The following is a 115343-nucleotide window of genomic DNA, read 5'->3' as shown; positions in this document are numbered from 1 at the left end:
TAGGATTACCAAAAAACTCGCAGCAGGAAAAGTGACTCTGATCTTTCTGTTCAACCTAACCCACTTAAGGAAGTGCCTACCTGCTGCTGTGGTTTTTGAAGAAGACACAGAGAACTATCAAAGTGGGATTTAGACCCCTTATTCCAGTAAGATTAGTACTTATCAAGAAGTTTTAATCAAAAAGGTATGTCTTCAACTCCTCTAACATTGAACCTAATTGAAGGCTCAGTCTCCTTCAGTTTTTCACCCGAAGCAGCACGCGAATTAAAGACAGCAATGGATCAACTGATGGAGCGCTTGAAAGCTGTCGCCGCTAAACCCACTCCTGGCGGTAGTAGAGTCACTCCCCAGCCTCCCCTGGAATATCGTTATACAGGTGAAGTATTTTTAGAAATTTTCTGTAATCCTAATATCTGGCCAACGCCCTTCGCAGCCAAGGTTTTGCTGACTGTCCGCAACCTCAACATTCGCTTGACTACTGAAGCTGAACTTACTCGCATCATTGAAGACATTAATCAGTATTTAGAGCAAGTAGGATAATATGTAAGATGATTTTTTATGCTTTTCGAGATTTAAAAAAATACTATATAAATTTTGAATTTTTTCAAGGTTGAGCCAGTTGCTTGCGGAGGTTCCCTCTGTTGCTGCAACTGGTGTCGATTAGCCCGACTTAACAAACTAAACTTTTCAAGACGGATTTTAGCTTTTAACAGCAAGCAGAATATCGCTTACTTGAAAAAAAGCGATGCAATTGATTGCGAGTCAAAAGTGAGGTTCCTACATTTCTAATACAGTTAGGTTAAAATGCTACCGCCTACGACGACCCCCTTTAGAAGGAGGTAAAAGAGGGTTAAAATCCTCCTTTTTAAGGGACTTGGGGGATCTTCAAAATATTAATACGTTAACCAAACTGTATTGTCTATACCTCTATCGGATCAATGTAGGAACATCACAGAATCTATATACTAAACTCAAGCTGTGACACCAGATATACATAACAAATGGTTCTGATGCATTCTTTGACTTGAAAAGTTATATAAATTCAGACTCAAGTGCTTCTGTATTAATGAAAAACGCAAGATTCTGTGTAGGGCAATGCTCATTAAAAACCAGAGATTATCCCCCAGATTGGGCTTTAAATCGTTGATGGTGACACTCACACATCGAGAATAAGCTCCCAATCCAAATCTGAAATCAAAGATTGATTTAGTCGTTGTCCCACTGTTCACGACCAATTAGGTCGCCAATGCGATCGCGTAACAAAAAGTCACATTTCTCTAATTCACATTCAACGCAAACCCACTCTCTCGCTGGAATGTATTGGCAGAGGGTATATATTGGCTGTTGTCGGCTAATCATCCCCTTTTGCACCAGTCGGCGTGCTTCGTCTTGAATCAGATCCAGAGAGTAGTAATTGATAGAAGGCACCGTATTCACACTCATGTTTTTTACTCACAAATTAACACTTACGATAGTGTTCCCCTTAATAATTAGGAACAAACATTACAGAAATTAGACTTGTGGCTAGAATTTTGTAGTTTGCTATACGGAACTATTTTTATTTTGACGCTACATCTCCTAAAATTATCTCAAGATATGTTAAGAAAGTCAACGAATCCTGACATTTATGGAAAATCCGCTTTACAAAAAAAATTCCGAGTAGTTAACTTAACCTGCTGTGGCAGCTGTATGACTTTGATGCCACAAGTCTGGAAGTCTTGCCATTACTGTCTTTAGGCAAGATTTGGTAGGTGGGAAAAGTTTATTTCACGTAGGCGTAGCTCGCACTTCTCTACGAGACGCTGCGCGTAGCTTGCTTCTACGTTCGCGGAGCGTGCCGTAGGCAAGTGGTACGACAAAGCTCAGTGACCACCGCAGGCATTGCTTACATATCAACTAATCACCTTACAACCGGATCTAGAACTGCTGGTATTTATCTAAGGATAAACAACACAAGAATATTTGTCAGATATTAGGGTATAAACTGTTGCAAAACATAACGGCTAAAATATACTACGAAAGCTTCTAAACTAGCATCTGTTAACATTCTCTTAAGCAAATCCGCAATGACTCAAGTTAATTTCAGCACTCCCATTAAACAGTTTTCCTTAGATAAATCTTATGTAAGAGGTGGAATCAGGGAATTCTAATTGAAGAAGCCACAATTCACGAGCAGAGGCAAAGAAGCTCTTCGCGTTCGCGCGGCCTGTCCGATAGAGAAGGAGAAGAGAAGGCTTTACGCTGCTCTATCCGCCAGCCGTACAGAATACCCAATTGAAATCTGACGACTGGCAACCTTATTCTGTTCCGACAAAAAAATATTCAATCGCTGTGGAAGTAAGAGAAGTGACAGTACTAGAGTACGAAACGAAGGCTAAGACAAACAGAAAGCGTATATATACAACTACTGAATCGCTGAATTAGGTTTATGGTTACATTAAAACAGACGTGATCTGGTCACGTCTGTAAGCTGTTTGGCGGATTTGCTGAGATTAATTGTTCTGAAGTTACATTGTTGTTTTAGTTACTTATTCGGAAAATTCGTCATCATTTTCATCAGTGCTGTCTTCTAGTGCTACCAGATGTTCTGGCGGACGCTCATGGTTAAGTTGATTTAGTAGGGCCAGTACTTTATTACCGCGTTCTATGGAGCGATCTTCGAGAAACAGCACCTCTGGTGTACGACGTAGCCGTACCCGCGCCCCAAGTTCGCTACGGACGTAACCTGTAGCTGACTTTAAGCCTTCCATTGTTTCTACCTTAGCTTCATCTGTACCATAGATGCTGACGTAGATTTTGGCGTGTTGGAGATCGCCAGAAACATCAACATCAGTAACGCTTACCATTCCTGTACCCACACGGTCATCTTTGATGCCGTTGAGAAGCATTTGGCTAACTTCCCGTTTGATCAATTCAGCAACGCGGGAAACCCGGCGATTTGTAGCCATAAAAATTTCGCCTCCTCACAGAGGTTGTACAACAAAAATATATGCAAGTTGAGTAAACACTACTTAGCGAAAGCAACGCCAAGAACAAGTGTCTGTGGGGCATAACCCCGATATAACGCTAGTCTAGATTGTACTCAAGCCCAGCATTGCCCGTAGGGTGAGAGTAAGGAAGACTAGGCTGCTCACAAACAAACCCAAGATAGCGATCAAAGTGACTGGACGCTTCAACAATGGCACTAACGGCGCAAAGGTGTTCAGAAACAGTCCTAAGACGATACTAATTAAGTACCGGGGGTAGCGAAAGACGTTATCCCAAAATCCGTCAAACATCTGAATGTAAACTGCCTTGTTATATACTTACGTTTGTTTTGATATGCTTTATCTACTCAATTGTAATCTATGCGGCTGGAAAATTAGCCAGCTAATATAAAATCTACTTCGTCGGTTATATTGGCTTTATTTAGTCACGATTATTTTTAGTTAAATTGCAAGTAAATGGTAATTCAAATCCCCAAGGAAACTAGCCCGCGTCCATTTTTGAAGTGGGCAGGGGGTAAAAGTAGGTTGATACAGCAATATATTCCTTATTTTCCCAAAAGTTATAAAAATTACTATGAACCATTTTTAGGTGGTGGCGCTGTTTTTTTCTATCTCCAACCAACCGCAGCAGTTTTAACTGATATTAATGCCGAATTAATTAACACTTATTGTTGTGTTAGAGATCATGTTGAGGAATTAATTTCTCTATTGAAAGAGCATCAAATTAGACATAATAAAGATTATTACTATAGCATCCGAAACCACTCTGGGGGAACTGACATAGAAAAAGCTGCTCGTCTAATTTATCTTAATAAGACTTGTTTTAATGGTCTTTATCGAGTCAACTCACAGGGAAAATTTAATGTGCCTTTAGGCAGATATGAAAATCCCAATATTTGTTCTGAGGTTTTACTAAAAGCAGCCTCAGAAGGGCTTTCTCATGCAGAAATTAAACAAGCAGATTTTACAGAAGTCCTAAATCATGCGACTAGCAGTGATGACTTTATATTTTTTGACCCGCCCTACCATCCTCTCAGTGAGACTAGCTATTTTACTGCTTATAGTCAAAATTGTTTTAGTAAAAAAGACCAAGAAATTTTAAGAGATACTTGTGCAGAGTTAGCAAGTCGTGGTGTCAAAGTTATGGTATGTAATTCTGATAGTGAGTTTATTAAAAAAAATTATACTGATATTAATTTTGAAATCTATCAAATCAAAGCAGCCCGATCAATTAACTCAAATATAAAAAATAGAGGTATGATTAACGAACTCTTAATTACATCTTTTAAAGATTTTTATTAGCCCAAGCAATGAATCTATCTAAGCTATAAACTGCTAATAAATTATGGTTATCATTAACTCTTGCTTTTAGCCATTTACTTGCGCCTTCTCGCATACCTTCACCGCCTAAGATGACGATAGTTGGTGCAGGATAATAGTTCTGGATGTTCATGTTTAAGTAAGGAAACTTTTCATCAACCGAACCGGGGCTTTCTTGCCATTTGCACTCGAAAATTAAACCAGATGGCATTGCAGGTAAGCCAACAACATAAAAATCCACCTTCAGAGCGGTATGATAAATTCCAGTTCCAATATAAACTTCTTTTCCATAACGCTTTGGCAATAAAGCAGCATTTAGTATAAATTCTTTTGGGACATAGTTCCCGACTTGGAAATAATTATGCCCAGTCAAAATTGCTTCTACATTTCTTTCTAAAATATTTCCAGACTTATTTGCCCGTCCGCCTTGAGTCAGAGCCATCCTCAATCCCTCTGCCAAAAGTCCTGCTTATTACAGGATTTCACAGAAGTAGTAAAAAAGGGTCAGTTGCTTAATATGAATTTTTGATTTTGACTAAACAAGGTTGAATTAATGCATGAAAAATCGGAAAATATTGGTACTTCTGTACTAAATAAATACAAATGTATTAATAATTTGGATAAGGCGAGTTACTAATTCAGGGAAGTTATAAAAGTAATGAAATTCCCTTTTCTTTTTGCCTCTTAAATTTTTTCAAACCTCTCTAATAACTGGAATATTGGATAAATTGTCATGATTTCGCCTTAATTTCAACCTGTCTGAGCTTCAGTATGACCGTTGCGGATAGACCATGCTAGTTCTAAAAGTTGAGTCCAGCGCTTTTGTAGCTGTTTGGGAGTGCATTTGATGGTTTTAGCGATCGCAACGTCGTTTTGTCGTGCAGTTTTTAACTGTAATATTTGCTGTTGCTGTTCTGTGAGTTGATTTACAAAGATTTCCCACTGCTGGGAAGATAAACCCAACTTTTGCTCTAAACCCGCACCTAACCATTGATGTACTAATTGCCAATGGTGTTGCTTGGCAAACTTTTCTACGTGATATTTAAACCGTTGTTGGAGGTAATCGCGCTGACGGCTAGTTAAACCGAGAATTTGGTCAATTTCTGGGGCTGAGAGGTCTTGAAGTTTCAAGCTGAGGTAGTTCATACAATCAGATTGACCTTGAGACTCCAAATATTTCATTAATTCTGTGATGACGCGATCGCGTTCTGACTCTTCTGATGGATCGAAATTAGTTTGGGCAATCATCTGCGATCGCAGCTGTTGCACCGCCGAGTTACGCTGGTAAGATTCTGCTTCTTCACCCTTAGCAGACTCTACCGCCATTTCAATATCCACGGTAGTTTCTTGGGGCTGACGACGAGCAAAACCTTGGGCCCGTAAGATAATTAATTGCTGATTTGCACCACCAGGTAAATTGATCCGGCGTTTGGCATACTGCTCTGTAAAAGCCATGTATTCAGCTAATTGCAGCTGAGTACGTGGCGTGTGATTCTCTGGTAGTTCGTTTTCTCTGCGGAAAGCTTTAATCGCTTCGATATAAAATGCTTGTAAAAAATCTTCAATCAGGCTGTAACGAGCATCAAAGCCCAACTCAGAGCCGGCCATAGTTACATGACGGTAAACCATAGCACCCAAATTGCTATGTAATTCTACCCGCCCTTGCTTAGAACCTAGTTGGTAGTAACGTAAGCATTTTTGCATCCGATGCCTTCCCAACGTCATTTGCCAGGACTTGATTTCCCCAGATGTTTGGATACGAGAGCTTTTGTCGCAAATGCGTTCTACTTCTACGGCTATGCGCTTTGCTAAAGCTTCTACGCACTTCGGTGTTGCTTTTACTTGCGCTTGCATTTCCTCACACAGCAAGTCAATCAGGCTATCACTGCTGCTATCTGAAAATTCTTCAGTCGAAACGTGGTTCTCAAAAATGGATGTAGAGTTTGGTAGATTGACGACGTTAGCTTTCATGACTTTTCCAGGTAGTAGTATTGCACCGTAATTACAACGCAGACACAGCAATCAAGACCGTCCTTGACCGGAGAATCTTTGGGCATTCATCCATCAAGGTTTGCCGCATATAATGCTCACATTTAAAGCTCATATATAAAACTATAGGAAATACGAAAGAGTTACAGTTTTGGCAATGTGTCGGTTTTTTTCACAAGCCACTATATTGACGCTGGCACACGAGTACCTACCATTTTCTCAAAGTTGTCAAATACCTTGCTGTGCCAACTGTTGCCACCATCCTGTTATATCCACTGTGTCAGCAAACAGCCCATAGTAGACGTCGCCTTTAAGTATGACAATTAGAAAACTGGAGTCGTTTTTATCACAATTTCCGAAACGGAGAGGTGAGCCTGTGAAGTTGAATTCTTATACCCATGCTGCTGCTGCTTCCCAACCTAAACCCCTCCGTATAATTACTGCTTCGTCTCCGGTCATATCTAAGATAGTAGACACTTGATATGTAGGTTCCTCGCCAGTGTCAATAATGATGTCTACCAACTTATCCAAACGGTCAAATAGCTCTACCCGCGACTGAATCGTTTCTGAATCTATCCGAATCATGCCATCATCTGCTTCATCTGGTGGCAGATGTGCCGAAGTTGAAATAATCGGATTACCCAATGCTGCCAGCAATTCCAAACACACAGTATGGTTTGGTACTCTGATTCCAGTAGTTTTCCGCTTGGGGCTTTGCACCAATCGCGGTACTAATTTAGTAGCTGGGAGCAAAAACGTGTATGGCCCTGGAATCAGGCGTTTCATAATCCGATAGGCTGTGTCACTTACGAAGGCATAAGTTGCCACATTTGAAAGCGAGGGACATAAAAATGTCAGTGGTTTATCATTTGCTAGCTGTTTAATTTGCCGCACTCGTTCTACCGCCGACTTGGCATTCAAATCACAACCGATCGCATAGACTGTATCAGTAGGGTAAAGCATGACTGCGCCACTAGAAAGCGCCGACTTTATTTCCTCTATTCGGCGAATTTGAGGATTATCCGGATGAACTGGGAAAATTTTTGCCATAACTCGGTGAGTGGGGATTGGGGACTGGGAGCAGGGGGAGCAGGGGAGGCAGGGGAGGCAGGGGAAGTAATTAATAACCAATGACAAATGAGAAATTTATTATGAATAAAATTGCTTATATTCAATGTCCGACAGGAATTTCTGGCGATATGTGCCTGGGTGCTTTGGTAAGTTTGGGTGTTCCTGTGGAGTATTTAATTGAAAAACTCAATGGATTAGGTATTGAACAGGAATATCAGTTAAGGGCAGAACTTGTCCAACGTAATGGTCAGCAGGCGACTAAAGTCAATGTGGATTTAGTACACGATCATGATCATCATCAGCACCACGATCGCGAACACAGCCACCATCACACACGACACCTGCCAGAAATAGAGCAGATGATCCTCAAAGCGGGGTTGCCATCACGGGCAGAAGCTTGGAGTTTGGCAGTATTCCGACAGTTAGCAGTAGCAGAAGGGGCAGTGCATGGCATTTCTCCTGAAAAAGTTCATTTTCATGAGGTGGGTGCTATAGATGCGATCGTAGATATTGTGGGTACTTGCCTGGGGTTGGATTGGTTGGGGATTGAGAGCAACGAGGAAGGATTACCCTTACTTTACTGCTCGGCGTTCCCGACTGGTGGCGGCACTGTTCGGGCTGCACATGGTCAGATGGCAGTACCAGTACCAGCGGTATTAAAGCTGTGGGAAATGCGGGATTGTCCAGTTTATAGCAATGGCATTGACAGAGAATTAGTCACACCAACAGGAGCCGCGATCGCCACTACTTTGGCAAGAGATTTTGGTTCACCACCTGCGATCGCTATCAAGCAGATAGGACTGGGAGCAGGAACCATAAATTTACCCATTCCCAATATTTTACGCCTCTGGTTGGGTGAAAGCACAAGTTTACAGTCAAATTTCAGTGATTATGAAGAAACTAGCTCAAATTTGGAAACCATCTCGGTATTAGAAACCCAAATTGATGATTTAAGTCCACAAGCTATTGGCTATGTGTTTGAGGCGTTATTTGCGGCTGGTGCGCTGGATGTTTTTACCCAAGCGATCGGTATGAAAAAGTCGCGTCCGGGAATTTTGCTGACTGTGATTTGTCATCCAGAAAATTTACTCAGGTGTGAAACGGTTTTATTTCAAGAAACCACTACTTTGGGCATTCGGCGAACAACTCAGCAACGCGCCATTTTACAACGGGAAATTCAACAAGTGGAAACGGAATATGGGAAAGTGCGTGTGAAGGTAGCATGGAAAGGACAATCAGCAGAAAAAGTTATTGCAAATGTGCAGCCAGAATATGAAGATTGTGCAGACTTAGCCCGAAAACATAATATTGCCTGGCGCGAAATTCAACGGTTAGCGTTACAGCGTTGGTATTTAGTTAATGCCTAAATCTCGTCGTTCTCTTCGTTCCCAGTCGGAGACTGGGAACGAGGGAAATAACTAAGTTAGAGCTTTTAGCAAATATTGTGTCAATGTAAACGCATCTACACCCAATTCGGTACGCTCTTGGGCGGCTATTATACCTGCTTGTGAATGCCACCAAGCAGCAGTTACCACAATATCTTCTACAGGAATCTGTTTAGTTGCTGCTTGCGCTAAGAGTCCGCCCAGTAGTCCAGTTAATACGTCGCCACTACCACCACGCGCTAAGGCAGGTGTGCTTTCAGGAACAATCCAAACGCCACCTTGAGGGTTTGCGATCGCAGTTCTTGCCCCTTTCAATAACACTACTGCACTACTTTGCGCGGCAGCTTCTTGTACTGCTTTCACCCTGTCATGTTTGGTATCGGTGACATCAGGAAACAATCGTTGGAATTCGCCTGTATGGGGTGTAAGTACGCTTACCGCTTGGCGTTTTTTTAACGTGGCGATCGCTCCCATTTGTGCCAGAATATTTAAACCATCGGCATCAAGAATCAAAGGGCCATCAACAGCGATCGCTTCTTGCACAATGGGGGTCGCATCTCTTGTTAAACCGGGGCCACAAGCGATCGCATTAAAAGAACTCAGATCGGTATTTTCTGGTAGTTGTAGGTGAGCGATCGCTCCAGTTTCCGTCTCTGGACAACCGACAATTAGCGCTTCTGGCAAGTGTGACACCAAAAGAGATTTAAGGGATTCGGGTACGGCAATCGAAAGCATTCCTACACCACTAGCCCTAGCACCCAAACCAGTTAAAATTGCTCCACCTGCATAGCGCCGCGAACCGCAAATCAGCAATAAATGTCCTTCTTTATATTTGTGAGTAACTGCTGGACGGGGTAAAGGTAAAGTAGCAAGTGCTTTTGCTGCTGTAATACGTTTAATTCTGGGTACATCTTGGAGAACAGCTTCTACATCAGCTAAAGGAATATCAAAATCAATTAACTCAGCTTTACCAAGATACTCCAACGCCTGATCTTGAAAAAAAGCTAGTTTCCATAAACCTAAACAAAATGTGTGAGTGGCGCGAATGGCAGTTCCCAATACTTCGCCTGTGTCGGTGTGCAAACCTGAAGGTAAATCGATACTATAAATCGGCACAGACAATTCATTTAACTGATTAATTGCAGAGGCAATGGGATCAGTCAGGTTTCTTTCTAAACCAAACCCAAACAACCCATCAATCAACAAATCAGAATCTGGCAATTGCTCAATTGTTTGATAAATTGAAATGCCCAAACTCTGGGCATATTGCAAGTGCTGCGAAGTTAATTCTTTAAGTTTAGAAAAAGGAGAATAAATCCAAACTTGATACCCGCGAAAGTGTAATTCACGGGCTACTACTAAAGCATCGCCACCATTATGACCGGGGCCGACAAGAATTCCGATACGAGATCCCCCCGCCTGTGGCGACCCTCTTAAAGAGGGGGGAATCGAGAAAGTATTTTGAAGGAGAGTTGGAAAAATCTCTAGAATGCGACGGGCAATTAATCCCGCCACCTTTTCCATCAAAGCAACTACAGGCATTCCTGCTGCAAAGATCCGCTTTTCAATATTGCGCATCTGCACAGCAGTCACTACCACTTGCGAAATTTGTTCTTGCCTATCTTCCATCAGTGCTAAGTGCTGAGTGCTGAGTTATGAGTTTAATTTTACTCCCCAGTCCTTAGTCTCCAATCTCCAATCCCCACTTATACCATTTCACTTTAATAATGATACAAATACGTTGGTAGGGGCACGGCATTGCCGTGCCCCTACGAGAAATCTATATGTATCAGGGTTTTCGTGAATTGGTATTATTCACTTCCCGTAGTAAACCCTGGCATTACCGTATCCTATCTTTCGCAAATACTTATTCCATTCCCCAGCTTGGAATCGATCGGGGAAAGGCCCTACTGCTACATGTGGGCCTCGTGGTTGCGTCCTTTCGAGGACTCCGCCAACTCGACCGAAATCTGGGCTAAATCGAGCTATATTCTGCCTAAGTTGTTCTGCGATCGCAGGTAATTCTTCTGGAGTGGTGGGAATTACAACATAATATCTAGAGGCTGGTCTATTAGCATTTCTATTATTGCGATCGCCAATAAAACCTCTAGAGCCTGGATTTATTTCCTGTCCGTTAGCGTAGCTGACAACCTGGGCGTTATATATGCTTAGTGACTGTAGCTCATTCACCCGTTGTTGGGCGTTAGATATTCTGTTAAAAACTCCTGACTGAATTACCCTCCGGCCTTGGTACTCGCGAATGTAAGCACTGGGTTCAATCCGACGTATTGCTTGTAGCGTCTGGAAATCATCACCATCAACGTAAACAAAGTAGCGCTCAAAGTTCTGGTTATATTGACTAAACTGTCCAGGTTGAGAGGGCTGAAAATTCTGCTCAAATTGATTGTTTTGTAATGGTTGAGAGGGCTGAAAATTCAGTTCACGTTGATTGAAGTCCTCTGGTTGAGCCGGTTGTAACTGCGGTGATGGCTGTTGACCAAAGGGAATTATTGGCGGTGGCGGTAAAAATTCGCCTTCTTGTTGAGCCAGTAGCACATTGTTGTTGTGCAGTTGTGCTTGTGCTGGGGTAGAGTTGGGAATCAGTACTAACCATCCTCCTACTAACAAAAAGAGAAGTCTGATAGTGGGCTTCCAACCTTCATAACTTCGACACAGCATCTGAAATCGGATAAATTGATTTGATATTCCTCTAGACATAATAGTTTAGAAAGTAGTCAAAGTATTTTTAGATAATTCCATTAGGAACTAATTTAGTTCACCGTTGTAGCAACTATATAGCGTTAACGTAAAATTAGCTCATTTGCGTGGCAAAAAATACATCTGTAATTAATCTTAGATAAGAGCGATGGGAGAGTAAACAGCCATGTCTACGATGGGCAAAGCCTACACTCCTTCAGCGATTTTGAAACTGAAGTGCTTTGGTAGCAAGGCAATGAAAGAGTGTATGCTACAATTGGACAACCACGCAGCTTGTCGTGCTTTGTATGAAAAAAGTCGTCGTTGGTCTTTCTGGTGGCGTTGACAGTTCCACCGCCGCAGCTATCCTGCACCATCAGGGCTATGAAGTGATTGGTCTGACTCTTTGGCTAATGAAAGGCAAAGGTCAATGTTGCTCTGAAGGTATGATCGACGCGGCTGAACTGTGTGAACAACTGGGCGTTCCCCATCAGATTGTCGATATTCGGGATCTCTTTCAGACGCATATTGTCGATTACCTGGTGACTGGTTACAGTGCTGGGATTACACCTTTGCCTTGCTCTCAGTGCAATAAAACGGTGAAGTTTGGGCCAATGGTGCAGTATGCTCGTGAAGAATTGGGGTGCGATCGCATTGCCACTGGTCATTATGCCCGAATTAGCTATGACGAAGCAACTGGACGTTACCAATTATTAAGAGCTGTTGACCGCAACAAAGACCAGTCATACTTTCTCTATGATTTGTCTCAAGATTTACTTGCAGCAACGATATTTCCTCTAGGTGAACTAGAAAAAACTGAGACGCGCCGGATTGCGACTGAATACGGATTGAAAACTGCTGATAAGCCAGAAAGCCAAGACTTATGCTTAGTGGAAAGTAACGGTTCCATGCGGGCATTTTTGGATAAATATTTAGCTCCGAAAATAGGCGATATTGTGGATACCACAGGCAAAATTTTGGGACAGCATGATGGTGTCCATCACTACACCATTGGCCAGCGCAAAGGCTTAGGGGTGGCTGCTGCCGAACCGTTGTATGTGATTGAATTAGATGCGGAAAATAATAAAGTAGTAGTAGGCGATCGCACTAAGGTAACTCAACTAGAATGCACTGTTGGACGGGTAAATTGGGTTTCTATTGCTGAACCATCTACCCCAATTCATGCCGAAGTGCAAATTCGCTATCGTTCAACGCCTACACCAGTGACAGTGATTCCTTTGGAAAACTCCCGTGTGCGTTTGGTGTTTGATGAACCCCAATTCAGCATCACTCCCGGACAAGCGGCGGTATGGTACGACGGGGAAAAAGTGTTAGGTGGCGGAATAATTGAACAGTTTAGTTAATAAGAACTCTTACCCTGTTTTAGGATAAAGCAAAACTACCCTTCTTCGCTTGTAAAGAGGGGTATTTTTATTTTTAAATGGGATATATGCCGGAAGAACCTATCTCTGACCAGTTTTTGATACAGCTATTAGAAGGCTATACTTCTACAGAGACGATAGAGATTCAACAATACATAAGTGAGTGGAATGCTGCTACCTATACCAGTGTTGCCCAAAGTATCTTAGACCATGCTAATAGAAAAGGAATTGATCCATTAAAGTATCTACGCAAAGCTCATAACTTTAATAAAAAAGGAGCGATTAAAGTTCCGAAAACTGGATATCGTGGAGATAGTTCAGCTGTATACCGTAAAGGCAATGAATATCTGATTGTCAGACCTGACCAATATGGTACTGAAAAGATAGTTATTTATAAAGTTAATGATGACTAAAGCAATTTTAAATCAGCAAGAATTGATTAAGAAAAATATTATTCAATTATTAGTACAGTTGACTAATACTTATCAAAATACACGAGGCGAACGACAAGAAATTTCTATTCGGTTTCCAGCAGAAGATGAAGAGTTTTCACTTTTAGAAGAACTTGAACTTTTAACAGTAAATCTCAGAGGCTATGCAAGTCAAATTCAAAGCACAGGTCAAATTGTCAATCAAGACCGGGCAATTGAGCAATTACAAGCTATGCGGGTTTTAAATATACCTCAGATTGCAAGTTTTTATTTTGGCAGTAATGGCAATTATGAACAAATAAAGAGTTATATTAGAACATTAGATTACTTGCGCTTACTACTATTGGAGTATTTACAGCTTTAAAAATTATAATACCGGAATAGCGATCGCTTTTTATCTTTAACCAAGGTTGAATCAATCAATCAAATAAACAACTATTAATTTCATTAATTATTTTAACAATTTTATCTTCATTATTTTGATAACCTTGTTCTTTAGCTACTGCCAATGCTTGCTGATAATATTTCAAGGCTTTGGAATGTTGTTTTAGCTCAAGAAATAGTTCACCTATATGTTCAATATTTTGAAGTTCAGTCATCCGATTGCCTAATCGTTTACAAATAATTAAAGATTGCTTATAGTACTTTATAGCTTTTTCATACTCTTTCAAATGTCTATACATTAACCCTAAAATACTAAGAGTATTACTCTCACTCAGACTATCTCCAATTTCATTACTAATTGCTAGAGCTTCTTGAAGATAATTTTGTGCTTTTGAATAATTTCCTAAATCGCAATAGACATCACCAATGAGATAGAGAGTCTCTGCCTGACCTGGACGAGCATTAATTTCTCGTCGAAGTGCTAATGCAAGCTCGTAATAGTTTAATGCTTTTTCAAAGTCTTTTAAACTAGCGTTAAGTAACCCAAGATTACTCAAAACAGTAGCCTCTGTGTCGTGATCGCCCATTTTACTCGCTATTACTAATGCTTCTTGATAGCATTCTAAAGCTGTTGTATAATTTCCATAACGAAAATATATATGACCTATATTATTGAGGGTTGTACTTTGACCACCAAAATCACCAATCTGCCTATGTAGGCTTAAAGCTTCTTCATAATATTGAAGTGCTTTAGGGAATTCTTCTAGAAAACTATAAACTGCTCCAATGTTATTTAAAGTAGTACCTTCATCTTCTTGCACTCCTATTTCTCGACGGATTGATAAAGCTTGGTGATAATATTTTAATGCCTCTTGATACTGTCCTGTCTGATCATAAATACCTCCAAAATTATGGAGGGCTGTAGCTTCGTTTGCACGATCATCTAATTTTTTGAAAATTTTTAAAGCTTTTGTATAGTGTTCTAGCGCTTTTGTATATTGTCCCATCTGGCGATAAATACATCCTATATTATTCAGCGAAGAAGCTTGACCTGATAAATGATTATTTTCTATCTCGATATTAAGACATTGATGATGTAGCTCTAATGCTTCTGGATATTGGCTTAATTCATTGTAAGTTTGTCCCAAGTTATTAAGAATAGCTGCTTCCCCATTTCGATGATTTTGACTTCTGTAAATTTTTAATGCCTCTTGATATTTGTCTAAGGCTTTTTGAGGCTGTCCAAGCCTTCCATAAATTAAGCCAGTATTACTAAGAGTAGCAGCTTCATTACATAGATCGCCTATTTCTCTACTAATTATTAAAGAGTGATTATAGTGCCTTAAAGCTTCTGAATATTGTCCTAATAAGGAATACACTGCCCCAATACCACAGAGTGTTTTTCCTTCCATTTTGCGATCCATGACTTCAAGATGAAGAGAAAGTGCTTTTTGATAGTTCTCTAAAGCATTTGAATATTGCCCAATACTACGATAGGCACCCCCAATATTACTAAGAGTAGTACCCTCATTTTTTAAATCTTTAATTCTTTGAAAATAAGATAAAGCTTGACTGAACTGTTTTAATGCATCATGATAAAGTCCTTGGTTATATAAGTCAAGTCCCAGATTTAAATGTCTAACTCCGTCTGCTTGATATTCTTGTTTTATTAAAAATTTAACGAAACGATGGATTGCTCTTAATGGTCTAAGTAAAGCTGAAGCTAGCACACGTAAGTAAGATAGCACTTGCAATCTCCAAAGGTTAGTTCTTGAGTTCAAGCTTATTTTTCCCAATTATTAGTCTGGAGTTGCAGAAAACTGAAAGCAGTTCTTATGTCAGGTAAATCTTGTGGTAGGTTGAAATGATACTATTTTTTCAACTATTTTTTCTCTACGTACCAGCATTTGATAAGTTAGTACATAATCTGAAACAATAACAGTTAATACAAAGAGGGGATTACGTTGAGTCACAATCCAGATGCCATAGCCCCGCACGGTGGACAATTGGTTAACCGTATCGCCACACCAGAACAAAGAGCAGAGTTTCTTTCAAAAGCTGACTTTTTGCCGCGAGTGCAACTAGACGATCGCGCCGTTTCTGATGTAGAAATGATTGCGATCGGTGCTTTTAGTCCACTCACGGGTTTTATGAACCAGGAAGACTACGATCGCACTGTAACAGAAATGCGACTAGCCAACGGTCTTGTATGGTCAATCCCGATTACACTATCCGTCAGTGAAGAAGTAGCTTCTCCGTTGCAAGAAGGCGGCTTAATCCGTCTAGATAACTCCAGAGGCGAATTTATTGGGGTTTTGCAACTGACGCAAAAGTATAACTACGACAAAACCCGCGAAGCAATTAAAGTCTACCGCACTGATGATGCCAAACATCCCGGCGTGCAGGTACTCTATAACCAAGGTAATGTACATCTGGCGGGTGATATTTGGTTGTTGCAACGCGAACCTCATCCCCAGTTTCCCACTTACCAAATTGATCCAGCCGCCTCACGGCAACTATTTAGAGACAAGGGTTGGAAAACCATCGTCGGCTTTCAAACTCGCAACCCCATCCACCGCGCCCATGAATATATTCAAAAGTGCGCTTTAGAAATCGTTGATGGTCTATTTTTGCACCCATTAGTCGGGGCGACAAAAGAAGATGATATTGCTGCTGATGTGCGGATGCGTTGCTATGAAATTTTGCTGGAACACTACTACCCCTTAGACCGGGTAAGTTTGGCAATTAATCCAGCTGCAATGCGCTATGCTGGGCCTCGTGAAGCCATCTTCCATGCTTTAATCCGCAAAAACTACGGCTGTACTCACTTTATCGTCGGACGAGATCATGCTGGCGTTGGTGACTATTACGGCACTTACGACGCTCAATACATTTTTGATGAATTTGCCCCAAGTGAATTGGGTATTGTGCCGATGAAATTTGAACACGCTTTCTACTGCACGCGCACTAAACAGATGGCAACATCTAAAACCAGTCCCAGCAGACCAGAAGAACGTATTCATTTATCAGGGACGAAAGTCAGGGAAATGCTGCGGCGTGGTGAATTACCTCCAGCAGAATTTTCCCGTCCAGAGGTGGCGGCTGAGTTAGCGCGGGCAATGCGGATAGAAGTACCAGCTTAGAGCATTGGGCATTAATAAAGAGGCAGAGGAGCAGGGTGCAGGGAGCAGAGGGGAAAGTTCTCCCTGCTTCTTCCCCACTCCCCACACTTTTGTAACTTTACAATACAGAGTTCAGCCCTGTAAGCTGCTAACTAATGGCTGAGGGCTGATGGCTAATTATGGAACGGCGCACGTTTTTACATAGAATTGGCTCAATACTCGCGGTATTGGGGGTAACTGAAGCTGAGTGGTTGTCTTTGGGAAATCGCTATTATCGGGCTTTGGCAGAACCCAGTCCGCGCAAGTTGGCATTGTTAATAGGTATTAACCAATACCCACAAATTCCAGCCCTCAGTGGTTGCCTGACGGATGTGGAATTACAAAGAGAACTTTTGATTCATCGCTTTGGCTTCCAAGGTTCAGATATTTTAACCTTAACTGAGGAACAAGCTAGCAGGGAATTCATTGAGGCAGCTTTTTTGGATCACCTGGGTAAGCAAGCTAAACCTGGTGATGTGGTGGTCTTTCACTTTAGCGGCTATGGCAGCCGTGTCAAATTGGAAACATCACCGGATACAGGGCAAAATGCTCTGGTAGCAGCTAATGTGGGACAGTATGCACAAAATGAAAAAATAGTCAACCATATATTAGAAGAAACTCTACTGCTATTATTGCGATCGCTCCCCACAAATCGAGTAACAGCAGTATTGGATACTAGCTATTACGCTCCAAACACAGTCTTAGGATTAAAAATTCGTGCCCTTCAGGAATCAGTAGGAAAGCTGGCACCAGAGGAACTCGACTTTCTCAAACAACTTAAAACTCAGAAGTTATCCAGCACTCCGATTGTTTTAGCAGCTACCTCAGAACCAAATCAGACAGCAAGGGAAGGGTTCTTTTCTGGTTTTACTACTGGGTTATTTACCTACGCCTTAACACAGTATTTGTGGGAATTCACCCCAGCCACCACAATTCAAGTCGCCTTCTCTCATGTAGAAAATTCTCTATCCCAATTGGGTAGTAAACAGCAACCAGCATTATTAAGTAGTCAGAAAAATCAAAATCTAACGTCTCTACAGCCAGACGGTATCATTGGTGCAGAAGGCGTGGTGACAGCTATTGAAGAAGATGGTAAAACAGTTCATCTGTGGTTGGCAGGATTACCTGCACAAGTGCTGCTATACTACGGAGTTAATTCTCGATTAACCCTGGCAACAACAGAAGAATTAGTATTGCGATCGCGGAGTGGGTTAACTGCAAAAGCGCAAATTTCCAAAATTCAAGGTGCAAATCCCCTACAAGTCGGGCAACTCGTCCAAGAAGCAGTCCGGGTTTTACCCCGAAATATTAATTTAACAATAGCTTTGGATACTGGATTAGAAAGAATTGAGCGGGTAGACGCTACAAGTGCCTTTGCTGGATTTTCTCATGTATCTACCGTAGTCGCAGGAGAAAAACCAGCTGATTATCTATTTGCGAAGCTACAGCAAACACCCAGCCGTTATGGTCTATTTTCTATTGGTGGCGAAATAATTCCTAATACTATGGGGGAAGTAGGAGAAGCAGTAAAATTAACAGCGCAAAGGTTATCGCCACAATTATCAATCTTGCTAGCAGCAAAGTTATGGCGAGTCACCGAAAATCAAGGTTCTTCCCGCTTGCCACTCAAGGCAACCTTAGAAATAATTAGTGACAGTTCACCTCGCATTGTCATGCAGCGCGAAACAGTGAGAGCCATCAAAACTCAAACCTCAATTAAAGCATCAGTACAGAAGCGATTAATCGCATCTCTCCCGACTCCCATTGTGCCTATTGGTAGTCGAATGCAATATCGAGTGGAAAACCAGAGCGATCGCCCGGTATATTTAATCTTGCTGGGATTAAACAATAATCATACAGCAGTTGCCTTTTATCCTTGGGAAACCCCTCAAGAACTAAACACTGCCGACACCAAACCCCTCCTAAAAGAAGTCGTCATCGCCCCAGGTGAAACCCTCACCTTACCCCAAACTAATGGTGCTTCCGAATGGGTGATTTCAGGGCCAGCTAGCTTTTGCGAACAACAACTAATTTTTAGTACTGCCCCCTTTAGCGAAACTCTCGCCGCCTTGAGTACTGTTAAGTATTCCACAGCCGAGCAACGCCCGATTAGCGCATTATTGAATCCCTTAGACGTTGCACAAGCCTTGCTACAAGATTTGCATCTCAAAACGGAGATGAACGGCACAGCAGCCGACTCATATATCTTGGATGTGAATAATTGGGCAAGTCTTAGCTTTAGTTTTCAAGTGGTTTAAGGGGGCGTGAATAATTAAAGGTTTGTAGTCAAGACTGTATCCCTATTTTAAGGGAAAAAGCGTAGCGTTTTTAATGCAAGCCGATACATTAATATTGCCGGGTATTGTCAAGTTTAATTCTTAGGACTTACGCAAAATATCTCTCAAAATTTGATTTCTCTGTGCCGCGCCAGTTGCTACAAGTCGGGGAACCCGCCCAACGCACTGGCTTCTCTGTGCCTCTGCGGTAGCCTGCGGCAAGCCGAAGCCGAAGCGTCTACGTTATTCCGTAACTCATGCGTAAGTCCTAATTCTCTACAAATTAATGAAATGCTGTACTAAGTGCAACAAATAATAATAGTCTAATTGCTGAAAATTCCTGAAAATATTAGGAGATTCTTAACAGAAATTCGCTTCTAGTCAGTTTGTCAACAAGCCGCTAGAGTAACTTTTTATTAAGATAAAAAGACGAGTGGTTGCAAACATAGGGGATATGCAAAACACAGATATAGTTGTCATTGGTAGCGGTATTGGCGGTTTAAGTTGTGCTGCTCTTTTGGCACGATACGGCTTTGATGTGATGGTTTGTGAAAGTCACTCCATCCCTGGTGGTGCTGCCCACAGTTTTGAGCGCAACGGTTTCAAATTTGACTCAGGCCCATCCCTCTACTCTGGACTATCTTATAGCCCCTCCACCAACCCCCTAAAACAAGTATTAGATGCAATTGGTTCTGAATTACCATGCGTAACCTACGATACTTGGGGTTGTTGTCTGCCAGAAGGTGATTTTGACACATCGGTTGGTGCCGAGCAATTTTCTGAAGTGCTGATGAAATTCTGTGGTCATAATGCTGTTGTTGAATGGCAAGAACTCCAGCGCGTTATGGAACCATTCGCTGGTGCAGCAATTTCTATACCACCAGCCGCATTACGCTTTGATTTGGGTGCAGCTAGAACTGTAGCCCCGTTTGTCCTATCTTTGGCAAAAAACCTGCCAGATGTCATCAAGTTGACAGGCCCCTTCAGCCGGATTATGGATGGCGTTGTTAAAGATCCATTTACCCGAAATTGGCTGAATTTGTTGTGTTTTCTGCTTTCTGGACTGTCCGCAGATGGCACTAGTGCCGCAGAAGTAGCATTTATGTTTGCGGACTGGTATCGACCAGACGCAATACTTGAATATCCCATTGGTGGGAGTGGTGCTTTAGTTGACAGCCTTGTACAAGGGCTAGAGCGTCACGGAGGGAAACTGATATTAGGCGCTCATGTGGAGCAAGTGTTGGTAGAAGGTAATCGTGCCGTGGGAGTGCGTCTGCGCGATCGCCAAGAAATTCGGGCGCGTCGGGCAGTAATTTCTAATGCATCGGTTTGGGACACACTGAAGCTACTACCAGAAAAGGCAATACCCCAACAGTACCGCAGCAAGCGACAAGCAACACCTGAGTGTGATAGTTTCATGCATCTACATTTAGGTATTGATGCTCAAGGATTACAGCCAAATTTGCGCTGTCATTACATCGTAGTTAATAACTGGGAATTGGGCATAACAGCACCTCAGAATGTTGTGGTGATATCAATTCCTTCAATTCTCGATCCATCCTTAGCGCCACCAGGTAAGCATGTGATTCATGTGTATACTCCTGGTAATGAGCCATACTCTATCTGGCAGGGAATGGATAGAAGGAACCAAGAATATGCCGAACAAAAGCGATCGCGTGCAGAAGTAATGTGGCAAGCGCTACAGCGGATCATTCCAGATATTCGCTCTCGTTGCGAAATCACACTTGTTGGTACACCTCTAACTCACGAGCGTTATCTCCGTCGTCATCAAGGTTCCTACGGCCCAGCAATTCAGGCTGGATCTGGTATGTTTCCTGACCCTAGCACACCTCTACCAGGGCTGATGTGCTGCGGAGACTCGACATTTCCCGGCATTGGTTTACCAGCAGTCGCCGCCAGTGGGCTGATTGCTGCGAATACACTTGCGCCGATTAACAAGCATTTAGCTATGCTTCAAGATATCAAGTGCATTTAATTTTTTGAGTATAAAATCTAGTTGCCAAGAGAGCCGCACCTGCTACCAAAGTTGCTAATACACTATCAGGTTCAGGTACGGCAGCAACTTGAGCATCAATTCGTGCAGTTCCAGCAAACGAACCTATCAAGTCAGAGTCGCCCAGTATATTAGCAAACAGTTTTATTTATAAGTACTATGTCACCTTTCTCAATTCTGTTGTTCATAACTTCTACAGCCTCTCAATTAAATTGCTAAATAATCTCCTCTACCGAAAATACTACTCTAAAGCCACAAACCCTGAGTCCACCGTCTGATTCATTCCAGCTACGGCTAGCGCTGCGACACAGTTCTGCGTTGAAACTCCAAGAACCACCGCGTAGCACGCGGCGATTAATATCACCTCCAACTTCCCAAGCTGTTCCATCTGAGGGTGCATCGTTGTAATTGTTGTGCCATGAGTCAGCGCACCATTCCCAAACTAGCCCGTGCATATCGTACAATCCAAAAGTGTTGGCGACTTCAAAACTACCGACGTTCGTTGTTTCTTTACGAAATTTGCTTTTTGGTTCCATAGTGCAGCTGACTAACTCAGAGGTAATCGTTTCGCCAAAGTGGAAGGATGTTGTAGTTCCAGCACGACAAGCGTATTCCCACTCAGCCTCACTTGGTAAACGATAGTCGCGTCCAGTTTTTTCTGATAGTCTGAGACAGAATTCTACAGCCTCATACCAAGATACATTTTCTACTGGTCTATCTAAACCTTTAAATTTTGATGGATTGGGATTTAAAGCTTGTTTTATTTTGGGTAAAGCTGCTACTACTCTCCACTGTGCTTGAGTTACGGGAAATTTCCCCATAAAAAATGGTTCGACGCTAACTTGATGTTGAGGACGTTCGTCAGCATCCCCTTCAAACTCCGGTGAACCCATCATATAAGTACCGCCAGGAATTGATACCATTTCTAATGTGACAGACTTACCCAATTCTTCGGCAAAGAAGTTAGCATTACAACTCATGCGGTTTACTTCCCTACCACCTGTGTCTACTGTCACTACGTCAAATTCAAAAGTTTCTAACGCAGGTAATGGTACGATTACTTTTTGTGGTAACGGCGGTAATATGGGTTGAGGTATCGAAACAATTTTAAGGGCAACAGGTTCAATGTTCAATGTTGCAAATTTCAAATCGTTGAGAACTTCTACTGCTGTTTGATACCTTTCACTCGGTAGATGTTTTAGTAATTTATCTAAAATTTTTCCTAATTCGTCGCTGATAGTAATAGCTTGTTGTTGTAAACGCTCACGCCACAACCACTTAGCATTCATGGCATCATAAATAGGATCATTAACCTGTCCAGAAGCATCCTGCAAAGGCAAACATCGAGTTAAAAGACGTACACAAGTTACACCCAAAGCATACAAATCACTACCGTGGCAAGCAAATCCAGCCATTTGTTCAGTTGGAGCATAACCAAGGGTATAAATTACTGTAGCTTGTCTTCCTAAACTGGTTTGTGTTACCTGTTTAGCACCGCCAAAGTCAATTAATACAGGTTTTTTATCACTTGCACGACGGATAATATTTTCTGGTTTGATATCCCGATGAATGACGTTATGGGCATGAATGAATTCCAGAACTGGCAATAAATCAGCTAAAAGTTCCCAAATTTGTGCTTCATCATAGATTTGTTGCTGAACTTCTTGTAAGAGGGTTTTTCCTTGAATAAATTCTTGTACGAGATATAAGCTAGCACCTTGTTCAAAATAAGCTAATAATCTGGGAATTTGCGTATGATTTTCTCCCAGTTCATACAAACGAAAAGCCTCTTCTTTAAAAAATTCTGCTGCTTTGGTGCGTTGTCCTGTTCCCTGAAACTGGGGGAAAAATTGCTTGATGACGCAAGGGGCGTTTAGTCTGTCTACATCTTCTGTAGCATAAGTTCTACTAAATCCACCTTCACCTAAAAGTCTTAATACGCGGTAACGATTTCTTAGAAGTTTGCCAAAGTTACTTTGTCCGCAACTCACGCAAAATCTATTGCTATCAGAGTTGAATGGATTTGAGCAATTGGGATTTTGGCAGATTTGCATAATGAGGGGGAAATAGCATCTTCTCCAAAGTTAGCCCCAATGTTATCTAATTGAAAACAGTTATGTAGAGAAGCGAACACGGAAGTTTATTCATGTGTTTAAGATTGCTCTAATTCCTTCCTTTTTAAGGAAGATTAGGGAGTATCAACTAACCTAAGGGTATTTTGCTTAAAACTATCTTTTACATGAGAATATAAGAATGATTAACAATAAAAAATTAAATAGAGTTACATCAGGGCATTGAAACTCTGAATAAAACTAATATCAGTATTTTAGCTTGCCGTAATGCACACTACATTTTAATATAGCGGTTGTTCACTATCTAAAAAAGTTCGTCAAGAACCAATTAAAAAATCCAAAATTTATGAGAGTTACAAAAAATAATAAAAGTTACGCATTAGGTGCGAAATATCGCATCCTTTGCTACTACTCCCGAATTTAGATAATTTAAAATTTCGGCAGAATAAATTGCAGTACTAAACACATGATTCGTATCCATCTTTCCATTGTTATCATTTTTAAGACAAACACTAGATAGACTAAGTACACCCGTAAGGGCACAGCAATGCTCGTACCCCTACACCTTGCAATATAATCTTGTACCGCATCTGAATGGAAATCGCTATAGTACTCAAAGCCATAGAACTTGCAACTCTACTTGATGTAATTAAAAAGGTGAAATTGTAAAGATTGATTGAACTCTTATTTGAAACTTTTATTTTCTCCAGAAGCACGAATTAATTCAGCTATAAGAGCTACGATCGCAGATACTGAAATCAGCATCACACTCAAAGCGTTAATATCAGGCTTGACTCCTGATCTAATGCGGCTAAAAATTTCCATTGGCAGGGTGTTAGAACCGCTACCAGCAGTAAAACTGGCAATGAGAAAGTCATCTAAGCTGAGAACAAAGGCTAACAGACAACCAGCTAAAATACCAGGCATCAATTGAGGTAACAATACTTGGATAAAAGCTTGTGTTGGTGTAGCGCCTAAATCTAGTGCCGCTTCTTCTAAATGGGGATCTAAATTAGTCAGCCGTGAAGCAACTACAAGTCCGACATAAGCGAGACAAAACACTATATGGGCTGCAACTATCGTCCACAAACTCAAAGGTATGGCAAAGGCGGCTAGACATACTAGGGTAGCCACTGCGATCGCAATATCGGGAATAATCAATGGTAGGTAAGCAACACCCCGATATAATTTCTTACCAGGAAATTCGTAACGCGCCAACCCAACCGCCATCAAGGTTCCCAGCACTGCTGAAATTGTCACAGCACAAGCAGCAACTATCATACTGTTTTGCAAAGCTGATAAGATGCGATCGTCACTGAACAACTTGCGATACCAATCGAGAGTGAATCCTTGCCAAGTTGCACTGTAGGGCGACTGATTGAAGCTATAAAAGCCAAGTACCAGTATGGGCAGGTACATGAACACAAATATCAGCAGTGAGAAAACCGCCTGCCATGAGACACGCGGTTTTTTGAGAGATGGAGAGATATTCACGTTTATATATGATTTTTATTGATAGCAATACAAAATATCATATTTTGTGTAATAAGTCAATATTTTAACTTTTTTCCTCCCTTTTGACTCTTGGAGAATTCATTAAAGAAGAATTCAGAAATTAGAATCAAGATGCTCGATGACTCGCTCTAAGCGAAGCTATGCCGCAGGCTTTACGCTGCACTATCCGCCAGCCGTACAAAATTAATTATGAATTCTGGCTTCTGGCTCCTGAATTATGTTTGATAACATCTCAATTTATACTTTATGATAATGCTACCAAATCAGGCGATCGCGCCATTTTTCTACAGTTCTAGTACTCACTCCTGAAACTCGTTCTAAGTCTTGTAAAGATGTAAATTTTTGCTGTTGGCGACTAATAATTATCCGCTGTGCTAACTTCTTACCCACGCCAGGAAGAGTTGCTAATTCTTCCAGACTTGCAGTGTTGATATTTATTTGTTTAATTGGTTGTAATTCACTTGATGAAGAACTTTTTATCTGAGAACACCGTGTTTGTTCTGCTTTAATTTTTTCTTGAATTCCTGGTGGTAAGCCGGGTTTAACTTTGGCATAAAGACGAGCAAATTCGCGCACATAATGGGTAGCAATTATAGCACTTTCAATCACTACAAGCGTCTCATCGTTACCATGATTGGCAGCATCTGACCAATTATGAGAACCTGTAATTACTGTTTGGTTATCAATAACACCAAATTTGTGATGTAATAAATCGCCTTTAGGTAACACAGGTACGCCTACAGTTGTAATTGGATTTGACCAAGGATGATTATCAACTTCATATTTACATTTGTTACTGAGAGCAATCCCCATCATATCCAATGCCTCACTATAGGGACGATAGGCAAATTGTGGTTCAATTAAAGCGCGAATTTGCACATCTTGCTGATGGCGTTTTTCTAAGGTATTGGCAAGACGCTGCTCGGAAAGAACAAATAACGCCATATCAACAGATTTGGTTGCTGAATCTAAAGTTTTATTGATTAAACCATTACTACTGTTACTCCAGGGTTGAGTTGGGGAAGTAGGCGAAAAATGTACAGTAATTTGGGTGTTTCCTAAAGTTATCTGTTTAGGTAAACGTATCGGTTTTTGCAAACCAAATTTACTATCTGGCTTACCTCCTGGCCCATCTCCCCACATAATATTAAACTCTTCTGTAAATAAAGATGCTAATTCTGGGCTGTCAATCTGCAATAAGTTATTGGCATTGCCTAAACTGCTGGAATTTGTGAAATCACCTGAAGTATCACTTAATGTAAAATTGGCTGAAGTTATAATTACGATGCGATTATCCACAATCACAAATTTGTGGTGCATCAAACTGCTACCTGCTGAACCATCTGCTTGATCATCTATCCAGGGAATTTTGGCATTTTGCAAAACTATCAAAGCATCTCTTTGATTTATTTCCTCTAGACTGAGTTGATTATCTTGGTTAATATCGATAAATTTGCGAAATTCATTGTAACGTTCCTGTTCCCTTTTATCTAACTTACCTACTTCAGTAGATGTTAAGCTGCTCCAAGGTCGGCTATAGGTATTTTCTAAAACTATCCTGACTTTTACCCCAGCTTTTTGTCTATCAGCAAGTGCTTGGGCAACTTTGGGTAAACGTAATTCTTGCACCGCCACATCTACTGTAGACTTAGCTTGCGTAATAGCATCGACAATCTGTTTTTCTAAATCATCCCCAAGGCGAGTTTGCTGACGGTAAGGTTCTTTGTATTCTGAAGACTCAGAATGGTTAAAATAAACTTGAACTAACGGATCTTGTGGTAAAGGTTGTAGACGCTGATTGGAAGACTGGACTCGTTGACAAGCAGCAAGGGGAAATATCAGTAAAAAGATATATAAAAAATATCTTCGTCTAGAGATAAGTTGCACTGTAATCTGTTAAAAGTGGATTGGGAGTAGACATATTTATCATTCCCAAAATTTTGTCTTCTGAATTAAGTAGAAAAATAACTTTCCAAGTAAAAGGAAAAATTCACTGTTAGAGGCATTACAGAGATTTTTCAGGATTTGTCCACTCAAACTGTATATGCTGACAAGATCAGCAGCCTACTACCAACGTGTGTTCTCACCATTATCGGTTATATGCAAATTTATCTAGATTACAGCGCCACTACTCCCACTCGAAAAGAAGCGATCGCAGTTATGCAAACAGTCCTGACTCAACACTGGGGCAATCCTTCCAGCTTACATGAGTGGGGGCAAAGGGCGGCAACGGTTGTAGAAGAAGCTAGAGTTCAAGTTGCCGGTTTAATTAACGCTGCAAGTCCTGAATCGATCATTTTTACCTCTGGTGGTACTGAGGCAAATAATCTCGCAATTATGGGTGTGGCTCGATTGTATGCTGTTCCTCAACATATTATTATTTCCAGCGTCGAGCATTCGGCAATTTCTGAGACAGTAAAGTTGCTAGAAATGTGGGGTTGGGAAGTTACGCGCTTGTCTGTAGATGTTAAAGGTAGAGTTAATCCCTTGGATTTAAAGGCGGCGTTACGACATAACACAGCTTTAGTTTCGGTGATTTACGGTCAAAGTGAAGTTGGGACAGTGCAACCGATCGCAGAACTGGGTAAGATTGTGCAATCGCATGGTGCTTTGTTCCATACAGATGCAGTGCAAGCTGCGGGACGCTTACCCATAGATGTGCAACAACTGGCCGTAGACTTACTTAGCCTTTCCAGTCATAAAATATATGGGCCGCAAGGTGTAGGGGCGCTATATGTGCGTCCTGGCGTGGAATTGATGCCCTTATTGGGTGGTGGTGGACAAGAAATGGGACTGCGTTCTGGTACGCAAGCAGTACCGATAATTGCGGGGTTTGGTGTAGCAGCAGAATTAGCAGCCGAAGAATTGGCTACAGAAACACCACGGTTGATTGAGTTACGCGATCGCGCCTTTGCCCAATTAGCTGAGATTCCTGGTTTAATTCCTACAGGGGATAGCTGCGATCGTTTGCCTCACCATATCAGTATGTGCTTAGAATATGCCGATGGGGAAAAACTTAGTGGTAAAACCTTGGTACGGCATCTAAACCTTGCTGGCATCGGTATCAGTGCTGGTGCTGCCTGTCACAGTGGAAAACTTAGTCCTAGTCCGATATTGTTAGCAATGGGTTATTCAGAAAAAGCTGCCTTGGGCGGAATTCGCATCACATTGGGGCGTGATACCACTGAAGCTGATCTGGATTGGACAGTGATCGTGTTGAAGCAAGTTTTGCAAAGGCTGACAAGCGAATCATTAAAGCAACAGCTTCTTCAAATTCGAGTAAAGTAATAGGATGAATTCGCTAGGTGTTCCGATGATTGAGGAGAACGAGCTTCTGAAGGATATAGGTACTATTAAGAATTACCTCACTTCATCAAACCGCACACCACTGTTCTTACAGGCTGACAGTTATGCCTTACTAAAGTTATTTCCTGCTGATTGTATTGATTGTGTAATCACATCTCCCCCTTATTGGGGACAAAGAGCTTACATTAATGGAGGAATTGGTCTTGAAGACAAGTGGGAAGACTATATCAATAATTTGCTTGGAATCTTCTGTGAAGTAAAGCGAATTCTTAAACCCAGTGGGTCTTTTTGGCTAAATCTCGGAGATACGTATCAGCGTAAATCTCTGATTGGTATACCCTGGCGAGTTGCACTAGCAATGAGCGATAAACAAGGTTGGATTCTTCGCAACAGCGTCATTTGGAATAAAGTAAAAGGCGCACCTGATAATGCAAAAGACAAACTCCGAAATGTGTATGAACCTGTTTTCCATTTTGTAAAGGCAGACCGTTATTTTTACGATGTTGATGCAATTCGCTCAAAGCCGAGACAAGCCAAGGTTGTCAATGGTTCCGTAGTTTCTGCAACAGGCGTTTCTGGTGTACGATATCGTCGACAAATTGAATTATCTACAGCGCTTAGTGATTTTGAACGTACAAATGCCCTGAAGGCTCTTGATGAAATATTACAGGAAGTGCGACTAGGTAAATTATCTGACTTTCGCATGATTATTCGCGGTCAGCAACGAACTACACACTCCGATTCAGCAAAGGTTTCTGGGCGAGCGCGTGAACTTGCTGAACGCGGCTTCTATTTTCTAAAATATCACCCAAATGGTAGTAAACCTAGCGATGTTTGGGATATTTTGCCAGAAGATACTCAAAAAAGGAAACTTCATTTTGCACCCTACCCTGAAGATATCTGTAAACTTCCGATTCTGGCTACTTGTCCACAATCTGGTGTTGTACTAGACCCATTTTCAGGAACAGGCACAACGAATTTGGTTGCATTTCAACTGGGACGAAGCTCGATTGGAATTGATATTTCAGGCGAATACATTACTGCTGCTCATGAAAGGTGTGGACTACTGTCATGACTAAAGTTGTCGAATTGTACGGGAATCCTACAAACCAATCACTTATCTGGAGTGATATTGCCTCTAGTCAAAACTGTCCTTTCCTATCTCGCAAATGTTTCAAGAATAGGAAAAGTGAGCCTGACCTGACTATCGGCTCATGCACAGTTTCTTACGGTAGAGAAGCCCGGAACATTATTATCTACCCATTTCGACTTCTTGAGCGTAGTCAAATCTTTACAGATTGTATTCATTTATTGACACTTCATGAGCCTGGTAACGAACTTCGGATTGTTCCTGAAATTACAGTACCAGGAGGCAGCATAGATTACTGTCTTGCTTCTGTACGTTCAGGAAAAGTCCTCGATTTTATTGGCATTGAACTGCAAGCTCTTGATACTACTGGCACAGTCTGGCCAGAACGACAACGTTTTCTCCAGCGTCATGGTATTTCAGTGAGAGATGTGGATGTCGCATCGGGGAAAGGTTTTGGTATGAACTGGAAAATGACTGCAAAGACAATCTTGATGCAACTTCATCACAAAATTCACACGTTTGAACATCTCAGTAAACATCTTGTTTTGGTAGTTCAAGATTGCCTTATTGATTACATGCAACGAGAATTTTCCTTTGAACATATTCAAGATGCTCGTCTTGGAAATCCTATGCATTTTCACTCCTACGAGTTGCTTGCTGAAGCTTCAGGTTATCGGATTCAACTTACAAAGCGTTGGAGTACAGATGCGAATGGAATTGCACAGTGTCTTGGTTTACAAACTAGCCCAAGAGTAGAACTAGAAGTAATGTTAAGGCAAATTGAGGAGAAGTTACAACAAAGCAGCTTGTTGTTTGTCGGACAGCCATTACCCGTTTCTACACATGAAGATGTTACTGATGATAGCTAAAAATTCCCAAATAGCGTTTGCTTTCAGAGCTATCAGCGATCGCCTCCTGTAATATCAATCAAAATAACTTTAAGCTCAATAAAAATCAGCATTATGAGTATTATCATTTTCGGCAGCATAAATATAGATTTAGTAGCCACAACACCACGGTTGCCAGTTGCTGGAGAAACGTTGCTAGGAGAAGAATTTTTTAAAGTTTCGGGAGGGAAAGGAGCCAATCAAGCCGTAGCACTAGCAAAATTGGGCATTCCTACCCAGATAGTAGGGCGTGTAGGTGCAGACGATTTTGGTACGGAACTTGTTAACAATTTGCAAACATCTGGTGTGCAGACTGATAACATTTTTGTGGATCAAACTGTTAGTTCTGGAGTCGCTATTATCACCGTGAGTCATACTGGTGAAAATCAAATCGTCGTCATTCCTGGTGCAAATGGGCGCGTCAATCAAGAAGATGTAGAGCGATTATCCCACTTATTACCAGAAGCTAGGACACTACTTTTACAACTAGAAATTCCTATTACTGCCGTGGTTGCTGCTGCTAAAGCCGCAAAAGGTGCAAATATAAAAGTAATTTTTGACCCTGCACCCGCACAATCTAATTTACCAGATGAACTGTATCCATTGGTAGATGTTATTACACCGAATGAAGTTGAAGCAGCGCAGTTGGTGGGTTTTCCTGTGGATGGAGAAGAACTTGCAGCCAAAGCAGCCGCGGTTTTATTACAACGGGGTGTGAAATGTGCGATCGTCAAACTGGGTGCCAAAGGTATTTTTTGTGCCACTGCCGAAGAAAAGTTTTTTGTACCCGCGTTTCCAGTTCACGCAGTTGACACAGTGGCCGCAGGTGATGCTTTCAACGGCGGTTTAGCGGCGGCACTTTTTGAAGGACTTTCTTTACATCAGGCAGTTGTTTGGGGTGCGGCTGCGGGTGCTTTAGCGGCGACAAAATCAGGCGCACAAACTTCACTACCGGATAGGTTTACATTTAATGCATTTCTTAAAGAAAGGGGGGTGGGGTAGAGACGCGATTAATCGCATCTGTGAGGGAGACAAGAGGATAACGGGAATAACCCATGCCTAATGACAAATGACAAACGACTATTTACCAATATCTTCATTCCATAGTTCGGGGTTAGTTTCAATAAACTGACTCATCATTTGCTCACATTCGTCAAGATTAAGATCAATTACGTCTACACCGTGAGATACCATAAATTCTTTAGCACCAGGAAAAGTTTTGGATTCTCCAGCAATGACTTTTTTAATGCCAAATTGTACCACTGCCCCAGCGCATAGGTAACATGGCATTAAAGTTGAATAGAGTGTTGTCCCTTTATAGCTGCCAACTCTCCCAGCATTGCGGAGACAATCAATTTCCGCATGGGTGACTGGATCTGCGTCTTGCACACGTTTATTGTGTCCTCTGCCTAAAATTTTGCCATCCTTGACGAGAACCGAACCAATAGGAATTCCACCTTCTTGTCTGCCTTGTTTTGCTTCTTGAATAGCAGCTTTCATAAACTCATCCATATTAATATCTCCTTTTATGACAAAACAACTAGTATTAATGGATCACGATGGCGGCGTAGATGATTATTTAGCAACTATGTTGCTGTTGACAATGGATCATATTGAACTTCTTGGTATTGTCGTCACTCCAGCAGATTGCTACGTTCAACCAGCTGTTAGCGCCACACGTAAAATTATAGATTTGATGGGATTTTCTTATATCCCGGTAGCAGAAAGTACTGTGCGCGGTATCAATCCATTTCCTACTTTATATCGCCGTGACTCGTTTATCGTTGACCATCTCCCTATTCTGAATCAAAGCGAAACCATCACTACGCCCTTGGTTGCCGAAACAGGTCAAGATTTCATGATCAAGGTGTTGCAGGAGGCATCAGACCCCGTAACGTTGATGGTAACTGGACCGTTAACCACGGTAGCAGTGGCGTTAGACAAAGCACCAGACATTGAAGCCAAGATTCACAAAATTGTTTGGATGGGGGGTGCATTAAATGTCGGTGGCAATGTAGAAAAAAGTTTGGAAGCAGGACAAGATGGTTCTGCCGAATGGAATGTTTATTGGGATGCGGTTTCAGCAGCGCGGGTATGGCAAACCCAAATTGAAATTATTATGTGTCCTTTGGATTTAACTAACAATGTCCCAGTCACATCGGAATTAGTATACAAAATGGGACGACAACGCCACTATCCCATCTCTGATTTAGCCGGACAATGTTATGCGTTAGTTATCCCCCAAGATTATTATTTTTGGGATGTGCTGGCAACAGCTTATCTGGGACATCCAGAATTTTATCAACTGCGCGAATGGGAAACAGAAATTATCACTACTGGTATTAGTCAGGGGCGTACTAAAGTAATTACTGGTGGTCGGAAAATTTCTGCAATGGATAAGGTAGATAAAGACGCTTTTTATGATTATATTTTACGACAATGGGCAAGATGAAAAACTAATAAATTAGGTGGTGTAAATACTCAAACTCGCCATAAAAAACTAATGACTAGGCTCACCAATCAAGTTTAAATCAAAAGACCCACCAAGGAGTGAATCAAATGAACTTTTTGCTTGGGCGGTTAAATCGCCGCGCCTCTCTAGTCGCTTGTGCCTCACTTGCGATCGCTGCTGTTTTCGTTATTCCAACCATGACTTCAGGGCGGATTCCTGAATGGTTTTCAGCATTTCTCTACTCAACGGGTGATACAAAAGCAAACGCGCAGACTATTGCCCAATTGATTGAAACGGGACAAATGACTCTTAGATCAGATGTTCAAAACTATGATGAGAGTACAAAAGAAATCAGAGCAATTGGCAACGCTACTTGGGTATATCCAGAAGCTCAAATTGAAGCCAATGCTGATGAGATTCGATATGTGCCAGCAGGAGGACAAGTTATTCTATCTGGTAATGTCCAAATTTCACAGAGGGGAGAGCGTTTACAAGGTAAACGAGCAATATGTTCACTTGAACAAAAGCAGTGTAACTTGATTCCAGAGTAAACAATCTCTCTCAAAAAGCATCAATCTCTCAGGAAAACCTAGGGTGTGTCATCAATTAGATGTGAATATAGTATAAAATCGATAGCCAAGCGCGAGTTGAGTCATCGGGGAGTGCTAAAATGACGCGCCGCTATGCTTTGCGGGATGACCAGTGGGAACGTATCAAAGACCTACTACCAGGGCGAAAACAGACGGTCGGACTAACTGTTAAAGATAATCGATTGTTTATCGAAGCAGTGTTGTATCGTTAGCGAGCAGGCATTCCCTGGCGGGACTTACCCGAACGATTTGGCGATTAACGAGAATAGTTCATACCCGCTTCAGTCGATGGGCAAAGCGCGGAGTGTGGCAACGGGTATTTAAAGCGTTAGCCGAGGATGCAGACAACGAATATGCGATGATTGACTCGACCCGAAGTGCGTGCCCACCAACACAGTGCCGGGGCAAAGGAGGGGATGCATCTAGGGAAGCCATCGGACGCAGTAAGGGTGGATTGAGTACCAAGATTCACGCTCTGGTGGATGCCTTGGGGAATCCTATCGGCTTTCACCTAACTCCTGGACAAAGATGTGATCTTGATGGAGCCGATGTCTTGCTTAACGAGCTTGCTACTGATACAGTCCTGGCTGACAAGGGATACGATGCTGATAAACGCGTAATTGAGCGACTTGAACAACAGGGCAAAACGGCAGTTATTCCGCCTAAGTGCAACCGTACTGTTAAGCGTGAGTATGAGCGAGATTTGTACAAAGCACGACATCTAATTGAGAATTTCTTTGCCCAACTCAAACAATATCGAGTGTTCGCCACACGCTATGATAAGCGGGCAATCAACTTTCTCAGCGCAATTTATCTTGCTGCTGCTGTTATCTGGCTTAATTGATGACACGCTCTAAGTGAGGGGCGTGAATAATTAAAAGTTTGTAGTAAGGGTTGGAGCCGCTGACTACAAGCGAATGTAATTAAAATATAATTGTGTAACATAATTTAATTTATTGAGGAAGGCATTAGCCAGAAGGCAGTTCAAGAGAGAGGAAAACTGCCCAACGCTGGCAGACTCGCTCTCCGTAGCGCTATCTGTTTCCTGTCGTGATCAATTAGGGTGCATGGTTTAAAACGCCCACTGTTGCGTTAGCTTCCCGCAGGTACGGCAGTGAGCGTGGCTCCTTTCTCAGTACGGGTCGAATCCTTAACTGAAGAGCTTCCGCCTGCCTTCTGCCTCCTTCAATTTTGCCTACTTACTATAAAATAAAGGCGTACAGATGTATGCCCCTATTGCAAATTACCTTGTTGTTTAATTTATGTAAGCCGCAGTTTCTCGCTTTGGAGATGCGTCTTGGTTCAAATAAGGGGTTTATTCTTTATCTTTACGACTAAAGCTGGGGCTTTAAACAAAACGCTTACAAGCGGAGGACATTGGCGAGTATCCACGTCCCCCGCTATTTGCGTCTTTTTCGGTCAATCCTGGTTGCCTGCTGATCAAGCAACAGAAAATTCACTTACCTCAATTCCTAATCGTCGTAAACCCGGCATTCAATTGCATCTGGGTTGTCATCACAATACTGTTCTAGAGAGTTTTTTGGCTTGCTTTGGCGCTTGTGAGAAGCTTCGGCTTGCAATTCTTCTACTGCATCCCAAGCAGCAGCACACTCTGGTGAGCCGCTACCGTTTACATCACAGACAGTACGCGCTTGTTCCACTTCTTCTTGGATTTTCTCTTGGATGTCGCTCTTTGCTGTTTCTTGGATGTTGGTCATTGCTTTAATCCCGTTGTGTGTTGTTAATACTAGTATAGAAAAACTTCAGAAATGGCAGTTTTGGGCTTGATTCCTACCATTCTAACCACTTAGCTGATCATAAGTTAGTATTTTAGGTTATTGATTTCTAACCAATACAGCAAAGTACGGCATTTATAATGCATTTACCTTTATTTTTTAAGATTTTATAGAATCAGTAGCATAGATAAATAATCATACAATATATTTATATGCCTCTATTAAGGAATCACAACCCCAGCTTCTTGGGATGGAGGAGACAAAGAGCTGGCATCAATTCTTGTAATATGCAATTCTTCACAAAAAAAATCTAAACCTACTAGCCTAAAAAGAGAAAGAAGCTCAAAACTCATGGCAGACCAAATGCAGTGGGCAAACGCCCTATCAACCCGTCATTCTTTGGAAGCCGCTGTTACAGATGTGGTGGAACGAGCTGTATCATCGTTAACAGCACCTGCTGATCTAGGACTGGTATTCATTTCGTCTGCTTTTACGAGTGAGTATTCCCGACTGTTACCGTTGTTAGCTGAGAAACTTTCTGTGCCAGTGCTAATTGGCTGTAGTGGTGGAGGTGTAATTGGGACAACAGTTAGCGGAGATATCCAAGAATTAGAAGCTGAACCAGCTATCAGCTTGACTTTAGCACACCTTCCAGGAGTGAAGATTCAAGTATTTCATGTTGTAGCTGAAGAATTACCTGATTTAGACAGTTCACCAGATGCTTGGCTTGATTTGATTGGTGTGCCACCATCACCGACACCCCAGTTTATCTTGTTGTCTAGTTCTTTTGCCTCTGGAATCAACGATTTGTTGCAAGGTTTGGATTTTGCTTATCCAGGCTCTGTAATAGTGGGAGGACAGGCTAGTGGTGGGGGTATAGGTGGTCGTGCTGCCCTATTTTGTAACGATGCCAGCAGTGAAGAACACCAAAGCCTGTATCGTGAGGGTACTGTTGGTATAGCTTTGACTGGCAATATTGTTTTGGAAACGATTGTAGCCCAAGGATGCCGACCGATTGGCAAACCATTGCAAGTCACAAAAGCCGATCGCAATATTATTTTAGAGTTAGATGAGAAAGTGCCTCTAATGGTGTTGCGAGATTTAATTGCCAGTCTCAACGAAGAAGAACGGGTTTTAGCCCAGCATTCTCTGTTTGTTGGTGTGGCAATGGATGAATTTAAGTTAGCTTTGCAGCAAGGGGACTTTTTAATTCGTGGTATTCTTGGGGTCGATCCAACTGCTGGGGCGATCGCAATTGGCGATCGCGTCCGTCCTGGGCAAAGGCTGCAATTCCACCTCCGCGATGCCCAAGCCTCTGCTGACGACCTAGAATTACTCCTGCAAAGTTATCAACACCAACGAGAATCTGAACCCTCTGCTGTAGCCGCCTTAATGTTTTCCTGTTTAGGGCGAGGTGAAGGATTGTATGGTAAACCCAATTTCGATTCTGAACTATTTCGGCGCTACCTGAACGATATTCCTGTAAGTGGCTTTTTCTGTGGCGGTGAAATCGGCCCTGTAGGTGGCAGAACTTTTTTACACGCCTATACTTCAGCATTTGGAATTTGTCGCCAAAATCAGTTATGAGTGCTGAATTAGGAGTTATGAATTAGGTTCTAACTCCAAATTTCCAACTCTAAATTCCCAACTCCTAACTCTTATCCAGCAAAAGTGTGGTGTTATTATCAATCATAGTCAAATTCCCATTAGTGGTCATGCCTGGGTTAGGCTGTGATGCACTATATGTCTCAATGTAGCGCCGCACTTCTAGGGGAAAATGAGGGTAATCTAACACCGCATCTCCATCGGCAATAGTTGCCCAGAAGTCACGCAAACTAGGAGCTAATTTTTTTGCCTGTGATAACGGTAAGTTTAATGGAGAGTGAGTCAATAATTTGATTAGGAAGGGGAAAGAGCGATCGCCCATCCATTGCCGTGATGACTGTTGCAAGTCGGGGAACTCAGGCACTGACTCTACCCGATGGGATAAAATTTCTAACCATTCTTTACCTTGGCTATCCCGATGAAACTCTAGCACCCGATAAGGGTGAGGATAGCTAACTAAAGAGCCAGTGGTAATATCATATACTCCTTGGGAGTAAGCAATATCCTGAACGTGCAAATGCCCAGTAAACACTAACTTGACTCCGTAGCGCCTCAGCAAGTCTAACAGTTCTGCTGAATTGGCCAGCATATACCGATTTGCCAGTGGATGGTTCGATTGATTGGGCAAATGCTCAACCACATTATGATGCACCATCACTAGAACTAATTCATCACCAGATGCTGCCAGCACTTCTTCTAACCACTGTAGCTGTTTGGCATCCAAACACCCCACCTGCTCACCCTGCTCATTAAAAGAGTTAGAATTCAGCCCAATCAGCTTAACTCCAGGCAATAACTGACGAATGTAGTAAATCTGCCGTGGATCTTCATAACCAAATTTCGTGTAATAGTAGGGAAAATCAGCAAAAGCAATTGATTGCTGATCAGCCAACAGCACAGGAACGTCATGATTACCAGGAACAACATAAACGGGAAAAGGTAGCTGGGCTAAAAATTGTTGCAACCAGGCATGGTTTTCTGGTTCGCCGTGCTGAGTTAAATCTCCTGGTAGTAACAAGAAATCTAAATCGAGTTGTGTTAAATGTTCTAGTACACTTTTAAATGCCGAAATACTTACTTCCACCAGATGAAATCGGCTGGGATGATCCCAGATGGTGTGGGGAAGTGCAACGTGTAAGTCGCTGACTACCGCAAAGCGAAAATTGAGAGTCATTAATTTATGAAAATGTTAAACGCAGGTGTTAAAACAAGCCTTTTTCCCAAAGTATAACCCTTAGTTTCTCTCCCTGCTCATGAGTACGTCTATTTAACATTTGTATACATGAAGTATTGATTACACACTATGGTGACGATTAAGTTAAGGGCTAATCCTAGCCATTAATCTCCAAAAATAAATTATTGGAAATTTGGGATCTTATTTCTGCGCGTTTGATTCAGGATTGTTATATCTGCGCCTAAACCAAGAATTAATGAGTAATAATTCAATAGACATCCCCAGAAATGAAATATGCATTATCCAGCACCCTTGTGGAGACCACTAAGTCTTTACATTCTATTGTTACCAGATATCTAATAGTGTCAGCTGCACAAAATATATATAGTCACTTTGTTGACTGTCTGTTCTGCTACTCCTCTTTTCGATAAAATAACTTAGCAGATCAGCAAAGAAGAGGTTCAGAATCATGGCTCAAGCTAGTATCGGGATTATTGGTGGTAGCGGTCTGTACAAAATGGATGCGCTCAAAGATGTCGAAGAGGTGCGAGTCGAAACTCCTTTTGGTTCACCATCTGATGCTTTGATCCTAGGGACATTGGATAGTACACGGGTAGCTTTCTTGGCGCGTCATGGTCGCAACCACACGCTTTTACCTTCTGAGTTACCGTTTCGCGCTAATATCTATGGGATGAAACAATTGGGCGTGAAGTATTTAATCTCAGCTAGTGCTGTGGGTTCCTTGAAGGAAGAGGCGAAACCACTGGATATGGTGGTGCCAGATCAGTTTATTGACAGGACAAAAAATCGGATTTCAACGTTTTTCGGTGAGGGAATTGTTGCTCACATTGCCTTTGGCAATCCGATTTGTAAGAATTTGGCTATTGTGTTGGCAGATGCGATCGCATCTCTCAATTTACCAGAAGTTACTCTCCATTGCGGCGGTACTTATGTGTGCATGGAAGGCCCAGCTTTTTCCACGAAGGCAGAATCGAATCTTTACCGCAGTTGGGGTGCAACAATCATTGGTATGACGAATTTACCAGAGGCGAAATTGGCAAGAGAAGCGGAAATTGCTTATGCAACCTTAGCGCTGGTGACAGATTATGATTGTTGGCATCCAGATCACGACAGTGTGACTGTAGAATTAGTAATTGGCAATTTGCTGCGGAATGCTGCGAATGCTCAAAAGGTGATTCAAGAAACTGTACGGCGGTTGAGTGAAAATCCACCACCGAGTGAGGCGCATTCTGCGTTGCAATATGCGATTTTGACTCAGTTGGATAAAGTACCAACGGCGACGAAGGAAAAGTTAGGGTTATTATTGCAGAAATATTTGTAGTAGTGATGAATGAGCGATGTCTACGATCGCCTGTAATGATCGATGACTCGCTAACGTTGCACTATCGTTTGCGTAAAAGCGTAACGTTTTTAATATAGGGGAACGCAATGCGGATTATCTAAAACAAAGCCTGCTTATGCAGGCTTTGTTTTGGTAGCCACAGACTCTAATCTGTGGGCGCTTTCAGCTTTTTACATTAGATGACTAATTTCAATCAACTGCTCTTTTTACTGCATTGCCTGCATCTTCAGCTGTGCGCTGAACATTTTTACCTGCATCCTCAGCCCCACGCTGAACATTCTTTGTCGCGCCTTCGGCTGCATTTTGGGTATTTCCCTTAAGATTTTCAATTCCTCGTTGAGTACCCTTAACTACGCCTTCTCCCAATTCATTAGCTGAACTGCCGATATCTTCACCCAAGTTCTTCACTCTTTCACCAAAGGGTGTACCTTGTTTGTAATTTCGACCATATTGTTCTGGGCTGTCAATTCCCTTTTGGTCAATATTTTTTTGGGAATTTTTCGCCAGCGCATCACCTCTGTCATTAGCTGCCTTTTCATCTAATTTCGCTCTGGGATCTACATCACTAAAGTTATTCATCCCACCCTCAGGAGAAGAGAGAGGATAATCTTTTGTGGGATCATATCGTTCGAGATAAGGTGACTCAGCCTGTGGTGGTTCTTTTGCTACTCCCGGATCAGCACAAGCTTGTGTCAGAAATAAGAATATTCCTGCAAATAAAACAGTTAAAACTTTCAAGGGACGAATGCTTTTGAGCCAATTCATTGCTTTTTTCATACTTCTACTCCTTGCATTTTTGTGACTAAGTTAAACTTCAACCAAGACGGCATTTGGAATTAATTTTACATCCAAGGCATTCAGAAAGAATAAGAGTTTTATCTGCCTACTGCTGGATTTTTTTGTAATTCAGGTCTAGCAGCAGCTTCATCTGCCTTATCTTGCAAAAAGCCGGAAGCTTCTTCAACATTCTCTTTTACAATCTCAAGCCGATCTTGAATCCGATTTCCTACCTTTGGTTCATCCTGAATCAAACCACCTGGTTCAGGTTCTCGGAAGTCTTGATCTGTGATAATTGGTAGTTCTGCTTCTTTCTCGATTCGACCTGCTGGTGTCTCAGCACCAGGATAAAGTATCTTGGATTCTCTATCTGTTGTAGCAATCAACAATTCCGAACTTGGTTGTAAGCTAGCTTGGTCGCGTCCCTGATTGGCTTTTGGATTTGTTATTTTCGGATCGGTAGACATACTATTGTTAGTATAGTTGTCTCCACCATTCTTATAAGGATTGTTTGATCCACCAGCTTGTACAGCAGGATTTTGTGGATTTGCACCTTGAGCATTTGCCCCACTACAAGCAGTGCTAACTATCAACAATAGTCCAGCTAAAAAGATAGTTACTATCTGGCGCAATCTTATTTTTTTCAAGAATAGTCTTACAGCGTTCACGTAGTCCTCCTTACCAAAATATTAATAAGTTAAGAGTTTGCTGAATCTTTGGAGTGGTCAGCAAGTTATTGTGCTTGTCTTGGTTCGCTCATTCGACAACCTGTTTTAAGGATATGAATAATAAAATACGCTTGACCTCTAGCGCAAGCTACATTTTAATTACCACAAGAATAATATTTTTATCTAACTCTAGAGAGATATAAAATAAAGTAATATAGTTTTTGTAAAAAGAACTACATCAACCTGTTTGATACTTCAAAAGCTTTGAATAGGTCGTTAATATACTGTAATAATTGAGGTATTCAGCCCTTGTTGCTCTAACCGTTAAATTACTAAATTCATGAAGCAATTTTTACGTTGGATAATTTTGGGCGGAACGCTGTTTTTTTTAGTAAAAGCTCTGAAGGATAATTGGATTGGAGTAACTACTATCCACATTGATGCGGTAGGATGGGCAATTATAGCGATCGCTACAGGCATTACTTTATTAGCACATACTTGGGCAGGCTGGATATGGACTTGGATTCTGCAAGAGTTAAATCAACCTGTATCGTCTTCCCAGTTCATCCAGGTTTACCTAAAAACGAACATAGCTAAGTATTTACCAGGTAATATGTGGCATTACTACGGGCGAATTGTCGCTGCAAAAAATGCCAATGTTTCTGCTGGTGCAGCCACCTTAAGCGTTTTGTTAGAACCGCTACTCATGCTAACGGCTGCTTTAATCATCATTGTTTTATGCAGTAGCCAATTTGCGCCAGCTAATAGTACTTTTGTTCTAAAAATACTACAATTACTGAGTTTAGCTGTAGTTTTTTGTGCGATTCATCCTTGGTTTTTAAACCCAGTTATTCGCTTTTTGTACAAATTGAAAGCAAAAAAATCTGCTACTACCGCTGAACCAACTGTTCCCTTCAGTCTTAAAAGCTATCCCTTACGACCTTTGTTAGGAGAATTGGGCTTTATGGGACTACGCGCCACTGGGTTTATATTAACTATGTTCGCCTTGGGTTCGTTGAATGTGAATCAAATTCCTTTATTATTAGGGGCTTTTAGCTGCGCTTGGTTGTTGGGGCTTGTGATTCCGGGTGCGCCTGGTGGGTTAGGTGTGTTTGAAGCGACTGCGTATGAACTTTTACGACACCACTTTCCATCTGCTCTAGTATTTAGTGCGATCGCTCTGTATCGCCTCATTAGTATTCTAGCTGAAACTGCGGGTGCTGCCCTCGCTTGGTTAGACGAACGCCTTGCTAAATCATAAATAAGACAAAACTCATTTTTGTCGATCTACCTTCATCTGGGAAAACACACGATAACCATCCAAATTTAACTGTGGATTACTCCTTTCCTCTTCTTCCATTTTAATCAAGTTATATTCTACATTTTCTGCATAAATTGCAAAAGTGATATTAAAAATCTCCATAAAATTTATTACCCCCTTGCATTCATTTTCTGGATACTTTTCATATAAACGAATCAGATGAGCAATTCTAGTTTCTAAATGTCTGCGAGAATTTCTACAAATCAAAATAATCTTTAACAGGATTATTACTAATGTTAAAGCATGACCTTGGTTAAGCAATAATGTAAATAATAACGAAGGCTCTTTTGCCTTTTCTGTTGTCAAGCAATCAATCACTCGATTACAAGTTCTCAAAAATAATTCTTTAGTAATAATTTCTTGATTATAATCTTTCTTCCATAAAGATAAACTATCTGCGAATTTCTGCCGCCAATCCTTAACTAATTCTTGATTTTCTACAGAGAAAAATAGATATTTTTCCACATTTATTTTAAATTCTTCCAAAGTTTGATTTTGAGTTTGCTTAATAAATATATGGGCAATATTTTCATGGCTAAACACACCTTTTTTTAAGACAATTGCTTTGATTAAACGCAAAGCTTGATCTCCCAAAATACTTGGGTTTGTATAGCGTGTGGTGCTGGAAACGGCAGATTGAGAACGAGCAATATACATTGCTAGTTCAAATTTAAATTTGTCTTTTATCTGTTGAGAAAGCCTTCTAGCAGCTTCTTGTTGCTCTCTGGGATTTTTATCATTAACAGATTGATCAATTAATAAATAGGAAGTGTAACGGTTAGCCCAATGACCTTTAGCTGATTCTTCATATTTAATAGCAAATAATTTCAGGTCTTTGTAATCTTTGCTATTAACAAAATTCTCTATCCAGTTTTTACAAATTTTTACTACTGGAGGATTATTAGACTTTATCTTCAGATTTTCATTAATAAATATATTTACTAGTTCTTGGATATATTTGTCTTTTCTGTTGGTTTTCCAATTATTAACTATAATGTAGCAACAGCGCTTAAGTGTACTAGAAAAGTCTTGTTCATTATCATCTAGAAAAATACTATATATTCCAGGTATATACTCAGCATCTTCCGAATCAAGACCATCTATAAATAAACCTTTAAATTCTCTTAAAACATCTTCTGGGGGCAATTTTTTGACAATTTCCACGAAGAAGCTATAAACCTCCTCTTGTGCAATGTGCACATTTACCTGTCTAGACTCAGATGTAACACAATCGGGATCTTTTTGACTAATTGATAAACTATTAGCTGTCATTTCAGGTATCAGGACAAAAAGCCTTCCTGTTCATATTATTACCAGCTTAACCCTGGCGAACAGTAGCATCAATCTATTCTTCTGATATTCAGGAATCTTTTTACATAAAGTTAATTAACTAAGACTGTAAATAAAGTATTAAAGATAAATTGTTTAATACTTCATCAAATAGTCCAGTGAAATTACTTACTTGTAAAGGAGTTCCAGTGAAAACATTCTCTCGTAAGACTCACAGATGTGTTCACCGACAGCAAACAATTTAGAATGAATAATATATTTTTTTGAAGTCTCTAAGAATCGAAGAGCATACATAAGTTTATGGGCGAGTTCATCTAACGATTAGATAAAACACGCCCATATATTTTATAAAAACCTTTCGGTATTTTAGATTTTTAGTGGGGGTGGAGGGACTTGAACCCACACGACCTTTTACGGTCAACGGATTTTCATTCTCCCGCAGCTTTCACTGCTACCTGATGACTTCAGAAGCTTCAGATTTTGAGAATTGGACTCTCCCTTTACCCTCGACTTAACGTTAGGGTAGCTCCCGTCGAGTCTCTGCACCTTCCGAATAGTTGTGAGTTAAGAGTTTTAACTTTACTCAGTACTCAGCACTTTCTTCGGCTTGGCTCAGGATTGCCATATCTGTCACCAGATTTAGGTTTCCCTGAGTTTGAGAGCTTCCACTTGAGGGATTTCTCCTTCAAGGCTCAGTTGTCTAAGTCCGTAGCGTCTACCATTCCGCCACGCCCCCGTAGGTATTTGGCAACTAGTATAACTAGTTATTTTTTGGAGGCAGCAAATCCCTCCTCATCTATTCCACCATCAATTGTGTCTTTTGTCCAACTAAATTGAAAATATTTTTCCAAATTGTCCGATTGTTTCCCAAAATTGGAAGTTTTCTTGGTTTTATTCGTTATGAATCTGGATCAGTTTTCGATCTTATTTGACTAAAGAATTTGTTGCTAGTGAGTTTATCATAATAGCACGATATCAGCTTTTGTGATGATATACGATAAAATTACTCCAATCTGCCAAAGCATGATTTAGCTTGCGGGCGGCGAGGTTTTGAGGAATTCTGGCGCGGTCATGTTGAAAGCATTATGACTATACTTCTCTGAGTTTGGCTCTTCAGCCTATGATGGAAAACAGATGCTTAGACAAATAAAGTTATGATTGTCGCCCTGCTGTATCTCGTTTTGGCTGGAGCTTACCTTCTAGTAATTCCCGTTGCTGTTTTGCTGTACCTGAAGCTGCGTTGGTATGTAGCTAGCTCCATTGAGCGTGTCTTTATGTACTTTTTGGTGTTTTTCTTCTTTCCAGGTTTGTTGGTTCTATCGCCGTTTGTAAATTTTCGACCCCAACGGCGACAAATTCAAGTTTAACGAAATTGGTAGGTCATAACTCTCATGCGACGGATTGACGCTATTGGAATTGGCTTGGGTGTGTTTATTGCCGGTGGCTTGGCTTATATAGGATTACAGCTAGTTGGTTTGGATAATCAGAAAGCTGGTATATGGAGCCAAGTCTTACTAATCAGTGGGTTAGTTGGCTGGTTAGCCACCTATTTTTTCCGTGCGGTGGGACAAAAAATGACCTACCACCAACAGCGGGAACAGTATGAGCAAGACTTTCTGCAAAAGCGGCTAGACGAGCTTAGTCCCGAAGAATTGGCACGAATTCAAGCTGAAATAGAACAAGAAGAGCAATCTCAGGTGTAAAGTTATCATTGGTCAGTTGTATCATTTGTCCTTTGTCATTTGTCCTTTGTAACTTGCCTAAAGCTCATGACCAATGACTAATGACCACTGACCAATGACCACTGACTATTGACACTTGACTAAAATGACTGCAATTTCTGATTGTTTTGAAACTCTTGGGCGCAATGGTGAATGCGCTCTAATTCCGTTTATCACTGCCGGCGATCCAGATTTAGAAACAACAGCGAAAGCCTTGCAGGTTCTAGATCGTAGTGGAGCCGACATTATAGAACTGGGCATACCCTACTCCGATCCTCTGGCTGATGGGCCAGTGATTCAAGCTGCTGCTACCCGCGCTTTGGAAAAAGGTACGAAATTAGAGCAGATACTAGAAATGCTGCAAGGGATTACTCCCAAATTGCGATCGCCTATTGTCCTATTTACCTATTACAACTCAATTTTGCATCGGGGAATTGACAAATTTCTTTCTTCAATTGCTGCTGCTGGGGTCGCCGGGCTGGTAATACCAGATTTACCCTTAGAGGAAGCAGCAAGCTTGCTCCAAGCAGCTAGTGAAAAGGGAATTGATGTAATCTTGTTGGTAGCTCCCACCAGTTCTGCGGAACGGATAGAGGCCATTGCTCGTTCATCCCAAGGATTTATTTATTTAGTCAGCGTCACAGGGGTTACGGGAATGCGATCGCAACTAGAAATCCGAGTGTCAGATTTACTCAAACAAATTCGTGGTGTTACTGACAAACCCATTGGTGTAGGTTTTGGCATCTCCGAAGCTGCCCAAGCCCATCAGGTAAGGGAATGGGGCGCAGATGGAGTGATTGTCGGCAGCGCTTTTGTGAAACGGTTAGCCCAAGGTACACCAGAACAGGGACTAAATGCGATCGCAGAATTTTGTCAAAGTCTCAAGGCAGCCATCAAGACCAACAACACCAGCACAAATACTCCTCTTAATTAGACAGAAACAAAGTAGATTAAAAAGTATAACAGTGTAGTTTTTCTATCCTCCTTTGGTAGACAATTTGACCATTATGGTTTTGAATATTAACATCAGATATCATGATGTAAAAAAACTAGCTGATATAGTCGCTTATAGTTTGAGTATTATGTGAAATCAAATAGGCATAATTTATGAGTGTGAGAGTGAGTCAGTCACAAATGATTATTATAGTTACGTCGCAATTCAGGAGCAAAGGCGATGAGTGAGAGTATGGCGTTTATCGGCGGGGTCGCCGTAGCTGGGCTGGCGGCTCTCGTATTGCTCAAAGGAACAAATACCCCCATACAACCTAACTTTGCCGTTGCTCCGCAAATGCCAGGGACTGTAGTGGCGCCAGGAATACAACCACAAATGTATCCTTATAGCCCTTATGGGCAACCAATGTATCCCAGTCAGCCACCGACTGCTCCCACTACTGACCAGCGTCTGGAGGTGGAGAAGTTGAACACGCAAATGCAGCTAGAGCGTTTAAAAAACGACAATGAACAGCTAAAGTTGCAAAATCAACAACTCCAAGGTCAAGTCCAAAATTTCAATACTCAGCAGCAGTGGCAATTAGCCCAACAAAATAACCAACAAAAAACAGCAGCATTCCAACCGCAAAATCCTTCTTGGTGGTCTTCACCTATGCTTTGGGCTGTGGGTGGCGCAACTCTGACTATTGGTGGTGGTGTTGTCGTTGCTGGGGTATTGGCTTTGTTCTCGCCCCGTCAGCGTCCAGCACGTACTGTACAAGTGATTCACCCCTACCAAGGAAATACGCCGCCCTTGGTTCCAGTCCGTCGTGCTGAGTTTCTGCCTGCTTCTCGGATGGAAGCAAGACGAGTTGAAGCTCCAGAATACGACGAAATGCACTAACAAGGCATAAACAGCACAGATAAATATCGGTTTAAAATCTCGTTTCCAGTTAAAACCTGAAAACGAGATTTATTGCGCTGTTACTAGACATCTTGCAAAAGTGATTTTTGCAAGATGTTGGGGAAAGGTTAAAGGGAAAGGGAAAATTTCATTTCTTTCCCCTTTACCCCACTTCTGGAAGAAGTTTACTCTAGATTCAGAAGCGGAGTCTCCCTGTAGGCAATAAACCTTTTGAATTCTTTAACTGTTCAGAAACTCACCAAAAATTGCTAGCGTCAAACAAAGTAAAATATTGTTTTGGACGTCACAGCTTGAAAACGCGTTCTAATTACTGGCAACTGCTGCCTTATATCAAACTCCAGTGGCGAACCATCACCAAGGGACTTATTGGTATTTTCGGCTACGTACTGGCGACATTAGTGTTGATAAATCTCGCCGGCAAATTGGCAATTCCCTTTGCTCAAGGTAATGTAGTAGCGATCGCTCAAATAACTGGTAGCTGTGCTTTAGTCTTTCTTGTCAGAGGCTTGTTTCAGTCTATACAAGATATGTACATGGCGAAAGCTGCTTTGAGAGTTGCTTTTCATCTCCGCCAACAAGTCTACGCCCATCTTCAAAAGCTAAATCTCAGCTATTTTGAAACGGCAAAATCAGGTGATTTATCTTACCGCCTCACCGAAGATGTTGACCGCGTTGGCGAAGTGGTAAATAAAGCATTTCACGACTTTATCCCCTGCATTTTGCAGTTGCTGGCAATTCCGATTTACATGATTTACCTGAATTGGCAACTGACATTAGCAACGGTGATAATTGCACCATTGATGGGTATTTTAATTGGCTGGTTTGGGGAACGATTACGTAAATATTCCTTAAAAAGTCAAAACCGCGTGTCGGGTTTATCAGCTATCCTTTCAGAAGTTTTCAACGGTATTCGTTTGGTACAGGCTTTTGCTGCCGAAAATTACGAAATCGCCCGCTTTGGTCATGAAGCAGAACGCAGCCTCAAAGCCAAATACTCAGCCGAACGCCTGAAAGCGATTCAGATTCCGATCATCGGATTTCTGGAAGCCTTAAGTGCCTTATCATTACTGATTGTGGGAGCGTGGCAAATTTCCCAAGCCAACTTGACGGTGGCGAGTTTTTTCAGCTATTTGGCGGCGGCGGCGCTGTTAATTGATCCCATTGGTCACACTACTAATAACTACAACGAATTTAAGCAGGGTGAAGCATCTGTTGACCGCGTTTTTGAATTGATGGCAATTCAGCCGACGGTGATCGAAAAGACAAATGCGATCGCTCTCCCCCCAGTCAAAGGCAAAGTAGAATATCGTCATATTTCCTTTGCCTATAAACCAGGTGAGCCTGTATTAAAAGATGTCAGTTTATTAGTATCGCCAGGTGAAGCGATCGCTCTTGTGGGTGCTTCTGGTGCTGGTAAAACCACATTTGTGAATCTTTTACCCCGTTTTTACGACCCCGAAGCTGGTCAAATATTGATTGACGGTGTTGATATTCGGGATGTCAAGCTGCATAGTCTGCGGCGGCAAATTGGGATTGTCCCTCAAGAAACCATCATGTTTTCGGGGACAATTGCTCAAAATATTGCCTTTGGACAAGATGTTTTTGAGATTAAAGCAGTTATAGAGGCGGCAAAAATTGCAAATGCCCATCAGTTTATTAGTCAGCTGCCAGAAGGTTATCAGACTTGGGTGGGTGAGCGTGGGGTAAACTTATCCGGTGGACAAAGACAAAGAATTGCGATCGCTCGTGCTGTTTTGCTCAATCCCCAAATTTTGATTCTTGATGAGGCGACATCAGCATTAGATTCCGAGTCAGAAGCACTAGTACAAGAAGCGCTAGAAAGACTGATGGAAAAACGAACGGTGTTTATTATTGCTCACCGTTTATCGACAGTTAGGAGGTGCGATCGCATTTTAGTTCTTGAACAAGGACAAATTGTCGAATCAGGAACCCATGAAGAATTATTAGCCTTAGAGCATCGCTATGCGCGATTTCATGCCCAGCAGTTTAGTTAGGAGTTGGCAGTGGGGAAGATGAGGAGCAGAGAAGAAATAACTAATACTCAATACCCCATGCCCCCTTTTTAACTATTTCCGAGACTGAATTGCCTTGATTAACTCATAAAAAGGTTGCCAGTTATCTTCCTGAGCAATTGCTTCCCAAATAGATTCAATTACAGGTCTTAATAATGCCGTTTTGGGATTATGAACAGCGAGAGTTTGAGCAATTAAATCGGAGCGATCGCTATCAAAATCATTCAAGATTTTATGGTATAGTATGCACCAATCATCAAAAATTGTCGATGCACCTGGTACTGGTACAATATTTGAACTGTTCATTACAAAACCTGGTTCATCTCGCCATTTAGATGAAAAAGTGCGAGCCATATCATAGAAGAATTGATGATAACCAACTTGACTCGCTTTCAGGAATTCAATCGTCAGATTTAAGAGTTCTTCAGCTTGTGGATGTTGCAATCCCACAAAACCCAACTTTTTCAACATCAAAGAAGTGTATTCAGCTTGATAATATTCATCAAACCTAGCTAAACTAGCCTCCATATCGCCTTTATCAATAATTGCCTTAAAGGGTTCCTGGAGCATTTCTAAATTCAGCTTGCAAATAATTGGTTGATTACTGTAACAGTAGCGTCCAGAATAGTCAAAATATGCAGCTATAAAGTATGGGTCATAAGTAGGGATAAATGCATAAGGGCCATAGTCAAAACTTTCTCCTGTAATCGACATATTGTCAGTATTCAAGACTGCATGACAAAAGCCAGCCGTCATCCACTGCGCTACTAGTTCTGCGACCCGTTTAACTAATTGGGCGTAAAACAGGGCGTATTTATCTTGTTCAGTATTTAAGTTTCGATAATACTGTTCAATTACATGGTCTAATAACTTCTTAGTTAAATCTGGACGCTGAAAATAGTGCAGTCGCTCAAAAGTGCCAAACCGAATATGAGAACTGCTCATTCTAATCATCACAGAAGAACGAGTAGGCGAAGGTTCATCGCCCCGCCAGAGTGGTAAACCTGTTTCAATCATGCTCAGACAGCGCGAAGTACGTACACCCAAATAGTGCAGTGCTTCCGCAGCCAGAACTTCCCGCACCCCACCTTTGAGCGTGAGCATACCATCGCCACCACGGGAGTAGGGCGTTCTCCCAGAACCTTTAGTACCAAAATCGTACAATTCGCCATCATTGGCGCGTACTTGCCCGTAGAGAAAGCCTCTACCATCACCTAACTGCCCATTATATTCACCAAATTGATAGCCGTGGTAACGCAGTGCTAACAAGGGTTTGCGCCCCTGAAATTGGCCAAAGGCTGTGATAAAATCTTCGTCTTTGACTACTTGGGGGTCTAGACCGAAACGGGGTAATAGTTCATCGTTGCGCCAACGCAGGATGTGTTGGGGGAATTCCGCTGCTGCAACCTCATCGTAGTAGTCACCGCCTAGAGATTCTAAGGCGCTTTCGTAGTTGAGGGAGAGAAAAGGATTGTTAGAATTTTTGTAGTTCGGAGTTTCAGCCAGAGTCATTACAAGCAAAGCTTAATTCATTCTTCTCTTAATACTACCTCTGGCTTCACCATCAGCATAGACGCAAAAAGCGACCCATATCTAAAATATGGCAGCGCCACCATCAAATTCTGGAGCGCATAATGAATAAAGTTTTACAATTAAAGAAAAAGCTAACTCAATTAGCTATTTTAGACGCTACATTTGAGGTTTTTGGCTCAGAATCACACCAATATCAATTTAAACCTTGCTTGAGTAACAAAGATATTCAAGTGTTTGAGTCCAGATACAATATTATACTACCAGGCGAATATCGAAACTTTCTCTTAGAAGTTGGTAATGGTGGTGCTGGGCCAGGATACGGGTTATCTGGACTGTTGGGAATTGAGTATAAAGATGTGATTTCAGAAAAACTATACCAAGAGAAATACGAGATTCTTTCTAAACCATTTCCTTTGACAGAAGCCTGGAATAATTTAGATTTGATTGTCAAGAATAATACGGGTCTTAATGCCAACCGTGATGCTTACGTTGATGATAAGTTTATTCATGGCACTCTCACTATTACAAATTATGGTTGTGGAATTTATGCAATGTTAGTTGTTACCGGAGAGCAGCCAGGAAAAATTTGGATAGATGACCGTACTAATGATAATGGGATATATCCTACTTCTTTGACTTTTTGTAATGCGTTCCATGACATCAACCCTGATGATTTTTATCCCGATAGTGATGAGGAGCAGCCTTTGAGTTTTTATGATTGGTATGAAGACTGGCTCAACCGAAGTTTGGATCAAATTCGCCAGTCTTGCGAAACTTAACTTTATAGGACTTACGCAAAAAACCTTTCAAACTTTCATTTCTCTGTGTTCTCTGCGTCCTCTGCGGTAGCCTGCGGCAAGCCGTACCACTTCGTGGAAGCAAGCTACGCGTAGCGTCTCGTAGAGAAGCACCTACGTTTTTACGTTGCTTGTGCCTAATTGCTGTAGGAAATAAGTAAGAAGTAATTCTAAAGATAGATTGACAAAACATTTGTTTGCTAAGACTATCCTCACTTTATAGCAAACTGGTTATAATTATCTTCCATCTCTCTCAGAAATTAAACTCTTACATACACAATATTTTTATGGGACGTGTTCGTTCTAAATCTGACCTACCGACAAAAATCTGTCCGGTATGTCAACGTCCTTTTACATGGCGTAAAAAGTGGCAAGATTGTTGGGACGATGTGAAATACTGCTCAGAACGTTGTCGTCGTCGCCGTTCTGAAGCTCAAAATGAAACTAACCGCAATACAGACGCAAATAGCGCAAGAGATTAATGGAGTCACAGATGCAACCTAAATTAATTATTCATGGGGGGGCTGGTAGTTCTCTCCACGGTAAAGGAGGATTAGAGGCGGTGCGTCGATCGCTCCATACAGTAATAGAAGAAGTCTATTCTCGGCTATTGTCAGGAGCAACTGCTTCTGAGGCGGTGGTGCAGGGTTGCCAAATGCTCGAAGATAACCCCCGTTTTAATGCTGGTACTGGTTCAGTATTGCAATCTGATGGACAAATCCGCATGAGTGCTTCCCTGATGGATGGCGCATTAGGGCGGTTTAGTGGTGTGATTAATATTTCGCGGGTGAAAAATCCCATTGAGTTGGCACAATTCTTACAAAACTCACCAGACCGAGTACTATCAGATTTCGGATCGGCTGAGTTGGCGCGGGAAATGCAACTTCCCAGCTATAACGCTTTAACTGATTTGCGATTACAAGAGTGGATACAAGAACGCCAGGATAATTTTAAAAGCGCAATGGCTGGCGTGGTAGCAGAACCCGAATTGCTAGAAACTAGCAATGCTGGACGCGGCACTATCGGTGTAGTAGCTTTAGATGCATCTGGTAAGTTAGCTGCTGGCACTTCTACTGGTGGTAAGGGTTTTGAGCGGATTGGCAGGGTAAGTGATTCGGCAATGCCAGCAGGTAATTACGCAACTAGTAATGCTGGTGTTAGTTGTACTGGCATTGGGGAAGATATCATTGATGAGTGTTTAGCTCCCCGGATTGTAGTACGTGTCACTGATGGGATGTCTCTGAAGGAGGCGATGCAGCGATCCTTTGGAGAAGCACATCAGAATAAACGGGATTTGGGAGCGATCGCTTTAGATGTTAGTGGAGCGATCGCTTGGGGGAAAACTAGCGAAATTTTACTCGCCGCCTACCACGACGGCGAAAAAATTGGCGACACTTTGGAATGGAATGATAGTGAATTGATTGGCTATTGTTGAATAAATTCTAGCGCCTGAGTTAAGATTTCTTCCTGGTCAACCATTGCAGCTAATTCTTGGGCTTCATAACGCCCCTCAAAAGCTTCTAGCGCCGCTCTTTTTAGTGCCACTTGATATCCTTGTTGCAGAATATCGATTAATTCTGCCTGATTCAAGTAATAACCACCAGATTTGCGGCGCTTGTTTATTTTGTTGATTTCACGCACTGTATTTTCTATAGAAACATCCCAAGAGCGAGTAGAACGTTTTTCAGCGTTTTGTTTAATTAAATGGATGAGCAGAATTACTCCATAACTATCAATTTTATTGATTTTGTCACTGAGGCTCATTTCTTCTAACTCATCCACCAACAGCAACGCCTCATGGATTTTGCCTTGTTCTAGAAATTGCCTAAGTTCTAGCAGCTCTTCCATACTAAATTGTGTTTGTTTTGCTCTGATGACTCAAATGGGACAAGCTAAAACTATAGAAACCATTAGTACCTTTAGTTGAATCAGCTAATCTGATGATTTAATTATCGCTTTATTGGCTCTTTTTGCGCCAAGCAGGTTTCACCACCTGACGACTACGGGCAATCACCAGAGAATCATCAGGTACATCTTCTGTGACTGTAGAACCAGCTGCAATATAGACATCATCTCCCAAGGTGACTGGAGCCACTAAAACGCTATTAGCACCAGTTTTCGTGCGATCGCCTATTTTGGTACGGTGTTTTTTCACGCCGTCATAGTTGGCAATAATTGTACCTGCGCCAATATTCACCTTATTGCCGACAACGGTATCACCTATATATGACAAATGTGCCGCATTAGTGCGATCGCCTAATTGCGTATTTTTCAATTCCACAAAATTCCCCACACGGCAGCCAGCACCCACCTGTACCTGACCGCGCAAATGCGTATAAGGGCCAATTCGACTTCCCGCCTGCACTATGCTATTTATTACGACTGAATACTGCACTGTGACATTTTCACTCAGCTGGCTATTTTCAATTAAACTTCCCGGCCCAATGTGACTTCCGGTTTGAATAACGGTATTTCCTCGCAGGTGAGTTTGAGGTTCAATAATTACATCTGGCTGTAACTCTACTGTTTCATCAATGGTGATGCTTGCGGGGTCGATGAGGGTGACACCTGCCAGCATCCATTTCTCTTTGACCCGTTTTTGCAAAATTTCGTATGCTGTTGCCAGTTGCAAGCGATCGTTAATGCCGAGAATTTCTTGGTAATCTTTCACATCCACTGCCATAACTTTTCCCACCTGAATGACGGCATCAGTCAGATAGTATTCTTTTTGGGCATTGTTTGGCTGGAGGTGGGGCAACACCTTTGCTAAATCTGGCCAACGGAAGCAATAAACTCCAGCGTTAATCCGCTGATTTTCTCTTTGAGCAACAGTACAATCTTTGTGTTCGAGCATTTGCTGCACAATATTTTCATCGTTACAAAAAACGCGCCCGTAGCCTGTGGGGTCAGGTAAGTGTGAGGTGAGAATTGTGGCAGAGTTCTGATTTTGGGCGTGAGTTTGTAACATCTCCTTGAGGGTTTCGCTGCGTATCAGCGGTAAATCGCCGTTAAGGATCAATAAATCCCCAGTGTAATCTTCTAAGTGAGGAAGTAATTGTTGGATAGCATGACCTGTTCCCAATTGCACAGTCTGTTCAACAAACTCCAAACTGGGAATTGAATGCATGGCGGCTTGCACTTCCTCGGACTGATAACCCACAATCACGATTCGCCGTGAGGGGGAAAGTGGTTCTACGCTTTCGAGAACTCTCTCTACTAACGATCGCCCACCCAAAGAATGTAAAACCTTGGGTAAGCTTGATTTCATGCGTGTGCCACGTCCCGCCGCTAAAATTGCTACAACTACCATAAATTAGCTATCAGCTATCAGTAAAATTATGATTAATGCTTTTGGTACTTTAAAATCTAGGCTCAAATCATACCAGCTAATCATAAAAGAGTGAAAATTAAAGGAGCCAGAATTAAAAAGTTAGGAGAAGTTTACTCATCAAAGGCAGAAATTACAATAATACCAATTAGCGTTCATTGCAGCAGTTACAAATCGTTACTCCTTACTTTCTAAAATTTTTCTCACCGGAGCTAATAAACTCTGTGAATTGCTGCATTAGTTTGGGACTACGCCAACCGCCATCGGTTTCTGCTTGCATCGCTAAAAGTGCTTCTGTTGATGTAAAAGCTCTTTTGTAAGGTCGTTCGCTAGTCAGAGCATCATAAATATCAACTAACTGAAATACTTGCGCTAGGTAGGGAATATCATCCCCCTTGAGCCTATCAGGGTAGCCTGAACCATCCCAGCGTTCATGGTGATGACGAATAATTGGAATAACACCCCGCATACTGCGTAGTGGCTGACAGATTTTTTCTCCAATCAGAACGTGCTGCTGCATAATCTGCCAATCTTGGGGGGTGAGTTTACCTTTTTTCAGCAACACTGCATCGGGAATACCCACCTTACCGATATCGTGGAGATAACCACCCCACCTCAAATCTCGAATTTGGTAGCGTGAGAGGTTGAGGTATTCACCAAAAACTTGTCCCAGTTTTACTAGGCGTTGACAATGGTTGCCTGTATTGGGATCGCGACTTTCAATCGACATGGCAATGGAAAAGAGTACTTGTTCGGCATGGTCTAAATCTTCGTTCAGACGCTTCTGCCGCACCAAAGATTTTACACGCGCCGCCAGTTCCACACGATCAAAGGGTTTGGTGAGAAAATCATCTGCCCCAACCTCAATTCCCCGAATGCGCGATCGCCTGTCATTTAATGCCGTAATAAAAATCACTGGAATTAGCCTAGTCTGCTCATCCTGTTTGAGCAATTGGCACACTTCAAATCCATCCATTCCCGGCATCATTACATCCAGCAAAATCAAATCTGGTTGTTTTTGTGTTACTAATCCCACAACAATAGAACCACTGTCCGCCTCAATTACTTCGTATCCTTCCATTCCCAAGAGGGCAACAGCAGTCATGCGACTGGCGGCATGATCGTCAACGACTAAAACCTTCGGTGGATCTAAATCCAACCCATTCACTTTAGAACCTTTAGCTTGTAGTGTTCTAGAGACCAATGAATCATTAGCACAACTAACATCAGCTTTTATCCAAGAAGACGCTGCTTGGCTATCTTCAAGCGTAAAGTCTTCTTGAGATAAGCCCAAAGAATAATCCTCCGCATTGTGCGATTCTACGGCATGATTTGAACCAATAATCTTCGCTGTGCTAATGGGGTTTGACCCACTAACAATTGTTTCTGTAAAGCCTGTATGGTTGGATTTCCATTGAATCACAAAGGCACTCCCTCCAAGTTTTTGCACAAGTTAACAGTGTTAGATTTCAACAAAAAATTTAATATTCGACTGTTTCTGAGCCAGAGTTTTCATAGAGATTATGCATGATATCAAGCTGCTTATCTAAATTTTTTGCAGCATGTATCTTTTATGTTACAAACAAGGTGTATTTTGTTCTCAAAATTTTTGCTTTTAATCCCAGTATGGTGAATTTTCACAAATGTTAAATCAGGCTTTTTACGGTGATTATTTAGCCTAACAGCCTCAAAAAGGATTATAATTGTTCGTTTTATTTAAGATATCGAGTTTTTAGTTTCAAGTTTTTATGGTAATCATTAGGTATGTATGTTTTTACTTACTCAGTTATAGCAATACTCAAGTAGTATTAGTTACTACTAGTATTAAATACTACCATAATATCAAGATGATTGGCTAGTCAAAACTCGTTGCCTGAGTATCTGGAAAAGAAATCATAATTTTTGGCAAAAAATGTCTAACTTTTTGGGAATTAAGGAAAGATTGAGGATTAGGCTTGTAGTTGCGTAAACGTAGCCCGTTGTAGACATTACAATCTAACTACAAACTAGTTCTCATAAAATCCCTGCCTTGTCTTCCCAACAGCCACCTTTTTCGCCAATGGGAGGTAGGTTCGAGCCAAGAGGTTTGTTGTTCTTGTTGTCGCCGCATCACTATAACTTCGGTCAGATCGCTCAGTTGAGGATCGCGATAGGGAACAGCAGCACGAGTTAGCAAGTGTTCTTTTTCAACTTGTGAGAGAGGGAGAGTAGCAGAGAAAACATCATCTCTGCTTGATGGCAATTGCTCCAAAGAGAAACCTCCAGACGCTCGCAGACTCGCTAACGCTGCGCGATCGCCTTTGACATCTCCCCTTGGGAGAAGAGTCTGCTTTGCTGCCACAGTACCAGGCGATCGCCTTCCCACTGGTGGGGTAGAACCTATAACTAAGCCAGCAGACAAAAGTGCTGTGCGTACAGCAGCAGCGCAAGAATAGGTAGCTAATAAACCATCTGGAGCTAAACACAATGACACCTGTTTAATAAATTCAACAGTCCATAATTGAGGACATTGAGGTGGTGAAAAGGCATCGAGGAAAATTGCATCTGCCCAGAAATCTGACTGATGTACTAGCTGGATCGTAGTTCTAGCATCGCCAATTAGTAGCTTCGCTTTCAGGCAAGGTGTTTGCACTTGATTGTTAAAAGCTAGCTCTTTCAAAATTTCAATATAGTTACAGTTCCAATTGTCGAACAAGTGATGAGCGATCGCAGCTTGTGGCACTGTTGGATTTAGCTCTAAACCGATTACTTCAACACAACATCTGGGATTGACTGCCCAAATTGTCTGCAAAGCCGCAGCTGTGTTATATCCCAGACCATAACAAATATCCAACAGCCGCAAAACTGGCTTTTGAGCGACTGTAGCCAGTTGAGTCGGTTCCACAAACTTGAAAAAACTCTCTTGTCTAGCTCCATGATGGCTGTGAAAGGATTCACCAAACTCTTGAGAGACAAAGGTGAAAGAACCATCTGCTGTTAGCTTAGGTGTAAAATTTTCTAAGTCTGACATTTTACAAAAAAACTAAATAATGACCAATGCCCAATTCCCAATTTGTTGTTTCACCAGCTTGGCTGTTTGAACATTTAAAAGATCCGCAAGTCGTGATTGTGGATTGTCGCTTCTCTTTAGCCGATCCACAATTAGGACAACAACATTACCAAACAAGTCATATAGAAGGGTCATATTACCTAGACTTGAATCAGGATCTTTCCAGTCCAGTAGGTAAACATGGCGGGAGACATCCTTTACCTAACCCCAATGATATAGCTAACAAACTAGCAGCGATTGGAGTCAATTACCAAAAAACTTTAGTTGTCGCTTATGACGATTCGCGCTTTGCTTTTGCGGCTCGTCTATGGTGGCTCTTGCGCTATTTAGGGCATGAGCAAGTAGCAGTACTGGATGGAGGCTTTGCTGGATGGCAAAAAGCTGGCTATTCTGTTACAAATATTATTCCTCCCCCACGAATGGGTGCCTTTGTCGCTCAAGTACAAACAGAAAAGGCAGTAGATTTTACAGCGGTGAAAAGTCGGCAAGATAGCCACGGAGTAGTATTGGTAGATTCCAGAGAAAGCGATCGCTACCGAGGTGAACGAGAGCCAATTGATAAAATTGCTGGGCATATTCCTGGTGCAGTTAACTATCCTTGGCAAGAAGTTACAGACTCTAATGGCTACCTACTCCCTCAAGAGGAACAACGCCGTCGCTGGGAAAAGCTAGAAACATCTGAAGAAATCTTGGTATATTGCGGTTCTGGCGTTACTGCTTGTGTTAATTTACTTTCTTTAGAATTAGCTGGCATTAGTAAGGGTAAACTTTATCCTGGTAGCTGGAGTGATTGGATTTCTTATTTATAGTCATTTGTCATTGGTCATTGGTCATTGGTTTTTGATAAAAGATTAAGGACAAATGACAAATTTCAAAACCGACCTAATTGCAAACTGTAATTAATACTGAAGAACCAGCCATCAAAATCAATGTTTTCGGCAGTTGAACTACCTAAACTTACTCCAGCCTGCACATTCATATTAGTGGTATCGGATATTCGGTAATTTAAGTGCCCGAATAACCGATGAAATTGGTCTTCTCGATCGCGCTGTGTAAAGTCTGAGAAGTTCCCCTGGTAGTCAATACCAACCCGGAGAGGCTTTTGCAAGTAGTAGTTCAAAGACACCCACAAAGAATTGATTATCCGATCGCGACTTAGGGGGTCAGCAAAATTCACACTCAATTCGTAAAAGCTATCTAGCGTTAATTTTGAAGTTAAGGGATCTCGCCGTCCCAAAGACAGTTGGAGGGAATTCTCATTTAAAAAGCGATCGCCTGCTTTGAAATCCAGGCGATCGCTGTTGTTGGCATAAAATAATTGTTGATTGCTCCAACTGATTTCTCCATACATTCGCTGGGATAGCTGCTGGTAAAGACTGAGATTAAATCTCACTTGGTTGTAATGATATTGTGACTGATTTACATAACGAATCAGGTTGCCATCAATTGAGCCGTTTAAATAAGTCTTAGATCCCAAAGGAAAATATACAGAGGCTAGCGTCAGCCCAGAAATAATTAAACCATCTTCTATGGGACTATCTTTTGAAGAAAAAATATTACTGGTTTGGAAGTAGCCTACACGTCCCTGTAGATAGCCGATAGGTTTAAACTTAACTACGGGTTTTTCTGTCGGTGGTAGCTGTGGCTGTTCTAAGGGACGTAACCGCACCCGTAAACCCAATTCGCGGTCGCCATCAGACTCAGATGGCTGTTTTGGCGATCGGAGCAGTTGTATCAGCTTTTCTCGCCTTAGAGAATAATCTATTTCAGGTGCCTTTAACAGTTGATCTTTTGAGTCTGAAGGAGAGGTAGGCAAATTACTTGGCTGTGATTCTAGTTGTGGCGGGTCAATTTGGTTTTGAGTATTTTCAGGTTCTTCGGTTTGGTCTGGGACTTGAGTTGTTTCTGGTGTTTGCTGTGCTACATTTAACAGCATCTGGAAGTCTAAGGAATGTGACTTACTAGACCGCTTGCACAAAGAGTCAATTGCCTCTTGCTGCAACTTCTGACATAACTGCTGAGAAGTTATCTGTGTACTTACTAAATTATTAGGATGCCAAATATCTGTATTTGCTGATTCTGCGGCGTCTACTCTCATGCAACACCAGCTTCCACCACTGGACGCTAACAAAATATAAAAAAACAAATTCTTCCAGTTATTAAGTCGCATCTGGTTAGATCGCTTTGATCCCATTTGGCAAATGTATATTTACAAGCTGTATTGGAAGTTCCGACTCAGAGTATACAATTGAGTGTATCTAGTTTAGCTTTGTAGGTATATACTGAAGCTACAAACTAAAATTACTGCTTTTCGGATTTTTCTAATATTTTTTTGATAATCTCAGAAAAATCCGATCAGATTTCTAGTTAAATTTAGTGAAATACAGCCAATGAGTAATTTCACAACAAATGCCTAGAGACTTCCTATCCTACATAAGAGATAAGCCTATGCCTGATCTGATTAGAAAGAATTATCTGTAAGGTACTCCTGATTCAATTGCTTATTGCAAATACTAACTTTGAAATCTGCCACATACTTTATTTCAGATAGTGTCAGTTTCAGAATATAAACTTAAATAAATTAAATACATAGTTTATTTATCATCATCTATTTTCTGTATTAAATTTAGATTAAAATATAGGTAAATCTAACTAAAGAAACTTCCTATAATAATCTAGCAATAACTTAAACCTTTAACTTTCTTGGCATTAGTTGAAGTTTACAAATTCTCAAACCATGTTCTATAAATCGTTTCCATTATTAGTGATTGGTTTATGGGGAGTTATAGTACTGCCTTTACCAAATCGGGTAAATGCTATAACTCCTCTGACACGAGCAGAGATTCAGAACCTCCACAACTTAGTACAACTGATACCCAGAGATAGACAGAAAAAGCGTCCTGCACGCAAATCAGATGCAATGATTCCTGGGGATGGGTTGTCAACGGGTCGAGCTTCACTAGCAGACTTGCGTTTTAACGACGGTTCTTTGGCACGAGTTGGGGAACAGGCTATATTTCAATTTTTGCCAAAGACTCGCAGTTTTAAACTGTCAAACGGAACAGCATTGTTGCTTATTCCACCTGGAAGGGGGCAAACACGTATACAAACGCCAAGTGCAGCAGCAGCAATTCGTGGTTCAGCCTTATTTGTACGCTACAACCAACAAACAGATACCACAATTGTGGGGGCACTGACGAGTAGCGGCATTGAAGTTTCTAATAAGGAAGCTTCTCAAACTCAGGTGCTGCAAGCAGGACAGATGATGGTTATAGTTAAAGGCAAATTTCAGGGCTTATACGATTTTGATCTCAGAAATTTTTATGAAACCAGCGATATGGTTCGTGGGCTTGATTTAACTAAGCAAAATATTACTCCTACAGCCGACCCTGCGATCGCTAGCGTTCAAGCTGAAACTGCTGCGGCCTTGAACGCACAGTCACCAATAACAGGTGAGGGAATAGTTGAAAACCCATCTTTTGCAGACCTAACTACTAGTCCTTCAACTTCCTCTACCAATGACACTGAGACTATCACAGGCAATTCCCCAGTAGACCCAATTGTAGATGATTCTCAATTAAATTCTTTTGAGGACATAGGACAAGTCCTGTCAAATACTAAGCAGCGAACTAGGGAAAATAATGTTAGTGTTCCGGTAAATCCTCCAGTAAATACTCCAGCAAATTCGCCGATCAATTCGCCAGTAAATCTTCCAGTAAATCCTCCAGTAAATACACCAAATCCTCCAGTAAATCCTCCAATAAATACACCAAATCCTCCAGTAAATCCTCCAATAAATACACCAAATCCTCCAGTAAATCCTCCAATAAATACACCAAATCCTCCAGTAAATCCTCCAATAAATACACCAAATCCTCCAGCAGAACCGCCAGTATATACACCAAATCCTCCAGCAGAACCGCCAGTATATACACCAAATCCTCCAGCAGAACCGCCAGTATATACACCAAATCCTCCAGCAAATCCTCCAGTATATACACCAAATCCACCAGCAGAACCGCCAGTAGAACCACCAAATCCACCACCAAATCCACCAGTAGAACCGCCAGTAGAACCACCAGTAGAACCGCCAGTAGAACCACCAGAAACTACCTGAAAGTCTCCCAAAACCAAAACGATATTTAGCAGTCACCGCCTACCGAAAAGTTTTTCAATGTAGCAATACCAGAGATATATACTCGATACCAAGGGCAGAACCATAACAAGTGTTGACTACTGCCTATACAGCCGCCAAAGCAAAAAGTGATATTCCCTACGACCAGATAGCATCTGCTAACGCTAGATTAAATCAAGGACAGGACTTACAGAAGGTTCACCGGATATCCTTATGTAGTTCCATGACATTCTGTGTGTAAGTTCCCAGGAACTAACTTTTTGCTAGAGAGAACATAAATTTATGACTTTTGATTACGACCTGTTTGTAATTGGTGCGGGTTCTGGAGGTTTGGCGGCTTCCAAACGGGCGGCTGACTATGGGGCAAAAGTGGCGATCGCTGAATATGATTTAGTTGGTGGCACTTGTGTAATTCGCGGTTGTGTGCCTAAAAAATTCATGGTCTACGCCTCTCATTTCCCTGCACTCTTCAGTGATGCCGCAGGCTATGGCTGGAAAGTAGGTAATGCTGAATTGGACTGGGAACATTTCATTACATCTATAGATAAGGAAGTTCGGCGACTGTCGCAACTACATATAAACTTCTTAGAAAAAGCCGGAGTAAAACTAATTTCTGGTCGCGCCACATTGGTAGATTCCCACACTGTAGAAGTTGATGGACGCAAAGTTACAGCAGATAAAATTTTAATTGCTGTTGGCGGGCGTCCCATCAAACCAGATTTACCAGGGATGGAATATGGCATTACCTCTAACGAAATCTTTCATCTAAAAGAACAACCAAAACACATTGTCATTCTTGGCGCTGGCTATATTGGCATAGAGTTTGCCTGTATCATGCGTGGCTTGGGCTCTGAGGTTACACAAATTACCAGAGGTGAAAAGATTTTGAAGGGGTTTGATGAGGACATCCCTACAGAAATTGAAGAGGGGATGACAAACCACGGAATTCGGCTGATTAAAAATAATGTGGTAAAAACAGTTGAACGCGTGCCGGAAGGTTTTAAACTGACTTTATCAGGGGAAGACCAACAAGCAGTAATTGCCGACGTGTTTTTAGTGGCGACTGGTCGAACTCCCAATGTAGATGGACTAGGTTTGGAAAATGCTGGAGTTGATGTTGTCGATAGTTCTATAGAAGGGCCAGGGTACAGTACTACAAATGCGATCGCAGTCAATGAATATAGTCAAACTAATCAACCGAATATTTTTGCTGTTGGCGATGTCACAGACAGAATCAATTTAACTCCCGTAGCCATTGGCGAAGGTCGCGCCTTTGCCGATAGCGAATTTGGGAATAACCGCCGCGAATTTAGTCACGCAACTGTCGCCACAGCAATTTTTTCTAACCCTGAAGCCGCGACAGTCGGCTGGACAGAAGCCGAAGCACGGGAAAGACTCGGTGATGCCGTAAAAATTTTTCGCACTCGCTTTCGCCCGATGTACCATAGTTTAACGGGTAAGCAAGAGAAGACAATGATGAAGTTGGTGGTTGATAGCAACACCGATAAAGTTCTAGGCGCTCACATGGTAGGTGAAGGTGCAGCTGAGATCATCCAAGGTATAGCGATCGCTGTCAAAATGGGCGCAACTAAAAAAGACTTTGATGCCACTGTGGGTATTCATCCCTCAGCAGCAGAGGAATTTGTCACAATGCGGTAAGTATGTCATTTGTCCTTGGTCATTTATTTAAAACTTAATGACTAAGGACGATCCTAATGGGAAAACTTGAATGCTTACTCAGTATATCTACTTGCATGGTTTTGCTTCTAGCCCTAATTCTCACAAAGCGCAGAATATAGGCGATCGCTTTGCTCAAATTCAGACAAAGCTAAAAATTCCCGATTTAAATGCTGGCGATTTTTCTAAATTAACAATCACTCGCCAGATTACTCAAGTTGCCGCAGAATTCAGCAACGATTTTACCTCAGTAACACTCATTGGCTCAAGTTTGGGCGGTTTGACCGCTGCCCACTTGGGTCAGCAATATTTACAAATAAAACGTCTTGTGATTCTAGCACCAGCTTTTGGGTTTTTATCCCATTGGTTGCCCAAGCTAGGCAATGAAGAATTACAGCATTGGCAGCAAGAAAAATATATGATGGTCTACCACTATGGGGAGGAGCGATCAATTCCTTTAAGCTACGATTTCGTTACAGATGCTGCCCAATACCAAGAAAAACTTTTGCAACGTCCTATCCCCACTCTGATTTTGCATGGAAAAAAAGATGAAGTTATTCCCATTGAAGCTAGCCGTGACTTTGCGCGTTCGCGTCCTTGGGTGGAGTTAGTCGAACTCGACAGTGACCACGCCTTAGATAATGTTATAGAAGAAATTTGGCAGGCAATTCGCCTCTTTTGCCAATTACCTTGAAGTTGTAAAATATTAAACTCACACATAACTAATTTCCTTAGTCATTTGTCTTTTGTTAGTTACTAATGACCAATGACTAATGACTAATGACTAAAACTATGCTTCCCTTCATCCGGTCAGATTTAGCACAATTCACAGCTTATAAACCTCATCCCAGCAGCGATACAGCCGATTCTGTCCCCACACAGTTAGATCGGTTAGATACAAATGAAAGCCCTTATGATTTGCCACCTGAGTTAAAAGAGAAGCTGGCATGGACATATCAACAAGTAATTGAAACAAATCGTTATCCTGATGGCGGACATCAAACACTTAAGGACGCGATCGCTGAATATGTCAATGAATCAGCTGCCCTCTCGTCATCCTTATTTACCGCTGCCAATATTTCTGTTGGCAATGGTTCAGATGAACTAATCCGATCTTTATTAATCGCCACCTGTCTAGGAGGCGAAGGTTCAATTCTTGTTGCCAATCCCACTTTCTCTATGTACGGGATTTTGGCACAAACTTTGGGTATTCCTGTAGTGGCAGTGGGTAGAAATGAAACCAATTTTGAAATTGACCTAAAAGCCGCACAGTCTGCCATCGAACAAACTCAAGATCCTCCGATTCGCGTAGTTTTCGTAGTGCATCCCAATTCGCCGACTGCCAATAGCTTAACTGCGGCAGAGTTGGCATGGTTAAGAAGTTTGCCAGAGCATATTTTGGTAGTAATTGATGAAGCTTATTTCGAATTCAGTCAAACTACCGTAGTAGGTGAATTAGCACAGTATCCCAATTGGCTGATATTACGTACTTTTTCTAAAGCCTTCCGGTTGGCATCTCTCCGTGTTGGTTATTGCATTGCTCATCCCGAAGCGATCGCCATTTTAGAAAAAGTTCGTTTACCTTACAATCTTCCCAGTTTTTCCATAGCAGCAGCATTAATTGCTTTACAAAACCGTATACTCTTGCTAGAGTCAATTTCCCAAACCTTGAGTGAACGAGCCAAACTCATTGAAATTTTATCCCAGCAACCAGAACTACAAATTACCCCAAGTGCTGCTAACTTTATTTACCTGCGTCTTCAACCAAAGGGCTTAAATTCACAAGACGCTGCATTAAAAACTTTCCACCATCAGCTTAGGACACTTGGCACGCTTGTGCGACACATTAGCGGAGGATTACGAATTACTGTCGGGACGATAGAGGAAAACACGCGCACGGTAAATCGACTAAAAACTGCTTTGGCAAATTTAGAATCTTAGTAATTCACTCAGTAATTAAATCTATTGTCTACCTCATTGCCCAAACGGCGTATTGTCCCTACTGTTTGTGGCAGCACACCCACTAAAAGAGCAAAAGCAATATCTGGCAGAAGAGCCACTGTTTCTGGCGGAAAGTATTGTTCAAATTGATCGAGAATCTTCTGAACTCGCTGTCCAGGCACTGGGTTTTCTGTAATTTGTTTGATCAATCGAATCCACTGACGCCTAATCAAGTAAGCCTTCTGACGTTCTTCATTAGATTCGGGTGTTAATAAAGAAAGATTACCTATGGGCAGTGCCCTTTGGCAATCACAATCATAATCCCCACCCACAGCCGCCCCGGGCCCAGCAAACTCTGCATGGTAGCGTTTAAAGAGTATTAATCCATTTCGTCTACGACTATTGACGATGAAAACTTCTCCACTGTGCAAACGTGTAAGGATATCAGAGCCTTGCGATTGCTCAGTTCCGTCTGACATGACAAGACAGTCAAGGAAACTAGTTTCAGGGTAATAAGTTGATACCATAGAGGTCTGATAGCGTCGATGCTGTTCGCTATCCATGTTTTTTAAACTTTTAACGAATGTGGTAGGAGTATGCACTTTAAAAAAGAAATAGCTGTTATATCAAATCAGGCTTTTGAATTCTTTTCTTATCAGGACTTTTCTAGTAAATTTAACTAAAACAGCAATAGATAGACCGTGTTTCAGTAATTGAGTGATTATATTTTATGAGATATAACTAGATTTGTCTGTAAACTCTATGAGTCTTTCCTTAAAGTTTTTATAAAGATGAATATCTTAATTACAAAGTTATTATAAGGAAAGAATGATTTATTTAAAGTTAAGTTTACATATCTAGTCCATTTATTATAATCCATTTGTTTATTTAATCGAATAGTTTAAAAAATATTTGTTAACAATAAATCCCAGAAGGCAAAATTCAAAGTTTTAAAATATTAAAAATCTTTACCGAAAAGAGGCTTTTTCCTAAATTATCAATAAGATTTTTCGCAATCAGGTATAAACACAATATTCTTTCTAAAAATAATTAACAATAAGCCATTTCCTCACTTTGGAAATTCAGGTGTTTTAGTTTTTATATTTAGCTAAATATTGGCTGAATTTTTAATTAGGTTAATTTGTGTTTGGTTATTGCTATGGGTGACACATTTTATCTGAATTGCAACATAAAACTTGAGAATTACCAGAATAAAATTCAAACAATGGAATCAGCACTCAAATGCTTATGTAACAACATCTGGCTTGAGCGTCTTAGGAAAAATGTATTCCAATTCGATTCGACTTTATGCACTCGATATCCCAGCTTGAAATAAAGCTGTCTTGCTTGATAGTTATTTTCTAAAACGTGGAGATATAAATCTTGAAATCCCCACTCGCTAGAGACTTTTTCACAGCTAGTAAGTAGTTCTGAAGCCACACCATTTCTACGGTATTTTGGGTGAACCGCTAAATTAGATAAGTAAGGAAAGCCTGCTCCAACCTGGCCCCACGAATCACTATAACGCACACCCAGTTCCACACTTCCCACTAAGTTATGAGCATCACCAGTAGTAGCTTCAAAGGCGACTAAACAAACATGACGGGGCACAGGTGATGCCATGCGATGCCTTAAGTCTTCGTAAATACCCAGACGTAGCAATGGAAAAGCCCATCCCCATATACCGTTGTAAGAGTGAAAGCTTTCAGCAATAATTTGGGCAACACCAATCAAATCAGCAGGTGTAGCCTTACGAATTTGAAATTGGTAGGAAGCTGGATCGATTGGCTGTTGCTGGTATGAGTGAAAAAACCGATATTTCAAGGCTAGTTTAGTATTGATTTTATCAAAGAAAATTTTATCAAATATCCTAAAACAAGATTTAAACTGAATCAGAATTTAAGAAATGCCCAGGATATTTAACTGATCTAAGATAGCTAAATCGCTTTTGCTTATGGAGCAAACAAAGTTTTACACTTTAGCGTAGGGCTTTATAACCTGTATTTTTGAAAGAGTGTTATGAGTTACAGTTTCATCAATCTATAGTCTTAAGTTCAAATGCATAACTTGTTTTAAATAGCCAGGATATCAGACTGATCACCACAAAAACCTCTGTAATGTGATAGAGCTTTGGCTGAGTAGGCAGAGGAATAGCATAACTTGTCCATAGCCAGCACTGAAAAAATTGTTAAGTAAGTACACTATTGACAAACTATGCTTTCAAACCACCCTTGGTTGGAGTACTGAACTCGTTTTTGCATTTGCCGCTATACTGACACCACTTTGCTACTAAATGACAAAAAAAGACTGTATTGCTACTGGGGCAAGAATCTGCAAGATTTTGTAATCCCTAATCTCCAACTCTTGAACCACTAACACTTGTCTTAATGGTAGTTCTGATTGCTAAATTAGAAAGAGGTATTTGTCTAATAGTATACTTTGGCTTTAAATCTTATTGTTTAATTTTGCTGACTCTACCATGACTACCATAAATAAAATTTACCTGCAAGTGTTAGTACGACTGCTGCGGAGGGAAAACTTAATATGCAGCTTCATCTGGATTTTTCAGCTAGCTATGGGCGCTGTATGTGGTATCAGACATTGCTCAAAGGAGGTGAAAGAAGATTTGGCAAGCAAGTATCGGCTCCATAACACTAAAACTGACTATGAAAGCAATTACACTGCACCAAAGCAAACGGTAATCGGTACAAGCCATTGAGACGAATTACTGTGAGCAAACGCTCCTACACTCAGCAGTCATGTAGCCAAACAGCCTTATTGGTCGAAATGCTCTGCTCTCAACTGACTCAGAAAAATCCTTACCTGATCAGATTATTCTTTATCCGACTGCCGTTGCAGCAGGAAAGCGGTGCATGAAATCCCAAGCAAACAGTAAGCCTAAAATTTTGGTTGTCGATGATGAACCAGACAACCTTGACTTGCTTTACCGCACTTTCTATCGCGACTATAAGGTGCTAAGGGCAAACTCTGGCCCTGCGGCCCTCGATCTGCTGGCTCAAGAGGGAGAGGTCGCGGTGATCATCTCCGATCAGCGGATGCCGATGATGAGCGGTACAGAATTTTTAAGCCTAACAGCAACTCAATACCCAGATATTATTCGGATTATTTTAACTGGCTACACCGATGTCGAAGACTTGGTGGAAGCAATCAACGCTGGTAAGGTATTCAAATATGTCACCAAACCGTGGGAAGCTGAAGAACTCAAAGGAGTGGTACGCCAAGCTTTGGATACCCACAATGTCCTCAAAGCGAGAACCCGCGAACTTACCCGCACACTCCGTCAAGAATCGCTGCTGAATACAGTTACAAATACGATTCGTAGTGCTTTAGACTACAGACAAATTTTGCAGGCAATTGTAGATACAGTGGGTCACATGTTGGAGGTGGATGTCTGTCTATTGCGTCCCTTCCAAGATGAGCAATTGGCGGATAGAGGATTTATTTATCAGAAGCCTCTTTCTGAAGCAGCTCTTGACCATGAGAGTACAGGGGAAGTTGCAGTAAGTATTTCTTCTCTACCCCCCATTGCCTCTCCCCCTCTGCCTCTTTTAGCTCAGACGGTTTGGGAAACCCGCGAAGTCCAGGTGATTCACGATGCGATGGATGATGAGCGGATTCAAGGTAATACTCCCCAACTGCGTGAGCGTGCAGCGGCTTTTGCTGCCGCTAATATTTGTTCTAGTTTAGTTGTCCCACTAATCTGCCAACAAGAACTGATGGCAGTGCTAGCGCTGCATCAGTGTTCTCAGCCTCGCGTCTGGGGTGATGATGAGGTGCAATTAGTGTTGATGGTCGCGGATCAGGCAGCCTTAGCTTTGTCTCAAGCTTATGCTTACGAACAAGTACGTGCCCTTGCCAAGCGAGAAGCCCTAATCAATACGATTACTAGCGCGATTCGTTCTAGTTTAGACCCCCAAGACATCTTTGCGGCGATCACTCAGCAATTGGGACAAGCTTTACAAGTCGATGGCTGCGTCCTGTCTTTGTGGACAGAGGAAGATGAGTTTGTCGAATGTGTGGCCTTATATGACAGTTTTCAACATTCAGAAAATTTTCGTTTGCCAGCCCTAGACCATAATTTTAGTAGCAACAATCACCCATCAACTCAGAGATTACCCTATTCTCAAGCCTCTATACAAGAAAATCCTATCCTCCAACAAATGCTACAGACACATGAACCTGTAGTAATTGGAAATGTCAGCCATTCTCCTTCAGATGTGAAGGGTTTTGATTTGCCTTTAAAAATGCCGGCGCGATCGCTAATGTTTGTACCATTATTAGCTGATGGCAAATGTATAGGTAGTATTACGTTACATGAAGGTAAAAAAGTACGTCAATGGCTGCCATCTGATATCGATTTGGCGAAAGCAGTAGCAGGTCAAGCCGCGATCGCTGTACAGCAGTCACACTTATATCAAAAAACTCGCCAACAAGCTGAACGCTTATTAGAATTAGACAAACAAAAAACCGAATTTTTTCAAAATATTTCCCATGAGTTTCGCACACCCATCACCTTGATTCAAGGGCCTTTAGAATCGGCGGTGGCAGCTGGGGAGGGATTATCTTACTCCCAAAGTGCGATCGCCCTGCGTAACTCTCGTCGTCTGCTGCGGCTAGTAAATCAACTTTTGGATTTACAACGCCTGAATGCGGGGAGAATGCAGCCTAGCTTCCATCCCTGCGATTTAGTAGAATTTGTCAGCCAAATTGTAGAATCTTTTCGTCCCTACTGCGAGAAAAAGAGATTGCATCTCGTCACCCAGTTAGATGAATGTTCTACGGTGTACTTGGACATGGAAAAATTTGACAAGGTGGTTTATAACCTTTTGTCAAATGCCATGAAATTTACTCCCGAGGGTGGGACGATCAGTGTCAGACTAAAATCTGAGCGCGATCGCTGCATCTTGCAAGTACAAGATACTGGAATTGGCATTGTTAAAGAACAAATTCCCCATCTCTTTGAACGCTTCCGCCAAGCTGAAGGTTCAGCAAACCGCTCCTATGAAGGCAGTGGTTTGGGTTTAGCTCTAGTTAAAGAATTGGTCGAATTACATGGTGGCCAAGTCACGGTGGAATCAGTCTATGGCCAAGGCACTACCTTTAGTTTATGGCTTGTGACTGGAAATGCTCATTTACCCGCACAGCAAGTACTAGAAACGCCTACCGAACTGAATACGAGCCGCGCTAGCGTAGAATTGGCTGATTTAGAATTGGTAGAGTCAACAACAGACAATATTGAAGATATTACAATAAATTTCTCCTCCAGTATTGATACTCAAGACTCAGCACTTAAGACTCAACACTCAATTTTAGTTGTAGATGACAACCCAGATTTACGAACCTATGTATCTGAGATTTTCCGCCGAAACGGTTATCATGTGCAGACAGCTCGTAACGGTTATGAAGGGCACAATAGAGCCAAGGAAATTATACCCAGCTTGATTGTGACTGACTTAATGATGCCCTTGGTGAGCGGACTTGAGATGATTCAAATGATCCGCCAAGAGGAGAAGTTGAAAGGAACACCAATTATTCTGTTGACAGCGAAAGTTGACGAGGAAACCCGCATCGAAGGTACAGAACATGGTGCGGATGCTTATTTGGCAAAACCGTTCAATGATCGGGAACTTTTGGCGGAAGTTCGGAATCTTTTAGCATTAAAGGAAAATGAACGGCGAATTGTAGAGTTAAATACTTATTTAACAGAATCGGTGTTAAAACGCTTTTTGCCGGCTGTATTGGTGCAAAAAGCCGCAACCGGGGATTTAACCTTAGATTTGCGCCCAGAACCACGCTTAATTACAGTTTTGTTTAGTGATATTGTGGGTTTTACACAGCTATCAAATACTCTTAGATCTCGACGAGTCGCAGAATTGCTAAATGAATATTTAGAAGCCATGACCAAGGTTGTATTTGGCAATGGCGGCACTGTAGATAAATTTATGGGAGATGCTATCTTAGCTTTATATGGAGCGCCGGAAGAATTAACCCCTAATGAACAAGTACGTCGTGCCATTAATACAGCAAGAGCAATGCACCGCTCACTAGCTGACTTAAATAAACGCTGGCGAGATCAAGGTGTATTCGATGGTGACAGACTTACTAGCGTCCAATTTCGGTGCGGTATCCACCAAGGTACTGCTGTTGTGGGGATGTTTGGTAGTGCTGAACGCGCCGATTATACTGCTATTGGCCCAAGTGTGAATATTGCTGCAAGGTTGCAAGCTGCCGCTCTTCCCGGTACGATCCTGGTTTCTGCTGCGGTGGCAGATTATTTGCAGGAAGAAGAAATTACTAAAGGTAGTCCGCTAGAACTTAAAGGAGTAGATGAAACAGTTTTGACTTTCGCTGTTACACCAGAGGTAATGGTTAATCGCTAAAATTTAGACTGGTATTTTAAAGCATTAGCAATGAGTAAAAGTGCCTAATCATATCCAGTTTTTATAATATGACATTATCGGTTGCAGACAAAACTCCAATTCCAGCCAAGGTCTGGAGACGACACACTGACCCACCGGGTCTGTGGATTTCTGTCGTTGTCGGTTCAGTCTCTCTGCACTTGCTGGCGTTCTGGCTGATGCGCTCATCTAATGCATTTAGTCTGTGGTTTCCCCAGCAAAATCAATCTGCTGTTCCTATTGAATTGATAGACATTGCTCCTAAAACAAAACCAATAATCAAATCAGAATCAACAGCCAAAATCGTTTCATCAAAGCCATTATCCCTAACTCAAAAGTCTGCACCAGAAAGAACTACGCCTGTAAATCAAGATTTTGGCGCAATAAATTCTGTGGATAATCTTCAGAAAAAGAGCCGAACTTACGCCTCTCAAAATAATAGTCAAACCTTTAGGCAACAGGTAGTTTCCACGCCAACACCAATACCAACACCGACACCGATAGCTACCACCACGCCGACACCGACACCGACACCGATACTGAAACCGACACCGACAGTTCCAGTTGGTAATATACCTTGGAAGCGCCGTCAAGAAATTAGACTGGGAAAGGGAACGCCACTACCAACAGGTATTCCATCAAATCAACCAGTTTCAGAACCTGAGAACAGAGAAACTCCAACAACTCCAACTGGGGAAACTCCAGCAACTCCAACTGGGGAAACTCCAGCAACTCCAAATAGCGAAACTCCAACAACTCCAAATAGCGAAACTCCAGCAACTCCAACTGGGGAAACTCCAGCAACTCCGACTAGAGAAACTTCAACGACTCCAACTGGGGAAACTCCAGCAACTCCGACTGAGGAAACTCCAGCAACTCCAACTGGGGGAGCATCGGTAGCAATAGTAGATCCTTTGCCCAGAGATGAAGTGATTAAATTGATACAATCAAAAGGATTCCGACAAGATGCTTTACCCGACGTTATTGCTTTATACAGGGGAAGCAATACAAAACAATTAGACTCAAGTTTTCTTGTCCAAAGTTCGGGACTTGAACCAGTACAGCTCTTGGCTAGCTTAATAATTGATAACAATGGCAACTTTCAACAGGCTGTAATTCTAGAAATACAACCAGCAACACTGCAAAGTGAAAAACGCACATACGAGCAAGTTGTCAGCGAGGTTTTCAAAACAGAAAACTTTATTCCTGCTCATAACAACGATGGCACAAAACCAGAATTGAGCAATTTGTATGTCAGGATTAAAATTCAAAATGCCAATTAGAACTAATGCTTGATTTTTTATAAAAGCTGTGTTAATATTTTAGGGTTGGCAAATTGCGGGCGTAGTTTAGTGGTAAAACTATAGCCTTCCAAGCTATTAATGCGGGTTCGATTCCCGCCGCCCGCTTAAAAAACCTCAAATCCACTAGTTAAAGAAATTTAAGTCCGGGTTTGATGAAATAATCAGTTAAACAGAAATTCCAAATTTGACATGGTGCGAAAATAACTTGAGCCGCAAGGTAGAAATCCTGTTGTCGATAAAACCAGAACCCACACCTACTACGTCAAAAAAGGTGTGGGTAATTTACAATTGCATACTAATTCAAGTTTTCTAGGCGAATGCGTGGATCGGCTGCTTTGAGCATTAAGTCGGCGATTAAATTGCCTGCAATCAGCAACACTGCGCCCATTACCAAGCTTGCCATTAATAAATATAAATCTTGAGCTTGTAAAGCTTGTAGAGTTAACCTCCCTAAACCGGGCCAGTTGAAGAAAAATTCGGCAATGAAGGCACCATTTAATAAACCAGCTAATTCAAAACCCAATAAGGTAATCAAAGGGTTTATGGCGTTGCGGAGTGCATGAACATAAATAACGCGGTTTTCTGGCAGACCTTTAGCACGAGCCGTTTGGATGTAATCTTGACGCAGCACATCCAATAATTCGCCACGAGTGATGCGTTGCAAACCAGCAAAACTGGTAATTGAGAGGGCGATCGTTGGTAAAATCATGTGCCAGCCGATATCTAAGATTCTGCCAAACCACGATAGTTCCGAATGATTGATGCTAGTCATACTACCCACTGGGAACAGCGGTGAGGTGATTTGGGCTAAAACTAGCAGCGCTAAGGCCGTGATAAAACTGGGAAAGCCTTGTCCAGCATAACTAATCACCTGTAGAATGCGGTCTGCTAGCTTATTTTGGTTAACAGCAGCAAAGATCCCTAGAGGGATGGCGATCGCCCATGTGACAATTAAAGATGCGATCGCTAATAGCAAAGTTGCTGGTACCCTTTCCCACAACAGCGATGCCACTGAACGTTGATAAATAAAACTTGTGCCGAAATCCCCTTTTGTCAAGATTCGCCATAGCCACAGCCAAAATTGCTCTGGCCAAGACTTATCCAGACCAAACTGCCGTTTGATTTCCTCAATTCTTTCTGGAGATATCTTCGGATTTTGCCGCAGCGTATCTACATAATCACCAGGAGCGAGTTGAATGATGAAAAACGACAATGCTGATGCCAACAACAAAGTCAGTAGTGCCTGCAATAGTCGCTTTGTCACATAAACAAAAGTTTCGCTCGTGACTAGCCTGATTAGCCAATCCCGACCTGTCTCCAAGGAAATTCTCGTAGATGTCATTTGTCTTTTGTCCTTTGTCCTTTGTCATCTGTCGTTTGTTATTTGTCATTTGTCCTTTGCTAATGACCAATGACTAATGACCAATGACAAATAACTAATATTCAATTAAAGAGATAATTGGCACGTCCGGCAAATATGCACGCCCTTGTAAATCCCGTAGCTCGATAATAAACCCAAATCCTACTAGTTCGCAGCCAATTTTCTGCACCAACTTTGCTGTGGCACTCGCAGTTCCACCTGTGGCAATCAAATCATCCACAATCAAAACTCGGCTACCTTGGTGTAAAGCGTCTTGATGCACTTCTAAGCAGTCTGTACCATACTCTAGTTCATACTCAATTGAGTGAATGGCTGCTGGTAGCTTACCTCTTTTGCGGACGGGAATAAAACCAGCTCCTAATTTATAAGCCAGAGGTGAGCCAAAAATGAATCCCCTCGACTCTATACCTATGACATAATCTACCGTTATTTCGGCTTCATTGCATTTTTGTGTTAAAAAGTCAATAGTGTAGCGCAATCCCTCTGGATCACGCAGCAACGTAGTAATATCTCGAAATAAAATGCCGGGTTTCGGGAAATCTGGGATGTCACGAACGAGAGACTTTAAATCCATAAAATGGGGAGTAGGGAGTAGGGAGTGGGGAATGGGGAAAGTTAGGAGTGAAGAGTGAGGAGTTATTAATTTAAATTCATAGCTATCCCAGTCCCCAGTCTCCAATCCCCAATGCTCAATTTCAGATACCTGAAAAATCGTACACTATAATGTCATACGCTGGGGGTCGAGGCTGAAGCTTCACCTTTCATTGACGATAATTAGAGTCTAAATCAAGCTAAAAAAGGTATTCCATTAATAAATGAGGTGAATTTAGTTATGTTTTAAAACTTTGATTTCAATATAGGGAAAACTTTGAGTAGAAAGAGTTCACTAATGTATATGTCAGGTAGTCATGCTTCTGCCACAAGTCTAGTGTTTTTGTTTGGCTACCGATCTTAAATTTGTTTTATCTAGTCTGTTGGAACCGCATAAGGTATTTTTAGAATGAATGTCTCAGCAAGTTTAACGCCGTTCAACAGTCCAACCCAAGACTCACTGCCGATGATTTTGGACACTTTACCAGATCCAGCGATCGCTTCCAAAACTTGTCCTCGAAGAACCAGGTTGCAAATTGACCTGATTTTACTGGCAATTGAAGCTTTAGAGCTTGGTGGTTCAGAAGCAATCCTGGCTTTTGCTCAAGAGTTGGATCTTAAAGGAATTGTTAAAGATAGAGTGAATTTATGGCGGATGCGTAGCTCTAACCCACTACGAAGAGCGCATATACGTCGTCCCTTAACTATTATGGAAGCAAAAGCTTTGGTGGTTATTGCTTGCTACATAGCGCGGCGTTTAACTGTTGTCATCCGCCAGTTATTAATGATATGTCAACAAATGGAAGAGAAGCAGATTCCATTAGAACAGAATTTGCGGCTATCTAATTACCTAGAGCGGTTTAGAGCGCATTTTAAGAGCCGGATGAATGCTCGGCGTTCTGGTGTACTAGCATTAACTTCTGATGAAAAATTAGATGAGCTAGCGATAAATTTGTTAGGACAATTACTATTTTGTACTGGTACAGCTGGAATGCAGCGATTCTGGATTAGTCTTTTTGACGGTGAAGTGGAATGAATATTCAACGTAAGTACAGTCTACCTAATTGTACGCTTCTTTTAGAAGGGTTAAGTGATGTTACTAGGGCTGCACACTTCCAAGAAATGCGCCCGGAATTATCAATATTGGTAAATGCAGAATGCTATTTATCTGGTTATAATCAACCTCTAACCGGAGGGCGAGAATTTTTTGAAAGTTTGGTGAGGGCTGTTAGTGGCTATGCCCAAGAATTTTTAAGTAGTGTACCCAATCCGCAAGCACACAATCAGGAATCAGAGCTAGTAGAGTTTCAGAAAATTGACAGCAACCGACATAGGTTAATCATACATTCAGAAGCTTCTCCAGAAGGGTTTGAGTCGCAGTCTAAAAATTCCAAACGTCCGCCGATTGAAATAGATTTGAATACGGTGCAGTTGTTTGATTTAGTGGAAGCAGTAGATCAGTTTTTTGCTGATACGCAGACTTTACCAGAATTATCTCTAGAACTACAACCCGTTACCAGACGCTACGGCGGTGCTAGTCAGGCTTTGATCAGGCAGGCTGTTCCTGCTGCTATAGGAGTATCAAGTTTAGCAGTAGCTGCGATCGCTTTTAACTTGATTCCACCTCCCCAAATGCGTCCACCACAGCCTAAACCAGATGAGCAAACTAGCTCTACAAAGAGCCTTACTCCTCCAGCATCGGCTACTGCAACTCCCATCGCTACTGCAACGCCTACAGCAACAACCACAGCTAATACAAAGCCAGCAGTTAAAGATTTAGAAGCACTTTTAAATACAGTTCCAGAAATTACCGATCCGTCGCAGCTGCGTGCATTGAATCGCCAAGTGTATAATCAAGTTCATCCAGCTTGGATCAAGCGTTCAGGGTTGCAACAGGATTTGATCTATCGTCTGGGTGTAGCTGCGGATGGAGCGATCGTTGGTTACAAGGCGGTGAATAAAGAGGCAAATCAAGGAGTCGGGCAAACTCCTCTGCCCAACTTACTTTATAATCCTGCTAACCGCGCTCCCATTTCCAAGGAACCCGTCGCCCAATTCCGAATAGTGTTTACTACAAATGGTGTGTTGCAAGTTAGCCCTTGGCGGGGATATGCGAGAACACCAGAGGTAGTAGGTACAAAAATTACTGACTCTAATATAACTAAAGGTTTAAATCAAAAGCTTTATAATACAGTTCGCCAAAGTTGGAGTGGTACTACCACCTTTACGCGAGATTTGAAATATCGAGTAGCAGTCAACAAAGATGGTGTAATTGCTGACTATGAACCACTAAACCAAGTTGCCTTTGACTATTTCCGAGAAACACCTCTTCCCAAGATGTTTAACGCTATCTATGGTTCCAATGTCGCACCTCCCAATGACAAAGAACCTTTAGCACACTTCCAAGTGATATTCAAGCCTAGCGGTATGCTGGAAGTCACTCCTTGGCAGGGATATCAGTAATTGGGGATTGGGGACTGGGGACTAGCTTACTCCCTACTCCCCATTATTTACCGCGTAATTCTCCGCATATAATTTCCCCACAATTGAGCTGCTTGAGCGCTACTACCAGATGTAGGGGAGTTGTTGTCGTTTCCCAACCAAACACCAGTTACAAGTCGCTGACTGGGGATAAAACCTATGAACCACAAGTCAACGTTTTTATCAGTCGTGCCAGTTTTACCAGCTTCCCCTAGTCCAATGGCAGCACTACGACCAGTACCTCTTGTAACTACGCCGCGCATCAAACTAGTCATCTCATCGGCGACACCATTTGTCAACACTTGTTTGTTAGCAGCCGGATCTTGGTCGAAGGAATAGATGACACGACAGGTTTTGATATCGTTGCGATCGCGGCAATCACCACTGTCTAAAATCCGGTTAATGGCATGGGGAGGATTGGACACACCGCGATTGCCAATAGCACCAAAAGCACCAGTCATTTCCAAAACATTGACTACACTTTGACCTAGTACCAAGCCAGGAACCGGATCGAGGTTTGACTTTACCCCCAAACGCTGCGCCATTGACACGACTTTATCCAGCCCAACTTCTCTGGCAACTCGTAAAGCGATGGGATTTTCTGAAAGCGCCAGCCCGGTGGCAATATCGAGGCTAGTGTCACCACCGGCACGACAGGGTTTATAAGTAAAGCCTTGCCAAGTTAAAGGGGCGCAAGAATAACTCTTAAATGGTGAAATACCCTGTTGAATAGCGGCAGTATAAGCAAAGATTTTGAAGGTGGAACCTGGTTGTCTTTTGGCTTGAACAGCACGATTGAACTGACTTTTTTTGTAATCAGTGCCGCCCACCATTGCCAGAATACTGCCTGTACTGGAGTCAAGAGTAACTACTGCCCCTTGAGAAAAATTAAAATTTCTACCAGCGTTGTTCACTGAATTACTTAAAGCTGCTTCTGCTTGTCTCTGTATCGCTGGATCAAGCTTGGTTTCAATGATATAATTTCCCTCTCTTGCAGCTCCCTCGCCCAAGATTGATTCGAGTTCAGAGAAGACGTAACTGTAAAAATAAGGAGCGATCGTTTTAGCTTGCTGTTCGCATACTTTAGGGCTAATTTGAACAGTGGAGCGTCTAGCTCGGTTTGCATCCTCTGGTTTAATTTTGCCCATCTCCAGCAACCGCTTAATCACGCGATTCCGGTATTCAGCCGCTTCTAGCTTATTTGGCCCATCCCCACAAAAATCGAAGGCGTTGGGAGCAGGTAAAATTCCTACCAATGTTGCCGCTTCTGCCAAAGTTAACTCTTTAGCCGACTTCTCAAAGTAATATCGGGCTGCATCCTCAAAGCCAGAGGTATCCCCTCCCAAAAAAACCCGATTTAGGTACATCAGCAAGATATCATCTTTGCTGTAAAAGGTTTCGAGCTTCAGGGCAACAACTGCCTCCCGCAATTTGCGTCCAAGGGTATCCTGTCTGCCTACATAATCACGGAACAAACTGCGGGCAACTTGCTGGGTAACAGTGCTGGCTCCCTGTTGCACATCTCCGCTGCGGCTATTAATCAATATGGCTCGTAAAATCCCCAGAGGGTCAACCCCAAAGTGCCAGTAATAACGACTATCCTCTGAAGCCACTACCGCAGCAGGCAAATAAGAGCCAAATTCTTCTAATCGCTTCATGTCTACATGAGAGATAGTCCGAGGCTCTCTCAGGGGAGTGGCTCCATCACGGGCGTAAACAACTACTGGGGCGCGTGTAGCTGTAGGTAAAGGTCTAACTGAGAATTTTAGCGATTCGACTCCAATTACTAAGGCTAACAGGGCGCTGACACCACCGACACCATAACCTGTCCAACTTGCAGTTTTGACATACCAGGCTGGTGGATCGACGTATTGCAGCCGCACAGAAGCGGCGAGTTCTGGGGGGCCCAAAGTCAGAATATCACCGTGGCGCAGTTCTAGGGAGCTAACACGACGCTTGCCACGATAAATGCCATTGGTGGAATTTTCGTCTTTGATGACAAAGACTGGTGTGCGTTGAGTAGAATTCCGTGACAGAGACAGGTGAATTTGGCTGACAACAGGGTTACGGATGACGATATCGCTTGATTTGGAGCTACGACCTAGAATATAGCGATCGCCCAACAGTGGATAGACCTCTGCTTTATCCGCCCCCGCATCCTGCACCCAAAGTTCTGGTACTTTGGCATTAGGCTTGAGCGCCAATTTAGAAAAATCGACCCTAGCTTGAATTGTATGTACTGCTTGAGTCAGTTGACCTAGTAACGTTTGTGGCTTGTGAGGGGGTTGGGGAGAACTCATCGGCTATTCACATCACAGTTTTTAGTGAAGAATCGGGCGAATTACAATCAATTTAGATGTTAGTCTTTCATCATTTTACTCATAAGCCAAAGCATAAATTGAGTATACGGAACTTTTTGAGCTAATTTATACTTATAATCTAGCTTATGACAAAAATAAAGCTGTTATTTTTGTCACCTCTTTATAAACTCATAACATTTTCTTCCATTCTAAAAGCCTTATTGCATATACCATTACTAATTTAATAACTACAATTATAACTTTTACTTTTGTACTTTTAAATACTAGCTATCAACAAAGAAGAGATTGAATTTTTACCAATTTTACATATCCACATATTCTGAAACAAACCTAAATATACTCATTTAGGAAGATTTTCTAAATCTCATTGTCTGTTTTAATGGGTCGAGTGTTCCGTTGAGGTTAATTACATAATGGGAAAATCTCTGACTCTGATTGGTGCGGCTTTATCTTTGGCATTTACCACTAATATTGCTGTAGCCGAATCCAGTAAATCCCTCATAGCTCAATCCAGTAGCGACTCCACGAGTGCACCAGCGGAAATTAAGATGTCGCCACAAGGGATGGAAATTCTGTGCAAGAATTTTCCGCTCAATTCCCGCTGTCCCGGCGGCACAGCACTCAGCCCTAGTGTTCCTAGTAGCACTACGGCACCAGCAGAAACCACTCCTGGTAGCACTACCACACCTGATGTAACTACTCCTGGTAGCACAACTACTCCTGATAGCACAACTACACCAGAAACCATTACTCCATCTGAATCTGGCACTCCCGAAAGCATTCCAGCACCAGGAACTGCCATCCCATCTGAATCTGGCACTCCTAGAAATTTAACTCCAGCACCAGGAACTGCCACCCCATCTGAATCTGGCGCTCCTAGCAATTTAGCTCCAGCACCAGGAACTGCCACCCCATCTGAATCTGGCGCTCCTAGCAATTTAGCTCCAGCACCAGAAAATGTTACCCCATCTGAATCCCCCACTCCTGGCAGCACTACCGAACCAGGTATGAGTATTCCCGACTCTAGTTCACCAAAAACTCCTGCCACAGGTAATTAAATTGAAAGCTGAGGCATAATCAGAATAACTGGTTTGCCATCAGCGATCATCGGTGCATCTTTTTTGAACTCTTACACTAGTTATGCATACTGGTGTAAAATAATAAACCAAAGTTCCTAGAACCTTTATAGATAAAGTCTTAGCATATAAGACAGAGCAAGGGTTTCAATAACAGCTAGCCTGGGATTAATTATCCCAGGCTTAATAGTTTAATACGGTCTGTCGGTTGAAGTCGGTGTTTTTTGCAACGAAGCAATTAACAGGCAAACAATACCGATACTAATGAACGAATCTGCCACATTAAATACAGCAAAGTTAATCAGGCGAAAATCAAGAAAATCAACGACGTAGCCTAAAACAAAACGATCAATACCATTACCCATAGCTCCACCTAAAATTAAACCATAGCCCAACTGATCCCACAAATTTAATGTTGGGCCAAACAACGCTAACGCTATCAATACTAAACTCACTCCTAAAGATAGCCAGCGTAACCACTCTACTTTCCCACTTAACAGACTAAAAGCCGCGCCAGTGTTAGTTACATAGGTAAAGTGAAATATCCCAGGTAATAATGGTAGTGTCTGCCCCAAGCTAAAGGTTTGCACTATCCAGTACTTTGTTACTTGGTCTAAGAAAAAAGCGATGAAGGCAGCAATCCAGAAAAGACGATTTTTTAAACGCATGGTGAATTAGTCATTGGTCGTTGGTCATCGGTCATTAGTCATTGGTCATTGGTCATGAGCTTTTGACAAATGACAAAGGACGAAAGACAATCAACTAATAAAACATTAAGTGACGCAATATATATGCTATTACAGTAACCGCACAGACAACAATTAGCTGACCTGGTAATGGAAACCAGGAATATCTGAGGATTGCTTGCATTAAGGGTAAATTTTCTGTGCCTTTCCACTGAAAAAGATAGCTAATAATCAAATAAGTAATACCGCAGATGTGGAGAGTTAACAAGCCACAGATGCAACTAAAAGCAAGAGTTTCTAGTCGAGGTCTAGCTTTAAAGGCAAACAAGCCACAAATCCATGCTCCAGGAATAAAGCCTAGTAAATAGCCAAACTGAGATAGCTTGATATAACCAATACCCCCGCCATCAGCAAATACTGGTAGTAAGGTTAACCCCATGACTAAATAGGCAATTTGCGAGAGGGCCCCGGCATTTGTGCCCCCTAAACAACCCACTAATAATACTGCGCCAATTTGAAAAGTGACACCTAAAGAAAAAGTCTGAATTCCGTGCTGACTCCAAGTCCAAGGTAAGGTGATGCCATAAACTTCTAAGAAGGTGCCACCCATTGTCAGGAGTAAGCCAATCATAGACCATAGTAATTGATTGGAAGCAGCAAACATTTATCAGGCAACCAGGGAAAAGCAAAAGGGAAAACCAACAGCACCTAGTATATTCATTAATATTGAAATAAAATTTGTGCTGACATCTTAAGAACTAGCATATTTTCTTTTGCCTTTTTGGTATGTAATTTTTCAGTTTTACGAATTGCGGCTGAGGTGTCTAGATATATATCTTATTTTTTTGGCTGAGGCGTGTTCGGAATTCTATATTTAACCTAAAATATGGTAATATTAACATGATCTATACTAGTATAAACACTAGTATTTCGGAAGAGTGTCTAAATTTGTCTACAAAGTGCTTAATGATTAATCCTAAATTAATGTTTTATATTTTTTTCATTGATTGATCAACGAAACCACACTAAGAATAAATTTTTGTAAATACGTATAATTCACTTAATTGTAGTGACATTTATATCTTAAACCTATAACAAAAGTATAAAATTTATCAAGCAAAACTAGAAACAATGGTTTGCTCTTCATCAAAAAAACAAGCACCTTTTTGCTTTGTTAACCTCTTGTTAATCTTTATTGTTGTCCTTTAGGAGTATCTTAGAAACGCTCACCTGAAAAGTTACTAAAATATTTATAGCAATGCGCTCACCATTTAATGTAACAAAAGTTCATCGCTTTACAGCTTCAGTTTCAGTGTTAGCACTGACAATCAGCCTGGCTGCGTGTGGCGGACAGCAAAACTCGGATAACACAACCTCCAATCCTGGTACTGCTACAGATACTACTGCCTCCAGCTCAACCAAATTAGATTTGGGTGGAAATGTCAAGTTAAGCGGGGCTGGTGCGTCTTTCCCAGCACCACTGTATGATACATGGTTTACGGATCTAAATAAAAAATATCCAAATTTGCAAATTGACTATGCCTCAGTTGGTAGCGGTGCTGGAGTTCAGCAATTTCTCAAAGGGACTGTAGACTTTGCTGCCAGCGATGTTGCCATGAACGACGAAGAAATCCAGAAGGTGCCAGCGGATAAGGGCGTTATTTTACTGCCTGTAACTGCTGGTAGTATTGTGCTGGCTTATAACTTGCCTGATGTTGGAGAACTAAAGCTACCACGAGCCGTTTACGCTGATATTCTACTAGGCAAAATCAAGTCTTGGAATGATCCCCAAATTGCCAAGGCTAACCCAGGTGTAAACCTTCCTAACCAGGCAATCACAGTTGTTTATCGTTCTGATGGTAGCGGAACAACAGGTGTGTTCACAAAACACCTTAATGCTATTAGCCCGGAGTGGAAGACTAAAGTTGGTGAAGGCAAAACTGTCAACTGGCCTGTGGGAGTTGGTGCGAAAGGGAATGAGGGTGTTACCGCTCAAGTCCAACAAACACAAGGTTCTATTGGTTATGTCGAGTACGGCTATGCCAAACAAAATAGTCTCAAGTTCGCTGCTTTAGAAAATAAAGGCGGTCAGTTTATTGTACCTACTGAAGAGTCAGCCTCTAAAACTCTGGCATCAGCAACTCTACCGCCTGATCTTCGCGTCTTCATTTCCGATCCCGAAGGCGCTGATTCCTATCCCATCGTCACTTACACTTGGCTGTTGACTTACAAAAAATATCCTGATGCGGCAAAAGCTAAGGCTATGGAAGCTGCAATCGAATACGCTTTAACTGAGGGTCAAAAGAATGCTACGGCACTAGGGTATGTTCCTTTACCCCAAAACGTCATTACAAAAGTGGCTGCTGCTGCTGATCAAATCAGTCCAGAGTATAAAATCGCTGTTGGTAGTGGTACTAGCGCTAGCAAGTAGCTACAGTCAAAAGATAAGGCATCCCTAAACAATAATTTGTCAGCTGCTCGTTAAAGTTGTTGTTTTATCGACATTCGTAACTTAGAACTCTAAGTTATCAATGTTTCAGTTTCAAGAAATGATGAGGTGGCAATTTTACTAATCTGGTTGCCTCCCATATTTCTCTTTGAATTTAATTGTTAAAATTGGTAGTCATGGCTACAAATACTCAAAACCTTTCATCAGCAACAAAAAATCGCTCTGATGTAGAAAAGTCCCTAGATCAGGGTTTTATTTGGCTTACTAAAATTTTCGCCTTTGGGGTTGCTGCTACTTTATTATGGATCGGCTTACAGGTGGCAATTGCTTCTTGGCCTGCCATCCAACAGTTTGGTGCTAGCTTTTTAGCTAACACCACTTGGAACCCAGTTAATGATAGCTATGGAGTGCTACCTCAAATTTATGGAACTCTCTTGAGTTCCTTTATTGGTTTACTGATAGCTGTACCGATTGGAGTTGGTACTGCTATTGTACTAAGCGAGGATTTTTTACCCTCAAAAGTGAAGTTGGTACTGGTTTTTGCGGTAGAACTGCTCGCAGCTATTCCCAGTGTTGTTTACGGGGTTTGGGGTATTTTTGTTTTAGTACCTATCTTAACTAACTTAGGAAAATGGCTCAATAGTTACTTTGGCTGGATACCATTTTTTAGCACCCCCCCTACAGGCCCAGGAATGTTACCGGCGGGAGTTATATTAGCAATTATGACTTTGCCAATCATCACAGCTTTATCACGCGATGCCTTAATTTCTATACCCTCCAGTTTGCGCCAAGCAGCCGTAGGACTAGGAGCAACTCGCTGGGAAACGATTTTGCAAATTCTGATTCCAGCAGCTTTTTCGGGCATAGTTAGTGCTGTGATGTTAGCACTCGGTCGGGCAATGGGAGAAACAATGGCTGTAACAATGTTGATTGGTAATTCCAACAACATTAGTATCTCACTGTTAGCACCAGGTAATACGATTTCTTCTCTACTGGCGAATCAATTTTCAGAAGCTAGTGGTTTGCAAGTTTCGGCTTTAATGTACGCTGCTTTAGTTCTATTCTTCTTGACCTTGATAGTCAATATCATGGCCGAATTTATCGTTCTGAGAGTCAAGCGACTGTAGCTTATTTTTGGATTAAATTATGACTTCTAATTTTCCAGAGCGCAGTCTAACTCGGGCTGCCATGTCTCAAAGAACATTGTTTAATACTGTAATGACCGTAGTTGGATTTATCTGCGGGGTATTGGCACTTGTGCCTTTGCTAGCAGTACTTTCTTATGTCATTATTCAAGGCTTCAGCAGTTTGAATCCTAGCATCTTTTTTGAACTGCCACCCAAAGCGTTACAACAGGGAGGAGGTTTTGGTAATGCAATCTTGGGTACACTACTAATGGTAGGAATTGCTGCCTTAATTAGTATCCCATTTGGTATTCTAGCAGCGATTTACATCACAGAATTTAGCTCGGCTCAAGTCGCGAGATGGGTACGTTTTGCGGCTAATGTCCTGAGTGGAGTCCCCTCAATTATTGCTGGGGTATTTGCCTATGGTATTGTAGTTTTAACACTGGTAAAGTTGAACTTAGGATCATATTCAGCTTTAGGTGGAGGCTTTGCCCTGTCAATTTTGATGTTGCCAATTATTGTCCGAACTACTGACGAAGCCTTGCAGTTAGTTTCGCAAGATTTACGACAAGCATCTGTAGGGTTAGGAGCAACTAACTTTCAAACAGTAACACAAGTAGTGTTGCCAGCAGCCTTACCAGCAATTGTAACTGGGGCAACGCTAGCGATCGCCAGAGCATCTGGAGAAACCGCACCTTTACTATTTACCGCGCTGTTTTCCAATTTTTGGCCTAGTAGCTTATTTGAACCCACAGCTTCCCTTGCTGTTTTGGTTTACAAATATGCCATTTCTCCGTTCAAAAATTGGCAATCATTAGCTTGGGCAGCATCTTTAATTTTGGTATTGATGGTTCTAATCACAAGTATTATCGCTCGCTGGGTAACTCGCAAAAAAGTTTAGTAAATAATTATCCACAGTGCAAATCCCCATCGCTAAAAAACTAACACTAGATTTAATTTATGGCTAACAACACTAGTACAGTGAGTGACACTGAAACCGTTTTACGCACTGAAAATCTCAACGTTTACTATGGTAAGTTTTTAGCTTTACAGAATATTTGGCTAGATATACCGAGACATCAGGTTACAGCTTTTATTGGCCCTTCTGGTTGTGGTAAAAGTACGTTGTTGCGATGCTATAACCGCCTCAATGACCTGATTGAGTCATTTCGGGCAGAAGGTAAGATATTTTTTGATGATAAAAACTTGTATGCACCCGACATCGACGCTGTAGAAGTGCGCCGGAGAATTGGGATGGTGTTTCAAAGACCAAACCCATTTCCAAAATCAATTTATGACAATATTACTTTTGGAGCCAAAATCAACGGCTACAAAGGTGATTTGAATGAATTGGTAGAAAGCAGTCTCAGAAAAGCAGCTTTGTGGGATGAAGTCAAAGATAAACTAAAACAAAGTGGCTCGTCTTTATCTGGTGGACAACAACAACGGTTATGTATTGCTCGTGCGATCGCAGTACAACCTGAAATTATACTAATGGATGAGCCTTGCTCTGCTCTCGACCCCATTTCCACCTTGCGTGTTGAAGAATTGATTCACGAACTTAAAGAGCAATATACTATCGTCATTGTCACCCATAATATGCAGCAAGCAGCGCGTGTTTCTGATAAGACAGCCTTTTTTAATGTTCGGACTTCAGACACAGGAATCCGTAGCGGCTACATGGTGGAGTACGACGCAACAGAAGTAATTTTCAATAATCCTAAGCAGGAAGATACGCGAGATTACGTTAGCGGCAAATTTGGATAAATATTTATTTTACATTGTTGATATTAAAGCAATGAGGGATACTCGGAAATTAAAGCTGTGCGATATTCCTCTATGTTTTTTTATTTGAAGGACTTTTTTCCTCTCAAACAAACCTGATCTCCATGCTGTCCGAAGTCTATTACTTGGTGCGCTCAAAAACTGACGGTAATTATCTCATCGCTCGTCCTGATGCGGAAACATCGGGTTATTTATTGCTGTTTCAGGAAAACTTTGAGGCTCTTAGCTATCTCAACACGCACGCAGCAGAAGTGGCAAATCGCTTTACTGTGGAATCTATTGCGCGTACACAGTTGGGGAACTTGCTCAAACGTTGGGGGTTTAATGGTGTAGGTATTGTAACTGACCCATTATTGCCTAAAGTTGAGTTTTTACAACACAGTTAACTAATTCGTAATTTATTTAAGTAAATAAAAGAGCGATCGCACAAGTAAAATCAGGCAATATGGGTGAACTTAATTCGTCACTATTGAATAACGTAGCAACTAACTTTAAACTCGCTTGTTCGCGTCGATATACTTCCACCTGTTGCTTGCGCCAATCTACAATCCAATATTCTCTGACACCTCGTGATGAGTAGAGCTTAAGTTTTAGTTCTCTGTCACGCTTTTCATTTTCACTACCAGCAGATAACACCTCTACAACCAGTTCTGGCGCACCAGTCAAATGCCCCGCTTCGTCTAAAAGCAAAGGCAATCTCTCGTTGCTAGCCCAGACAACATCGGGAATAACATTATCATTATCACCAAAAATTATTCCTGGAGCAGCCACAACTTCTCCCAGACCAGTAGTTTGTGACCAGTTATCCAAGGAAGTGCTAATTCTGACACAAGTTTTTTGATGCTTCCAGTGGGGCGCTTTAGTCACAAACAATTCTCCGTCAATAATTTCATAGCGATTCCCGTTATCTGGAAACAACTCTAAGTCGGCGGTAGTCCAGCGCACTCTCTCAGATATCGGCTGGTTCATAAATCATCTTGGTTAGGGGATTTACCTATTTTAGCCTGTGTGGAAATGGGACATTAATTAGAAGCCAAGCTGGGAGTCCATATAAAATCTAAAAATATTGGGTGGAGCGATGCCTACAACTGCAAGCACGCCCCACCCAACCTAAAATAATCTAATAACTAACGACTAATTCGCTACCTCAGCCACCTCAATCACTCGCCCTTCATAGTCCTTGACTAAAAAATTCAGGGGTTTCTGGTTACGAATCTTGAATTTCAAACCGCGCGTTTCGACTCGCATTAGAATCATTTCTAGGCAGTCGTGGTCAAAACAAACGTGACGTTGCTGATTTTTGCTACCTAAACTTGCACCAGTAATGACGTGTAGCTGCGTGTTTTTTTTCAATTGATACCATAGCCCATCATTAGCATTATTCATCATTTTGCTAGACAAGTTAGGCCCAGTAGACATATATAGCGGATCAACGCCAGTGGCACCTATAGTTTGTTCGTAATTGTAGTAGTAGTGCAATGGCACCTCGGCTGCTGGCAAATCTAGCAGTCCTTCATACAACTGTCGGGCAATTTCCAAATCTGACACCATTACAGTGTGTACTTTTGGCGCACTGGTGAGAAACATCCACATAGCACCAGCATAAGCTGCTAGTAGCATCACCATAATGCCTTGGGTAGAGAATAGGCTATCCAAGGGCAGGGAAGGCAGAAAGGAGCCTAAGGTAAGGGGACTGAGCAGGAACGATATCACACTAACCGCTATAACCATGAACAAATAAGGATTCTATAAGAGAGTTGATTTTATGATTGTCGATTAAGACTAAAATTAAGTCCTTGTTTCTAGTTTATCAATACTCAAGTAGTCTGAGTCTCATCTACAAAGTGAGCAACACCAAGATATTATGCGATTAACTAGGAGAGTGTAATTTCCAAAACTATTTTAACAATTATCAATCGAAAGGCTTATGCAAATTCCCCATTTTACGGAAGCTAATCACCCCCTGGTGAAGTCGCTATTCCATCACAGTGACCATGAACTACTGACTCTGTTTCAGCGCAATCCAGATGCCGGAAAGTATTTTACAGTAATTTTTTGTCGCTATAGCCCTATAGTCTATACCTTAATTCGACATTCGGCGCGATCGCCTGTGCAGGCAGATTATTTGTTTGCCCTCACTTGGCGGCATATTTATTACGAACTCGGTGGATTAAAGTTAACTGACTCTGAATTAGATGAGGAAGCTCTAACCATGCAAAATTGGTTAATTAATATGACAGCTTTCTGTATTAACGAGATTAAACTACCACCCACAGAAGCAATTCATTATTCTCTCCAAACGACTTCGCCGCCGCTATGGTGTTATGTAGAACAGGCGTTAGACCAATTACCACCAGTTTTACGATTGATCGTGTTAATGGCTCAAACTTTCCACTGGAGCGAAACTAGAATCGCTGCCTATCTGCAAGCCGAAGGAGAAGCGATCGCTCCTAATGAAGTAGCCAAGTTTCTTCAGGAAGGCTATCGTATGCTAGAGGACAAATTACCCACAGATATCCGCTCTATATACTTTGGGGAAGATATTGCTCAATCATGACTTAAGTGTAAACGCGTATATTGATTGTCTTCAATTAAAAAATTAAAACTTCTTCTTAGACCTTCTACTTAAACCCGCAACTTTACGGGTAACTTTTATGAAACAACGGCTTGTATTTCCCTGGCAAAAGGTAGGCTTAATTTGTGTAAGTAGGATTTCTCACTCCCAGGTACTTTTATACAGCTTTTTACTGTTTACTTTCTTCCTGAGACCTGTAACTGCGGGTGTGGTTGATATTACGCAACAACTTCATCGTCCTTTAAATAATTCCGTTGGGCGACAATCAAGAGATGAAGCAGATAGTTTGTTGCGTATTGGTGAACAACAATACACTTCAGGATATGCCGATAAAACAATTGCATCTTGCTTGCGGGCACTAGAACTATATCACTCAATTGGCGACCTGAAATCACAAGGTCTGACATACAATTTGCTTGCTAAAGCTTATGTCCAACTCGCTAGTTTAAAAGAGGCGGAAGATGCTTTCAGACGAGGATTAGCGATCGCTCGTGATACTAAAGACTTCCAATCTGAGATTTTTGTGCTGAATAATATCAGTACATTTATGCTGCAACAAGGGGAATATACTGCTGCTGGTAAAACTGTTGAAGATGCACTGGCAATTGCTCACAGTGTCAAAAATATTGAAGGGGAAGGATTATCTTTAAATAATTTGGGTTTGGTAACTGCCAGGTTGGGAGATTACAACAAGGCGATTAAATTGTATGAAAATGCTTTAATATTCCGCCGTCAGACTGGCAATGCCATCGGTGAAGCAAATACCCTGAATAATTTAGGAGATGCTTATTTAGCATCGGGAAATTATCAAGATACAATTGCCACTTATGGGGTAGCAATGCGGACAGCTAAAATTAACCGCGATCGCACTAATGAATTACGGGCAATTGACGGTTTAGTTACGGCTCACAGTGCTGTAGGACGCTATGAACGGGCTTTTGACTTACTAGAGCAACGTTTAGCACTCGCTAAAGAATTGCAAAATTTGCGAGAAGAATTAAAATCTTTTGAATCTTACGCTCAGTTATATAAGCAACAAGGTAATTACCTAACAGCCCGAAATTTTTACGAAAGGGCGATTATACTGGCGCGGACGTTGGAAGACAGCAAGCAAGAAGTGCAATTGCTAGATCAGCTAACTAAAATGCTTCAGCGAAAGTAGCAGTTAAAAGTTAGGAGTGAAGAGTTCTTTAACTGTTCACTCCTAAATCTTCACTCTTTGATTAATTCAAAAATACTGAACCGTTTGGTTCAATTCTCATCGCACTTCTACCCTGTGCTGCATTGGTGGCTTCCTTAAATGTAACTTCCAAGCTTCCTGCTGAAGAAGCTTGTGGAGTTACTATCAACTGTCCGCCATCTTCTCGTTCAAATGTCACCGTTACTGGTGCCCTTAGAACTTGCAGTGTCACATTGTCTTTACCTTGTAGCGATCGCGGTGCTGTATCGCCAATTACTTGGTAAGTTACATTAGCCGCAGTGTCATTTATCAACCTGATATTAACCGTACCATTTGCTAGTGCGATCGTCGCAATGGGGGTTTGCCGTGGTTGTAGTAGTGGTTGGTCACTTGAAACCGTCCCTGTCAAAGGCTGTTGAGTTTGAGTGCCAGGGGCTGGGCGTGGTAGCCTGACACCTGGTTCTGGAGCTTCACCACCGACACCCAATCTTATTTGCTCTGGTGATGGATTCACAGGGACACCAAGAAGCCCTTGAGCAGCTAGTCTTTGCGTTAACGCATTGGGAGGACAGCCCTGTGGCACTACAACCTGACTATTGTGTGGTTCTTCATAGAAAATACTAGGGCACGGATTAACTTTAGGAGTAGATTCTTGTGCTAATGCTTGAGGAATTGCTGGCAGACTAATCAGCAATCCCCCACAAATAGCGCTAAATAACTCAGCAGACTTGCGGAACTTTTGAGGCTTTATATTCATTATTGACTCCTAGAATAACTTCAATTTTTCTTTTCTAGAAAGATTTATCCAGTTGAATATTAAATTAGGTTTTATCGTTACTTGAGTACATCTAATATTTAACAAATCACTCAATTTTCCGTATCTAACTAAGGAAACGAAAATAATATAAAAAAATAGATATGTTTCATCCTCAAGACTGAAAGCCTTAGTTCTTAAATAGACTAAAGACTTTAAACCTTGCCATTAAACATATTGTTGCAAATTTAAATTATTTTTAACAAGATAATGATAATGCTCAAAAATAAATTTTCAGGTTAATAGTGCAAGTCAGTTTTGGTTGAATAAAATTCTACATCTATCATAGGAAACAAAAATTTATGACTAAATTAAGACTCAAGAGTTATTGGTAAGGTGACAGTAAATGTGGTGCCAGTGCCTTGGGTACTTTCAACTTGAATATGACCCTGGTGATGTTCGACAATAGCTTGAGCGATCGCTAATCCTAATCCTGAACCAGTAGCATTAGCTGTAGTTGTATTCCTAGTACTATGAGTACGTGCCGGATCTACCCGATAAAAGCGATCAAACAAGCATGGTAGCGCTTCTGCTGGAATTCCAACTCCGGTATCAGTCACTTTAACTTGCAACTGGGCACTAGTGTTACGTAGCCTAGAAACACGATTTATTCCCTCTATCCGCGCCAATTCCACTTTCACCCGTCCACCTGCTGGAGTGTAATGCAAGGCATTAGAAATTAAATTTGTGAACAGCCGCACCAATTGATCCCAATTGCCCACAAGGGTAAACCAATTTTCCAGTAATTCGGGGTTAGTTTCGGAAGCAGGAGGGTCAACTAAATCTAGAGAAAGGGTGATTTCTTGTTCAGGAGCTAACAATTGCTGTTCTTCAACCACCTCCATTAACAAAGCATCCAGCGGACAAGGTGAAAAAGTGTCTTTGCTAATACCACTATCCTGCCGTGCTAAGAAGAGTAAGTCATTGACTAACTTACCCAAACGCTGCGTTAAACGTTCTATCACCTTTAACTGTTGCCGATACTGCATAGAAGTAGTTGTTTCTGACTCTGTTAAATCCAAATCAGCAAGGGCAACTTGCACATTGGTTTGAATCAAAGTAATGGGACTTCTAAGTTCGTGGGAAGCATCAGCAGTAAATTGTTTGAGGCGTTGATAAGACTCACCTACAGGTTCCATCGCTTTACCCGAAAGAAACCAACCACTTGCACCTACAGAAAGCACCATTAAGCCAATACCTAGCGCCAAATCAAAAATCAATTGGCGACTGGGTTTAGTGACTTCAAACCAGGGATGACTAACACGCAGATATCCTAATACTTGCCGTCCCACATCCACACGTTGTGTAATTTGCCGTAATAACAGTGGTGAGTCAGAAGTTTTGAATTTTGAATCTTTACTCTCATCCTTGACTACACGCACAGTTTCACCAGTGCGGTTGGCATGAATGGGAATATTTAGAGGTTCCGATAGCGTTGACCAAAGTAATTTACCCGTTGGACTAAACCATTCTAGGTCGATGTGGTCATCTTCTACAGCATCAGTATTTTCACGTAAACTGGCTTCTACATTAATGCGAAATTTATCTGCATCAGCATTAATTGGCTCAAATATGAGCGTAGACGCACAGCGACTGTTTGTAATACAACGCTCTACTATTTCCACAACATGGTTAAGGGTGTCATCAATCCGCTCAATCAAAGTACTACGGACGTATAAATAAACCCCACTGGCAAACAGAAGGAGTAATACAGTAGTGACGGCAGTGTACCAAATTGCAAGACGGCGGCGAGTAGCCTGAAACATATTTTTTCATCTATTTTTTTGACTGAAATCCTCACAATACGTATTTATAGCGGTTCTCGTTTACGTAAGGTACACCCGTAAGGGCACGGCACTGCCGTACCCCTACCCTCGCAATATAATCTTGTACCGCATCTGAATGGGAACCGCTATATAACGCTAAAAAGTTGCTCATTTTTCGCTTTACAAATTGAAGACCATAACATTATTGTTTATAAAAAATTTAATCGTTTATATGTGTGAAGTTGCTACGTGCTAAATGCAATACAAGGTACGGGTAGCTTAATTGGTGTTAATTTAGTCAAAACCCTTTGAAAATTGGGTTGCTGCCACGAGTAATAAAAGTAGAGCCTCTGTATAGACATTCCCAGCATGAAGCTGGGAACGAGGCAATCTCTCAAAATGTCTTGACTAATTTTTAAGTTAAATTGACACACTGCGAGACGCATACCCCACAAGAAGTAGTTGAGTATTTTTTTGGAAGTCCCTTAAATTAGGAATTACTGTCTTATATACCAGATGCTACGAAAAGGTAGGGTTAGCGATGTCGGAGCATTATTTCGAATTACAAACTGGTATTAAACCTCTACCAAAAGTGCCTCTCGGAGCTTGGCAATCACATCACTCAGATTACCCGTGTTCAAGCGGTAACTCAGAGGATGGGCAATCAAGCGCGCCGTGCTTTCATACAGAGTCGCAATTTCAATCAAACCATTTTCGCTTAAAGTCCGCCCTGTGGAAACTAAATCCACGATCGCTTCTGACATTCCAGTAATTGGGCCTAGTTCCACTGAACCATACAAGGGAACTATTTCTACAGGTAAATCTAGACTGTGGAAATATTCACGAGCGCAATTTACATACTTGGAAGCAACTCTACCATGCGGTGGTAAGTCTAAAGGCGATCGGTAAGAACTGGTTGCTTTTACCGCCACCGACATCCGACAATGCCCAAACTGCAAATCTACTAAATGGGCAACTTGCGGCTGTTTCTCGCGCAGCACATCATAACCAACAACACCCAGTTGTGCCTGACCATATTCTACATAAACGGGCACATCCTGCGCCCGTACAAGCAAACCTTTCGCTTGTCCGCTAGCGTCAGTAATCTGAAGTTGACGTTTTCCTGAATCTAAAAAAGCACTAAAATCTAATCCTACAGCTTGTAGCAGGCGGATGCTATTTTTAAGTAGTTCCCCTTTTGGCAATGCAACAGTCAGCATTCTTTTTATTGGTATCCTTAGCGTCTCGGCAGTTCACTAATATTGAGAATATCTCTATTGCTGACAAAATTTTCAGCACAAAGACCATTGGCTTCTCGTGGGAATGTCAAGACAAGCAGCATGAGAATTTTATTAGTTGATGATGAAGTTGAACTAACTCAACCCTTGAGTCGCTTGTTAACTCGTGAAAGTTACACTGTAGATGCCGCCTACGATGGCACATCTGGCAGCGAACTTGCACAAGCAGGTAGTTATGACTTGCTGATTTTAGATTGGATGCTGCCAGGAAAAACTGGGTTACAGATTTGTCAAGAATTGCGAAACCAAGGTAAAACCACTCCAGTACTCTTTCTCACAGCTAAAGATACTCTCGATGACCGTGTACAAGGTTTAGACGCTGGTGCGGACGACTATTTAGTTAAACCTTTTGAACTGCGGGAATTACTAGCGAGAGTCCGTGCTTTATTACGTCGTTCCGGTTCCCAAACCAATGAAACTACTACCGGACGTTTAACTGTTGCTGATTTAGAACTCGATTGTGAAAATCAAGTAGCCTATCGTCAAGGGCGGATAATTGAGCTATCGCAAAAAGAAAGCCAGTTGTTGCAATACTTTATGGAACACACTGGACAACTACTAACTCATGCCCAGATTATGCAAAATTTATGGCAAGAGGAAGAACAACCTAGCAGCAATGTGATAGCGGCATTAATTCGCTTGCTGCGTCGTAAGATTGAAGTACGTAAAGAAACTACGCTGATTCACACGGTATATGGTAAAGGCTATCGTTTTGGTGTTTCCTTGGTAGAGTCAGTTTAGCGAAGAAACTTTTGTATGGTAGGCATTGCTTAGTGTTTGCTTAAAACCTAATTTTTACGATACTTTGACTGCTTTTAAGCCCCTTTGTAAAAAACTAAAATGCTCACCTTGAGGAATTGTAGGTGCTGTCTAGTTTAAGAACAACCTAGCAATTAGCTGCTTGCTTTCCAAACAATTACTTGTGGCACATTTTTATGTGGCACATCTAACTGAAATTTCACTGGATTTTTTTCATTAGAATATGTATATATCATTACTAATTTAAAAGCCTGTTGGAGGGCTACTATGAAACACTGTTGCCCCCGACTTCAGTTTCGCGGCAGTTGTCTGTTGACTATGCTTGTCGCCATTACAGCTACCCCTGTAATAGCAGAGACAGCAAATTTTGGCACTTTCAATTTATCAACAAACTTTGATCAAGCACAAGGAACAATGCAGGGTTCCACAGGTGGTTCTTACTCATTGTCTGCCATAAGTAACCGCGATCGTGATCAAAAAGCCTGTATTGGTTTTGCCGATCCAACTCCAGATCACATTATGGTTTTGGAAAATGACTTTTCCCAGTTAACAATCCAAGTTGATAGCAATAATAACGATACAACTTTGCTAATTCAAGGCCCAGATCAAAATACAATTCGTTGCGGCGATGACACTGGCAAAAGTAAAGATGCTAGCGTTAGCGATCGCAACTGGAAACCTGGCACTTATAAAATTTGGGTAGGTACATTTAATAATGGAGTGAAGCACGACTATACCCTAAAAGTTGAGCAGCAGTGATGGTGACTGGGGAAGAAGCAAAAGAGAAGAATTTTCCTCTCCGCAAGAGCAGCACCCTTCCCAATACTTCTCACTTTGTGCATTTTTAACTCGGAATCGGGTTTGGGGAAAAGGGTAAAGGGTAAGGGTTAAAGGTTTTTCCTTTCCCCTTTTCCCGTTAACCGAGAAGTATTGGCACCCTTCCCCTCTGCCTATTTTCAATGCCCAATACTACGAGAGGCTGCGCCCTAAGCGTAGCTATGCCGTAGGTTTTACGGCGTCGCTCAGTACAAGTGCCCCATTCCCAATTTTTAGGTGTAACACCTGAGAGGATAATATGGGAGAGTAGCTTGTTGTGCTTTCCGAGGGTGCTATCTCGTGCTATCTATACTGCGTGCTGACTTTCGTATCATATTTGAACGTGACCCAGCTGCCCGTAACTGGTTGGAAGTTTTATTTTGTTACCCTGGTTTGCAAGCCCTGCTATTCCATAGGCTGGCTCACTGGCTGTATGTTCTTGGTCTTCCCTTTATTCCCCGCCTGATTTCTCACTTGGCTCGGTTTTTAACTGGAATTGAAATCCACCCTGGTGCAGTTATTGGGCAAAGTGTGTTTATTGACCACGGGATGGGTGTAGTAATTGGTGAAACTGCGATCGTGGGAGACTATGCCCTAATTTATCAAGGTGTCACCCTTGGGGGTACTGGTAAAGAATGTGGTAAACGCCATCCAACTGTGGGTGAAAACGTCGTAGTTGGGGCTGGAGCTAAGGTATTGGGCAATATCCAAATTGGTAATAATGTCCGTATTGGTGCAGGTTCTGTTGTTCTTAGGGATGTGCCTTCAGACTCTACTGTGGTGGGTGTGCCTGGGCGCATAATGTATCGTTCTGGAGTTCGGGTTGCACCTCTTGAACACAATAACTTACCTGATTCAGAAGCCCAAGTAATTCGTGCTTTAGTTGACCGGATTGAGGCGTTGGAAGAACAAATACAAACTCTTCAGCGTACCAATTCTTCAGAAAACACTCCTGTTTTAGTGGGTTGTTTAGCTCCAAAAGAAGATGAACCAACTAACGATACTCGCTGGTGCAACCTCAAAGATAAGACTATCCAGCAATTTCTAGATGGTGCTGGCATTTAGTTAAACGTCAAGGGTTAAGGGCCGATCTTTTGACTCTTGACTAAATCACGGATTAATTGCTTCGTTAGACCACTCTTGCTGGTCATTACGGCAGTAAAGCCATCGATTTTGTGGTTCGCCGCGTAATTCTAAATGGTCTACTTGCATCGGATCAAGTAGCAGTAGACAAAAATTAGCCGCTGGCTCAACAGGATCGGGCGCTGCTGGCTCAAAGGCGCTTAATTCTTGGATTCTGGGTTTACCAGGATAGGGCCAAGCAAACTGTAAACGCGCCGCATCACTCAATTCTTGCCACATTGCAATCCGCGCTGGCTGTAAATCTTGGTGAAAATCATCGCTGCTTACCAAAGTCAAATAACCAGTGATGCGGAATTGTTCTCGTGTATTGGGAAAGTACCAGCAAACTTCTGCCCAAGGTTGTTGCTGTATCTGATCGGCTTTGGCGCTACGGTTATCGGTGATAAATTTTAGCTGATTTGTATCTTCCAGAAAGCCGCGAAAGACTAGGGTACGATTAGCGGGGCGACCATTAGCTTGTAGCGTTGCTAGTTGCAGATAACGGGCATAAACAAGGCTGCGGTTGCGATGGAGCGCATGAGCGATCGCACCTCGCCAAGGAGCAAGAGACATTATACAATTCTGTTGGTAATCTAACGCCAGGTATTTCTGAACATCTTACCAACAAAGCGATCGCACTTTTCAATCAGTCTTTGGAAATAAAAGAATGCATTGGTGATGTCCAAACTCAAGCAATTACTCTCTGGTGGTTAGGAGATTTGGCAGAACAGCAGGGTGAATATACTAAATTTCATTAATGAATTTTGATAGCAATTCAGGAGAGAGAATCAGGATCTACACCAAGCGATCGCAATCTTTCTGCTAATAATTGGGTGCGTTTTTCAGCTTGTTGAGCCTGTTCTTGTGGTGTTAAAAGCCTTTGCCCCTGATGATCGTACCAATATAACCATTCGCGGGGAATGCCTAGATAAGTTCCCCGTTCTACGCCAATTCCTAAACCAATCTCTGGCAACCAAACGGGATTACTATCATGTAATTCATAAGTATTATTAAATAATTTGTAAACTTCTAAACGTGGCTTACGACGACGAAATGGATTGTAAACCACATAATACAAAAACCCTAATCTTGCATACTCTGCTTTTTTGGTCGAATACTCACCGCGATATGTCTGAGATATCACTTCCAGCACTAATATCGGTAGTTTCTTCTCTTCCCAAAGCACATAACTGGGACGGAGGTTTTCATCATAAAATCGCTTTACCCCCAAACTCAAAAATCCATCTGGCACAATTGGCGGTAAATCTGGGTCATAATAAATTCCCATATCTATACCAAAAAACCAATCCATTCTTTCTGGCCATGCCATTGAAAGTATTGCTTTGAGTAAACCAGGAATTAAATCTTGTAATTCATTATCCACAGGGGTATCGTCAGAGTCTGGCAGTTCCTCAGAGGAGGGCAAACAAGCTAATGGATCGTAATTTAGCATGATAGGTTTACCGTTTCTTAGTTATTAGTACATTTTTATTTTATTAATGAATTTTGATAGCGATTCAGCACATACTAATTTTATTTGCAAACATAGAGAGTATTAGATCCCCGACTTCTTTAAGAAGCCAGGGATGTTTTGTTCATTGGATATTAATTTTCCACTTGTTTTAGTTTTTGAAAAATTTCATCAAGTGGGGACTCAGATTCATCAGGACAAAATTCTAAAGCAAGTCTCACTTTTCCTTTTTTCCATCCCAAAGTACTAAATTGTAATACTTCACAATTTAATCCTTGGGTATACAAATTTACTTCATCTGTCTCTTCTGCCCCAATATATTCCTTAATTGCTGTAATCAAATCACGGACTTTAAAAGTTTTAGCAATATTTAACTTATTAAAAGTGTCTGGTTCTATAGACACAACTTCATCATGGTTTAGTCTCTCAAATCCATCTTCCATAAAAATCTCCTGTCAATAAATCTATATTTTCCAGAGATATAACAGTTGATCCGAAATAAAATGATAATTTGGTCATTAGTCAATTATCATTAGTCCTTGGTTATTATCGTAATAATTTGTGTATTGCACAAAGGGGTGAAGAAAAACTCTTCACCCCTCTGCGTTTCAACTTAAATATTTAACTCACCATAGTTTTACGCGGGATTTTACTAAGTGCTGAGTTATGAATAAAAGTAAAATACTCAACACTCAGTACTGTCTTAGTGAGGTTCTTAGAAAAACCAACCGTAAGAATGTAAACCTTTACCCAAAAGATTTACACCGAGATAGCAAACCCAAACGACAAGCAAACCTGTTGAGGCTAAAATTGCGGGACTTCGCCCTTGCCAACCGCGAGTAATTCTGGCGTGAAGGTAGGCGGCGAACACTAACCAGGTAATTAATGCCCAAGTTTCTTTCGGATCCCAACTCCAGTAAGAACCCCAGGCTTCGTTAGCCCAAACCCCACCGGCAATGATGCCAATTGTCAGCAGGGGAAATCCTAATCCAATGATGCGATAGCTGATGTTATCGAGGGTTTCGGCAAGGGTAAGGCGCTGAGGTGAAAGAGGTTCAGCAGATGCTACAGCTTGAGATTCAGGAGTAGTTACTAAATTCAAAACAGCGGTGTTACCGTTGCCGTTGCCGTTGCTAGTAGTTTCAAAACGGGCAAAGCCGTTATTTTCGACAGCAGGGGTTGGTGGTTGAGAAATTAGTTCGGATGCTTTGTGCAAGCGATAGCCGTTACTGCGATAGCCGCCAGTACCAACAGAACTACCTTGTAATTGGATGTTTTGGCCGCGAGTGACAATTAAGAAAGCGATCGCTAATAATGAACCCACCATCAAAGCAGAATAACTCAACATCATCACGCTGACATGCATCATCAGCCAATTTGACTTCAACGCAGGTACTAGGGGTTCTGACGCTTGCATTTGCGATGGTAGTGTCATAGTAGCAAAAGCAGTGATCGCCATTGCCACAGGCGCTGTCGCAACTCCTACTAAGCGGCTACGACTACTATTTTCGGCAATGAGATGAACGGCGGTAATTCCCCAAGTTAAGAAAAACAGAGATTCATAGAGATTACTTAAGGGAAAATAACCAGCTTCGATCCATCGTGCCCCTAGTAAAGTAGCTATACACAAATTTGCGATCGCCATCCCAGCTGTCCCCAAAGCAGCTAGATAAGGTATATTCGGAAAAGCTGCGCCTCCCCAATACACCAGCATTGTCAGGAATAATATGGCAAAGGAGGCATTGTCCAGCCAGTTCTGGAGTACAACTAGATTCATAAAGTGTTCTCTCCGTGGATAATTTAAAATATGGATTCTGACTGTTCTGATCCTATATGTTTAGAGGATCATGGCACAGGAGGAATAGAGAAATAGGGATTGGATACTGGGGATTAGAGATTAGCCAAAATAAATATGTAGTCATATCCCAACCAATCTTAAAAGAATTTCTTCCGTTGTAACCAGTAGCCAGTCCCTAGCCCCCTATTTGACAGAGTTGCTCTTATTGCTTTCTGGACTAGGCAAAGCAGTCGCGTTAGTAACTTTTTTGAGTGCGATAAAAATGTCATAGCGGTTACTACGACTATCGCTGACAGCAGATGTCATCCCAATTGAGCGTGTTGCATTTAACAAAATTTGCTGATTGGGAATTAGAGTTGGTAAAGGGAAATTTTTCACAGTTCGTTCCACATCCAGGAAAAATTGACCATTTGTCGGATTTGGTTCTGTAGGAACTGTTTCTTGAAAGGGGATCGCGCTAGCTAATGCATTGTTCGGTTTGGGAACAATTTTATCCGTGATTGGAGCGCCCACTACTAGAAAGGCGACATCTCCATCTAACCAACCGTGGGTGGCAGTTAACGTACCATAAGGTGAAACCCAGTTAACAACAGGTCTATCTGCGACTTTCCCCGGTTGAACTTGGAACTGGTATTGATTTCTCATCACGTCATCTAGCTGTTTTAAGGATGCTTCAGCTGATTGGCGTAAACTTTGCCCGTTGTAGGCATTGCTTGCCTGTACCATGAACACTAGACCTGCACGGAAATCATCTGGTGAACCTGCTTTTGGAGTATTAGGAATCAATGATAAGGAAAATTCGCCTTTCATCCAACTGAGCAAATCCTTATCTAAGTCAAGATTAATCAGAGATTTTACACCGCCTCGTAGCTGTTCTGGTGCGATCGGCGATAAAGGATTTCGCTGAGATGTTAAAACATAGTCTCCCCACAACCTCTGTAAGTTACCCCCCGAAAGCATCATCAAGGTTTCCGCTGGTACGCGGCTTTGCATTTTCCCAGCTTTGTTTTCCACTGCCAGCACTCTTTGACTATTAGGGTTTAGCCAAGAAACGCCCTTGAAGCGGATTCCTTCTGACTCTAAAGTCATTGTCCCCGCTAAACCTTGGTTATTTTGCAGTTGAGCCAATACTTGAGCAGGTAAAGGGCGGTTTGGAGAAGCGGCGGCTATTTTGGCTGCTGTTGGTACATTTACATAAAACTGGGCAAAGGGTTGATGGTTGGCGATTTTCGGAAAATTTTCCGTAAAGCCCCCAGTTGTAGCTAAAGATGTTTTATTTTTGTAGGCATCGATCGCTCGTTCTGTGGCTTTGGGACTATCAGTTATGACTAAAAAACGCCCATCTAGTAATGCCGCCGAGAAGTTTTCTCCTGGTTGTCCCTCACTTTGTTTGATGGCAATCCCTTGATAAGTACGGTCAATCCATTTACCTTGTTTAAGGGTTTTGGGTTGTGCCAAGATGTTTTTGGCGATTTCTGGGTTTTTCACTGGCAATACCATTACCATCGACTGCTGATCGCTAGCAGCATTTTCATTAGTGGTAACTGGTTTGGGTGCAGATTTACTCCCTATTGCTGGGGCAAGAATTGCGATTGTCACATCATTGCCTACCCAAGGAGCGATATCTTTCTGGAAGTCGTAACCATTATTAGTCAGAAAGCGATCGCGTAACTGGACTAAATTTTTGTCCAGTTCTGTTTGGGTTTCTCTTGTCCCAAACTGCCGCAATTTTTGCCACTGCTGGGGATCTGTTGTTAAGGAAACCGCAAACAGAGCATCACCAGGAATAATATTTGCACCTACTAGCAAATCGCTAGAAGATATTTGTCTCTGCGCTAACAACCAGTATCCTACACTCCCCCCACTAATCAATAATCCAGCAGCCGAGAGCGTCAACACCAGAGACGATTTCTTATTTTTCTTCATCGGAACAGACACAAGAGGCGGTGCCATTGAAACCTATACCTCATATTTGCAAACTCATTACTTGCTTAATTGGTTAAGTCAACCAAGAAGCTTCTTGTGATCTAAGGCAGTTAACTTCATAGATTTCTCCACCCTAGATGATGATATTTCCGTAATCAACCTTCTCGAATGTTTCAAAAGCAGTGTTTTCCTGGTTAGTTACCTTTTTTAACACGCTTTATTGAATTTCGCAGGACACTTCTTTTAGACGGTTGTCTTTTTCGGAGCTTTTCCGAAAAAGACAACCGTCATTTCAAGCACTTTGAGGATATAACTAACTTGGGCATTGCTGCAAGTAATCAGTAACCCACACCACCTTCTATTTTTCTATTTATAAAGCTTCCATCTGTGGTACTGACTTTATCTAAACAAGATCAATTCAATAACCGGGATTTTACATAGATTACAAATCTTTAAAGTCACTAGCGCAAAATTGCCATACTCTGGGGCGCACTGCAAAATATGAAAAACTTTTAAATAGTACTATGCATCAGCATTAACAGCGCTCAACTGCATAGACCCCAAATATTTGGTTAAATAAGGTGAAAAAACTTCATAAATTAATGTGAGTGGCTGTCCATGATGCCAAAACAAGTAGTGGCGACCCCAAAAAGGCCCAGGTACACCAAAACCCGACTCTAGTGCCAATGAGTCACCATAATAAATTCCTCGAACATCCCGATACAATTCTGTGCGAAGACGAGCTAAACTTGCCCAAATTGGTAATGAACGGTTTTGCAAATACTCATCGACATGACTGGCTTCCCACCACGAAGTCGCATAGGCTAATCGTTGACCAGAAGGGGTACGCAGCCATACTTGGCGTCGTAGTCGTGGCCCTGGGACAGCTTGGATTAACTCAGGAGCAGCATCCAAGTCCATGCCAATCAATGACATATCAATAACATCTACTTCTACAGCCTCACCTGTGAGCAATTCTAAGTGACGTGTTGGGGAGCCGTCACCCAAGAGCATTAGCTGCCATGCAGGTGCTAACTGAGTATGAGGTAGACTTTGCTGAATTATTTCCTCCCCTCCTTGCCAAATCGGAGTGAGGCGATGCCAAGCTGGTGGCAGTGTTAGGTTGTTTGTCGGCGTAAAAGTAATAGTCAATGCTTTTTACAAAACTTTACCTATCTCTATAAAAGCATAAAAAACTAGTACTTTGACAAGGCAAATTTGGCTAGTATTTAGTAAGCAATTCAGTACTTCAAGCAAGGACTAAAGTCCTCACTATATATATAAACTTATATTTAAGGGTCAATAGTCTGAGGTTTTTTTATCCTTGACTATTGACCCTATGATTAAACAAACAAAAATGCGGATGGGGAGACTCGAACTCCCAAGGCAAAGCCACACGCACCTCAAGCGTGCGCGTATACCAATTCCGCCACATCCGCACAGGTTGTCTAAATATAGAATATAGCATAAGAAAATAATTATAGTAAGGTGATATCTAAATTCAGTTGCTCAAAAATATAAATTTTTTCAAGGCGGTATCTGGCTGACAGAAATCTAGCAGCCGCACAAGTGATATTAAAAAGGGTAGAACTACTGTGTTCGGTGCAGTGCGATGACGTACCCGCCCGTCGTAGGCGATGTCTACGACTGGCGACACCTACGCAAAAGCCCAGCTTGGTAGTCTAGCCAAGACTTACAGCAGCAATGTTGTTAGTGTAGTAAGACCCAAAGACGCAGCAAGCCTGCAATATGCAAGTTTGCTTAGAATCAGGGTGGCGAATCTCCTGCGATAATTTGAAATAATGCGGAAGCGTTGTTTTAGGTTGGATCAGAGAAAATATCAATCTACTGGTAATGATATCGAAACTAAAAAATGAAGTTTGACAAAATATTAATTGCCAATCGGGGAGAAATCGCCCTTCGCATTCTCCGCGCCTGTGAAGAAATGGGGATTGCGACAGTTGCAGTTCACTCCACCGTTGACCGTAATGCTCTCCACGTCCAACTTGCTGATGAAGCGGTTTGTATTGGCGAACCTGCTAGCAGTAAAAGTTATTTGAATATTCCCAATATTATTGCTGCTGCACTGACGCGCAATGCGACTGCCATTCATCCAGGCTATGGCTTTTTGGCAGAAAATGCCCGGTTTGCGGAAATCTGTGCCGACCATCATATTGCTTTTATTGGCCCAACTCCAGAAGCTATCAGGCTGATGGGGGATAAATCCACAGCCAAAGAAACCATGCAAAAAGCTGGAGTACCTACGGTACCTGGTAGTGAAGGATTGGTAGAATCCGAGCAAGAAGGATTAGGATTCGCCAAGGATATCGGCTATCCAGTAATGATTAAAGCCACGGCGGGTGGTGGTGGACGGGGTATGCGCCTGGTGCGTTCTGAAGATGAATTTGTCAAACTTTTCTTAGCAGCCCAAGGGGAAGCAGGAGCAGCTTTTGGTAATTCTGGCGTTTATATAGAAAAATTTATTGAACGTCCCCGCCACATCGAATTTCAAATTTTGGCGGATAACTACGGTAACGTGATCCATTTGGGTGAGCGGGATTGCTCTATTCAGCGCCGGAATCAAAAGCTACTAGAAGAAGCCCCTAGTCCGGCTCTCGACCAAGACCTACGTGAGAAAATGGGACAAGCTGCTGTCAAAGCTGCCCAATTCATAAATTACAGTGGGGCGGGTACTATCGAGTTTCTCTTGGATAGATCCGGTAAATTCTACTTTATGGAAATGAACACCCGCATTCAAGTAGAACATCCTGTAACAGAAATGATTACTGGGATAGACTTGGTTGCTGAACAAATCCGCATTGCCCAAGGGGAAAGACTCAAGCTTACCCAAGACCAAGTAGTATTACGAGGTCATTCGATTGAGTGCCGGATTAACGCTGAAGATCCCGATCATGATTTTCGGCCTTCTCCTGGACGAATCAGTGGCTATCTTCCCCCTGGAGGCCCTGGTGTTCGCATTGATTCCCACGTTTACACAGATTACCAAATCCCGCCTTACTACGATTCCTTAATCGGCAAGTTAATTGTTTGGGCCCCAGACAGACCCACTGCTATTAACCGCATGAAACGCGCACTCCGGGAATGTGCCATCACTGGATTACCCACGACAATCGGATTTCATCAAAGAATTATGGAAACTCCACAGTTTTTGCAGGGTAATGTCTATACAAATTTTGTTCAGGAAATGAACGGCTAGCACCGCAAGGCGAAAGTCAAAAGGAGCCAGTGCGTTGGGCGGCTCTGCCGACTTGTACCCCTACGGGGAAGCAAGCTACGCTCTTAGCGTCTCCGACAGGAGAAGCAACTGGCGTTCAAAAGTCAAAAGTCACGCCTGCTTTAATTTTTGGCTTTCTGGCTGTAATGAAATAGTAGGTTTATTTCCGCCGACCTGTACTAGGGGGTGGGGAATGAGGAGTAGGAGAAGATGAGGGAGATGGAGTGGAACCAATGCCTCATGCCCCATGCCTCATGCCCCATGCCTAATTGACACGAGTCAGCATAGTCAGCAATCCTTGCTGACCTAGTAATATTTCTCGCACCAGACTGAAGATACCAACCCAAATAATAGGTGTAATATCCACTCCGCCTATAGGTTGTACTAGTTTTCGCAATGGTACTAAAAATGGTTCGGTGGGCCAAGCTATTAAATTAAAGGGCAAACGATTTAGATCCACTTGCGGATACCAAGTGAGAATGATCCGAAATATAAATAAAAATGTCATCAGCCCTAACACAGGGCCAAGAATCCAAGCAGTCAGGTCAACACCAGTCATCGGTTTAAGGTACTATCTGTAAAGAAAGAAAAACTTAGGCAACGGCAAGCCGCGCTTCGCTCACGCCACAAAATTTGAAGCTTTGTAAAGCACTCTCATCATCATTTTAACCAAATGCTGCCACTTCCTTCTGGAATACAAAAGCAAACTTCCTCACAGCAGTTAACAAGTTTGGCAGTTCGGATTTAGAGGCTTCTCAAGAAAGTAATACACTATTAAAATTAAGATGAAGTGTGTAAAAAAAAGGTTTAGAAGTATGACGCCTTCTTTAGCAAATTTTCTTTGGAGTCTGCTATGGGGTACTGCAATTGTTGTAATCCCCGCTACAGTTGGTCTAATTTTCATTAGCCAAAAAGATAAAATCCAGCGTTCATAATGCTTGTGAGAGTTGAATTAACTCTCATAACCTATTGTCTGTCAGCTATTTATGATTGCACTAAAAGCAGCAGTGTTTGCCGCTAGTGGTAGTTGTAGATTACAGACATAAGTGTTTTTATTTTTCGGTGAACAGCTTCAGAGCTTCTTTGCCAGAGGCTTTGAAGCTTTAATATATCGTGACTAATTACAGTAGTGATTTTAATTGTGACTCGCTAACATAGATTTGATATTGGGAAAACAGCAATGATAAATTTTGGGCTGAACTCAGCCAGTTTTCTGGCTCAGGTAAATTTTGGGGCAAACTCAGCCAGTATTCTAGGAATTTTCCTGGCTGTGGCTGGGGCAGCACTGTATTTTCTCCGCACTGTGCGTCCTGAATTGTCACGAGATCAAGATATCTTTTTTGCGGCAGTTGGCTTGCTCTGCGGCTTTATTCTCGTGTTTCAAGGATGGCGCTTAGACCCGATTCTGCAATTTGGTCAACTGCTTTTAGTTGGCACAACTGTGTTTTTTGCAGTTGAAAGTATTCGTCTGCGGAGTATAGCTACCCAACAAGCAAAGCGCAACACTCCGATTGTGGACGATGAGCGAGAGGTAAGCAGAAACTATTCTTACAACGATCGCAGAAAGTATCAAGCTGAAATGGATGCAGATTTAGATCCATTGCCTTACGAAGACGAGGAGGAACGCCCTGTGCGTGCCCGGATTCGCGGTAGCAGGGATGAAATTTCAACTCGTGATGACTACTACCAGGAGCAACCCCCCCGTCGTTCAGAACGCCGCAACAGTAGCAGTAGTGAAAGACAGGCTTCAGGGGATAGAACACGTCGGCGTACTTCTGGGCGTCCTGTGAATCGACCTTCTGAAAGCGTTGGAGAAGAAAATTGGGGTTCTTCATCTAGGGAAGTTGATGATTGGGAAAATTCGGGGGGGGAGGTTAGAAAACCTTCTCGCCGCAGCAATAATGGGCCGCAGCGTCCCGAAAATCGTGAAGATGATGTTGCTCCAAGACCAAGAAGGCGTCGTCCACCCACTGACTCAACTTCTCGAAGACCGCGCGAAGATGATGATGCGATTCCAACTGATTATGTGCCATATAATCCGATTGAAATGCCAAATGAGGGGCCAGATAATTCGACCGATTTTGATGATGTTTAAAACAATTGGCCTGGAAGTAGGTTTAGAGGCGACGGAAAACAGTTGAGGTGGAAAAATTTACGCCTACATTTTGGCTCCAAAGACCAATTCATTGGAGCCTGATTTTTGGTTTAACAAGTTTGCTTGTATCTTGTGGTTCTAATGATATTCCTATAGGGCCTACTTCCCTCAACAGTCGCTACACCGAGGAGCAACCTGTTTTGAGTGGAAATGGACGCTTTTTAGCCTTTGTATCTAATCGAAATGGTAATCAACAGTTACTCATGTACGATTTGGAGAGGCAACTGTTTATTAGCACGCCGGGGATAAACCGAGCGGAGACAATTGCTGAAAGTCCTAGCTTGAGCTATACCGGGCGTTATATTGCTTATCTTACTAGTGACCAAGGTAGACCTGTGGTGGCGCTTTACGATCGCGCTACGCAACAATCGCAAATCGTCACACCAACCTATCGCGGCTGGGTCAGAAAACCAAATATCAGCCCAGATGGACGTTATGTTGTCTTTGAAACCGCCAGCCGTGGTCAGTGGGATATTGAAGTTTTAGACCGGGGGCCAAATATTGAGTTAGATATTCCTAATGGTGCAACCGTAGGTTCACCTCCGTAGGGAAGGCAGGGGAAGCAGGGGAGGCAGGGGGAGAATAATTATTAATTAATAGCTAATTACTATATATATGAAACATGAAACGTGCTTTTTTTATACCTGCGTTTTTATCCCTAAGTTTATTGACTGGATGTTTTGGCTACCCTCGCCTTTTGAGTTATCCCTTTGATCCGGGGGGGCGGAGTCTCAATAGTTTAGCGTCGGAATTAAACCCCCAAATTTCTGGGAGATACATAGTTTTTATTACTGACCGACGGGGTAGCCAAGATGTTTATATGTTTGATACTGTGACTCGTGATTTGGTTGATTTGCCAGGTTTAAACTCCTTTGATGCGATCGCAAATCATCCTAGTGCTTCACAAGATGGTCGTTATATTACGTTTGCTGCTAGTCGTCAAGGGCGATCAGCTATTTTTGTTTACGACCGCGAAACACGCCAGTCACGTAATTTGACTAATAACCTGCAAGCGGAAGTCCGCAACCCTACAATTAGCGCTGATGGTAGTAGGATTGCTTTTGAATCTAGTAACAACGGACAGTGGGATGTTTTAGTATATGACCGGAATGGACGACCGTTGAATATACCTCAAGAACCGCGTTGAACTACAGTTAGGAGTTAGGAGTTAAGAGTTAAAATTCCTAACCCCTAACTCCTCATTTTTAACTTTTGTTTTCTACCTGTTGCACAGATTCAATCAGCGATCGCACTTGTTGCGTCCCCTCTGAAGGTTCAAATGATAAGGGAAACTTACCCCGAAGGATCATCCGCAAACCGAGGGGTGCAAGACTGAGTAATCCTTTTAAATCCCGAAAATAATTACCGACTACTTGTACACCAAATTGACGTTCATCAATCCAACCACCTTCTTTAACCAAATCTACTAATACTTTCCGGTGACGAATTGAGCGGCTATCACTGGCTTGTTTGTGTGTGAGAATTTCTTGTTTAATTTTGGTGATTTGTTCTAATGGTGCAACTTCCATTGGACAAACAGAATCGCAGTACAAACAACGGGTGCAACCCCATACGCCTTTAGTACCTTCGTTGTAGCTTGCTAAACGATTTTCGGTGTCGCTATCGCGGGAGTCTGCTACCATCCGGTAAGCTTTGGCAAGGGCATGGGGCCCAACAAAGTTTGGATCAACTTCACGGGCGTTGCATTCAGAGTAACAAGCACCGCACATAATACAGTTACCAGTTTGATCGAGGCGCGATCGCTCTTGTGGTGTTTGCAAAAACTCTCTTTCTGGTACTTGTCGTGCTGCTGTACTTACATAAGGAGCAACTGCCTCTAAATTATTCCAGAAGCTGCTCATATCTACAACCAAATCTTTAATCACTGGCATATTGCCAAGAGGCGCGATCGTGATTTCACCAATTGCATTTACTTTACTTGAGGATGATGGTATTTGTTGTAATCTGGCAAGTTCACTGCCAACATTTTCCTTACAAGCTAAAGCCGAACGCCCATTAATTCGCATAGCACAGCTACCACAAATTGTATTACGGCAATTTTTGCGAAACGCCAAAGTTCCATCTTGCTCCCACTTAATATGATTGAGGCAATCCAAGATTGTATTACCTGGTTCTGCCTCTACAAGGTAGGTTTGCACAACAGGCGAGGAATTTTGTTGCTGTCGAATGACTTTAAAAATAACTTCCATAATTACTAACCAAAATTTTAAAATTGCTTTACTAGCCTCAATAATCATCACTCAAGGCGGTAATTGCGAAAAATGAGCCATATTTTGCTCTTAATTCAAACCCTGGTGTTAATAGGCTGACGTTAAAGAGCGAATGATTCTAGTTTAAGGATAACCATTAAAATTTTACTTATAGCAGCCTAGTAAACAAGATTTTTATCAACTTCTGAGTTAAAACGCCAAAAATATAATCACAGCTTTGCATTAAATTTACTTGTTTGGGAATGTAAAGGATAGGGGGTTTGCTGAGAAAGGGACTTAGGTTAATCTTTGACCTAGCGCTCATATCCAAATGAAATGCATCTCAAGTTAGCGACATGTCTTGATGTCAACTTGAGTCAAGCAGTCCTGACTGGAAAATTCTGTCAACCGTTAGCGAAGGCAGAATTTTTTGATTATATAGAAGTGTGAAACTCGATCTTTAATATATAGTGGTGGCAATCAAGCGCTAGGCAGATGTTAAGAGATTTGTTCTTCCCATAGACAGACGTACAAAATCCTTTAACCGCTTTTGACCTTAAGATAATAAACCGAGGAAAAATCCTCACCACTTTCAAAGAAAAGTTATTGTACCGGGAAACCCTGACACACGAGACTTTTCGCTTTTTGGCTTGCTCTCAATCAAGAAAATATTGTATTTTACTCATTGGTCAAAACTGCTCCTCTCAATTACATAAATTTTTATAAAAGGCAGATCGCAATACTCACGCTTGCAATAAAGGGTTAGGAAAATCGTCACTGCTTTTTCTTCTTGAAGTCCAGAAATTTAAATAAAAATTTACTAGCAACTTTAATTCAAAATTAAACAACTATTTTGCTATTATTAGTCCATGCTAGTATTTAATATAAAATTACGAAAGGACAAAATCAGAATCAATAGCCGTTCAGCGCGGTTACTACTGCTTTGTTGATTCGTAATGTAGAGACAAGAAAATTCACGTCTCTACTGGCAGGACGAAAGGGCATAAGCCCGTAGGACTCTATTGAAATACTATGCTGTCCTAAGCTTAAGAGGACCAGTAGAGAAGACTCTACTTACTCATTGGCAATAAAGGCAAGCACTAGAAAGTGAAAAACCTGCAATTTATTAGGTCTACGACTTATTTGCAGTAGAACCTGCCCTATTTATAAAGGGGGCTGAAAGTTACACCGCTACAGTAGCGCCAAAGGAGAAAATAGTTTTCTTTCTGATGGCGAATAATGGTTAAAAGTGCCATAACATTACCAAAATTAATGTCTGTGGCAACTATGGCCTCTAGTTGGTTGTAGACAACCATAATAGAAGTGCTTTTGGCTCCTATCGGCAGGAATTCACCCGTTACACCAGGGTCTTCAGTAGCTCTATGCAAATGCTAAAAAGTCAAATGCTGGCATAAGACTACATCGTTTATCAGTTTGGAGAGAGTAAGGAAAATTTGAGCATAATGACTGAAACTGCAACCGCACCATTAACCGGAAAAGCACTACTTGCTAAAGTAAAAGAACTTTCCACTTTACCACGCCGAGAAAGAGCTAAACAGTGCGGCTATTACACTGTTACAAAGAATAACCAAGTTCGTGTCAATCTCACTGATTTTTATGACGCTTTGCTATCTGCTAGGGGAATTCCTCTAAGTCCAGAAGCACCTAAAGATGGTCGTGGTCGCGAACCGACATATCGGGTTAGTGTCCATCAAAATGGTCAGATTGTAATTGGTGCTACATATACCAAAGCAATGGGCTTAAAGCCTGGAGATGAGTTTGAAATTAGGTTGGGATATAAACATATTCATCTGATTCAACTCGGTGAAACTGATAAAAAGCTGATCTCACAAGATATAGATTCTGACGAATCAGACGAAGATTTGGAAGACGAAGAATAAATTTGCTGATGGTAAGGATAAGTTTCAGGTGATGATAACTTATCCTTAGCCCAACAGCAAACTGGTAGCCAGGTAAAAAATACGATTAGACCCCTTGCAGAAGTCACCGAATTTAGTAGAGTCTTGATTAATCAGCAAGAAATCTATAATGCAAGAAGTCTATCGTGTTTTTTTTGTTTATTTTGATAACTTTCTTTGAGCCTTCGGTCAACGTCTTACTAGCATTTATGGAAAATGCACCAGCACTAGTTATAGTGATGGCGTTTTTTATTGGCTGGATAATTTGCTGGTTGCCAGTAGCAGTAGTCTCAGCAATATTGCTTAATTGGCGACCGCCTAAACCTTTGCAGCCAGAGCACAAGATGCCGTTATTGGTGTCACTTTACCTATTAGCTCCCCTGATTCTCTGGGGAGTTAGTTGGTTGACTAATAAATCTTTTTTAGATTACGGCTTTGTTGGGAATCTTTCAACTCTTGGTTTTTTAGCTTTAGGTTTTAGTTTGGGAGTGGTGAGCCTAGCTATTGTATTTAGTGGGCAATTCGGGTTAGGTTGGTTGTCTTTTGAAAAGACGAATTTCAAGTTGCTACTACCCATCTTGCTACCGATTTTCTTAATAGCGTTGTTAGTCGGTGGCATAGAAGAGTTAGTTTTTCGCGGTTTTCTGTTCACTGAATTAGCACAAGATTACTCAGTTTGGGTAGCAGCAGCAATTTCTAGCTTGATTTTTGCCTTGTTACACCTGGTTTGGGAGCAACGCGAAACCGCCCCTCAACTCCCTGGATTGTGGCTGATGGGAATGGTGTTAGTATTGGCACGCTTTGTCTCTGGCGGCAATTTGGGTTTAGCTTGGGGACTACATGCGGGATGGGTTTGGGTGATCGCTACCATAGATACAGCAGAACTAATTACTTACACAGGGAAAGTCTCTGACTGGTTCACAGGTAAGAACAAAAAACCTCTAGCTGGCTTGGCGGGAATTATTTGTATACTAGGAACTGGAGTAATTATCTGGTTGTTCTCCAAGTATTTTTAATTTTGCATAATAGGAAGATGTGCGTTAACGGAGTGTAACGCACCCTACTGATCCTTATTTAGTACTAAAAACTACTCAGACCTTTTGATTCTGTCAATTTCCCGTTGTAATTCTTCTATTTGACGGCGCAGATTTTCCGTTTGATTTTCGGAAGATTCCGCTGCAACATTTACCGATCCTGAAGCAGGCGATCGCTGATAATTTCCTCGGCGAATTTGCTGGTATTCTTCGGATACTGCCCACGCCCGTAAGTAATGCAAGCGTTCAACAGAGAAAGGATGACTCAACATCGTACCCTGTGCGCCATTGTATACCAAAAATTTATATATCTGATTCAGTCCATCTTTATCTAGCGCCTGATAATCTTCTGACTGCTTAATAAACTCTTGTAAACTACATTCATTGGCATATTTTTTACTACCGCCAGAAAGTTTCATCATCGTTGACATGACGGGGTTCAAGTCATCCATCACTAGTAATGCAGCGCGATCTGAAGATAACTCAGCTTTTCGCCGCCACTCAAAAAAGGCGTAAATCAAACCTTGTGTAACAAGATTACCGATGCCAAAGGTCAATTCTCCCAAGGCAGAGGCAGCACTCATCGCCCACATCGCCATTTGAATTAAAATAGTATGACCACATTTAATATGCCCCAGTTCATGGGCTAGCACCGTCCGAATCTCGGCTTCGTCTAGTAAGTCTAATATCCCTGTATTTATGACTATGTAAGGATTATCTTGCCCTAATGCATAGCTATTTGCTTCGGGATTTTGCGAGACAAACAATGTTGGTTCTGGGTAAATGTCCAAATCCCGGACGCATTCGCGAAACATCTGGTAAATAGTGGAATATTGCCGTGGCCCGACTTGGATAGTGTTACCCATTAGATAGACTAATTGAGGGCGTTCGTAGATAAATTCCAAAAATTTACGAGCGATTAAATCAAATCCCGGTAAATTTCGTAAAGCTTGCTCGGCTTGGCGATCTAGTGGATGCCTGAAAGCTTCGCTGGAGATTCCTGTGTAAGTTGGCATAATTTGTATTGGGTGATTGATCATTGGTCATTAATCATTAGTCATTGGTCATCAGTTTTGGATCAATGGCAAAGGACAAAGGACAAATGACAAATGACAAGATAATAGAAATGGGGCAATTGGAAGTAAAACTCACTTTGTATGGAATTAAAAGCGTGTGATTGAGGCAGAAGTTCATTTGTCACTACATAACTTTTTGCGATCGCAAGCGGGGTTCCCTTCCTGGCCCCATCATTTGACGATGGCCCGGTTGGTAGCACGCGCTTTGCGCCTGGGACGTAGCGCCCTGATTCAAGTAGGAGCCGTTTGTGGCTATCAAGGGCGGTATCGTACTAGTTTTGTAGCATCAGCCCTAATGTGGCATGGCCCTGTAATTATTGTTGCTCAAGAAGCGGTACAGCAACTTTTACTGCGGGTGGAAATTCCCCGTCTACAGCAATGGCTACCAACTAATAAATCGATTAGAACAGGTGATGCTTGGCCTGGTGCTGAGTTCCAAGGGCTACTATTGACCTCTCCAGAAGCTTGGTTAAGAGGACAATTGGCTGGTGGCGATCGCTTTCCTCAAGGCATTCCCACAATTATCGATGGGGTAGATGATCTTGAAGATTGGGTGCGTACTCAACTTACCCAAGATATTCAACCCCATGATTGGGATGAACTTATGTTGGCTTGTCCAAACCAAGCTGAGGCAATTAGCGAAGCCCGGATACAACTGACACACGAACTTTTTCAGCATCCTGCCAATCCATATCACTGCTACCTAATTTCCCAACCAGAAATAGAAATTTTAAGCCGTCTTTATTCTGCTTTAGAGTCAATACAAGCACTGCCAGAACCTTGGAAACAATTCTGGCAACAATTTCAAACCCTTAACGAAAATCTTTCCTCCCCTGCTCCTCCTCTGTTCTGGGCGACTATTGCCCATCGACAAGGTTTATTTTCTTTGCACTACGCGCCAATGGAATTAGGAGAAATACTCTCACCTATTTGGCAGCGACAGCCAGTAGTTTTAATTGGCAGCGCTATAGAACCGGAAACTGAAGCTCCTCTTTTCCGACAGCGCTTGGGTTTAGACGATTTAACTTGTCTAAAATTCTCTTCGGAAAGCCAAGCGGAAGCAATTCAACTGTATGTACCTTATAAGTTGCCCCTACCCAACACACCAGAATTTCAAGCGGCATTTATTCATAAAGTCCGCACACTGGTTTGTCTAAGTGCAACAGCACCAGGATTAACGGTTGTCTTAGTGGGAGATGTACCACTTAAGGCTCAAGTTGCGACAATTTTGGCTTCAGAGTTTGGTTCGCGGGTGCAAGTAGAAAAAACTTGTTTAGATGAAAATGGTATTTTGGTCAGTGGTTGGGAATTTTGGCGAGAACATCAACGAGTCTTGCCAGCACCTCATCTGTTAATAATTGCTACTTTACCCCTGCCATCTTTGGAAAATCCTCTGGTAGCTGGTAGGGTCGCTCATTATAAGCGATCGCATCAAGATTGGTTCCGTTTATACTTGTTACCGGCAGCTTTGAATGAATTACAACGGGCGATCGCTCCAGTGCGAGAAAGTCAGGGAATCGTTGCTTTGCTTGATAGTCGTGTAGTTAACCGTAGCTA

104 protein-coding genes, 2 tRNA genes and 1 pseudogene (1 of these 107 only partly in view) are annotated in these 115343 nt (G+C 41.9%); 58 read left to right on the top strand and 49 right to left on the bottom strand.

Annotation, left to right across the window (positions count from 1 at the left end; all coding sequences use genetic code 11):
• The first annotated feature begins 186 nt into the window (after window positions 1-186).
• Window positions 187-540: a hypothetical protein gene (locus tag H6G97_RS04545; protein ID WP_190939510.1), complete on the top strand. Its 354-nt coding sequence runs from the start codon at window positions 187-189 to the stop codon at window positions 538-540.
• 666 nt (window positions 541-1206) lie between these two features.
• Here the strand turns inward: H6G97_RS04545 and H6G97_RS04540 are convergent.
• The 3 genes from H6G97_RS04540 to H6G97_RS04530 all read right to left on the bottom strand — a co-directional run bounded on the left by H6G97_RS04540 (window position 1207) and on the right by H6G97_RS04530 (window position 3278).
• Window positions 1207-1443, bottom strand: a complete 237-nt coding sequence (locus H6G97_RS04540) for a DUF4327 family protein (RefSeq protein ID WP_012407481.1) — start codon at window positions 1441-1443, stop codon at window positions 1207-1209.
• 1085 nt (window positions 1444-2528) lie between these two features.
• A complete protein-coding gene (rbfA, locus tag H6G97_RS04535; protein ID WP_190939509.1) occupies window positions 2529-2948 on the bottom strand; it encodes a 30S ribosome-binding factor RbfA in 420 nt (139 codons plus the stop codon).
• 123 nt (window positions 2949-3071) lie between these two features.
• Entirely contained in the window at window positions 3072-3278 is a 207-nt protein-coding gene (locus H6G97_RS04530) for a DUF751 family protein (RefSeq protein WP_190731327.1), read from the bottom strand.
• 165 nt (window positions 3279-3443) lie between these two features.
• Here H6G97_RS04530 and H6G97_RS04525 point away from each other — a divergent pair, with 165 nt between their 5' ends.
• Window positions 3444-4289 (top strand): DNA adenine methylase, encoded by an 846-nt coding sequence (locus tag H6G97_RS04525; RefSeq protein WP_190939508.1) that lies wholly within the window; start codon window positions 3444-3446, stop codon window positions 4287-4289.
• On the opposite strand, the gene H6G97_RS04520 is transcribed toward H6G97_RS04525, so the two are convergent.
• The 3 genes from H6G97_RS04520 to H6G97_RS04510 all read right to left on the bottom strand — a co-directional run bounded on the left by H6G97_RS04520 (window position 4273) and on the right by H6G97_RS04510 (window position 7346).
• Window positions 4273-4749 carry a PD-(D/E)XK nuclease superfamily protein gene (locus tag H6G97_RS04520; RefSeq protein ID WP_190939507.1) on the bottom strand — a complete coding sequence of 159 codons (477 nt, stop codon included), beginning with the start codon at window positions 4747-4749 and terminating at the stop codon, window positions 4273-4275. The two genes, H6G97_RS04525 and H6G97_RS04520, sit on opposite strands and share 17 nt — an antisense overlap.
• 308 nt (window positions 4750-5057) lie before the next feature.
• The gene (locus H6G97_RS04515) at window positions 5058-6278 is read right to left on the bottom strand and encodes a HetZ-related protein (protein ID WP_190939506.1); all 1221 of its coding nucleotides are present in this window, start codon (window positions 6276-6278) and stop codon (window positions 5058-5060) included.
• A gap of 408 nt (window positions 6279-6686) precedes the next feature.
• Window positions 6687-7346: an L-threonylcarbamoyladenylate synthase gene (locus H6G97_RS04510; protein ID WP_190939505.1), complete on the bottom strand. Its 660-nt coding sequence runs from the start codon at window positions 7344-7346 to the stop codon at window positions 6687-6689.
• 101 nt (window positions 7347-7447) lie between these two features.
• Here H6G97_RS04510 and larC point away from each other — a divergent pair, with 101 nt between their 5' ends.
• Complete coding sequence (gene larC, locus H6G97_RS04505) at window positions 7448-8734, top strand: nickel pincer cofactor biosynthesis protein LarC (RefSeq protein ID WP_190939504.1); 1287 nt, start codon at window positions 7448-7450, stop codon at window positions 8732-8734.
• Window positions 8735-8785: 51 nt separating this feature from the next.
• On the opposite strand, the gene H6G97_RS04500 is transcribed toward larC, so the two are convergent.
• Both H6G97_RS04500 and H6G97_RS04495 read right to left on the bottom strand, forming a co-directional pair.
• Window positions 8786-10381, bottom strand: coding sequence for an NAD(P)H-hydrate dehydratase (locus tag H6G97_RS04500; RefSeq protein ID WP_190939503.1), 1596 nt, complete (start codon window positions 10379-10381; stop codon window positions 8786-8788).
• A gap of 186 nt (window positions 10382-10567) precedes the next feature.
• A complete protein-coding gene (locus H6G97_RS04495; protein WP_242054801.1) occupies window positions 10568-11470 on the bottom strand; it encodes a hypothetical protein in 903 nt (300 codons plus the stop codon).
• Between the two features lie 287 nt (window positions 11471-11757).
• Between H6G97_RS04495 and mnmA the strand changes: the two genes are divergently transcribed.
• The 3 genes from mnmA to H6G97_RS04480 all read left to right on the top strand — a co-directional run bounded on the left by mnmA (window position 11758) and on the right by H6G97_RS04480 (window position 13626).
• Entirely contained in the window at window positions 11758-12813 is a 1056-nt protein-coding gene (mnmA, locus tag H6G97_RS04490) for a tRNA 2-thiouridine(34) synthase MnmA (RefSeq protein ID WP_190939502.1), read from the top strand.
• 86 nt (window positions 12814-12899) lie between these two features.
• Complete coding sequence (locus H6G97_RS04485; protein ID WP_190939501.1) at window positions 12900-13244, top strand: hypothetical protein; 345 nt, start codon at window positions 12900-12902, stop codon at window positions 13242-13244.
• On the top strand, window positions 13234-13626 hold the full coding sequence (locus H6G97_RS04480; RefSeq protein WP_338421578.1) for a hypothetical protein: 393 nt from the start codon (window positions 13234-13236) through the stop codon (window positions 13624-13626). The genes H6G97_RS04485 and H6G97_RS04480 overlap by 11 nt, the downstream gene beginning before the upstream one ends.
• Window positions 13627-13681: 55 nt before the next feature.
• On the opposite strand, the gene H6G97_RS04475 is transcribed toward H6G97_RS04480, so the two are convergent.
• Complete coding sequence (locus H6G97_RS04475; protein ID WP_190939500.1) at window positions 13682-15394, bottom strand: tetratricopeptide repeat protein; 1713 nt, start codon at window positions 15392-15394, stop codon at window positions 13682-13684.
• A 216-nt stretch (window positions 15395-15610) separates the two neighbouring features.
• Between H6G97_RS04475 and sat the strand changes: the two genes are divergently transcribed.
• The 3 genes from sat to H6G97_RS04460 all read left to right on the top strand — a co-directional run bounded on the left by sat (window position 15611) and on the right by H6G97_RS04460 (window position 21079).
• Window positions 15611-16789 (top strand): sulfate adenylyltransferase, encoded by a 1179-nt coding sequence (gene sat, locus H6G97_RS04470; protein WP_190939499.1) that lies wholly within the window; start codon window positions 15611-15613, stop codon window positions 16787-16789.
• A gap of 158 nt (window positions 16790-16947) precedes the next feature.
• Window positions 16948-19065 carry a caspase family protein gene (locus tag H6G97_RS04465; protein WP_190939498.1) on the top strand — a complete coding sequence of 706 codons (2118 nt, stop codon included), beginning with the start codon at window positions 16948-16950 and terminating at the stop codon, window positions 19063-19065.
• Window positions 19066-19516: 451 nt separating this feature from the next.
• The gene (locus tag H6G97_RS04460; RefSeq protein ID WP_338421577.1) at window positions 19517-21079 is read left to right on the top strand and encodes a phytoene desaturase family protein; all 1563 of its coding nucleotides are present in this window, start codon (window positions 19517-19519) and stop codon (window positions 21077-21079) included.
• Here H6G97_RS04460 and H6G97_RS04455 read toward each other — a convergent pair.
• The 4 genes from H6G97_RS04455 to H6G97_RS04440 form a co-directional block, all read right to left on the bottom strand.
• Window positions 21066-21209, bottom strand: a complete 144-nt coding sequence (locus tag H6G97_RS04455) for a hypothetical protein (protein ID WP_190939496.1) — start codon at window positions 21207-21209, stop codon at window positions 21066-21068. The two genes, H6G97_RS04460 and H6G97_RS04455, sit on opposite strands and share 14 nt — an antisense overlap.
• Before the next feature lie 103 nt (window positions 21210-21312).
• Window positions 21313-23151, bottom strand: a complete 1839-nt coding sequence (locus H6G97_RS04450) for a bifunctional serine/threonine-protein kinase/formylglycine-generating enzyme family protein (protein ID WP_190939495.1) — start codon at window positions 23149-23151, stop codon at window positions 21313-21315.
• 702 nt (window positions 23152-23853) lie between these two features.
• Window positions 23854-24663, bottom strand: coding sequence for an ABC transporter permease subunit (locus H6G97_RS04445; RefSeq protein ID WP_190939494.1), 810 nt, complete (start codon window positions 24661-24663; stop codon window positions 23854-23856).
• Between the two features lie 276 nt (window positions 24664-24939).
• Window positions 24940-26571: a DUF655 domain-containing protein gene (locus H6G97_RS04440; RefSeq protein ID WP_190939493.1), complete on the bottom strand. Its 1632-nt coding sequence runs from the start codon at window positions 26569-26571 to the stop codon at window positions 24940-24942.
• 213 nt (window positions 26572-26784) lie between these two features.
• Here H6G97_RS04440 and H6G97_RS04435 point away from each other — a divergent pair, with 213 nt between their 5' ends.
• The 4 genes from H6G97_RS04435 (at window position 26785) to rbsK (ending at window position 30969) form a co-directional block, all read left to right on the top strand.
• Window positions 26785-27972 carry a cysteine desulfurase family protein gene (locus H6G97_RS04435; RefSeq protein WP_190939519.1) on the top strand — a complete coding sequence of 396 codons (1188 nt, stop codon included), beginning with the start codon at window positions 26785-26787 and terminating at the stop codon, window positions 27970-27972.
• Between the two features lie 4 nt (window positions 27973-27976).
• A complete protein-coding gene (locus tag H6G97_RS04430) occupies window positions 27977-29065 on the top strand; it encodes a DNA-methyltransferase (protein ID WP_242054800.1) in 1089 nt (362 codons plus the stop codon).
• Window positions 29062-29949 carry a NotI family restriction endonuclease gene (locus H6G97_RS04425; RefSeq protein ID WP_190939492.1) on the top strand — a complete coding sequence of 296 codons (888 nt, stop codon included), beginning with the start codon at window positions 29062-29064 and terminating at the stop codon, window positions 29947-29949. Before H6G97_RS04430 ends, H6G97_RS04425 begins: the two co-directional genes overlap by 4 nt.
• Before the next feature lie 93 nt (window positions 29950-30042).
• A complete protein-coding gene (gene rbsK, locus H6G97_RS04420) occupies window positions 30043-30969 on the top strand; it encodes a ribokinase (protein WP_190939491.1) in 927 nt (308 codons plus the stop codon).
• Window positions 30970-31047: 78 nt separating this feature from the next.
• Here rbsK and H6G97_RS04415 read toward each other — a convergent pair whose 3' ends face one another.
• A complete protein-coding gene (locus tag H6G97_RS04415; protein WP_190939490.1) occupies window positions 31048-31479 on the bottom strand; it encodes a nucleoside deaminase in 432 nt (143 codons plus the stop codon).
• 16 nt (window positions 31480-31495) lie between these two features.
• Between H6G97_RS04415 and H6G97_RS04410 the strand changes: the two genes are divergently transcribed.
• The 3 genes and pseudogenes from H6G97_RS04410 (at window position 31496) to H6G97_RS04400 (ending at window position 33853) form a co-directional block, all read left to right on the top strand.
• Window positions 31496-32419: a nucleoside hydrolase gene (locus H6G97_RS04410; protein ID WP_190939489.1), complete on the top strand. Its 924-nt coding sequence runs from the start codon at window positions 31496-31498 to the stop codon at window positions 32417-32419.
• A gap of 107 nt (window positions 32420-32526) precedes the next feature.
• Window positions 32527-32970 (top strand): LptA/OstA family protein, encoded by a 444-nt coding sequence (locus H6G97_RS04405; protein ID WP_190939488.1) that lies wholly within the window; start codon window positions 32527-32529, stop codon window positions 32968-32970.
• Between the two features lie 119 nt (window positions 32971-33089).
• Window positions 33090-33853: pseudogene (locus tag H6G97_RS04400) on the top strand (IS5 family transposase).
• Between the two features lie 628 nt (window positions 33854-34481).
• Here the strand turns inward: H6G97_RS04400 and H6G97_RS04395 are convergent.
• On the bottom strand, window positions 34482-34727 hold the full coding sequence (locus H6G97_RS04395) for a Calvin cycle protein CP12 (protein ID WP_190939487.1): 246 nt from the start codon (window positions 34725-34727) through the stop codon (window positions 34482-34484).
• A 369-nt stretch (window positions 34728-35096) separates the two neighbouring features.
• On the opposite strand from H6G97_RS04395, the gene H6G97_RS04390 reads away from it, so the two are divergent.
• Window positions 35097-36332 carry an FIST signal transduction protein gene (locus H6G97_RS04390; protein ID WP_190939486.1) on the top strand — a complete coding sequence of 412 codons (1236 nt, stop codon included), beginning with the start codon at window positions 35097-35099 and terminating at the stop codon, window positions 36330-36332.
• A gap of 64 nt (window positions 36333-36396) precedes the next feature.
• On the opposite strand, the gene H6G97_RS04385 is transcribed toward H6G97_RS04390, so the two are convergent.
• On the bottom strand, window positions 36397-37524 hold the full coding sequence (locus H6G97_RS04385; protein WP_190939485.1) for a metallophosphoesterase family protein: 1128 nt from the start codon (window positions 37522-37524) through the stop codon (window positions 36397-36399).
• Between the two features lie 469 nt (window positions 37525-37993).
• Here H6G97_RS04385 and H6G97_RS04380 point away from each other — a divergent pair, with 469 nt between their 5' ends.
• Window positions 37994-38866, top strand: a complete 873-nt coding sequence (locus H6G97_RS04380; RefSeq protein WP_190939484.1) for an S-methyl-5'-thioadenosine phosphorylase — start codon at window positions 37994-37996, stop codon at window positions 38864-38866.
• A gap of 210 nt (window positions 38867-39076) precedes the next feature.
• On the opposite strand, the gene H6G97_RS04375 is transcribed toward H6G97_RS04380, so the two are convergent.
• Both H6G97_RS04375 and H6G97_RS04370 read right to left on the bottom strand, forming a co-directional pair.
• Entirely contained in the window at window positions 39077-39664 is a 588-nt protein-coding gene (locus H6G97_RS04375; protein WP_190939483.1) for a hypothetical protein, read from the bottom strand.
• A 98-nt stretch (window positions 39665-39762) separates the two neighbouring features.
• On the bottom strand, window positions 39763-40332 hold the full coding sequence (locus H6G97_RS04370) for a DUF6658 family protein (protein ID WP_190939482.1): 570 nt from the start codon (window positions 40330-40332) through the stop codon (window positions 39763-39765).
• Between the two features lie 340 nt (window positions 40333-40672).
• Between H6G97_RS04370 and H6G97_RS04365 the strand changes: the two genes are divergently transcribed.
• Window positions 40673-41593, top strand: a complete 921-nt coding sequence (locus tag H6G97_RS04365) for a lysylphosphatidylglycerol synthase domain-containing protein (RefSeq protein ID WP_190939481.1) — start codon at window positions 40673-40675, stop codon at window positions 41591-41593.
• Window positions 41594-41605: 12 nt separating this feature from the next.
• On the opposite strand, the gene H6G97_RS04360 is transcribed toward H6G97_RS04365, so the two are convergent.
• Complete coding sequence (locus H6G97_RS04360; protein ID WP_190939480.1) at window positions 41606-42925, bottom strand: hypothetical protein; 1320 nt, start codon at window positions 42923-42925, stop codon at window positions 41606-41608.
• 1172 nt (window positions 42926-44097) lie between these two features.
• On the opposite strand from H6G97_RS04360, the gene ndhL reads away from it, so the two are divergent.
• The 5 genes from ndhL to H6G97_RS04335 all read left to right on the top strand — a co-directional run bounded on the left by ndhL (window position 44098) and on the right by H6G97_RS04335 (window position 48534).
• On the top strand, window positions 44098-44310 hold the full coding sequence (gene ndhL / locus H6G97_RS04355; protein WP_190939479.1) for an NAD(P)H-quinone oxidoreductase subunit L: 213 nt from the start codon (window positions 44098-44100) through the stop codon (window positions 44308-44310).
• A 24-nt stretch (window positions 44311-44334) separates the two neighbouring features.
• A complete protein-coding gene (locus H6G97_RS04350; protein ID WP_190939478.1) occupies window positions 44335-44646 on the top strand; it encodes a DUF3007 family protein in 312 nt (103 codons plus the stop codon).
• A 124-nt stretch (window positions 44647-44770) separates the two neighbouring features.
• A complete protein-coding gene (gene trpA, locus H6G97_RS04345) occupies window positions 44771-45598 on the top strand; it encodes a tryptophan synthase subunit alpha (RefSeq protein ID WP_190939477.1) in 828 nt (275 codons plus the stop codon).
• 240 nt (window positions 45599-45838) lie between these two features.
• Window positions 45839-46498 (top strand): heterocyst differentiation related protein, encoded by a 660-nt coding sequence (locus tag H6G97_RS04340; protein WP_190939476.1) that lies wholly within the window; start codon window positions 45839-45841, stop codon window positions 46496-46498.
• A 311-nt stretch (window positions 46499-46809) separates the two neighbouring features.
• Entirely contained in the window at window positions 46810-48534 is a 1725-nt protein-coding gene (locus tag H6G97_RS04335) for an ABC transporter ATP-binding protein (RefSeq protein WP_190939475.1), read from the top strand.
• A 72-nt stretch (window positions 48535-48606) separates the two neighbouring features.
• Here the strand turns inward: H6G97_RS04335 and H6G97_RS04330 are convergent, their stop codons facing one another.
• Window positions 48607-50064 carry a protein adenylyltransferase SelO gene (locus tag H6G97_RS04330; protein WP_190939474.1) on the bottom strand — a complete coding sequence of 486 codons (1458 nt, stop codon included), beginning with the start codon at window positions 50062-50064 and terminating at the stop codon, window positions 48607-48609.
• Between the two features lie 122 nt (window positions 50065-50186).
• Between H6G97_RS04330 and H6G97_RS04325 the strand changes: the two genes are divergently transcribed.
• The 3 genes from H6G97_RS04325 to H6G97_RS04315 all read left to right on the top strand — a co-directional run bounded on the left by H6G97_RS04325 (window position 50187) and on the right by H6G97_RS04315 (window position 52317).
• Complete coding sequence (locus H6G97_RS04325; protein ID WP_190939473.1) at window positions 50187-50864, top strand: SMI1/KNR4 family protein; 678 nt, start codon at window positions 50187-50189, stop codon at window positions 50862-50864.
• A gap of 305 nt (window positions 50865-51169) precedes the next feature.
• A complete protein-coding gene (locus H6G97_RS04320; protein ID WP_094350216.1) occupies window positions 51170-51364 on the top strand; it encodes a DUF2256 domain-containing protein in 195 nt (64 codons plus the stop codon).
• A complete protein-coding gene (locus tag H6G97_RS04315) occupies window positions 51364-52317 on the top strand; it encodes an isoaspartyl peptidase/L-asparaginase (RefSeq protein WP_190939472.1) in 954 nt (317 codons plus the stop codon). Before H6G97_RS04320 ends, H6G97_RS04315 begins: the two co-directional genes overlap by 1 nt.
• On the opposite strand, the gene H6G97_RS04310 is transcribed toward H6G97_RS04315, so the two are convergent.
• The 4 genes from H6G97_RS04310 to H6G97_RS04295 form a co-directional block, all read right to left on the bottom strand.
• On the bottom strand, window positions 52308-52730 hold the full coding sequence (locus H6G97_RS04310; RefSeq protein WP_190939471.1) for a DUF29 family protein: 423 nt from the start codon (window positions 52728-52730) through the stop codon (window positions 52308-52310). The genes H6G97_RS04315 and H6G97_RS04310 overlap by 10 nt on opposite strands.
• 109 nt (window positions 52731-52839) lie before the next feature.
• On the bottom strand, window positions 52840-54192 hold the full coding sequence (glmU, locus tag H6G97_RS04305; RefSeq protein ID WP_190939470.1) for a bifunctional UDP-N-acetylglucosamine diphosphorylase/glucosamine-1-phosphate N-acetyltransferase GlmU: 1353 nt from the start codon (window positions 54190-54192) through the stop codon (window positions 52840-52842).
• Window positions 54193-54394: 202 nt separating this feature from the next.
• Window positions 54395-55633: an HD domain-containing phosphohydrolase gene (locus H6G97_RS04300; RefSeq protein ID WP_190939469.1), complete on the bottom strand. Its 1239-nt coding sequence runs from the start codon at window positions 55631-55633 to the stop codon at window positions 54395-54397.
• A 576-nt stretch (window positions 55634-56209) separates the two neighbouring features.
• Complete coding sequence (locus tag H6G97_RS04295; RefSeq protein ID WP_190939468.1) at window positions 56210-57220, bottom strand: tRNA (5-methylaminomethyl-2-thiouridine)(34)-methyltransferase MnmD; 1011 nt, start codon at window positions 57218-57220, stop codon at window positions 56210-56212.
• Window positions 57221-57246: 26 nt separating this feature from the next.
• Between H6G97_RS04295 and H6G97_RS04290 the strand changes: the two genes are divergently transcribed.
• Window positions 57247-58068, top strand: a complete 822-nt coding sequence (locus H6G97_RS04290) for a sulfurtransferase (RefSeq protein ID WP_190939467.1) — start codon at window positions 57247-57249, stop codon at window positions 58066-58068.
• Window positions 58069-58130: 62 nt separating this feature from the next.
• Here H6G97_RS04290 and H6G97_RS04285 read toward each other — a convergent pair whose 3' ends face one another.
• On the bottom strand, window positions 58131-59429 hold the full coding sequence (locus H6G97_RS04285; RefSeq protein WP_190939466.1) for a porin family protein: 1299 nt from the start codon (window positions 59427-59429) through the stop codon (window positions 58131-58133).
• A gap of 567 nt (window positions 59430-59996) precedes the next feature.
• On the opposite strand from H6G97_RS04285, the gene H6G97_RS04280 reads away from it, so the two are divergent.
• The 5 genes from H6G97_RS04280 (at window position 59997) to H6G97_RS04260 (ending at window position 65012) form a co-directional block, all read left to right on the top strand.
• Window positions 59997-61376 carry a FecR domain-containing protein gene (locus H6G97_RS04280; RefSeq protein ID WP_190939465.1) on the top strand — a complete coding sequence of 460 codons (1380 nt, stop codon included), beginning with the start codon at window positions 59997-59999 and terminating at the stop codon, window positions 61374-61376.
• A gap of 109 nt (window positions 61377-61485) precedes the next feature.
• Window positions 61486-61635, top strand: a complete 150-nt coding sequence (locus tag H6G97_RS04275; protein ID WP_206759119.1) for a hypothetical protein — start codon at window positions 61486-61488, stop codon at window positions 61633-61635.
• A gap of 41 nt (window positions 61636-61676) precedes the next feature.
• Window positions 61677-63053, top strand: a complete 1377-nt coding sequence (gor, locus tag H6G97_RS04270) for a glutathione-disulfide reductase (protein WP_190939463.1) — start codon at window positions 61677-61679, stop codon at window positions 63051-63053.
• A 70-nt stretch (window positions 63054-63123) separates the two neighbouring features.
• The gene (locus tag H6G97_RS04265; RefSeq protein ID WP_190939462.1) at window positions 63124-63765 is read left to right on the top strand and encodes a YqiA/YcfP family alpha/beta fold hydrolase; all 642 of its coding nucleotides are present in this window, start codon (window positions 63124-63126) and stop codon (window positions 63763-63765) included.
• Window positions 63766-63863: 98 nt separating this feature from the next.
• Entirely contained in the window at window positions 63864-65012 is a 1149-nt protein-coding gene (locus H6G97_RS04260; protein ID WP_190939517.1) for a histidinol-phosphate transaminase, read from the top strand.
• A gap of 8 nt (window positions 65013-65020) precedes the next feature.
• On the opposite strand, the gene H6G97_RS04255 is transcribed toward H6G97_RS04260, so the two are convergent.
• A complete protein-coding gene (locus H6G97_RS04255; RefSeq protein WP_190939461.1) occupies window positions 65021-65575 on the bottom strand; it encodes a hypothetical protein in 555 nt (184 codons plus the stop codon).
• Between the two features lie 655 nt (window positions 65576-66230).
• Window positions 66231-66836, bottom strand: coding sequence for a GNAT family N-acetyltransferase (locus H6G97_RS04250; RefSeq protein WP_190939460.1), 606 nt, complete (start codon window positions 66834-66836; stop codon window positions 66231-66233).
• 655 nt (window positions 66837-67491) lie between these two features.
• On the opposite strand from H6G97_RS04250, the gene H6G97_RS04245 reads away from it, so the two are divergent.
• From H6G97_RS04245 to H6G97_RS04230, 4 genes are all read left to right on the top strand, one after another.
• Window positions 67492-67731, top strand: a complete 240-nt coding sequence (locus H6G97_RS04245; protein ID WP_190939459.1) for a hypothetical protein — start codon at window positions 67492-67494, stop codon at window positions 67729-67731.
• 154 nt (window positions 67732-67885) lie between these two features.
• Window positions 67886-71413, top strand: coding sequence for a response regulator (locus H6G97_RS04240; RefSeq protein WP_190939458.1), 3528 nt, complete (start codon window positions 67886-67888; stop codon window positions 71411-71413).
• 68 nt (window positions 71414-71481) lie between these two features.
• Window positions 71482-72714 (top strand): hypothetical protein, encoded by a 1233-nt coding sequence (locus tag H6G97_RS04235; RefSeq protein ID WP_190939457.1) that lies wholly within the window; start codon window positions 71482-71484, stop codon window positions 72712-72714.
• 55 nt (window positions 72715-72769) lie between these two features.
• Window positions 72770-72840: transfer RNA gene (locus tag H6G97_RS04230), tRNA-Gly, on the top strand.
• Between the two features lie 190 nt (window positions 72841-73030).
• Here the strand turns inward: H6G97_RS04230 and H6G97_RS04225 are convergent.
• Together H6G97_RS04225 and H6G97_RS04220 are read right to left on the bottom strand one after the other, a co-directional pair.
• Complete coding sequence (locus tag H6G97_RS04225; protein WP_190939456.1) at window positions 73031-74077, bottom strand: ABC transporter permease; 1047 nt, start codon at window positions 74075-74077, stop codon at window positions 73031-73033.
• A gap of 94 nt (window positions 74078-74171) precedes the next feature.
• The gene (locus tag H6G97_RS04220) at window positions 74172-74690 is read right to left on the bottom strand and encodes an adenine phosphoribosyltransferase (protein WP_190939455.1); all 519 of its coding nucleotides are present in this window, start codon (window positions 74688-74690) and stop codon (window positions 74172-74174) included.
• A 426-nt stretch (window positions 74691-75116) separates the two neighbouring features.
• On the opposite strand from H6G97_RS04220, the gene H6G97_RS04215 reads away from it, so the two are divergent.
• Both H6G97_RS04215 and H6G97_RS04210 read left to right on the top strand, forming a co-directional pair.
• Complete coding sequence (locus tag H6G97_RS04215; protein WP_190939454.1) at window positions 75117-75743, top strand: DUF3038 domain-containing protein; 627 nt, start codon at window positions 75117-75119, stop codon at window positions 75741-75743.
• Window positions 75740-77170: a DUF4335 domain-containing protein gene (locus H6G97_RS04210; protein ID WP_190939453.1), complete on the top strand. Its 1431-nt coding sequence runs from the start codon at window positions 75740-75742 to the stop codon at window positions 77168-77170. Before H6G97_RS04215 ends, H6G97_RS04210 begins: the two co-directional genes overlap by 4 nt.
• A gap of 47 nt (window positions 77171-77217) precedes the next feature.
• Here the strand turns inward: H6G97_RS04210 and H6G97_RS04205 are convergent, their stop codons facing one another.
• A complete protein-coding gene (locus H6G97_RS04205; protein ID WP_190939452.1) occupies window positions 77218-79488 on the bottom strand; it encodes a transglycosylase domain-containing protein in 2271 nt (756 codons plus the stop codon).
• Between the two features lie 434 nt (window positions 79489-79922).
• Between H6G97_RS04205 and H6G97_RS04200 the strand changes: the two genes are divergently transcribed.
• On the top strand, window positions 79923-80567 hold the full coding sequence (locus H6G97_RS04200) for a hypothetical protein (RefSeq protein WP_199349238.1): 645 nt from the start codon (window positions 79923-79925) through the stop codon (window positions 80565-80567).
• Window positions 80568-80776: 209 nt separating this feature from the next.
• Here H6G97_RS04200 and lspA read toward each other — a convergent pair whose 3' ends face one another.
• Together lspA and H6G97_RS04190 are read right to left on the bottom strand one after the other, a co-directional pair.
• Window positions 80777-81253 carry a signal peptidase II gene (gene lspA / locus H6G97_RS04195; protein WP_190939451.1) on the bottom strand — a complete coding sequence of 159 codons (477 nt, stop codon included), beginning with the start codon at window positions 81251-81253 and terminating at the stop codon, window positions 80777-80779.
• A 94-nt stretch (window positions 81254-81347) separates the two neighbouring features.
• Window positions 81348-81935 carry a biotin transporter BioY gene (locus H6G97_RS04190; protein WP_190939450.1) on the bottom strand — a complete coding sequence of 196 codons (588 nt, stop codon included), beginning with the start codon at window positions 81933-81935 and terminating at the stop codon, window positions 81348-81350.
• Window positions 81936-82529: 594 nt separating this feature from the next.
• On the opposite strand from H6G97_RS04190, the gene pstS reads away from it, so the two are divergent.
• The 5 genes from pstS (at window position 82530) to H6G97_RS04165 (ending at window position 87018) form a co-directional block, all read left to right on the top strand.
• Window positions 82530-83702, top strand: coding sequence for a phosphate ABC transporter substrate-binding protein PstS (gene pstS / locus H6G97_RS04185; RefSeq protein ID WP_190939449.1), 1173 nt, complete (start codon window positions 82530-82532; stop codon window positions 83700-83702).
• A gap of 194 nt (window positions 83703-83896) precedes the next feature.
• A complete protein-coding gene (gene pstC / locus H6G97_RS04180; protein WP_190939448.1) occupies window positions 83897-84847 on the top strand; it encodes a phosphate ABC transporter permease subunit PstC in 951 nt (316 codons plus the stop codon).
• 19 nt (window positions 84848-84866) lie between these two features.
• Window positions 84867-85748: a phosphate ABC transporter permease PstA gene (pstA, locus tag H6G97_RS04175; protein WP_190939447.1), complete on the top strand. Its 882-nt coding sequence runs from the start codon at window positions 84867-84869 to the stop codon at window positions 85746-85748.
• A gap of 59 nt (window positions 85749-85807) precedes the next feature.
• Window positions 85808-86614: a phosphate ABC transporter ATP-binding protein PstB gene (gene pstB, locus H6G97_RS04170; RefSeq protein WP_190939446.1), complete on the top strand. Its 807-nt coding sequence runs from the start codon at window positions 85808-85810 to the stop codon at window positions 86612-86614.
• Between the two features lie 122 nt (window positions 86615-86736).
• Complete coding sequence (locus tag H6G97_RS04165) at window positions 86737-87018, top strand: hypothetical protein (protein ID WP_190939445.1); 282 nt, start codon at window positions 86737-86739, stop codon at window positions 87016-87018.
• 16 nt (window positions 87019-87034) lie between these two features.
• Here H6G97_RS04165 and H6G97_RS04160 read toward each other — a convergent pair whose 3' ends face one another.
• Window positions 87035-87601 carry a Uma2 family endonuclease gene (locus H6G97_RS04160; protein ID WP_190939444.1) on the bottom strand — a complete coding sequence of 189 codons (567 nt, stop codon included), beginning with the start codon at window positions 87599-87601 and terminating at the stop codon, window positions 87035-87037.
• A 165-nt stretch (window positions 87602-87766) separates the two neighbouring features.
• The gene (locus tag H6G97_RS04155) at window positions 87767-88363 is read right to left on the bottom strand and encodes a glyoxalase-like domain protein (RefSeq protein ID WP_190939443.1); all 597 of its coding nucleotides are present in this window, start codon (window positions 88361-88363) and stop codon (window positions 87767-87769) included.
• A gap of 196 nt (window positions 88364-88559) precedes the next feature.
• Here H6G97_RS04155 and H6G97_RS04150 point away from each other — a divergent pair, with 196 nt between their 5' ends.
• A complete protein-coding gene (locus H6G97_RS04150) occupies window positions 88560-89189 on the top strand; it encodes a sigma-70 family RNA polymerase sigma factor (RefSeq protein WP_190939442.1) in 630 nt (209 codons plus the stop codon).
• A gap of 97 nt (window positions 89190-89286) precedes the next feature.
• Complete coding sequence (locus H6G97_RS04145; protein ID WP_190939441.1) at window positions 89287-90369, top strand: tetratricopeptide repeat protein; 1083 nt, start codon at window positions 89287-89289, stop codon at window positions 90367-90369.
• A gap of 61 nt (window positions 90370-90430) precedes the next feature.
• Here the strand turns inward: H6G97_RS04145 and H6G97_RS04140 are convergent, their stop codons facing one another.
• The 3 genes from H6G97_RS04140 to hisG form a co-directional block, all read right to left on the bottom strand.
• The gene (locus tag H6G97_RS04140) at window positions 90431-91144 is read right to left on the bottom strand and encodes a hypothetical protein (protein WP_190939440.1); all 714 of its coding nucleotides are present in this window, start codon (window positions 91142-91144) and stop codon (window positions 90431-90433) included.
• A gap of 368 nt (window positions 91145-91512) precedes the next feature.
• Window positions 91513-92967, bottom strand: a complete 1455-nt coding sequence (locus tag H6G97_RS04135) for a sensor histidine kinase (RefSeq protein ID WP_190939439.1) — start codon at window positions 92965-92967, stop codon at window positions 91513-91515.
• A 575-nt stretch (window positions 92968-93542) separates the two neighbouring features.
• Window positions 93543-94187, bottom strand: a complete 645-nt coding sequence (gene hisG, locus H6G97_RS04130; protein ID WP_190939438.1) for an ATP phosphoribosyltransferase — start codon at window positions 94185-94187, stop codon at window positions 93543-93545.
• A gap of 120 nt (window positions 94188-94307) precedes the next feature.
• Here hisG and rppA point away from each other — a divergent pair, with 120 nt between their 5' ends.
• The 3 genes from rppA to cysE all read left to right on the top strand — a co-directional run bounded on the left by rppA (window position 94308) and on the right by cysE (window position 96905).
• Window positions 94308-95006: a two-component system response regulator RppA gene (rppA, locus tag H6G97_RS04125; RefSeq protein WP_190939515.1), complete on the top strand. Its 699-nt coding sequence runs from the start codon at window positions 94308-94310 to the stop codon at window positions 95004-95006.
• 285 nt (window positions 95007-95291) lie between these two features.
• Window positions 95292-95783: a hypothetical protein gene (locus H6G97_RS04120; protein ID WP_190939437.1), complete on the top strand. Its 492-nt coding sequence runs from the start codon at window positions 95292-95294 to the stop codon at window positions 95781-95783.
• A gap of 357 nt (window positions 95784-96140) precedes the next feature.
• The gene (cysE, locus tag H6G97_RS04115) at window positions 96141-96905 is read left to right on the top strand and encodes a serine O-acetyltransferase (protein WP_190939436.1); all 765 of its coding nucleotides are present in this window, start codon (window positions 96141-96143) and stop codon (window positions 96903-96905) included.
• A 45-nt stretch (window positions 96906-96950) separates the two neighbouring features.
• Here the strand turns inward: cysE and H6G97_RS04110 are convergent, their stop codons facing one another.
• The 8 genes from H6G97_RS04110 to H6G97_RS04070 all read right to left on the bottom strand — a co-directional run bounded on the left by H6G97_RS04110 (window position 96951) and on the right by H6G97_RS04070 (window position 103814).
• Window positions 96951-97535, bottom strand: coding sequence for an Npun_F5749 family FMN-dependent PPOX-type flavoprotein (locus H6G97_RS04110; RefSeq protein WP_190939435.1), 585 nt, complete (start codon window positions 97533-97535; stop codon window positions 96951-96953).
• Between the two features lie 202 nt (window positions 97536-97737).
• Entirely contained in the window at window positions 97738-98415 is a 678-nt protein-coding gene (locus H6G97_RS04100; RefSeq protein ID WP_190939434.1) for a Uma2 family endonuclease, read from the bottom strand.
• A 152-nt stretch (window positions 98416-98567) separates the two neighbouring features.
• Window positions 98568-98876 (bottom strand): KGK domain-containing protein, encoded by a 309-nt coding sequence (locus H6G97_RS04095; protein WP_094343439.1) that lies wholly within the window; start codon window positions 98874-98876, stop codon window positions 98568-98570.
• 272 nt (window positions 98877-99148) lie between these two features.
• Window positions 99149-100210, bottom strand: a complete 1062-nt coding sequence (gene ccsB / locus H6G97_RS04090; RefSeq protein WP_190939433.1) for a c-type cytochrome biogenesis protein CcsB — start codon at window positions 100208-100210, stop codon at window positions 99149-99151.
• Between the two features lie 204 nt (window positions 100211-100414).
• Window positions 100415-102184 carry a DUF3352 domain-containing protein gene (locus tag H6G97_RS04085; protein ID WP_190939432.1) on the bottom strand — a complete coding sequence of 590 codons (1770 nt, stop codon included), beginning with the start codon at window positions 102182-102184 and terminating at the stop codon, window positions 100415-100417.
• Window positions 102185-102679: 495 nt separating this feature from the next.
• Window positions 102680-103309, bottom strand: coding sequence for a chorismate lyase (locus H6G97_RS04080; RefSeq protein WP_190939431.1), 630 nt, complete (start codon window positions 103307-103309; stop codon window positions 102680-102682).
• Between the two features lie 206 nt (window positions 103310-103515).
• Window positions 103516-103596 (bottom strand) — tRNA-Leu (locus tag H6G97_RS04075).
• A gap of 62 nt (window positions 103597-103658) precedes the next feature.
• Window positions 103659-103814: a hypothetical protein gene (locus H6G97_RS04070; RefSeq protein ID WP_190939430.1), complete on the bottom strand. Its 156-nt coding sequence runs from the start codon at window positions 103812-103814 to the stop codon at window positions 103659-103661.
• A gap of 216 nt (window positions 103815-104030) precedes the next feature.
• Here H6G97_RS04070 and accC point away from each other — a divergent pair, with 216 nt between their 5' ends.
• Entirely contained in the window at window positions 104031-105374 is a 1344-nt protein-coding gene (gene accC / locus H6G97_RS04065) for an acetyl-CoA carboxylase biotin carboxylase subunit (RefSeq protein ID WP_190939429.1), read from the top strand.
• Window positions 105375-105657: 283 nt separating this feature from the next.
• Here accC and H6G97_RS04060 read toward each other — a convergent pair whose 3' ends face one another.
• Window positions 105658-105951 carry a YggT family protein gene (locus tag H6G97_RS04060; RefSeq protein ID WP_190939428.1) on the bottom strand — a complete coding sequence of 98 codons (294 nt, stop codon included), beginning with the start codon at window positions 105949-105951 and terminating at the stop codon, window positions 105658-105660.
• Between the two features lie 256 nt (window positions 105952-106207).
• Here H6G97_RS04060 and psbX point away from each other — a divergent pair, with 256 nt between their 5' ends.
• The 4 genes from psbX to H6G97_RS04040 all read left to right on the top strand — a co-directional run bounded on the left by psbX (window position 106208) and on the right by H6G97_RS04040 (window position 108694).
• Entirely contained in the window at window positions 106208-106327 is a 120-nt protein-coding gene (gene psbX, locus H6G97_RS04055) for a photosystem II reaction center X protein (protein ID WP_174709687.1), read from the top strand.
• A 245-nt stretch (window positions 106328-106572) separates the two neighbouring features.
• Window positions 106573-107487, top strand: a complete 915-nt coding sequence (locus tag H6G97_RS04050; RefSeq protein WP_190939427.1) for a Ycf66 family protein — start codon at window positions 106573-106575, stop codon at window positions 107485-107487.
• Window positions 107488-107534: 47 nt separating this feature from the next.
• Window positions 107535-108095, top strand: a complete 561-nt coding sequence (locus H6G97_RS04045; RefSeq protein WP_190939426.1) for a TolB-like translocation protein — start codon at window positions 107535-107537, stop codon at window positions 108093-108095.
• Window positions 108096-108169: 74 nt separating this feature from the next.
• Window positions 108170-108694 (top strand): TolB family protein, encoded by a 525-nt coding sequence (locus tag H6G97_RS04040; RefSeq protein ID WP_190939425.1) that lies wholly within the window; start codon window positions 108170-108172, stop codon window positions 108692-108694.
• 58 nt (window positions 108695-108752) lie between these two features.
• On the opposite strand, the gene H6G97_RS04035 is transcribed toward H6G97_RS04040, so the two are convergent.
• Entirely contained in the window at window positions 108753-109757 is a 1005-nt protein-coding gene (locus H6G97_RS04035) for a succinate dehydrogenase/fumarate reductase iron-sulfur subunit (RefSeq protein ID WP_190939424.1), read from the bottom strand.
• A gap of 1160 nt (window positions 109758-110917) precedes the next feature.
• The gene (locus H6G97_RS04030; protein WP_190939423.1) at window positions 110918-111145 is read right to left on the bottom strand and encodes a hypothetical protein; all 228 of its coding nucleotides are present in this window, start codon (window positions 111143-111145) and stop codon (window positions 110918-110920) included.
• A gap of 75 nt (window positions 111146-111220) precedes the next feature.
• Here H6G97_RS04030 and H6G97_RS04025 point away from each other — a divergent pair, with 75 nt between their 5' ends.
• Together H6G97_RS04025 and H6G97_RS04020 are read left to right on the top strand one after the other, a co-directional pair.
• Complete coding sequence (locus H6G97_RS04025; protein ID WP_190939422.1) at window positions 111221-111658, top strand: AbrB family transcriptional regulator; 438 nt, start codon at window positions 111221-111223, stop codon at window positions 111656-111658.
• A gap of 164 nt (window positions 111659-111822) precedes the next feature.
• Complete coding sequence (locus H6G97_RS04020; RefSeq protein WP_190939421.1) at window positions 111823-112692, top strand: CPBP family intramembrane glutamic endopeptidase; 870 nt, start codon at window positions 111823-111825, stop codon at window positions 112690-112692.
• Between the two features lie 71 nt (window positions 112693-112763).
• Here H6G97_RS04020 and H6G97_RS04015 read toward each other — a convergent pair whose 3' ends face one another.
• Entirely contained in the window at window positions 112764-113726 is a 963-nt protein-coding gene (locus H6G97_RS04015) for a M48 family metallopeptidase (protein ID WP_190939420.1), read from the bottom strand.
• 157 nt (window positions 113727-113883) lie between these two features.
• On the opposite strand from H6G97_RS04015, the gene H6G97_RS04010 reads away from it, so the two are divergent.
• Window positions 113884-115343, top strand: the 5' portion of a protein-coding gene (locus H6G97_RS04010) for a helicase C-terminal domain-containing protein (RefSeq protein WP_190939419.1). It continues 97 nt past the right edge of the window; only the first 1460 of its 1557 coding nucleotides appear in the window; the start codon lies at window positions 113884-113886; its stop codon lies beyond the right edge, outside the window.

Source organism: Nostoc flagelliforme FACHB-838 (assembly GCF_014698065.1).
Lineage (GTDB): Bacteria > Cyanobacteriota > Cyanobacteriia > Cyanobacteriales > Nostocaceae > Nostoc > Nostoc flagelliforme_B.
The sequence above is the reverse complement of the archived record's forward strand: the minus strand, read 5'-3'. Positions and strand labels throughout refer to the sequence as shown.

What these genes read in the sequence shown, in the direction of transcription:
- H6G97_RS04545 (WP_190939510.1), top strand. Translation starts at nt 187, where the DNA reads ATGTCTTCAACTCCTCTAACATTGAACCTAATTGAAGGCTCAGTCTCC.
- H6G97_RS04540 (WP_012407481.1), bottom strand. Translation starts at nt 1,443, where the DNA reads ATGAGTGTGAATACGGTGCCTTCTATCAATTACTACTCTCTGGATCTG.
- rbfA (WP_190939509.1), bottom strand. Translation starts at nt 2,948, where the DNA reads ATGGCTACAAATCGCCGGGTTTCCCGCGTTGCTGAATTGATCAAACGG.
- H6G97_RS04530 (WP_190731327.1), bottom strand. Translation starts at nt 3,278, where the DNA reads ATGTTTGACGGATTTTGGGATAACGTCTTTCGCTACCCCCGGTACTTA.
- H6G97_RS04525 (WP_190939508.1), top strand. Translation starts at nt 3,444, where the DNA reads ATGGTAATTCAAATCCCCAAGGAAACTAGCCCGCGTCCATTTTTGAAG.
- H6G97_RS04520 (WP_190939507.1), bottom strand. Translation starts at nt 4,749, where the DNA reads ATGGCTCTGACTCAAGGCGGACGGGCAAATAAGTCTGGAAATATTTTA.
- H6G97_RS04515 (WP_190939506.1), bottom strand. Translation starts at nt 6,278, where the DNA reads ATGAAAGCTAACGTCGTCAATCTACCAAACTCTACATCCATTTTTGAG.
- H6G97_RS04510 (WP_190939505.1), bottom strand. Translation starts at nt 7,346, where the DNA reads ATGGCAAAAATTTTCCCAGTTCATCCGGATAATCCTCAAATTCGCCGA.
- larC (WP_190939504.1), top strand. Translation starts at nt 7,448, where the DNA reads ATGAATAAAATTGCTTATATTCAATGTCCGACAGGAATTTCTGGCGAT.
- H6G97_RS04500 (WP_190939503.1), bottom strand. Translation starts at nt 10,381, where the DNA reads ATGGAAGATAGGCAAGAACAAATTTCGCAAGTGGTAGTGACTGCTGTG.
- H6G97_RS04495 (WP_242054801.1), bottom strand. Translation starts at nt 11,470, where the DNA reads ATGTCTAGAGGAATATCAAATCAATTTATCCGATTTCAGATGCTGTGT.
- mnmA (WP_190939502.1), top strand. Translation starts at nt 11,758, where the DNA reads ATGAAAAAAGTCGTCGTTGGTCTTTCTGGTGGCGTTGACAGTTCCACC.
- H6G97_RS04485 (WP_190939501.1), top strand. Translation starts at nt 12,900, where the DNA reads ATGCCGGAAGAACCTATCTCTGACCAGTTTTTGATACAGCTATTAGAA.
- H6G97_RS04480 (WP_338421578.1), top strand. Translation starts at nt 13,234, where the DNA reads ATGATGACTAAAGCAATTTTAAATCAGCAAGAATTGATTAAGAAAAAT.
- H6G97_RS04465 (WP_190939498.1), top strand. Translation starts at nt 16,948, where the DNA reads ATGGAACGGCGCACGTTTTTACATAGAATTGGCTCAATACTCGCGGTA.
- H6G97_RS04450 (WP_190939495.1), bottom strand. Translation starts at nt 23,151, where the DNA reads ATGCAAATCTGCCAAAATCCCAATTGCTCAAATCCATTCAACTCTGAT.
- H6G97_RS04435 (WP_190939519.1), top strand. Translation starts at nt 26,785, where the DNA reads ATGCAAATTTATCTAGATTACAGCGCCACTACTCCCACTCGAAAAGAA.
- H6G97_RS04430 (WP_242054800.1), top strand. Translation starts at nt 27,977, where the DNA reads ATGAATTCGCTAGGTGTTCCGATGATTGAGGAGAACGAGCTTCTGAAG.
- H6G97_RS04425 (WP_190939492.1), top strand. Translation starts at nt 29,062, where the DNA reads ATGACTAAAGTTGTCGAATTGTACGGGAATCCTACAAACCAATCACTT.
- rbsK (WP_190939491.1), top strand. Translation starts at nt 30,043, where the DNA reads ATGAGTATTATCATTTTCGGCAGCATAAATATAGATTTAGTAGCCACA.
- H6G97_RS04415 (WP_190939490.1), bottom strand. Translation starts at nt 31,479, where the DNA reads ATGGATGAGTTTATGAAAGCTGCTATTCAAGAAGCAAAACAAGGCAGA.
- H6G97_RS04410 (WP_190939489.1), top strand. Translation starts at nt 31,496, where the DNA reads ATGACAAAACAACTAGTATTAATGGATCACGATGGCGGCGTAGATGAT.
- H6G97_RS04405 (WP_190939488.1), top strand. Translation starts at nt 32,527, where the DNA reads ATGAACTTTTTGCTTGGGCGGTTAAATCGCCGCGCCTCTCTAGTCGCT.
- H6G97_RS04395 (WP_190939487.1), bottom strand. Translation starts at nt 34,727, where the DNA reads ATGACCAACATCCAAGAAACAGCAAAGAGCGACATCCAAGAGAAAATC.
- H6G97_RS04390 (WP_190939486.1), top strand. Translation starts at nt 35,097, where the DNA reads ATGGCAGACCAAATGCAGTGGGCAAACGCCCTATCAACCCGTCATTCT.
- H6G97_RS04385 (WP_190939485.1), bottom strand. Translation starts at nt 37,524, where the DNA reads ATGACTCTCAATTTTCGCTTTGCGGTAGTCAGCGACTTACACGTTGCA.
- H6G97_RS04380 (WP_190939484.1), top strand. Translation starts at nt 37,994, where the DNA reads ATGGCTCAAGCTAGTATCGGGATTATTGGTGGTAGCGGTCTGTACAAA.
- H6G97_RS04375 (WP_190939483.1), bottom strand. Translation starts at nt 39,664, where the DNA reads ATGAAAAAAGCAATGAATTGGCTCAAAAGCATTCGTCCCTTGAAAGTT.
- H6G97_RS04365 (WP_190939481.1), top strand. Translation starts at nt 40,673, where the DNA reads ATGAAGCAATTTTTACGTTGGATAATTTTGGGCGGAACGCTGTTTTTT.
- H6G97_RS04360 (WP_190939480.1), bottom strand. Translation starts at nt 42,925, where the DNA reads ATGACAGCTAATAGTTTATCAATTAGTCAAAAAGATCCCGATTGTGTT.
- ndhL (WP_190939479.1), top strand. Translation starts at nt 44,098, where the DNA reads ATGATTGTCGCCCTGCTGTATCTCGTTTTGGCTGGAGCTTACCTTCTA.
- H6G97_RS04350 (WP_190939478.1), top strand. Translation starts at nt 44,335, where the DNA reads ATGCGACGGATTGACGCTATTGGAATTGGCTTGGGTGTGTTTATTGCC.
- trpA (WP_190939477.1), top strand. Translation starts at nt 44,771, where the DNA reads ATGACTGCAATTTCTGATTGTTTTGAAACTCTTGGGCGCAATGGTGAA.
- H6G97_RS04340 (WP_190939476.1), top strand. Translation starts at nt 45,839, where the DNA reads ATGAGTGAGAGTATGGCGTTTATCGGCGGGGTCGCCGTAGCTGGGCTG.
- H6G97_RS04330 (WP_190939474.1), bottom strand. Translation starts at nt 50,064, where the DNA reads ATGACTCTGGCTGAAACTCCGAACTACAAAAATTCTAACAATCCTTTT.
- H6G97_RS04325 (WP_190939473.1), top strand. Translation starts at nt 50,187, where the DNA reads ATGAATAAAGTTTTACAATTAAAGAAAAAGCTAACTCAATTAGCTATT.
- H6G97_RS04320 (WP_094350216.1), top strand. Translation starts at nt 51,170, where the DNA reads ATGGGACGTGTTCGTTCTAAATCTGACCTACCGACAAAAATCTGTCCG.
- H6G97_RS04315 (WP_190939472.1), top strand. Translation starts at nt 51,364, where the DNA reads ATGGAGTCACAGATGCAACCTAAATTAATTATTCATGGGGGGGCTGGT.
- H6G97_RS04310 (WP_190939471.1), bottom strand. Translation starts at nt 52,730, where the DNA reads ATGGAAGAGCTGCTAGAACTTAGGCAATTTCTAGAACAAGGCAAAATC.
- glmU (WP_190939470.1), bottom strand. Translation starts at nt 54,192, where the DNA reads ATGGTAGTTGTAGCAATTTTAGCGGCGGGACGTGGCACACGCATGAAA.
- H6G97_RS04295 (WP_190939468.1), bottom strand. Translation starts at nt 57,220, where the DNA reads ATGTCAGACTTAGAAAATTTTACACCTAAGCTAACAGCAGATGGTTCT.
- H6G97_RS04290 (WP_190939467.1), top strand. Translation starts at nt 57,247, where the DNA reads ATGCCCAATTCCCAATTTGTTGTTTCACCAGCTTGGCTGTTTGAACAT.
- H6G97_RS04285 (WP_190939466.1), bottom strand. Translation starts at nt 59,429, where the DNA reads ATGCGACTTAATAACTGGAAGAATTTGTTTTTTTATATTTTGTTAGCG.
- H6G97_RS04280 (WP_190939465.1), top strand. Translation starts at nt 59,997, where the DNA reads ATGTTCTATAAATCGTTTCCATTATTAGTGATTGGTTTATGGGGAGTT.
- gor (WP_190939463.1), top strand. Translation starts at nt 61,677, where the DNA reads ATGACTTTTGATTACGACCTGTTTGTAATTGGTGCGGGTTCTGGAGGT.
- H6G97_RS04265 (WP_190939462.1), top strand. Translation starts at nt 63,124, where the DNA reads ATGCTTACTCAGTATATCTACTTGCATGGTTTTGCTTCTAGCCCTAAT.
- H6G97_RS04260 (WP_190939517.1), top strand. Translation starts at nt 63,864, where the DNA reads ATGCTTCCCTTCATCCGGTCAGATTTAGCACAATTCACAGCTTATAAA.
- H6G97_RS04255 (WP_190939461.1), bottom strand. Translation starts at nt 65,575, where the DNA reads ATGGATAGCGAACAGCATCGACGCTATCAGACCTCTATGGTATCAACT.
- H6G97_RS04245 (WP_190939459.1), top strand. Translation starts at nt 67,492, where the DNA reads ATGACTACCATAAATAAAATTTACCTGCAAGTGTTAGTACGACTGCTG.
- H6G97_RS04240 (WP_190939458.1), top strand. Translation starts at nt 67,886, where the DNA reads ATGAAATCCCAAGCAAACAGTAAGCCTAAAATTTTGGTTGTCGATGAT.
- H6G97_RS04235 (WP_190939457.1), top strand. Translation starts at nt 71,482, where the DNA reads ATGACATTATCGGTTGCAGACAAAACTCCAATTCCAGCCAAGGTCTGG.
- H6G97_RS04225 (WP_190939456.1), bottom strand. Translation starts at nt 74,077, where the DNA reads ATGACATCTACGAGAATTTCCTTGGAGACAGGTCGGGATTGGCTAATC.
- H6G97_RS04220 (WP_190939455.1), bottom strand. Translation starts at nt 74,690, where the DNA reads ATGGATTTAAAGTCTCTCGTTCGTGACATCCCAGATTTCCCGAAACCC.
- H6G97_RS04215 (WP_190939454.1), top strand. Translation starts at nt 75,117, where the DNA reads ATGAATGTCTCAGCAAGTTTAACGCCGTTCAACAGTCCAACCCAAGAC.
- H6G97_RS04210 (WP_190939453.1), top strand. Translation starts at nt 75,740, where the DNA reads ATGAATATTCAACGTAAGTACAGTCTACCTAATTGTACGCTTCTTTTA.
- H6G97_RS04205 (WP_190939452.1), bottom strand. Translation starts at nt 79,488, where the DNA reads ATGAGTTCTCCCCAACCCCCTCACAAGCCACAAACGTTACTAGGTCAA.
- H6G97_RS04200 (WP_199349238.1), top strand. Translation starts at nt 79,923, where the DNA reads ATGGGAAAATCTCTGACTCTGATTGGTGCGGCTTTATCTTTGGCATTT.
- lspA (WP_190939451.1), bottom strand. Translation starts at nt 81,253, where the DNA reads ATGCGTTTAAAAAATCGTCTTTTCTGGATTGCTGCCTTCATCGCTTTT.
- H6G97_RS04190 (WP_190939450.1), bottom strand. Translation starts at nt 81,935, where the DNA reads ATGTTTGCTGCTTCCAATCAATTACTATGGTCTATGATTGGCTTACTC.
- pstS (WP_190939449.1), top strand. Translation starts at nt 82,530, where the DNA reads ATGCGCTCACCATTTAATGTAACAAAAGTTCATCGCTTTACAGCTTCA.
- pstC (WP_190939448.1), top strand. Translation starts at nt 83,897, where the DNA reads ATGGCTACAAATACTCAAAACCTTTCATCAGCAACAAAAAATCGCTCT.
- pstA (WP_190939447.1), top strand. Translation starts at nt 84,867, where the DNA reads ATGACTTCTAATTTTCCAGAGCGCAGTCTAACTCGGGCTGCCATGTCT.
- pstB (WP_190939446.1), top strand. Translation starts at nt 85,808, where the DNA reads ATGGCTAACAACACTAGTACAGTGAGTGACACTGAAACCGTTTTACGC.
- H6G97_RS04165 (WP_190939445.1), top strand. Translation starts at nt 86,737, where the DNA reads ATGCTGTCCGAAGTCTATTACTTGGTGCGCTCAAAAACTGACGGTAAT.
- H6G97_RS04160 (WP_190939444.1), bottom strand. Translation starts at nt 87,601, where the DNA reads ATGAACCAGCCGATATCTGAGAGAGTGCGCTGGACTACCGCCGACTTA.
- H6G97_RS04155 (WP_190939443.1), bottom strand. Translation starts at nt 88,363, where the DNA reads ATGGTTATAGCGGTTAGTGTGATATCGTTCCTGCTCAGTCCCCTTACC.
- H6G97_RS04150 (WP_190939442.1), top strand. Translation starts at nt 88,560, where the DNA reads ATGCAAATTCCCCATTTTACGGAAGCTAATCACCCCCTGGTGAAGTCG.
- H6G97_RS04145 (WP_190939441.1), top strand. Translation starts at nt 89,287, where the DNA reads ATGAAACAACGGCTTGTATTTCCCTGGCAAAAGGTAGGCTTAATTTGT.
- H6G97_RS04140 (WP_190939440.1), bottom strand. Translation starts at nt 91,144, where the DNA reads ATGAATATAAAGCCTCAAAAGTTCCGCAAGTCTGCTGAGTTATTTAGC.
- H6G97_RS04135 (WP_190939439.1), bottom strand. Translation starts at nt 92,967, where the DNA reads ATGTTTCAGGCTACTCGCCGCCGTCTTGCAATTTGGTACACTGCCGTC.
- hisG (WP_190939438.1), bottom strand. Translation starts at nt 94,187, where the DNA reads ATGCTGACTGTTGCATTGCCAAAAGGGGAACTACTTAAAAATAGCATC.
- rppA (WP_190939515.1), top strand. Translation starts at nt 94,308, where the DNA reads ATGAGAATTTTATTAGTTGATGATGAAGTTGAACTAACTCAACCCTTG.
- H6G97_RS04120 (WP_190939437.1), top strand. Translation starts at nt 95,292, where the DNA reads ATGAAACACTGTTGCCCCCGACTTCAGTTTCGCGGCAGTTGTCTGTTG.
- H6G97_RS04110 (WP_190939435.1), bottom strand. Translation starts at nt 97,535, where the DNA reads ATGTCTCTTGCTCCTTGGCGAGGTGCGATCGCTCATGCGCTCCATCGC.
- H6G97_RS04100 (WP_190939434.1), bottom strand. Translation starts at nt 98,415, where the DNA reads ATGCTAAATTACGATCCATTAGCTTGTTTGCCCTCCTCTGAGGAACTG.
- H6G97_RS04095 (WP_094343439.1), bottom strand. Translation starts at nt 98,876, where the DNA reads ATGGAAGATGGATTTGAGAGACTAAACCATGATGAAGTTGTGTCTATA.
- ccsB (WP_190939433.1), bottom strand. Translation starts at nt 100,210, where the DNA reads ATGAATCTAGTTGTACTCCAGAACTGGCTGGACAATGCCTCCTTTGCC.
- H6G97_RS04085 (WP_190939432.1), bottom strand. Translation starts at nt 102,184, where the DNA reads ATGGCACCGCCTCTTGTGTCTGTTCCGATGAAGAAAAATAAGAAATCG.
- accC (WP_190939429.1), top strand. Translation starts at nt 104,031, where the DNA reads ATGAAGTTTGACAAAATATTAATTGCCAATCGGGGAGAAATCGCCCTT.
- H6G97_RS04060 (WP_190939428.1), bottom strand. Translation starts at nt 105,951, where the DNA reads ATGACTGGTGTTGACCTGACTGCTTGGATTCTTGGCCCTGTGTTAGGG.
- psbX (WP_174709687.1), top strand. Translation starts at nt 106,208, where the DNA reads ATGACGCCTTCTTTAGCAAATTTTCTTTGGAGTCTGCTATGGGGTACT.
- H6G97_RS04050 (WP_190939427.1), top strand. Translation starts at nt 106,573, where the DNA reads ATGATAAATTTTGGGCTGAACTCAGCCAGTTTTCTGGCTCAGGTAAAT.
- H6G97_RS04040 (WP_190939425.1), top strand. Translation starts at nt 108,170, where the DNA reads ATGAAACGTGCTTTTTTTATACCTGCGTTTTTATCCCTAAGTTTATTG.
- H6G97_RS04035 (WP_190939424.1), bottom strand. Translation starts at nt 109,757, where the DNA reads ATGGAAGTTATTTTTAAAGTCATTCGACAGCAACAAAATTCCTCGCCT.
- H6G97_RS04025 (WP_190939422.1), top strand. Translation starts at nt 111,221, where the DNA reads ATGACTGAAACTGCAACCGCACCATTAACCGGAAAAGCACTACTTGCT.
- H6G97_RS04015 (WP_190939420.1), bottom strand. Translation starts at nt 113,726, where the DNA reads ATGCCAACTTACACAGGAATCTCCAGCGAAGCTTTCAGGCATCCACTA.